General features: G+C 71.9%; 92 protein-coding genes, 2 tRNA genes, 4 pseudogenes and 2 riboswitches (1 of these 100 cut by a window edge). Of the genes and pseudogenes, 62 read left to right on the forward strand and 36 right to left on the reverse strand.

The features are described from left to right. A riboswitch (TPP riboswitch) is annotated at nt 1-50 on the reverse strand; it reaches 65 nt to the left of the window's first position. Nucleotides 51-102: 52 nt separating this feature from the next. Together AB0M46_RS01485 and AB0M46_RS01490 are read left to right on the forward strand one after the other, a co-directional pair. After that, nucleotides 103-930 (forward strand): alpha/beta hydrolase, encoded by an 828-nt coding sequence (locus tag AB0M46_RS01485; protein ID WP_363332225.1) that lies wholly within the window; start codon nt 103-105, stop codon nt 928-930. A 64-nt stretch (nt 931-994) separates the two neighbouring features. Beyond that, nucleotides 995-2,899: an acyl-CoA dehydrogenase family protein gene (locus AB0M46_RS01490; RefSeq protein ID WP_363332226.1), complete on the forward strand. Its 1,905-nt coding sequence runs from the start codon at nt 995-997 to the stop codon at nt 2,897-2,899. Nucleotides 2,900-2,958: 59 nt separating this feature from the next. On the opposite strand, the gene AB0M46_RS01495 is transcribed toward AB0M46_RS01490, so the two are convergent. Genes AB0M46_RS01495 through AB0M46_RS01510 form a run of 4 tightly spaced genes read right to left on the reverse strand, consistent with a single transcriptional unit; the run spans nt 2,959 to nt 5,114 of the window. After that, the gene (locus AB0M46_RS01495; RefSeq protein WP_363332227.1) at nt 2,959-3,249 is read right to left on the reverse strand and encodes a metalloregulator ArsR/SmtB family transcription factor; all 291 of its coding nucleotides are present in this window, start codon (nt 3,247-3,249) and stop codon (nt 2,959-2,961) included. Continuing rightward, complete coding sequence (locus tag AB0M46_RS01500; RefSeq protein WP_363332228.1) at nt 3,236-4,114, reverse strand: metal ABC transporter permease; 879 nt, start codon at nt 4,112-4,114, stop codon at nt 3,236-3,238. The genes AB0M46_RS01495 and AB0M46_RS01500 overlap by 14 nt, the downstream gene beginning before the upstream one ends. 8 nt (nt 4,115-4,122) lie before the next feature. Then, entirely contained in the window at nt 4,123-4,851 is a 729-nt protein-coding gene (locus AB0M46_RS01505) for a metal ABC transporter ATP-binding protein (RefSeq protein WP_363332328.1), read from the reverse strand. A 14-nt stretch (nt 4,852-4,865) separates the two neighbouring features. Beyond that, nucleotides 4,866-5,114 (reverse strand): DUF6703 family protein, encoded by a 249-nt coding sequence (locus AB0M46_RS01510; RefSeq protein WP_363332229.1) that lies wholly within the window; start codon nt 5,112-5,114, stop codon nt 4,866-4,868. 31 nt (nt 5,115-5,145) lie between these two features. Here AB0M46_RS01510 and AB0M46_RS01515 point away from each other — a divergent pair, with 31 nt between their 5' ends. From AB0M46_RS01515 to AB0M46_RS01545, 7 genes are all read left to right on the forward strand, one after another. Then, nucleotides 5,146-5,469 carry an antibiotic biosynthesis monooxygenase gene (locus AB0M46_RS01515; RefSeq protein ID WP_363332230.1) on the forward strand — a complete coding sequence of 108 codons (324 nt, stop codon included), beginning with the start codon at nt 5,146-5,148 and terminating at the stop codon, nt 5,467-5,469. 19 nt (nt 5,470-5,488) lie between these two features. Continuing rightward, nucleotides 5,489-6,004, forward strand: a complete 516-nt coding sequence (locus AB0M46_RS01520) for a hypothetical protein (RefSeq protein WP_363332231.1) — start codon at nt 5,489-5,491, stop codon at nt 6,002-6,004. A 172-nt stretch (nt 6,005-6,176) separates the two neighbouring features. After that, nucleotides 6,177-7,559, forward strand: a complete 1,383-nt coding sequence (locus AB0M46_RS01525) for a glycine--tRNA ligase (protein ID WP_363332232.1) — start codon at nt 6,177-6,179, stop codon at nt 7,557-7,559. A gap of 218 nt (nt 7,560-7,777) precedes the next feature. After that, nucleotides 7,778-8,779, forward strand: a complete 1,002-nt coding sequence (locus AB0M46_RS01530; protein ID WP_363332329.1) for a permease — start codon at nt 7,778-7,780, stop codon at nt 8,777-8,779. Next, nucleotides 8,776-9,504, forward strand: coding sequence for a TIGR03943 family protein (locus AB0M46_RS01535; RefSeq protein ID WP_363332234.1), 729 nt, complete (start codon nt 8,776-8,778; stop codon nt 9,502-9,504). Before AB0M46_RS01530 ends, AB0M46_RS01535 begins: the two co-directional genes overlap by 4 nt. Then, nucleotides 9,505-10,230, forward strand: a complete 726-nt coding sequence (locus tag AB0M46_RS01540; protein ID WP_363332236.1) for a histidine phosphatase family protein — start codon at nt 9,505-9,507, stop codon at nt 10,228-10,230. It abuts the gene before it with no gap. 294 nt (nt 10,231-10,524) lie between these two features. Beyond that, a complete protein-coding gene (locus AB0M46_RS01545) occupies nt 10,525-11,001 on the forward strand; it encodes a YcxB family protein (RefSeq protein WP_363332237.1) in 477 nt (158 codons plus the stop codon). A gap of 34 nt (nt 11,002-11,035) precedes the next feature. Here AB0M46_RS01545 and AB0M46_RS01550 read toward each other — a convergent pair whose 3' ends face one another. Further along, a complete protein-coding gene (locus tag AB0M46_RS01550) occupies nt 11,036-11,944 on the reverse strand; it encodes a methyltransferase domain-containing protein (protein WP_363332239.1) in 909 nt (302 codons plus the stop codon). 92 nt (nt 11,945-12,036) lie between these two features. Between AB0M46_RS01550 and AB0M46_RS01555 the strand changes: the two genes are divergently transcribed. The 6 genes from AB0M46_RS01555 (at nt 12,037) to AB0M46_RS01580 (ending at nt 16,713) form a co-directional block, all read left to right on the forward strand. After that, nucleotides 12,037-12,432: a TOBE domain-containing protein gene (locus tag AB0M46_RS01555; protein WP_363332240.1), complete on the forward strand. Its 396-nt coding sequence runs from the start codon at nt 12,037-12,039 to the stop codon at nt 12,430-12,432. 80 nt (nt 12,433-12,512) lie between these two features. Beyond that, complete coding sequence (gene modA / locus AB0M46_RS01560; protein WP_363332241.1) at nt 12,513-13,304, forward strand: molybdate ABC transporter substrate-binding protein; 792 nt, start codon at nt 12,513-12,515, stop codon at nt 13,302-13,304. Continuing rightward, on the forward strand, nt 13,282-14,085 hold the full coding sequence (locus AB0M46_RS01565; RefSeq protein ID WP_363332242.1) for an ABC transporter permease: 804 nt from the start codon (nt 13,282-13,284) through the stop codon (nt 14,083-14,085). The genes modA and AB0M46_RS01565 overlap by 23 nt, the downstream gene beginning before the upstream one ends. Further along, nucleotides 14,082-15,128, forward strand: coding sequence for an ABC transporter ATP-binding protein (locus AB0M46_RS01570; RefSeq protein ID WP_363332243.1), 1,047 nt, complete (start codon nt 14,082-14,084; stop codon nt 15,126-15,128). The genes AB0M46_RS01565 and AB0M46_RS01570 overlap by 4 nt, the downstream gene beginning before the upstream one ends. 2 nt (nt 15,129-15,130) lie before the next feature. Further along, complete coding sequence (cobF, locus tag AB0M46_RS01575) at nt 15,131-15,886, forward strand: precorrin-6A synthase (deacetylating) (RefSeq protein WP_363332245.1); 756 nt, start codon at nt 15,131-15,133, stop codon at nt 15,884-15,886. Nucleotides 15,887-15,954: 68 nt separating this feature from the next. Then, the gene (locus AB0M46_RS01580) at nt 15,955-16,713 is read left to right on the forward strand and encodes a zf-HC2 domain-containing protein (protein WP_363332247.1); all 759 of its coding nucleotides are present in this window, start codon (nt 15,955-15,957) and stop codon (nt 16,711-16,713) included. Nucleotides 16,714-16,725: 12 nt separating this feature from the next. On the opposite strand, the gene AB0M46_RS01585 is transcribed toward AB0M46_RS01580, so the two are convergent. The 4 genes from AB0M46_RS01585 to AB0M46_RS01600 all read right to left on the reverse strand — a co-directional run bounded on the left by AB0M46_RS01585 (nt 16,726) and on the right by AB0M46_RS01600 (nt 20,733). Then, on the reverse strand, nt 16,726-17,364 hold the full coding sequence (locus AB0M46_RS01585) for a response regulator transcription factor (RefSeq protein WP_363332248.1): 639 nt from the start codon (nt 17,362-17,364) through the stop codon (nt 16,726-16,728). After that, on the reverse strand, nt 17,361-18,539 hold the full coding sequence (locus tag AB0M46_RS01590; RefSeq protein WP_363332249.1) for an ATP-binding protein: 1,179 nt from the start codon (nt 18,537-18,539) through the stop codon (nt 17,361-17,363). The genes AB0M46_RS01585 and AB0M46_RS01590 overlap by 4 nt, the downstream gene beginning before the upstream one ends. Nucleotides 18,540-18,618: 79 nt before the next feature. After that, nucleotides 18,619-19,164 (reverse strand): hypothetical protein, encoded by a 546-nt coding sequence (locus AB0M46_RS01595; protein ID WP_363332251.1) that lies wholly within the window; start codon nt 19,162-19,164, stop codon nt 18,619-18,621. Nucleotides 19,165-19,227: 63 nt separating this feature from the next. Further along, nucleotides 19,228-20,733 (reverse strand): DUF1996 domain-containing protein, encoded by a 1,506-nt coding sequence (locus AB0M46_RS01600; protein ID WP_363332253.1) that lies wholly within the window; start codon nt 20,731-20,733, stop codon nt 19,228-19,230. 182 nt (nt 20,734-20,915) lie between these two features. On the opposite strand from AB0M46_RS01600, the gene AB0M46_RS01605 reads away from it, so the two are divergent. Then, the gene (locus tag AB0M46_RS01605; protein ID WP_363332255.1) at nt 20,916-21,302 is read left to right on the forward strand and encodes a type II toxin-antitoxin system RelE/ParE family toxin; all 387 of its coding nucleotides are present in this window, start codon (nt 20,916-20,918) and stop codon (nt 21,300-21,302) included. Continuing rightward, a complete protein-coding gene (locus AB0M46_RS01610; RefSeq protein WP_363332257.1) occupies nt 21,299-21,724 on the forward strand; it encodes a helix-turn-helix domain-containing protein in 426 nt (141 codons plus the stop codon). The genes AB0M46_RS01605 and AB0M46_RS01610 overlap by 4 nt, the downstream gene beginning before the upstream one ends. Before the next feature lie 39 nt (nt 21,725-21,763). On the opposite strand, the gene AB0M46_RS01615 is transcribed toward AB0M46_RS01610, so the two are convergent. The 3 genes from AB0M46_RS01615 to AB0M46_RS01625 form a co-directional block, all read right to left on the reverse strand. Further along, entirely contained in the window at nt 21,764-23,041 is a 1,278-nt protein-coding gene (locus AB0M46_RS01615; RefSeq protein ID WP_363332258.1) for an FAD-dependent oxidoreductase, read from the reverse strand. A gap of 12 nt (nt 23,042-23,053) precedes the next feature. Then, nucleotides 23,054-24,277, reverse strand: a complete 1,224-nt coding sequence (locus AB0M46_RS01620; protein ID WP_363332259.1) for a deoxyguanosinetriphosphate triphosphohydrolase — start codon at nt 24,275-24,277, stop codon at nt 23,054-23,056. A 95-nt stretch (nt 24,278-24,372) separates the two neighbouring features. Then, on the reverse strand, nt 24,373-24,699 hold the full coding sequence (locus tag AB0M46_RS01625; RefSeq protein ID WP_363332260.1) for a VOC family protein: 327 nt from the start codon (nt 24,697-24,699) through the stop codon (nt 24,373-24,375). Between the two features lie 242 nt (nt 24,700-24,941). Between AB0M46_RS01625 and AB0M46_RS01630 the strand changes: the two genes are divergently transcribed. The 4 genes from AB0M46_RS01630 to AB0M46_RS01645 all read left to right on the forward strand — a co-directional run bounded on the left by AB0M46_RS01630 (nt 24,942) and on the right by AB0M46_RS01645 (nt 27,446). Then, on the forward strand, nt 24,942-25,328 hold the full coding sequence (locus AB0M46_RS01630; protein WP_344614690.1) for a hypothetical protein: 387 nt from the start codon (nt 24,942-24,944) through the stop codon (nt 25,326-25,328). A 101-nt stretch (nt 25,329-25,429) separates the two neighbouring features. Continuing rightward, nucleotides 25,430-26,389, forward strand: coding sequence for an ADAM 12 protein (locus AB0M46_RS01635; RefSeq protein WP_363332261.1), 960 nt, complete (start codon nt 25,430-25,432; stop codon nt 26,387-26,389). 122 nt (nt 26,390-26,511) lie between these two features. After that, entirely contained in the window at nt 26,512-26,937 is a 426-nt protein-coding gene (locus AB0M46_RS01640) for a roadblock/LC7 domain-containing protein (protein ID WP_363332263.1), read from the forward strand. A 137-nt stretch (nt 26,938-27,074) separates the two neighbouring features. Beyond that, nucleotides 27,075-27,446 (forward strand): hypothetical protein, encoded by a 372-nt coding sequence (locus AB0M46_RS01645; protein ID WP_363332264.1) that lies wholly within the window; start codon nt 27,075-27,077, stop codon nt 27,444-27,446. A 209-nt stretch (nt 27,447-27,655) separates the two neighbouring features. Here the strand turns inward: AB0M46_RS01645 and ppdK are convergent, their stop codons facing one another. Then, nucleotides 27,656-30,307 carry a pyruvate, phosphate dikinase gene (gene ppdK, locus AB0M46_RS01650; protein ID WP_363332265.1) on the reverse strand — a complete coding sequence of 884 codons (2,652 nt, stop codon included), beginning with the start codon at nt 30,305-30,307 and terminating at the stop codon, nt 27,656-27,658. Nucleotides 30,308-30,604: 297 nt separating this feature from the next. Between ppdK and dusB the strand changes: the two genes are divergently transcribed. After that, nucleotides 30,605-31,717 carry a tRNA dihydrouridine synthase DusB gene (gene dusB / locus AB0M46_RS01655; protein WP_363332266.1) on the forward strand — a complete coding sequence of 371 codons (1,113 nt, stop codon included), beginning with the start codon at nt 30,605-30,607 and terminating at the stop codon, nt 31,715-31,717. Nucleotides 31,718-31,799: 82 nt separating this feature from the next. On the opposite strand, the gene AB0M46_RS01660 is transcribed toward dusB, so the two are convergent. Beyond that, nucleotides 31,800-31,994 (reverse strand): antitoxin VbhA family protein, encoded by a 195-nt coding sequence (locus tag AB0M46_RS01660; protein ID WP_363332267.1) that lies wholly within the window; start codon nt 31,992-31,994, stop codon nt 31,800-31,802. 186 nt (nt 31,995-32,180) lie between these two features. Between AB0M46_RS01660 and AB0M46_RS01665 the strand changes: the two genes are divergently transcribed. From AB0M46_RS01665 to AB0M46_RS01675, 3 genes are all read left to right on the forward strand, one after another. Further along, nucleotides 32,181-32,465 carry a hypothetical protein gene (locus AB0M46_RS01665; RefSeq protein ID WP_363332268.1) on the forward strand — a complete coding sequence of 95 codons (285 nt, stop codon included), beginning with the start codon at nt 32,181-32,183 and terminating at the stop codon, nt 32,463-32,465. Between the two features lie 110 nt (nt 32,466-32,575). Continuing rightward, a complete protein-coding gene (locus tag AB0M46_RS01670; RefSeq protein ID WP_363332330.1) occupies nt 32,576-32,962 on the forward strand; it encodes a type II toxin-antitoxin system RelE/ParE family toxin in 387 nt (128 codons plus the stop codon). A gap of 1 nt (nt 32,963) precedes the next feature. Next, nucleotides 32,964-33,299 carry a helix-turn-helix domain-containing protein gene (locus tag AB0M46_RS01675; RefSeq protein ID WP_363332269.1) on the forward strand — a complete coding sequence of 112 codons (336 nt, stop codon included), beginning with the start codon at nt 32,964-32,966 and terminating at the stop codon, nt 33,297-33,299. A 182-nt stretch (nt 33,300-33,481) separates the two neighbouring features. Here AB0M46_RS01675 and AB0M46_RS01680 read toward each other — a convergent pair whose 3' ends face one another. The 3 genes from AB0M46_RS01680 to AB0M46_RS01690 form a co-directional block, all read right to left on the reverse strand. Beyond that, nucleotides 33,482-34,141 (reverse strand): peroxiredoxin, encoded by a 660-nt coding sequence (locus tag AB0M46_RS01680; RefSeq protein ID WP_363332270.1) that lies wholly within the window; start codon nt 34,139-34,141, stop codon nt 33,482-33,484. Nucleotides 34,142-34,267: 126 nt separating this feature from the next. Then, nucleotides 34,268-35,092, reverse strand: a complete 825-nt coding sequence (locus tag AB0M46_RS01685) for an aldo/keto reductase (protein ID WP_363332271.1) — start codon at nt 35,090-35,092, stop codon at nt 34,268-34,270. A 3-nt stretch (nt 35,093-35,095) separates the two neighbouring features. Further along, a complete protein-coding gene (locus AB0M46_RS01690; protein WP_363332272.1) occupies nt 35,096-36,022 on the reverse strand; it encodes a TetR/AcrR family transcriptional regulator C-terminal domain-containing protein in 927 nt (308 codons plus the stop codon). A 66-nt stretch (nt 36,023-36,088) separates the two neighbouring features. Between AB0M46_RS01690 and AB0M46_RS01695 the strand changes: the two genes are divergently transcribed. From AB0M46_RS01695 to AB0M46_RS01710, 4 genes are all read left to right on the forward strand, one after another. Next, nucleotides 36,089-37,252 (forward strand): FAD-dependent monooxygenase, encoded by a 1,164-nt coding sequence (locus AB0M46_RS01695; protein WP_363332273.1) that lies wholly within the window; start codon nt 36,089-36,091, stop codon nt 37,250-37,252. A gap of 77 nt (nt 37,253-37,329) precedes the next feature. Further along, a complete protein-coding gene (locus AB0M46_RS01700) occupies nt 37,330-38,217 on the forward strand; it encodes a PAS domain S-box protein (RefSeq protein ID WP_363332274.1) in 888 nt (295 codons plus the stop codon). 3 nt (nt 38,218-38,220) lie between these two features. Continuing rightward, complete coding sequence (locus AB0M46_RS01705) at nt 38,221-38,892, forward strand: GGDEF domain-containing protein (protein WP_363332275.1); 672 nt, start codon at nt 38,221-38,223, stop codon at nt 38,890-38,892. Nucleotides 38,893-38,940: 48 nt separating this feature from the next. After that, nucleotides 38,941-39,080: riboswitch (cyclic di-AMP (ydaO/yuaA leader) on the forward strand. Nucleotides 39,081-39,361: 281 nt separating this feature from the next. Further along, entirely contained in the window at nt 39,362-40,054 is a 693-nt protein-coding gene (locus AB0M46_RS01710; RefSeq protein WP_363332277.1) for a hypothetical protein, read from the forward strand. 3 nt (nt 40,055-40,057) lie between these two features. Here AB0M46_RS01710 and AB0M46_RS01715 read toward each other — a convergent pair whose 3' ends face one another. The 4 genes from AB0M46_RS01715 to AB0M46_RS01730 all read right to left on the reverse strand — a co-directional run bounded on the left by AB0M46_RS01715 (nt 40,058) and on the right by AB0M46_RS01730 (nt 44,018). Then, entirely contained in the window at nt 40,058-41,032 is a 975-nt protein-coding gene (locus AB0M46_RS01715; RefSeq protein WP_363332278.1) for a hypothetical protein, read from the reverse strand. Beyond that, entirely contained in the window at nt 41,029-41,538 is a 510-nt protein-coding gene (locus AB0M46_RS01720; protein WP_363332280.1) for a SigE family RNA polymerase sigma factor, read from the reverse strand. The genes AB0M46_RS01715 and AB0M46_RS01720 overlap by 4 nt, the downstream gene beginning before the upstream one ends. A gap of 386 nt (nt 41,539-41,924) precedes the next feature. Next, entirely contained in the window at nt 41,925-42,980 is a 1,056-nt protein-coding gene (locus AB0M46_RS01725) for a polyprenyl synthetase family protein (protein ID WP_363332281.1), read from the reverse strand. Between the two features lie 204 nt (nt 42,981-43,184). Then, entirely contained in the window at nt 43,185-44,018 is an 834-nt protein-coding gene (locus tag AB0M46_RS01730; protein ID WP_363332282.1) for an ElyC/SanA/YdcF family protein, read from the reverse strand. A 105-nt stretch (nt 44,019-44,123) separates the two neighbouring features. Between AB0M46_RS01730 and dnaG the strand changes: the two genes are divergently transcribed. Together dnaG and AB0M46_RS01740 are read left to right on the forward strand one after the other, a co-directional pair. Next, nucleotides 44,124-45,974 (forward strand): DNA primase, encoded by a 1,851-nt coding sequence (gene dnaG, locus AB0M46_RS01735; protein ID WP_363332283.1) that lies wholly within the window; start codon nt 44,124-44,126, stop codon nt 45,972-45,974. A gap of 13 nt (nt 45,975-45,987) precedes the next feature. Beyond that, nucleotides 45,988-46,521: a hypothetical protein gene (locus AB0M46_RS01740; protein ID WP_363332285.1), complete on the forward strand. Its 534-nt coding sequence runs from the start codon at nt 45,988-45,990 to the stop codon at nt 46,519-46,521. A 236-nt stretch (nt 46,522-46,757) separates the two neighbouring features. On the opposite strand, the gene mptB is transcribed toward AB0M46_RS01740, so the two are convergent. Next, a complete protein-coding gene (gene mptB / locus AB0M46_RS01745; protein WP_363332286.1) occupies nt 46,758-48,128 on the reverse strand; it encodes a polyprenol phosphomannose-dependent alpha 1,6 mannosyltransferase MptB in 1,371 nt (456 codons plus the stop codon). 338 nt (nt 48,129-48,466) lie between these two features. On the opposite strand from mptB, the gene AB0M46_RS01750 reads away from it, so the two are divergent. The 10 genes from AB0M46_RS01750 (at nt 48,467) to AB0M46_RS01795 (ending at nt 60,650) form a co-directional block, all read left to right on the forward strand. After that, nucleotides 48,467-49,657, forward strand: a complete 1,191-nt coding sequence (locus AB0M46_RS01750) for an ROK family transcriptional regulator (protein WP_363332287.1) — start codon at nt 48,467-48,469, stop codon at nt 49,655-49,657. After that, nucleotides 49,654-51,240, forward strand: a complete 1,587-nt coding sequence (locus tag AB0M46_RS01755) for a sugar ABC transporter ATP-binding protein (protein ID WP_363332289.1) — start codon at nt 49,654-49,656, stop codon at nt 51,238-51,240. The genes AB0M46_RS01750 and AB0M46_RS01755 overlap by 4 nt, the downstream gene beginning before the upstream one ends. Before the next feature lie 139 nt (nt 51,241-51,379). Beyond that, the gene (locus AB0M46_RS01760; protein WP_363332290.1) at nt 51,380-52,420 is read left to right on the forward strand and encodes an ABC transporter permease; all 1,041 of its coding nucleotides are present in this window, start codon (nt 51,380-51,382) and stop codon (nt 52,418-52,420) included. A 135-nt stretch (nt 52,421-52,555) separates the two neighbouring features. After that, complete coding sequence (locus tag AB0M46_RS01765) at nt 52,556-53,608, forward strand: substrate-binding domain-containing protein (protein ID WP_363332291.1); 1,053 nt, start codon at nt 52,556-52,558, stop codon at nt 53,606-53,608. Between the two features lie 95 nt (nt 53,609-53,703). Continuing rightward, nucleotides 53,704-54,840: a Gfo/Idh/MocA family oxidoreductase gene (locus AB0M46_RS01770; protein ID WP_363332331.1), complete on the forward strand. Its 1,137-nt coding sequence runs from the start codon at nt 53,704-53,706 to the stop codon at nt 54,838-54,840. A gap of 85 nt (nt 54,841-54,925) precedes the next feature. Beyond that, nucleotides 54,926-56,107, forward strand: coding sequence for a xylose isomerase (xylA, locus tag AB0M46_RS01775; RefSeq protein ID WP_363332292.1), 1,182 nt, complete (start codon nt 54,926-54,928; stop codon nt 56,105-56,107). A 199-nt stretch (nt 56,108-56,306) separates the two neighbouring features. Continuing rightward, entirely contained in the window at nt 56,307-57,845 is a 1,539-nt protein-coding gene (locus tag AB0M46_RS01780; protein WP_363332293.1) for a ThuA domain-containing protein, read from the forward strand. Between the two features lie 303 nt (nt 57,846-58,148). Next, complete coding sequence (locus AB0M46_RS01785; protein WP_363332294.1) at nt 58,149-59,156, forward strand: sugar phosphate isomerase/epimerase family protein; 1,008 nt, start codon at nt 58,149-58,151, stop codon at nt 59,154-59,156. A 235-nt stretch (nt 59,157-59,391) separates the two neighbouring features. Next, entirely contained in the window at nt 59,392-59,922 is a 531-nt protein-coding gene (locus AB0M46_RS01790) for a dihydrofolate reductase family protein (RefSeq protein ID WP_363332295.1), read from the forward strand. A 224-nt stretch (nt 59,923-60,146) separates the two neighbouring features. Further along, a complete protein-coding gene (locus tag AB0M46_RS01795; RefSeq protein ID WP_363332296.1) occupies nt 60,147-60,650 on the forward strand; it encodes a hypothetical protein in 504 nt (167 codons plus the stop codon). A 54-nt stretch (nt 60,651-60,704) separates the two neighbouring features. Here the strand turns inward: AB0M46_RS01795 and AB0M46_RS01800 are convergent, their stop codons facing one another. Beyond that, the gene (locus AB0M46_RS01800; protein ID WP_363332297.1) at nt 60,705-61,622 is read right to left on the reverse strand and encodes an aldo/keto reductase; all 918 of its coding nucleotides are present in this window, start codon (nt 61,620-61,622) and stop codon (nt 60,705-60,707) included. Between the two features lie 179 nt (nt 61,623-61,801). On the opposite strand from AB0M46_RS01800, the gene AB0M46_RS01805 reads away from it, so the two are divergent. Next, nucleotides 61,802-63,244, forward strand: coding sequence for a hypothetical protein (locus tag AB0M46_RS01805; protein ID WP_363332298.1), 1,443 nt, complete (start codon nt 61,802-61,804; stop codon nt 63,242-63,244). A gap of 146 nt (nt 63,245-63,390) precedes the next feature. Continuing rightward, on the forward strand, nt 63,391-64,245 hold the full coding sequence (locus AB0M46_RS01810; protein WP_363332299.1) for a HEAT repeat domain-containing protein: 855 nt from the start codon (nt 63,391-63,393) through the stop codon (nt 64,243-64,245). Between the two features lie 14 nt (nt 64,246-64,259). On the opposite strand, the gene AB0M46_RS01815 is transcribed toward AB0M46_RS01810, so the two are convergent. Beyond that, nucleotides 64,260-65,201 (reverse strand): NAD-dependent epimerase/dehydratase family protein, encoded by a 942-nt coding sequence (locus AB0M46_RS01815; protein ID WP_363332300.1) that lies wholly within the window; start codon nt 65,199-65,201, stop codon nt 64,260-64,262. A gap of 65 nt (nt 65,202-65,266) precedes the next feature. Here AB0M46_RS01815 and AB0M46_RS01820 point away from each other — a divergent pair, with 65 nt between their 5' ends. Further along, complete coding sequence (locus tag AB0M46_RS01820; protein WP_363332301.1) at nt 65,267-65,863, forward strand: TetR/AcrR family transcriptional regulator; 597 nt, start codon at nt 65,267-65,269, stop codon at nt 65,861-65,863. A 107-nt stretch (nt 65,864-65,970) separates the two neighbouring features. Here the strand turns inward: AB0M46_RS01820 and AB0M46_RS01825 are convergent, their stop codons facing one another. Beyond that, entirely contained in the window at nt 65,971-68,070 is a 2,100-nt protein-coding gene (locus AB0M46_RS01825; RefSeq protein WP_363332302.1) for a peroxidase family protein, read from the reverse strand. A gap of 460 nt (nt 68,071-68,530) precedes the next feature. Continuing rightward, the gene (locus tag AB0M46_RS01830) at nt 68,531-68,725 is read right to left on the reverse strand and encodes a hypothetical protein (protein ID WP_363332303.1); all 195 of its coding nucleotides are present in this window, start codon (nt 68,723-68,725) and stop codon (nt 68,531-68,533) included. Nucleotides 68,726-68,732: 7 nt separating this feature from the next. Here AB0M46_RS01830 and AB0M46_RS01835 point away from each other — a divergent pair, with 7 nt between their 5' ends. Further along, nucleotides 68,733-68,882 carry a hypothetical protein gene (locus AB0M46_RS01835; RefSeq protein WP_363332304.1) on the forward strand — a complete coding sequence of 50 codons (150 nt, stop codon included), beginning with the start codon at nt 68,733-68,735 and terminating at the stop codon, nt 68,880-68,882. A 128-nt stretch (nt 68,883-69,010) separates the two neighbouring features. Beyond that, nucleotides 69,011-69,493: an NADAR family protein gene (locus tag AB0M46_RS01840; protein ID WP_363332305.1), complete on the forward strand. Its 483-nt coding sequence runs from the start codon at nt 69,011-69,013 to the stop codon at nt 69,491-69,493. 40 nt (nt 69,494-69,533) lie between these two features. Here AB0M46_RS01840 and AB0M46_RS01845 read toward each other — a convergent pair. Beyond that, nucleotides 69,534-70,130, reverse strand: a pseudogene (locus AB0M46_RS01845) (transposase); the annotation flags it as partial. 78 nt (nt 70,131-70,208) lie between these two features. Then, the gene (locus tag AB0M46_RS01850) at nt 70,209-70,706 is read right to left on the reverse strand and encodes a hypothetical protein (RefSeq protein WP_363332306.1); all 498 of its coding nucleotides are present in this window, start codon (nt 70,704-70,706) and stop codon (nt 70,209-70,211) included. 294 nt (nt 70,707-71,000) lie between these two features. Here AB0M46_RS01850 and AB0M46_RS01855 point away from each other — a divergent pair. Continuing rightward, nucleotides 71,001-71,210: pseudogene (locus tag AB0M46_RS01855) on the forward strand (tyrosine-type recombinase/integrase); the annotation flags it as partial. A gap of 393 nt (nt 71,211-71,603) precedes the next feature. Here AB0M46_RS01855 and AB0M46_RS01860 read toward each other — a convergent pair. Further along, a tRNA-Ile gene (locus AB0M46_RS01860) sits at nt 71,604-71,677 on the reverse strand. Between the two features lie 92 nt (nt 71,678-71,769). Further along, nucleotides 71,770-71,842 (reverse strand) — tRNA-Asn (locus AB0M46_RS01865). Nucleotides 71,843-72,074: 232 nt separating this feature from the next. Between AB0M46_RS01865 and AB0M46_RS01870 the strand changes: the two genes are divergently transcribed. Beyond that, nucleotides 72,075-72,407 (forward strand): hypothetical protein, encoded by a 333-nt coding sequence (locus AB0M46_RS01870; protein WP_363332307.1) that lies wholly within the window; start codon nt 72,075-72,077, stop codon nt 72,405-72,407. Between the two features lie 145 nt (nt 72,408-72,552). Here the strand turns inward: AB0M46_RS01870 and AB0M46_RS01875 are convergent, their stop codons facing one another. Further along, nucleotides 72,553-73,230, reverse strand: a complete 678-nt coding sequence (locus AB0M46_RS01875) for a macro domain-containing protein (protein ID WP_363332309.1) — start codon at nt 73,228-73,230, stop codon at nt 72,553-72,555. A gap of 71 nt (nt 73,231-73,301) precedes the next feature. Here AB0M46_RS01875 and AB0M46_RS01880 point away from each other — a divergent pair, with 71 nt between their 5' ends. Continuing rightward, nucleotides 73,302-74,864 (forward strand): ADP-ribosyltransferase domain-containing protein, encoded by a 1,563-nt coding sequence (locus AB0M46_RS01880; protein WP_363332310.1) that lies wholly within the window; start codon nt 73,302-73,304, stop codon nt 74,862-74,864. On the opposite strand, the gene AB0M46_RS01885 is transcribed toward AB0M46_RS01880, so the two are convergent. Beyond that, nucleotides 74,861-76,099 carry a beta-ketoacyl-[acyl-carrier-protein] synthase family protein gene (locus AB0M46_RS01885; protein WP_363332311.1) on the reverse strand — a complete coding sequence of 413 codons (1,239 nt, stop codon included), beginning with the start codon at nt 76,097-76,099 and terminating at the stop codon, nt 74,861-74,863. The genes AB0M46_RS01880 and AB0M46_RS01885 overlap by 4 nt on opposite strands. A 29-nt stretch (nt 76,100-76,128) precedes the next feature. Between AB0M46_RS01885 and AB0M46_RS01890 the strand changes: the two genes are divergently transcribed. The 3 genes from AB0M46_RS01890 (at nt 76,129) to AB0M46_RS01900 (ending at nt 77,706) form a co-directional block, all read left to right on the forward strand. Then, complete coding sequence (locus AB0M46_RS01890; RefSeq protein WP_363332312.1) at nt 76,129-76,710, forward strand: TetR/AcrR family transcriptional regulator C-terminal domain-containing protein; 582 nt, start codon at nt 76,129-76,131, stop codon at nt 76,708-76,710. Nucleotides 76,711-76,771: 61 nt separating this feature from the next. Continuing rightward, the gene (locus AB0M46_RS01895; RefSeq protein WP_363332313.1) at nt 76,772-77,383 is read left to right on the forward strand and encodes a GNAT family N-acetyltransferase; all 612 of its coding nucleotides are present in this window, start codon (nt 76,772-76,774) and stop codon (nt 77,381-77,383) included. Continuing rightward, entirely contained in the window at nt 77,380-77,706 is a 327-nt protein-coding gene (locus AB0M46_RS01900; protein WP_363332314.1) for a hypothetical protein, read from the forward strand. Before AB0M46_RS01895 ends, AB0M46_RS01900 begins: the two co-directional genes overlap by 4 nt. Nucleotides 77,707-77,715: 9 nt before the next feature. Here the strand turns inward: AB0M46_RS01900 and AB0M46_RS01905 are convergent, their stop codons facing one another. After that, nucleotides 77,716-78,279, reverse strand: coding sequence for a WHG domain-containing protein (locus tag AB0M46_RS01905; protein WP_363332315.1), 564 nt, complete (start codon nt 78,277-78,279; stop codon nt 77,716-77,718). A 197-nt stretch (nt 78,280-78,476) separates the two neighbouring features. On the opposite strand from AB0M46_RS01905, the gene AB0M46_RS01910 reads away from it, so the two are divergent. The 6 genes from AB0M46_RS01910 (at nt 78,477) to AB0M46_RS01935 (ending at nt 82,416) form a co-directional block, all read left to right on the forward strand. Then, the gene (locus AB0M46_RS01910) at nt 78,477-78,833 is read left to right on the forward strand and encodes a hypothetical protein (protein WP_363332316.1); all 357 of its coding nucleotides are present in this window, start codon (nt 78,477-78,479) and stop codon (nt 78,831-78,833) included. 1 nt (nt 78,834) lies between these two features. After that, entirely contained in the window at nt 78,835-80,136 is a 1,302-nt protein-coding gene (locus AB0M46_RS01915; RefSeq protein ID WP_363332317.1) for a glutathionylspermidine synthase family protein, read from the forward strand. 61 nt (nt 80,137-80,197) lie between these two features. After that, on the forward strand, nt 80,198-81,058 hold the full coding sequence (locus tag AB0M46_RS01920; protein ID WP_363332318.1) for a hypothetical protein: 861 nt from the start codon (nt 80,198-80,200) through the stop codon (nt 81,056-81,058). Continuing rightward, on the forward strand, nt 81,058-81,567 hold the full coding sequence (locus AB0M46_RS01925; RefSeq protein WP_363332319.1) for a GNAT family N-acetyltransferase: 510 nt from the start codon (nt 81,058-81,060) through the stop codon (nt 81,565-81,567). Before AB0M46_RS01920 ends, AB0M46_RS01925 begins: the two co-directional genes overlap by 1 nt. A gap of 27 nt (nt 81,568-81,594) precedes the next feature. After that, nucleotides 81,595-81,735: a hypothetical protein gene (locus AB0M46_RS01930; RefSeq protein ID WP_363332320.1), complete on the forward strand. Its 141-nt coding sequence runs from the start codon at nt 81,595-81,597 to the stop codon at nt 81,733-81,735. Between the two features lie 330 nt (nt 81,736-82,065). Further along, nucleotides 82,066-82,416 (forward strand): DUF1707 domain-containing protein, encoded by a 351-nt coding sequence (locus AB0M46_RS01935; RefSeq protein ID WP_363332321.1) that lies wholly within the window; start codon nt 82,066-82,068, stop codon nt 82,414-82,416. A 185-nt stretch (nt 82,417-82,601) separates the two neighbouring features. On the opposite strand, the gene AB0M46_RS01940 is transcribed toward AB0M46_RS01935, so the two are convergent. Next, nucleotides 82,602-83,540, reverse strand: coding sequence for a DUF2332 domain-containing protein (locus tag AB0M46_RS01940; protein ID WP_363332332.1), 939 nt, complete (start codon nt 83,538-83,540; stop codon nt 82,602-82,604). Between the two features lie 1,036 nt (nt 83,541-84,576). Further along, the gene (locus AB0M46_RS01945) at nt 84,577-85,137 is read right to left on the reverse strand and encodes a hypothetical protein (RefSeq protein WP_363332322.1); all 561 of its coding nucleotides are present in this window, start codon (nt 85,135-85,137) and stop codon (nt 84,577-84,579) included. Nucleotides 85,138-85,447: 310 nt separating this feature from the next. Here AB0M46_RS01945 and AB0M46_RS01950 point away from each other — a divergent pair, with 310 nt between their 5' ends. The 4 genes and pseudogenes from AB0M46_RS01950 to AB0M46_RS01965 form a co-directional block, all read left to right on the forward strand. Continuing rightward, nucleotides 85,448-87,034, forward strand: coding sequence for a cellulose binding domain-containing protein (locus AB0M46_RS01950; protein ID WP_363332323.1), 1,587 nt, complete (start codon nt 85,448-85,450; stop codon nt 87,032-87,034). Nucleotides 87,035-87,168: 134 nt separating this feature from the next. Further along, nucleotides 87,169-88,935, forward strand: coding sequence for a PH domain-containing protein (locus tag AB0M46_RS01955; protein ID WP_363332324.1), 1,767 nt, complete (start codon nt 87,169-87,171; stop codon nt 88,933-88,935). Nucleotides 88,936-89,090: 155 nt separating this feature from the next. Then, nucleotides 89,091-89,852, forward strand: coding sequence for a hypothetical protein (locus AB0M46_RS01960; RefSeq protein ID WP_363332325.1), 762 nt, complete (start codon nt 89,091-89,093; stop codon nt 89,850-89,852). A gap of 67 nt (nt 89,853-89,919) precedes the next feature. Beyond that, nucleotides 89,920-90,723, forward strand: a pseudogene (locus AB0M46_RS01965) (Hsp70 family protein); the annotation flags it as partial. Nucleotides 90,724-90,753: 30 nt separating this feature from the next. Here the strand turns inward: AB0M46_RS01965 and AB0M46_RS01970 are convergent. Continuing rightward, nucleotides 90,754-90,852 (reverse strand): annotated as a pseudogene (locus AB0M46_RS01970) (gamma-glutamyltransferase); the annotation flags it as partial.

Consider the following 90,852-nt stretch of genomic DNA (forward strand, 5'->3'; position numbering starts at 1 on the left):
GTGGTCCGGCGGTCACACTCTCAGCGCTGTGCGCTCCCCTGTCGGATGTGCAGTTGTTCCCTGAAGGTAACAGTGAATCTCCTTCGCCCGTAGGCTCGGGTCATGCAAATCACGGCGCGCGGCCTCACGTTCGACGTGGTCGAGGGCGGGCCCGAGGGCGGCGCGCCGGTCCTGCTGCTGCACGGCTTCCCCCAGCACAGCGGCGAGTGGGCGGCGGTGACCCCGCACCTGCACGCGGCCGGCCTGCGCACTTACGCCCTCGACCAGCGGGGGACCTCGCCGGGGGCCCGGCCCGAGGCGGTCGAGGCCTACCGGATCACGGAGTGCGCCCTGGACGTGGTGGCGGTCCTCGACGCGCTGGGAGTTGCCGCGGTACACCTGGTGGGGCACGACTGGGGGGCGGTGTGCGCCTGGCACGTCGCCCTGCGCCACCCCGAGCGGGTGCGCACGCTCACCGCCGTGTCGCTGCCGCACCCGCACGCCAGTGCCCACGCGACCTCGACCGATCCCGACCAGAAGGCCCGGTTCGGCTACATCAAGCTGTTCCGCCAGGCCGGCGTGGCAGAGGAGCGCCTGCTGGCCGAGGACGCGCGGCGCCTGCGCCGGCTGTTCGACGGCTCGGGCCTGTCCGCCGAGGCGGTCGACGCCTACGTGCGGCCGCTGCTGGAGCCGGGGGCGCTGACCGCGGCGCTGAACTGGTACCGCGCGATGAGCCCCCTCGACCTCGCCGGGCTCGGGCCGTGCCGGGTGCCCACGACGTACCTGTGGAGCGACGGCGACCTGGCCGTCGGCCCCACGGCGGCCCGCGCCTGCGCCGAGCACGTGGCCGCGGACTACCGGTTCGTCCCGCTTGCGGGCATCAGTCACTGGATTCCCGATCAGGCGCCATCCGAGGTTGCGGCGGCCGTGCTGGCCCGCTCGCTCGGCTGAGGCATAGCGCACCCTACCCGCGGGTAATAACCTGGCTTGTAGGCCCGATCACCTGGGGGTGGCCATGGTTTCCACGTCGGTGCGCGCGGAACGGGAGGCGCGCAAGGTCATCGAGGAGAGTCGCGAGACCGAGTGGAGGAAGCCCAGCTTCGGCAAGGAGCTCTTCCTGGGCCGGTTCCGCCTCGATCTCATCGACCCGCTGCCGGAGCTCGACCCGGCGGCCGAGGCGCGCGGTGCGGAGTTCCGCGCCAAGCTCGCCGCGTATCTCTCGGCCGAGGTCGACGGCCAGCAGATCGAGCGTGACGCTCGCATTCCGGACGAGGTGCTGCGCTCCCTCGGGGAGCTGGGCGCCTTCGGCATGAAGATCGACGAGAAGTACGGCGGGCTGGGCCTCACCAACCTGGACTATTGCCGCGCGCTCATGCTCACCGGCTCGGTCAGCCCGGCGATCGGCGCGCTGCTGTCGGCGCACCAGTCCATCGGGGTGCCGCAGCCGCTGAAGCTGGTCGGCACCGACGAGCAGAAGCGGGAGTTCCTGCCCCGGCTGGCCGCCGGCGAGGTGTCGGCGTTCCTGCTCACCGAGCCCGAGGTGGGCTCCTACCCGGCGAACCTGCGCACGTCCGCGGTACCGACGCCGGAGGGTGACTACCTGCTCAACGGGGTGAAACTGTGGGCGACCAACGGCACCCTGGCCACGCTGTTCGTGGTCATGGCGCTGGTGCCCAAGAGCGAGGGGCACCGCGGCGGCATCACCGCCTTCGTGGTCGACGGCGACGCGCCGGGCGTGACAATCGAGCGCCGCAACGCCTTCATGGGCCTGCGGGGCCTGGAGAACAGCGTCACCCGCTTCCACGACGTGCGCGTCCCGGCGGCCAACGTCATCGGCGGCGAGGGCCAGGGCCTGCGCATCGCGCTGAGCACGCTCAACACCGGCCGCCTGTCGCTGCCCGCGATGTGCGTCGGGGCCGGCAAGTGGTGCCTCGGGGTGGCCCGCGAGTGGGCCGCCGAGCGGGTGCAGATGGGCCGGCCGATCGGCACGTACGAGGCCATCGCCAAGAAGATCGCCTTCATCGCCGGCTCGACCTACGGCATGGAGGCGATGCTCGAAGTCTCCTGCCGGCTGGCCGACGACAACCGCAACGACATCCGCATCGAGGCCGCGCTGGTCAAGCTCTACGCCAGCGAGCTGGCCTGGAAGGTCGCCGACGAGCTGGTGCAGATCCGCGGCGGCCGCGGCTACGAGACCGCCGAGTCCCTGGCCGCGCGCGGCGAGCGGGCCATCCCGGCCGAGCAGATCCTGCGCGACCTGCGGATCAACCGCATCTTCGAGGGCTCGACCGAGATCATGCACCTGGCCATCGCCCGCGAGGCGGTCGACGCCCACCTCTCCGTGGCCGGCGACATCATCGACCCCGAGGCCGGCCTCGGCCGCAAGGCGAAGGCGGCCGGCAACGCGGGCGCCTTCTACGCCAAGTGGCTGCCGACGCTGGTGGCCGGCAAGGGCCAGCTACCCAGCGGCTATGCGGACTTCGGCCCGCTGGCCGGGCACCTGCGCTACGTCGAGCGGGCCTCCCGGCGGCTGGCCCGGGAGACCTTCTACGCGATGGCCCGCTGGCAGGGCAAGCTCGAGCACAAGCAGGGCTTCCTCGGCCGGATCGTGGACATCGGGGCGGAGCTGTTCGCGATGGCGGCCGCCTGCGTGAAGGCCCGCACCGAGCTGGAGGCGCGGCCGGAGGGCGTGGAGCTGGCCGACCTGTTCTGCCGGCAGGCCACGCTGCGGGCCGAGGCGCTGTTGCGCGACCTGTGGGACAACGCCGACTCCGTGGAGCTGTCCGCGGCGAAGCGGGTGCTGCAGGGGCGCTACCTCGGCCTGGAGGAGGGCGTCGTGGCCCCGCCCGCCGCGGGCGAGTGGACGTCCGACTGGACCCCGGGCCACTCGGAGGCCGAGGACGTCCGGCGCCGCTTCTGACGCAGTCCCACCGCCTCGCAGATGGCCGCGCCGCCACGGCGCGGCCATCTCGAGGGCCTTCAGTGCCCTTCGCGGGCGTGGCTCACGGCGTCGGCCACGATGTGGGCCACGTGCTCGTCGATCAGCGAGTATGCGATCTCCCGCCCGCGCCGCGACCCGCGCACCACCCCCGCGCCGCGCAGCACGCGCAGGTGCTGCGAGACCAGCGGCTGCGTGACGGCCAGGGACTCGACCAGCTCGTGCACGCAGCGCGGCCCGCCGGCCAGCTCGGTGACGATCCGGATGCGCAGCGGGGCCGACAGCGCCCGCAGCAGCTCGCCGGCCGCCTCGTAGCCGTCAGGCGCCGGCATGCGCGTCGCTCGCCACGTCGTCGAGGGCGGCGGGCTCCGGCCGGTGGCGGGCGCCGCGGGCGGCCCGGAGCGCGGCGACCCCGACGGTGACGGCGAAGAAGCCGGCGATGGCCAGCAGCACCACGGTGGCGCCCGGGCCGGTGTCGATCGCGGTCGACAGCCACACGCCGCCGCCGGAGACGAGCAGGCCGAGGCCGATGGCGGTGAGCATGGTGGCCCGGAAGCCGCGGGTCATCTGCTGCGCGGTCGCCACCGGCACCACCATGAGCGCGCTGACCAGCAGCAGCCCGACGGCCCGCATGGCCACGGTGACGGTGACGGCGGTGGTGATCGCCAGGATGAGGTTCAGCGTGCGCACCGGGAGACCCGAGACGCGGGCGTACTCCTCGTCGTGGCACACCGCGAAGAGCCACGGCCGCAGCAGCAGCGCGACGGCCAGCACAGCGACGCCGAGGATCAGCATCACGCTCAGGTCCTGCCGGCTGGTGGTCAGGGGAGAGCCGAAGAGGTACGTCACCAGGCTCCGGCTGCTCTGCGCGTCGGACAGGTTGACGAGGACCACGCCGCCGGAGATGCCGCCGTAGAAGAGCATCGACAGGGCGATGTCGCCCGACGTGCGGCCCCGCTCGCGGACCAGCTCGATGATCACGGCGCCGGCCGCGGCGGCGAGGACGGCCATGATGACGGGGGAGCGGTGCAGCAGCAGCCCGAGCCCGACGCCGGTGAGCGCGACGTGACCGAGGCCGTCGCCGATCAGCGACAGGCGCCGCTGGACCAGGTAGACGCCGATGGCCGGGGCCGCGGCGCCGGTGATGAGCGCCCCGAGCAGGGCACGGATCATGAAGTCGTACGCGAAGATGCCCATCGGCGCGCTCAGGCCGCCGCGGCGTGCGGGTGCACGTGGTCGTTGTCGGTCTCCGGCGGGGCGCCGTCGTGGACGATCGCGCCCCGGCTGACCAGGACGGCCCGGCTGATCAGGGGGCGCAGCGGGCCCAGCTCGTGCGCGACGAAGACGACCGTGCCGCCCTGGGTCACGAACCGGCGCAGGCAGCCGGCGAAGAGCTCCTGGCTGACCGCGTCGACGCCGGCGGTGGGCTCGTCCAGCACCAGCAGCTCCGGGCCGCCGGCCAGGGCGCGGGCGATGAGCACGCGCTGCTGCTGGCCGCCGGAGAGCACGGAGACCGGCTCGCCGGCGCGATCGGCGAGGCCGACCGCGGTCAGGGCATCCTCTACGGCCTGCCGGTCGGCGCCGGAGGCGGGGCGCAGGAAGCCGCGCCGGGCCAGCCGGCCCTCGGCCACCACCTCGCCGACCGTGGCCGGCACGCCGCTGCCGGCGCCGACGCGCTGCGGCACATAGCCGATGCGGTGCCAGCCGCGGAAGCGCTTCAGCGGGGTGCCGAACAGCCGGACCTCGCCGCCGGCCAGCGGGGCCAGCCCCATGGAGGCCTTGACGAGGGTGGACTTGCCGGAGCCGTTGGCGCCGAGGATGGCGACCACCTCGCCGGCCCGCACGCTGAGCGAGACCCTATCGAGCACGGGCCGGCCATCGTAGGCGACGACCGCCCGTTCGACCTGGAGAACCACACTCCGAGCGTGCCTGATAATGGGAATCGTTGTCAACTTGCCTTGTATATGGCGGCCGCCACCACGAGCGCGAGAATGAGCAATCGGGGGACCCGCACCGGCGCGGGGGTGACGCGCCATGTCATGTACTGCACCCACGCCAGCCCCGCGGCCAGCACCACCAGCACCGCCGCGCCGACGATGCCGGGCAGCAGCAGCCCGAGGAACACGACCACGGCTGTGGCCAGGAAGGCCAGCGTCTTGTTGAGCCGGGCCAGCCGGATCAGCATGCGCTCGGGCATGGGGCGGGATCCTTTCCGTATGCTCGGCGGCATGCTCGTGATGACCAGGTTCGTCGTCGACAGTGCCGATGAGGCTTTCGTCGGGCGCGCGCACGCCGCGCTGGCCGCCCTGGCGGCGTGCCCAGGGTACCTTCGGGGACGCCTCGGGCGGGCCTTCGACGACCCGGCGCACTGGAGCATCGTCACCGAGTGGGAATCGGTCGGCTCCTACCGCCGCGCGCTGTCCAACTTCGACGTGAAGGTGCACGCCACGCCGCTGCTCGCCCAGGCGCTCGACGAGCCGTCGGCGTTCGAGGTGCTGGCCGAGTGCGAACCCGGTGGCCGGCTGACGGTCGCGGCGAGTGACCGCGCCTGACGTTGGATAGGCTGATCACATGATGCCGCCCCAGCCGCAGTGGCCGGCGCCCGGGGAGGTGCCGCCACCGCCGCGCGGCCCTGGCGTGCTCGCCCCGTTCGTCTCGCCGCCGCGCGACCGGGACCTGCGGGGACTGTGGATCAGCCTGGTCGTGGGGGCGCTCGTCGTCGTGCTGTGCTGCGTCGGCGGGGTGGTCGGCGTCGTGCTTCTGGTGCCGTATGCGGACGGCGTCGCCAAGAAGCAGGTCGTCTCCGAGGTCGAGACCTACCTGGTCGCCGTGCGTGACGAGAACTTCACCGTGGCCCGCAGGCAGCTGTGCGCGCGGGAGCAGCGCACCCACTCCATCGGCTGGTTCGAGGACCACTACGGCAGCTCCCCGGTGATCGACTACCGGGTTTCCGCCGATGACGTGAGCATCGCCGACACGGTCACCGTCGTCGTGCGCATCGAGCACACCGGCGGCCGGTGGGAGACGCAGCAGTACCTCATGGAACAGTCCGGCAGCCGCTTCGAGATCTGCGGCGGGATCGATTAGCCCGACCGCGCGGCGAGCAGGGCGACCCGGACGGTTAATCTGAAGCGGCTCGCCCCGGCGTAACCGTACCGTCGATGGTGACGTTTGACGGTTTGCCGCATTTTCCTTATTTGGACAAACCACGACAACCTGCCTTGCCGACAGCCAGTCGCCGTGAGGCCGAGGAGGAACCATGGCCGCAGATCGCATCGATTCCGTCGTCAGCCTCGCGAAGCGCCGCGGCTTTGTCTTCCCGTCGAGCGAGATCTACGGGGGCACGCGCTCGGCCTGGGACTACGGTCCGCTCGGCGTGGAGCTCAAGGACAACGTCCGCCGCCAGTGGTGGAAGACGATGGTCCAGCAGCGCGACGACATCGTCGGCCTCGACTCGGCCGTCATCCTCGCCCGCGACGTGTGGGTCGCCTCCGGCCACGTCGACGCGTTCGTCGACCCGCTGACCGAGTGCGCCTCCTGCCACAAGCGCTTCCGCGCCGACCACCTGGAGGAGGCCTGGGTCGAGAAGCACGGCGCGGGCAAGCCCTTCGTGCTCGGCGACATCAACTGCCCGAACTGCGGCAACAAGGGCACCTTCAGCGAGCCGCGCATGTTCAACGGCCTCATGAAGACCTACCTGGGCGCCGTCGAGAACGACGAGGGCCTGCACTACCTGCGCCCCGAGACCGCGCAGGGCATCTTCGTCAACTACAACAACGTCGCCGGCGCCGCGCGCAAGAAGCCGCCGTTCGGCATCGCGCAGATCGGCAAGAGCTTCCGCAACGAGATCACCCCGGGCAACTTCATCTTCCGGACCCGCGAGTTCGAGCAGATGGAGATGGAGTTCTTCGTCGAGCCCGGCAGCGACGAGCAGTGGCACGAGTACTGGCTGCAGGAGCGCTGGAACTGGTACATCGACCTCGGCATCTCCACCGACAACCTGCGCTACTACGAGCACCCGAAGGAGAAGCTCTCCCACTACTCGAAGCGCACGGTCGACATCGAGTACCGCTTCCGCTTCGGTGGCCAGGAGTTCTCCGAGCTCGAGGGCATCGCCAACCGCACCGACTTCGACCTGACCACGCACTCCAAGCACTCCGGCGTCGACCTGTCGTACTTCGACCAGGAGAAGAAGGAGCGCTGGGTTCCCTACGTCATCGAGCCGGCGGCCGGCCTGACCCGCGCGGTGCTCGCCTTCCTGCTCGAGGCGTACGACGAGGACGAGGCGCCGAACACCAGCGGCTCGGTGGACACGCGCACGGTCATGCGGTTCGACAAGCGGCTCGCCCCGGTCAAGGCGGCCGTGCTGCCCCTGTCGCGCAACGCCGACCTCTCGCCGAAGGCCCGCGACCTCGCGGCCCAGCTGCGCAAGCGCTGGACGGTGGACTTCGACGACGCCCAGGGCATCGGCCGGCGGTACCGCCGCCAGGACGAGATCGGCACCCCGTTCTGCCTGACGGTGGACTTCGACACGCTCAACGACAACGCGGTGACGGTGCGCGACCGCGACTCGATGGCCCAGGAGCGGGTCTCGATCGACCAGGTCGAGCGGTACCTGATCGAGCGCCTTCCCGGCTGCTGATCATCAGAAGCTGAACCCGCCGGGCCGGTCGTCGCTGTCGGCGACCAGCCCGGCGAGGGTCGAAGACCGCTACCACCGCCCGGCCGTCCGGCGCAAGCTCGACCGCGCCATTGGCCAGGGCACACGCCGGTGAGGCGGACATCGCTCACTCTCCGAAGTGTTCGTCGGCGCTTCATCGAGACGGCACCAATCGGCGCGGTAGCCTCCTGGGCGTGACGCTGACCGAGCACCCACCCCAGTCCCCTCCCGAGGCCGCACCGCCGCAGAAACGGTGGCGGCCCGGGTCGGTCGAGGTGCTCGCCGTCCTGCTCGTGCTCGTCGTCGTGCTGCGCGGGCCGATCATGCGCTCGCTGGCCTCGCCGGCGCTGCAGACCTGGCTCACCGTGTTCGTCTCCGTGCTGACCCAGGCGATCCCGTTCCTCGTCTTCGGCGTCGTGCTCTCCGCGATCATCGCCGTCTTCGTCCCGCCGTCCTTTTTCGCGAAGGCGTTGCCGCGGCACCCGGCGCTCGCCGTGCCGACGGCCGGCGTCGCGGGCGTCGTGCTGCCCGGCTGCGAGTGCGCGTCGGTGCCCGTGGCCGGCGCCCTGGTCAGCCGCGGAGTCACGCCCGCCGCCGCGTTCGCGTTCCTGCTGGCCTCGCCGGCCGTCAACCCGGTCGTGCTGATCTCCACCGCGGTCGCCTTTCCCGGCCAGCCGCGCGTGGTGGTCGCCCGGGCCGTGGCCAGCCTCGTCGTCGCCTGCCTCATGGGCTGGCTCTGGCAGGCGTTCGGCAAGGGCAGCTGGCTGCGCATACCGTCGCGGGCCCACCTGGACGGGATGGGCAAGTGGCCGGCGTTCTGGGCATCGGTGCGCCACGACGTGCTGCACGCCGGCGGCTTCCTCGTCATCGGGGCAGCGTCGGCCGCGGTCATCGCCGTGGTGGTGCCCAAGAGCTGGCTCGAGCACGTGGCGGCCAACCCGTTGCTGGCCATCCTGGTGCTCGGGCTGCTGGCGGTGGTGCTGTCGATCTGCTCGGAGGCCGACGCCTTCGTGGCCGCCTCGCTCACCCAGTTCTCGATGACGGCCCGGCTGGCCTTCCTGGTCGTCGGCCCGATGGTCGACCTGAAGCTCTTCGCGATGCAGGCCGGGATCTTCGGCCGGCGCTTCGCGCTGCGCTTCGCCCCCGCCACCTTCGTGATGGGGATCCTCGTCTCCGCGCTCCTCGGACCGGTGCTGCTGTGAACAAACAGGCTCAGGCCGTGATCCTGCTGCTCGTCGGCGGGGCGGTGCTGCGGGCGTCGCTCACCGGGCAGTATCTCAACTACGTGAAGCCGGGGCTGCAGCCATACCTCGTCGTCGCCGGGGTCATCCTCGTCGTCGCGGGCGCCTTCACGCTGTGGTACGAGCTGCGGGGGCGCGGCGCGTCCGCGGACCAGCACGACGAGCACGACGACGGCCACGGGCATGGGCACGGCGGCCCGAAGGTGGCCTGGCTGCTGCTCGCCCCCGTGCTCGGGCTGCTGCTCTTCGCGCCGCCGGCGCTGGGCTCCTACGCGGCCGGGCGGTCGGGGTCGGCGGTGACGGCGAGGTCCGAGTATGCGCCGCTGCCGGCCGGGGACCCGCTGGCGCTGCCGATGCTCGACTACGCCTCGCGGGCCGTGTTCGACCGGGGCGCCTCCCTCGGCGAGCGGCGCATCCAGCTCACCGGCTTCGCGATGCGCGGCCCGCAGGACTCGTGGCTGCTGGCCCGGATGATGGTGAGCTGCTGCGCGGCCGACGCGCGGCCGGTGAAGGTGGCGCTGGGCGGGGACCTGCCCGAGGGGCTGGCCGACCAGCAGTGGCTGCGGATCGTCGGCAAGTACAGCAGCCGCGAGCTGCAGGACCAGGTGAACGGCGAGGCGATTCCGTATATCGAGGTGTCCGAGGTCACCTTGATACCGGTGCCGCAAGAGCAGTACGAGTCATAGGTGACCGCTTCGACTCCCGCCCTGCTCGTGCTGGTCCGCCACGCGGAGTCCGCCCGCAACATCGCCAAGAAGGGCAGTGTGTACTTCGCCGACGACGCGGCCCGGCAGGTCGTGCGGGGCGTGCCGGACCACCTCATCGAGCTCACGCCGGACGGGCGCAAGCAGGCCGCGCAGACCGGCCAGGCCATCCGCTCCCGGTTCGGCGCCTTCGACTACGTGTTCACCAGCGGCTACGCCCGCACGGAGCAGACCGCCGCGGCGATCCTCGACGCCTACCCCGAGGTCGAGCGCTCGCGGATGCGGGTCAAGCCGGAGCTGTTCATCCGCGAGCGCGACCCGGGCTTCGCCTACGACATGACGACCGCCGAGGCCGAGGCCGCGTTCCCGTGGCTGAGCGAATACTGGCAGACCTTCGGCGGCTTTATGGCCCGCCCGCCCGGCGGCGAGAGCCTGGCTGACGTGACCGGCCGCGTGCACATGTTCCTGAACGCCATCGCCCGCGACCACGCCGGCCAGAAGATCATGGTGGTCACCCACGGCGGGACGCTGCGCTGCTTCCGGTTCCTGCTCGAGGGCTGGAGCTACTCGCAGGCCCAGTCGTGGCCGGAGGGCGGCGCGCCGGCCAACTGCGGCGTGACCACCTACCGCGCCGCGGGCGATCGGCTGGAGCTGCAGGACTACAACCAGGTCTACTGGACCGTCGGCTCCCCGGCGGACGGGATCTGAGCCTTCGGCGGGTCGCGCCGCGGATTCCCGGCCGCCGCCCCCGCGGCATCCGCGCTGGTCACCGTTGACTTGTGTGCCGCCGGCCGCGCCGCGGATTCCCCGCCGTCGCTCCCGCGGCATCCACGCTGGCCACTGTTGACCGGTGCGCCGCCGGCCCGCGCCCCGGATTCCCCGCGGCCTTCGCCGAGGGCAGCGCGCGGGCGTCTTCGGCTCGCGCTCCGGGGCTCGGGTGCCGCGCGGGAGACGGATCGGCGATGGCGTACTGTCGCGGCAGCAATCGATGAACGGGGAGCGATGCACATCAGCCTGACGGTCCAACCGGACCGCGGCCGCACGCGCAGGTCGGTGAAGGCCCGGATGCGCGGCACCCTGCGTTCATGGCGCCTGGTCGGCGGTGGGCTGGCCGCGGCGGGCATGAGCGCATTCGCCCTGGGCACCCCGGTCGGCGCCGGCGTCCTGCTCGCCCCGGGCGTGACCCTGCTGGTCGGCCCGTGGGTCCTGACCCGCGCCGCGGGCAAGGCCCGCACGGGAGTCTTCGTCGAGACCGCGACGTACGAGCTGACCGACGAGGTGGCCCGCGTCCGCACCCCGAGCCTGCGCGCCACCTACCGATGGTCCAGCGTGGAGCGCGTCGAGGACAACGGCGAGTTCTGGATCGTGGTCGTGAAGGGCGCCGGCGTGCTGGTCCTGCCCTGGACCCTGCTGCCGGAGCCCGATGCCCGCAAGGCCCGCGACTTCCTGTCCGGGCGCGGCCTGCTGGTCGCGGTCTGACCCACCCGGCGCCCCTGCGTGTCCGGCCGCACGATCACCCCGTGCGGCGCGCCAGGGCGAAGAAGACGGTCCCGCCGTCGTCGTAGTCGGTCAGCGTCCAGCCGGTGGCGGCGCACAACGCCTCGAGCCGGTGGTGGGACAGCGGGTCGTCGGGGAGCAGCGTGCGGCCGTGCCGGGCGGCGAGGGCGGCCCGGCTCGTCGGGTGGAACAGGACCAGGCGGCCCGACTCCGCCGTGGCCCGGGCCAGCTCGCGCAGGCCGTCCGCGGGGCTGGGCAGGTGCATGATCAGGCCGGCGGCGAAGACGGCGTCCAGGGCCGACGCGGCGAAGGGCAGGTGGCGGGCGTCCGCCATGAGCAGCGGTTCGCCGTGCTTGCGGGCGACCTCCAGCATCTCCGGCGTGTGGTCCAGGCCCAGCACGCGGCCGGTCGGGCCCACCGCCTCGCGCAACGGGGGCAGGGCGCGGCCGGTGCCGCAGCCGGCGTCCAGGACCGTCGAGCCCCGGGGGATGGCGGCCCGGCGCACAGCGGCGGCGTAGGCGGGCGCGTCGTCGCCGAACTTGGCGTCCCAGGTCGCGGCCCGGATGCCGAAGAAGGCGCGGGACTCGCGCAGATACCAGCTGGCGTGGTCCAGCAGGGCCGGGTTCACGTGACGGACCACCGGCCAGTCGCGGTCGTGCAGGTCGACCACGACGTCGGCCGAGTCGGCGGTGGGGGACGTCCGGGACGTGCGGAGCCAGATCGTCAGCTCGACGGGGGTGCCGCTGCCGTCGATGGTGACGGTGTCGGGGGCGCTGGGCCGCGTGCGCAGCGCCGAGGCGAGGCGAGCCGTGGTCTCGGTCACGGCCGACGGGTCCGGGCCGGCGACCACGATGCGGGCCGGGCCGCCGGCTCGCCCGGCCACGCCGGCGAGCAGGGTCAGGACCTCGGGCCACCGCTGTGCCATGCCCCTATCATGCCTCAGGCGGCTTTCCTTGGGCAGATGCGAGACCTTTCGGCGTTTTATCCCTGCAACTGCACGGGATAGGCTTTCCGATCGTGACCAACTTTCGCATCGGGGAGGCGGCCGAGCTGCTCGGGATCAGCGCCGATACGTTGCGGCGCTGGGTGGATGGCGGGCGGCTGCCGGCCGGGCGGGACGAGCACGGGCATCGGGTCATCGCCGGGACGGATCTCGCGGCGTTCGCGCGGGACCGGGCCGCGGAGGTCGAGGGGCTCGAAGGGTCCTCGGCGCGCAACCGGCTGCGGGGGATCGTCACCGCGGTGGTCAAGGACACGGTGATGGCGCAGGTGGACATCCAGGCCGGGCCGTTCCGGATCGTGTCGCTCATGAGCCGGGAGGCCGCCGACGAGCTGGACCTGCAGGTCGGCTCGCTCGCGGTGGCGGTGATCAAGTCGACCACCGTCGTGGTCGAGCGCGCTGCCAAGACCTAGGTGATCAAGTCGATCGCCGTCGTGGCGGCCTGCGCCGATAGAGCGGACAAAGCGGACAATATTGACAAGGGGAGGACTCTATGAAGCGGGCGGCGCTGGCGGCGCTCCTGGCCGTTACGGTCGGGCTGGCCGGGTGTGGCAACAACGAGCCGGCGAAGACGAACACACCGGCCCCGGGCGGCGAGTCCAAGGGCGTGACCGGGACCATCACCGTGTTCGCGGCGGCCTCGCTCACCGAGTCGTTCAACAAGATCGGCAAGGACTTCGAGGCGGCGAACCCCGGGACGAAGGTGACGTTCAACTACGCCGGCAGCTCGCAGCTGGCCACCCAGATCAACCAGGGTGCGCCGGCCGACGTGTTCGCCTCGGCGGCCCCGGCCAACATGAAGACCGTCACCGACGCCGGCAACGGGTCCGGGTCGCCGACCACGTTCGTGAAGAACCAGCTGGTCATCGCGGTGCCGAAGGGGAACCCGAAGGGGGTCAAGGGGCTGTCCGACCTCACCAAGCCCGGCGTGAAGGTGGCGCTGTGCGCGGAGCAGGTGCCGTGCGGCGCGGCGGCCAAGAAGGCGCTCGACAAAGCCAGTGTCAAGCTCACGCCGGTCACGCTGGAGCAGGACGTCAAGGCGGCGCTGTCGAAGGTGAAGCTCGGCGAGGTGGACGCGGCGCTGGTGTACCGCACCGACGCCAAGGCCGCCGCGAGTGCCGTCGAAGGGGTCGAGTTCCCCGAGTCGTCGGGGGCGATCAACGAGTACCCGATCGTCGTGCTGAAGAGCGCGCCCAACGCGAGCGGGGCGAAGGCCTTCGTCGACTACGTGCTGTCGGACAAGGGCAAGAGCGTGCTGTCGGATGCCGGCTTCCAGGCGCCGTGACCGTTCCCGGCGGGTACCGGCCGCGCTGCTGGTGCCCGCCGGGCTCGGCCTGGCGTTCCTCGTCCTGCCGCTGGCGGGGCTGCTGATCCGGGCGCCGTGGACGACGCTGCCGCAGCGGCTGGTGGAGCCGGGCGTGCTCACCGCGCTGCGGCTGTCGATGGTGTGCGCCACCCTGGCCACGCTGGTGTGCCTGGTGCTCGGAGTGCCGCTGGCCTGGCTGCTGGCCCGGGTCGACTTTCCCGGGCGGCGGCTGGTGCGGGCGCTGGTCACCGTGCCGCTGGTGCTGCCGCCGGTGGTCGGCGGGGTGGCGCTGCTGCTGGTGTTCGGCCGGCGCGGGCTGCTCGGGGAGTGGCTGGACCGGACCTTCGGGATCACGCTGCCGTTCACCACGACCGCGGTGGTGCTGGCCGAGGCGTTCGTGGCCATGCCGTTCCTGGTCATCGCGGTCGAGGGGGCGCTGCGCGGGGCCGACAGCCGCTACGAGGAGGCCGCGGCGACCCTCGGTGCCGGGCGGTGGACCACGTTCACGCACGTCACGCTGCCGCTGGTGGCGCCCGGCATCGCGGCCGGTGGCGTGCTGTGCTGGGCGCGGGCGCTCGGCGAGTTCGGGGCGACGATCACGTTCGCCGGCAGCTTCCCGGGCCGGACGAGGACGATGCCGCTCGAGGTGTACCTCGCCCTCGAAACCGACCTGCAGGCGGCGATCGTGCTGAGCCTCATCCTCCTGGCCGTCTCCGTCGCGATCCTGGCCTCGCTGCGGGATCGGTGGATCACGGCATGATCGACGCACACCTGGTCGTCCAGCGAGGGGCCTTCGGCCTCGACGCCAGAATCGCCATCGACCGCCACGAAGTCGTCGCGCTGCTCGGGCCCAACGGGGCGGGAAAGACCACGGCGCTGCGGGCGCTCGCCGGGCTCACCCCGCTCACCGAGGGCCACATCACGCTCGACGGCGGCGACCTCGACCGGCCCGCCGAGGGGGTCTGGACGCCGCCGGAGCGCCGGCGCATCGGCGTGGTGTTCCAGGACTACCTGCTGTTCCCGCACCTCAGCGCGCTGGACAACGTCGCCTTCGGGCCCCGCCGCCGGGGCGCCGACCGGCGCGCCGCCCGGGCCGAGGCGCAGGCCTGGCTGGCCCGCGTCGGGCTGGCTGACCTCGCGAAGCGTAAGCCCCGCCAGCTCTCCGGCGGGCAGGCCCAGCGGGTGGCGCTGGCCCGGGCTCTCGCCGTACAGCCGCGCCTGTTGCTCCTCGACGAGCCCCTCGCCGCGCTGGACGCCGGCACGCGCGCGGACACCCGGGCCGAGCTGCAGCGGCACCTCGCCGAGCACCCGGGGGCCACGCTGATCGTGACCCACGACCCGCTCGACGCGCTGGTGCTCGCCGACCGGCTGGTGATCCTCGAGGACGGCGGCGTGGTGCAGGAGGGCGACGCCGCCGAGATCACCGCGCGGCCGCGCACCGAGTACGTGGCCCGGCTGGTCGGGCTCAACCTGTACCGGGGCCGCGCCGACGGGCACACCGTCGACGTCGGCGGGGTCGCGCTCACCGCCGCCGACGCGCTGCACGGCGACGCGTTCGTGGCGTTCCCGCCGTCCGCGGTGGCGCTGCACCCGGCCCGGCCCGACGGCAGCCCGCGCAACGCCTGGCCGGCCACGATCGCCGCGATCCAACGGCACGGCGACAACCTGCGCATCCGGCTCGACGGCCCGCTGCCGGCCGCGGCCGACGTGACCCCGGCCGCGGCGGCCCATCTGGAGCTGACCCCGGGGCGTGAAGTGTGGGCGGCGGTGAAGGCGGCCGAGACGCGGGCCTATCCTGCTTAGTCATGCGCACCGTGTTGATCATTGGGGTCGGGGCCGGAGACCCGGAGCAGGTCACAGTCCAGGCGATCAACGCGATGAACGCCGCCGACGCGTTCTTCGTGCTCGACAAGGGCGAGGCCGCCGCGGAGCTGACCGAGGCCCGCCGCGCGCTGCTGGCGCGGTACGTCACCGGCGAGTACCGCACCGTGGTCATCCCCGACCCGCCCCGCGACCGGCAGGCCGCCGACTACGCCGGGGCGGTGCGGGACTGGCGGGACGAGCGGGCCCGGCTGCTGGCCGAGGCGATCGAGCGCGAACTGCCCGACGGCGGCACCGGGGGCATCCTGGCCTGGGGCGACCCGGCGCTGTACGACGGCACCATCCGCGTGCTGGAGACCATCCGGGCGGCCGGGCACGACGTCGCCTTCGAGGTGATCCCCGGGATCAGCAGCGTGCAGATCCTCACCGCCCGGCACCGGGTGACGCTCAACCGGGTCGCCGGCCCGGTGCACATCACCACCGGCCGCCGCCTGGCCGCGGGCTGGCCGGAGGACTGCGACGACGTGGTGGTCATGCTCGACGCCGGCCTTTCCTGCCAGGTGTACCGCGACCAGCCCATCGACATCTACTGGGGCGCCTACCTCGGCACCCCCGACGAGATCCTCGTCGCCGGGCGGCTGGGCGAGGTGATCGACGAGATCGAGCGGGTGCGCGCCGAGGCCCGGGCCCGCAAGGGCTGGGTCATGGACACGTACCTGCTGCGGCGCACGGGGTCGTAGCGGCTCCTCCAGGCGCGGATCGCGCCGGCGGTTGGAACCAACCGGGCGTGAGCGGCGACAATCCAACCGTGGAGTGTGCGCTGTACCGAGAGGCGCTGTCGGCCCGGATCGACGGCGAGGACGAACCGATCGAGCCCGCGCTCGTCGACGCCCACCTGGCGGGCTGCGCGGGCTGCCGGGAGTGGGAGCGCGAGGCCCGGGCCGTGACCCGCCTCGTGCGGCTGCAGCCGGTGCCCGGCACGCCGCCGCCGGTGGAGGCGCTGCTGGCCGGCTTCAGCGCGCCGAAGCGCTCCGGGGCGGCCGCGAAGAAGCGCCTGGTCCTGGTGCTGCGGGTGCTCCTCGGCGCGTTCGGGGCGGCCCAGTTCGTGCTCGGCATCGCCCAGGCCGCCACCGCGGCGACGACGGCCCACGTGCACGGCTACGGGCACGTCTTCCACGAGTCGGCGGCCTGGAACGTGGCCATCGGGGCCGGCTTCGCCTGGATCGCGACCCGCCGGGGCACGCCGGCCGGCGCGCTGCCGATGCTGACCGCGTTCGTCGCGCTGCTGGCCCTGCTGAGCGCCAGCGACCTGCTGGCCGGGACGGTGGAGACGACCCGGCTGGTGAGCCACGGGTTCGTGCTGGCCGGGTACGCGATCGTCGTCGCCCTGTCCCGCCCGGGCCTCGACCCGGGCCGACCGCCCGCCGGTCGCCAGGGCCCGCCGTGGCGCTGGGGCCGCCCGGCCGGGCTGGACGAGGAGCCGGCCGCGCCCGCGCCCGCCCCGGCCCGCCTGCGTCTGATCGAGGGCCAGGCCCACGCTGGGAATTCCTTGCGCAAGGCCGCCTGACCGGGTTCAGGCTCAGCCGAGCTGGGCGGTCCAGCGGATCACGGCCTCCGTGCGGCTGCGGACGCCCAGCTTGGCGAAGACGTGGTTCAGGTGGTTCTTCACCGTCTTCTCGGTCAGGCGCAGGCGGTGGGCGATGGCGGCGTTGGACAGGCCCTGGCAGAGCAGGGTCATCACGTCCTGCTCGCGGTCGGTCAGGCCGAACCGGGGGCGGGCCGCGTGGCGGGCGCGGGCCTGGTGCTGGTCGCGCAGCATCGAGGCGGCGACCGAGGCGGCGATGGGGGAGAGCCAGCCGCGGCCCGACGCCACCGCGTGGACCGCCCGCAGCAGCTCCGGCGGCTCGAACTCGCCGTGCACGAGGTAGCCGCGGGCGCCCTGCTGCAGCATGTCCGAGATCAGCTGCGGGTCGTCGTCGCTGGTCATGACGAGCACCGAGGTGTACTGCGCGAGCGTGCCGATCACCGACAGCCCGTCGGCGATGGGCATGCGGTGGTCGAGCAGCGTCACGGTGGGGTGCAGGCGGCGGGCGGCATGCAGGCCCTCGCGGCCGTTGGCCGCCTCGGCCAGGATCTCCACGCCCGGGTCGCCCGCCAGGATGCCGAGCAGCGCGCCGCGGACGATCGGGTTGTCGTCCACCACGAGGACCCTGATCACGGGGCGGCCACGACCGCGTGCAGCGGGGCGCGGACCGTGATGGTGGTCCCGGCGCCGGGGGCCGAGTCGATGTACAGCTGGCCTCCGACCGTGCGGGCCCGCTCGGCCATCCCGACGATGCCGAAGTGGCCCGCCGACTGCAGGAGGGACAGGTCGCCGGGCGCGGCGAAGCCCACCCCGTCGTCGGAGATCTCCAGGGTCACGCCCTGGCGGGCAGGGGCGAGGCGGACGTGGACGCGGCCGGCGTACGAGTGCCGGGCCGCGTTGGCGAGGGCCTCGCGCAGGATGCGGGCCAGCTCGTAGCCCACCGCGACGGGCGGGTCGACCGGGGCCAGGTCGGTGCGGGCCGGGATGCCGGTGCGGGCGCTCCACGCGGCGCAAATCTCGGCGACGGCCGCGGCCAGGTCGCGGTCCGCCACGTCCAGGCGCATCTCCTGCAGCAGCTCGCGGGCCTGGCGGGCGGCCGCCTTGGCGCCCGCGGCGACCGTGCCGGCCAGGTGCTCGGCCAGGGCCGGCTGGCGGCGCAGGGAGGAGGGCAGGGCGAGCGCGGCCAGCGAGACGCCGCGCAGGGTCTTGGCGACCGAGTCGTGCAGCTCGCGGGCCAGCCGGGCCCGCTCCTCGGCGGCGGCCGTGCGCTGGGCGGCGGCGACCAGGCTGCGGGAGAGCTCCAGGTGGCGGGTCAGGGCGGCGGTGGCCATGGCGGCGCCGACGCCGGCCAGGGCGCCGGCCATCGGCAGCGGGGCCACGAACGCGGAGATGTCGGCCGGGGGCTCGTTCTCGCGCAGGACCTCGGCGACGACGGCGAAGCCCATCGCGGCGTGCACGGCCCACACCGGCAGCGCGCGCAGGCCGAGGACCACGCCGGCCAGGGCGCCCGCGCCGCCGGAGTAGCAGAAGTAGGCGATGCCGCCGTGGCTGACGGCCAGTACCGCGAACAGGGGCAGGAAATCGGCGGCGATCACCGCGAGCGGCCGCGCGACCAGCCAGGGCCACCGGGCCAGGGCCCCGGCCTGCGCGGCCGTGAGGAGCGTGACCAGGGCGAGCACCGCGACGATCCGCCAGCGGTCCTCGACGAGCAGCAGGCCGGCGGCCGCCGCGCACATCGTCGCCGCCGCGCGGCCGATGAGCACGGCCCGGGCGAGCGCCGCCGCGGCCACCTCGCGGTCGGTCCCCATATCGCGCAACGCTACCGATCGGCGGGCGAGGCGGCGAAGCGCGGCGCGGCCGCTTAAGCCGAATTTCAGCCGCGCCTAATCAGGCGATCATGACCTCATCGAGGTCCGGCGCCGGGGACTCGTCGTTGTAGAGGGTCAGCCGCAGCTCGCCGGCCGGGAGCTCGGCGGTGAAGCGGAACGACTGTGGCACCGTCCACCCCGGGCCGTCCACGTCGAAGATGCGGGCCGGGCCGCCGTTGACGCTGACCTTGAGCCTGCGGTGGCCGTCGGTCTCGTAGAACACGGTGATCTCCCGCGGCCCGGCGACCGGCAGGGTGGCCCGCACGACCAGCCGGCACTCGGCGCACAGGTACCGGACCCGCTTGCCGCCCCGGCAGGTGCCGCAGGCGATGGGCGAGGCGCCGCCGGTGAGCTCGTTGCCCGGGTCCTCGGCCTGGATGTGGATCGGGGCGAAGCTCGGCGCGCCCGCGCTGCCCCGGGCCGGCGGCGGGACCGGGGGCGACGGCGACCCCGACGGACCGGGCTCGGCCTTGTGCTTGGGCGCGATGAGCGGGGGCACGGCCACGGTCGCCGCCGCGATGCCGATGGCCAGCGCGGTCAGCCCGATCCACTGCCGCTCACCCACGGGCGCACCATACGCCAGGGTGGGCGCCGCGAGGAACGCGGCGCCCACCGGGAATGGAGTGGGTCAGGGGAGCAGGTAGTTGTTGTTGAGCACGTACGGCGCGGGCTGCTGGTCGTCGCGGCCGTCGTGGCCCTGGGCGTCGCACTGCCGGGCCGCCACGATGCACCCGTTGATCATCGCGGCCAGGGTCCGGTCGTCCCACGCGTTGAAGAAGTCGTAGTGGAAGGTCGGGCCGGCGCCGCTGGCGAAGTGCACCTTCGACATGTCGCCGTTGACCGGCCACGCCATCTTGAACTCGAGCTTCGGCACGGCGACCGGGTGGTCGTCCGGGCACACCATGCCCGCGGCGCTGTGGCTGTCGATCGGGTACGCCATGTGGCTCTGGTGGTCGGGCGAGTCGAGGTGCAGCCCGTCCCAGCAGCTCGGCGCCTGGTAGCGGATGTTGAGCTTCACGCTGCGATCGGCCGGGCAGGACTTCGGGATGTCCTTGTTCTCGTAGCTGTCGCCGCACTCGAAGCCCTTCTCCGTCGCGGCGAGGAACTTGTCGGCGTCGGTGTTCTTGGCGTTGCCGACCACGAAGCGCAGGCCCTTCGGGAACGGCCGGATGCTGCGGTAGTCGGTGACGCCGGTCTTGTAGTAGATGACCTGCGGGCCCTCCGGGTTCACGGCGACGTCGCCGTTGAGCAGGGTCGGCATCCAGTACGCGGACAGGTCACCCTTGGCCTTGCAGGTGGTCTGCCCCTTGGCCAGCGAGTCGATCGTCGTCGCCGCGTTGGTCGTCGTGTTGCCCATGAACGTGTGCAGGTGCGAGGCGCCCGGCAGGTTCGGGAACACGATCGGGTCGTCGCCGAGGTTGGTCCGGCTCACCGAGCAGTTCGCCTGGAACTCGTGGAAACCACCCTTGTTCGGCGGTATCTCGTGCGAAGGCTTGACGTTCGTGACGGGGTTGGGCGCCATGATCCAACCGGCGGCGGCCGGCCCGGTCGGGATCGGGCCCGCGCTCGACGGGCCGGCGCCGCTCGGCGAGGCCGGCGGGTTGACCGTCGCGGTCGCGGGCGCCGAGGAGGTGCCGAAGACCTGGAACTCCCACAGCGAGTAGCCGTACCCGGTGGCCCGGGCCGTGCCGGTCAGCCGCACGTAGCGGGCGGTGCCGGCCACCGGGATCGTCTGCTTGCCGCCGGTGCCGGACTGGGTGGCGTACACCTGCGTCCACGTCGTGGCGTCGGAGGAGACCTGCAGCGTGAACACGGTCGCGTAGGCCCGCTCCCAGTTCAGCACCACGCGGCCGAGGGTGGCCGGCGCCCCGAGGTCGACCTGCAGCCACTGTGGGTCGGCGAACGCGCTGGACCACCGCGTGCCGGTGTCCCCGTCCACCGCGGCCGAGGCCGGGTAGGCGCGCCCCTCCACGGAGGAGGCCGTGGCCGGCTTGCCCTGCGACAGCGGCTTCTCGTCGGCCGTGGCCGAGTGCAGCGGCCCGGTGGCGAACCAGCCGAGCAGGGCGACGACGGCGACCGCGATGCCGGCCAGCGTGAGCCGGCGCGAGCGGGGCAGGCGTCCAAGGGTTCTCATCGAGTCTCCCGTTGGTAGGCCGCCGCCAAGGTGGCGGGGGCGAGGGAGGCGGTGCGCCCCCACCCCCGCGACGCTATCGACGGCCCGGCCCGCGATCCTGGGCCCAAAGACCCAGACCGGGACCCAGTCCCTGGGCCGCCCAGGGGCCGGCATCGCCTCTCGAATAACGCTATTGTTATGGGGTGGGGGAAGGGGAGTGGGTCGTCGAGTTCCATCCCGACTGCGAGAAATGGGCTGATGGACTGGACCAGGCGGACGCCGAGGCGCTGCTCGCCGCGGTCAGAGTCCTGCGGGACCATGGTCCGGCCCTCGGCCGGCCGCTGGTGGACGTGATCGAGAGCAGCCGGCACGCGAACATGAAGGAGCTGCGGCCGGGCTCGACCGGCCGGAGCGAGGTGCGGGTGCTGTTCGCGTTCGACCTGCAGCGGCGGGCCATTCTGCTGCTGGGCGGGGACAAGAGCGGCAACTGGTCCGGTTGGTACGAGATCAACGTGCCCCTGGCCGACCAGCGGTTCAGCGAGCATCAGGCGTCGCTGCCGGTGGCGATGCGGAAGAGGAGGCGGCGATGAGCCTGAAGGATTGGGAAGCCCGGGTCCTGGCGGCGGAGGGCGCGGAAGCGCGCGTGGCCGAGGTCGAGGAGGAACTGCGGCTGGCCGCCGGGCTCACGGCGCTGCGCGAGCGGGCCGGGCTGACCCAGGCCGAGGTGGCCGACCGGATCGGGGTGTCGCAGCCGCGCGTCGCCGCCATCGAGCGCTCGTCGAACGTCACGCTTGACCTGCTCGAGCGGTACGTCGGGGCGCTGCTGCCCGGCTGCAGCCTGGAGATCGTCGTGGTGCACGGGGGGCGCCGCTTTCCGCTGCTCGTCGCGCCGCCTGGAGCGGCGGGGGGCGCCCGGCGGGCGGCGGCGGCCGTGCGCCGGTCGGCAGCTGTGGGGCGCAAGGGCGCCGCCGGGGCGCGGGCGACCACGACGGTGCGCAGGAAGGCATCCTGACGGCGGCGGCCCGTTGCGGCCGCCGCCGGCGGGCCGGGATCAGGGGAGGAGGTCGGCCAGGGGGACGTCGGGGTCGGCCAGGCGGGCCAGGTCGACCTCGGTGCCGTCGAGGCCGGCGCGGACCAGGTTCTGGATGTCGTCGGTGACGTCCCAGACGTTGGCGTTCATGCCGGCCAGCACGCGGCCGCCCTGCACCCAGAAGGCGATGAACTCCGGGGCCTTCCCGTCCTTGATGGCCGGGTCGCCGCGGAAGACCACCCGGTCGTACCCGCCCGGGGCGGCGTGGCCCGAGTACTCCATGCCGAGGTCGTACTGGTCGGAGAAGAAGTACGGGACGCGGTCGAAGACGACGTCCTCGCCGAGCAGCGCGCGGGCCCCGTACTTGCCGCCGTTCAGGGCGTTGGCCCAGTGCTCGACGCGGATGCGGTGGCCGAGGCGGGGGTGGTGGAGGTTGACCACGTCGCCGGCGGCGTAGACGTCCTCGGCGGAGGTGCGCAGGCCGGCGTCGACCAGGATGCCGTTGTCCACGGCGAGGCCGCCGTCCACGGCCAGTTCGGTGTTGGGCTGGATGCCCACGCCGATCACGGCGATGTCGGCGGGCAGCTCGGTGCCGTCGGTGAGGACGACGGTGGTGAGGCGGCCGTCGGCGCCGCGGAACTCGGCGACCGAGGAGCCGAAGCGGAAGTCGACGCCGTGGGCGCGGTGCAGGTCGGCGTAGATGGTGGCGACCTCGTCGCCCAGGACGCGCTGCAGCGGCAGGTCGGCCTGCTCGACGACGGTGACGTTGCCGCCGTGCCCGCGGGCCGCGGCGGCGGTCTCCAGGCCGATCCAGCCGGCGCCGATGATGACGATGTTGGCTGGCCCAGCCCCCGGAACAGCACCGCGCAGGTGGGCCAGCAGGGCGTCGGACTCGTCGATGGTGCGCAGGTACCGCACGCCCGCGAGGCCGGCGCCCGGGACGTCCAGGGTGCGCACCCGCGAGCCCGTGGTGAGCAGGAGCTTGTCGTAGCGCAGCTCGTCCACCCCGTCGAGGGTGACCGTGTGCGCGGCCGGGTCCAGGTGGGTGACACGGGTGGCGAGGCGCAGGTCGACGTCGTGTTCGGCGTACCACTCGGGTGCGTGCACGAACGCCTTCTCGCGGGCGCCCTCCTTGCCCTGTAGGTGGGCCTTCGACAGCGGCGGGCGCTCGTACGGGCGCTCGGTCTCCTCGCCGATCAGGATCACCTTGCCGTCGAAACCCTCGGCGCGCAGCGTCTCGGCGGCCTTCGCGCCTGCCAGGCTCGCGCCGACGATCACAAACGTTCGTCCATCAGCCATGGATCCAGCCTTTCACGACCGGGACAGCCGTGCGTGCCAGGCCACCGCGGACTGGTCGGTCAGGCTGGCGACCTGGTCGATCACCACGCGCAGGCGGGCCGCGTCGTCGGGGGCGGCCCGCCACATCGGGGCGAAGACCGGGTCGAGGCCGTCGTCCCCGCGCTCGAGCAGCGCGGCGACCAGCGAGCGCAGGAGCTCCACCTCGTCGGAGTACCGCTGCGAAGATCCTGGACGTCGCATGACGTAGCGCAGCGCGATGCCCTTCAGCAACGCGCAGTGGGCGCGCACCAGGGGCGGCACCAGCAGGTCGGCGTCGTAGCGGCGCAGCGGGCGGGGGCCGTGGCGCTCGCGGGTGGCGGCGACCGCGGCCGCGGCGAAGCGACCGGTCAGCACGCTGGTCATCCGTTTGAGGGCGATCTGCGCGCGGTGGCTGCCGTCGTAGTCGTCCAGCGGCTCGAACACCGGGTCGGCGAGCAGGTCCAGCAGGATGGCCTCCAGGTCGGCCGCCGGCTCCTGCGAGTACGCGGCGGCGACGTCGGCGCACAGGGCCCGCCGCTCGCCCGCGTCGGCGCGCAGCGGGGCCAGGTGGACGTACCCCCCGTGAATGCCGTCCTCGAGGTCGTGCACCGAGTAGGCGACGTCGTCGGCCCAGTCCATGACCTGGGCCTCCAGGCAGCGCCGCGGGCCGTCCTCGACGCGCAGCCAGCGGAAGATCTCCAGGTCGTCGGGGTACACGCCGAACTTGCGCTTCCCGGGCTCGCGCGGCCACGGGTACTTCGACACCGCGTCCAGCGAGGCCCGGGTGAGGTTGAGCCCGGCCCCCTCGACCTTGGCCTCCAGCCGGGTGAGCACCCGCAGGGTCTGCGCGTTGCCCTCGAAGCCCCCGCACGCCGCCGAGACCGAGTCCAGCGCGTCCTCGCCGTTGTGCCCGAAGGGCGGGTGGCCGAGGTCGTGGGCCAGCCCGGCGACGTCGACCACGTCCGGGTCGCAGCCCAGCCGCGCGCCCATCTCCCGGGCGATCTGGGCGACCTCCAGGGAGTGGGTGAGCCGGGTGCGCAGGAACGCGTCGGTGCCCGCGGTGTGCACCTGCGTCTTGGCGGCCAGCCGGCGGAACCCGGCCGAGTGCAGCACCCGGGCCCGGTCGCGCTGGAACGGGGTGCGGCCGTTGTCGGCGGGCGTGGTGACCGTGTCCTTGACCGGTTCGGCCACGAAGCGATCGGCGTCGGGATCGGTCACGTATCGAGCTTAGAAGAGTCCTCGTCCCGCGGCGCCGGGATCGACACCGGCGGCAACGAGCACGGCGGTGGCCGGCCAGGCGGCCGTGGCGAAGGTCATCGATGCGGTCGCATGATGCAGAACTCGTTGCCCTCCGGGTCGGCGAGCACCACCCAGGCGGCGTCCTCGGGCCGGTCGACGTCCACGTGACGGGCCCCCATGTTCACCAGCCGCTCCAGCTCGCCGTCCAGGTCGTCGGGGCGAAGATCCAGGTGGAGGCGGTTCTTCGCCTGCGTCTCACCCGAGTGCCGCAGGAACACAATTCGGGGATGGCCGTCGATATCGGGGCCGATGACGACCTCCCGGGGCGATACGCTTTCCACCCGGTGGTCCAGCACTTCGGCCCACCATCGCGCCAGCCGTTCCGGGTCGACCGCGTCCACGATCAGGGCGTGCCAGTGACTCCCCATAACCACCTCCGCGGTCGACGTGGGGACTCACCATACGCCGGGTCGACGGTCGTCGCAGCCTGGTCGGCGGCCGTGCGGGCGGGGCACACTACAACGTTTCCGATGGCCGTGTAGGTGAAACCTGCATATTGCAAAATTCAAAAGCCGAATGGACATCCTTTGCTGTCCGTACGCAGGGAGTAGTCGATCATGGAGCACAGGGTAACTTGCCCGACGTGCCCGTGATCGATGAGTGCCTTCGGCGAGCGATGACCATCCGGGGCGCGATCGGTGCGAGCCTTATCGACTACACCACCGGGCAGACGCTCGGCCTGGAGGGTGGGCAGCCGGACGTCGCCCCGCACGCCGACCCGACCGCTGCCGCCCTCGGCACGGCGAGCGTGATCCATGCGGCAATGCAGACCGCGGCCTATGCCCCGGCGGTGCCGGGCGACTCCGTGGAGGACGTCATCATCAGCACGTCGGCCGCGTACCACCTGATTCGGCCGGTACGCACCACCTTCGACTCCCGACTCATCCTGTACGTCTGGCTCGACCGCAACGAGGGCAACCTGGCCATCGCGCGGCGCCGCGTCCGTTCCTTGGCCGACGACCTCGCGTGAGCGGTCCGGAGCAAAGCGGTCCGGAGCGCACTGCAGCGGCCGCGATTCATGGGAACAGTCCTGGCCTCGCGCTGGCGCCGGAGCGAAGCGGAGGTGACGGCGTGAGCGTTGCCGCAGTGGAGGCGACGGCGGACGTCCCCGGCAAACAGCCGAGCTTCGCCAAGGGCACCACGCCGGCCAAGGCGCTGGTGCAACTCGCCGCGGCCGGCGCGACCGGCGCGCTCACCGTGCACGGCGAGCCCGGCGGGGTCATCTTCCTGCGTGAGGGCCTGGTCAACGGCGTCGAGTCGCCGGCCGCGCCGAGCGTCGACCGGCTGCTCACGGCCGCCGGACTGGTCGATGAGCGGGTGTGGGAGACCATCGCCTCGCGCCCGGCTCGCGCCCTGGTCGAGGGCGGGCACGTCACCGCGGCCGAGATCGAGCTGTGCGCGCTGCAGGCGCTGTACGACGCTGTGTTCTTCGTGCTCGGGACCTCCCGGGCAGAGCTGCGCTTCAATCCGGACATCGAGCACTGGCTCGGCGCCGAGATCGCGGTGACGGCGGACCAGGTGTGCGACTACGTCGCCCGCCAGCGGCGCATGCTCGACGAGGTGCACCCCTCCGAAGCGACTGACAACGCGCCGGTCGTGCCGGTGCTGCGGCCCGGTCTCGATCGGGTGCTCCTGTCCGGCCTGCAGTGGGAGATCGTGCTGCACGCGGACGGTCAGCGCACCCCGCAGGAACTGGCGGGCCTGTTGGGGCGCTCGGCCTATGCGGTGACGCTGGACGTGCGCCGGCTCGCGGCCGCGGGCCTGCTCGTCCTGCCGCAGCCCGCCCCCGAACCCGACCCCGAGACGACCCAGACCGAGATCAAAGCCATTGCCGTGGTACCGCACGAGCCCGAGCTGCTGCCGAAGCGGGTGCCCGGCACGTTCACCTTCGACGACCCGCCGGGGGCGCCGGCCCGTCGCCAGCTGCCGACCGGGGTCAGCGCGCTCGCCGTGCTGCCGGGGGCCATCGACAAGGCGCCGGACGACTCGTTGCTGAAGCGGATTCGCGCGGCGCTGCTATCGCTGCGGTGAAACGGCACGAGCAGTGGCACCGCTGCTTCAAGCGGAGCCCCGGCGTCCTCGACGGTGGCACCGGCTTCTTGGACAGCGGCGCCGGCTTCTTCGGCAGCGGGCGAAAAAGGAGGACAGACTCGATGAGGACCGACGCGGAGCTGCGTGGCGAGCTTCTTGCGGAGCTCGGCCGGCTGCGGCGGGCCGTTCCGGAGATCACCGGATGCCTGGTCGCCAGCACCGACGGCCTGCTCATCGCCGATGACGCCCCTGCACTGGTGGCCGAGGGCGTCGCGGCACTGGCCGCCGCCTGCCTCGGCGTCAGCCAGCGCATCGCCGACAGCGCCGGTCACGACGAGTTCCGGGAGGTGCTCATCCGCAGCTCCGGCGGGTACGTCGCGATGTACCTGGCCGGTCACGGCGCCGTGCTGGTGCTGCTGGCCGCGGCCGACGCCAACGTCGGGCTGCTGCACCACGAGGCCCGTCGCGCCACGGCCGTGCTCTCCCGGGTGGTGGCCGACGCCGTGCTCACCTTCTCGCAAGGATTCCCGGAGCCGGCGCGATGGTGAGCCGCAACGGCGGAGCGCACCGCAGGCCCCGGCGAGCAGAGCCGTCCTCGAACTCCCTCGCTGCAGATGCTTTCACCTCGAATTCCCTTACTTCCCCCCTTCCCACTTCCCCACGGAACGAACTTTCGGAGGTAGCCATGGCGGACATGGAGACTGCGCTCAAGGAACTCATGCAGATCGACGGCGCGATCGGCGTCGCGCTCGTCGACTACAACAGCGGTATGGCGCTCGGCGTGCTGGGCGGGTCGAAGGACCTCGACCTGACCATCGCGGCGGCCGGCAACACCGATGTCGTGCGGGCCAAGATGCGCACCATCGAGATGCTGAACCTCAAGGACGGCATCGAGGACATCCTGATCACGCTGGCCAACCAGTACCACCTGATCCGCCCGGTGACCGGGCGCTCGGGCAAGGGCCTGTTCCTGTACCTCGCGCTGCTGCGCAGCCGGGCCAACCTGGCCCTGGCTCGCCACCAGCTCTCGCGGGTCGAGGACGATATGGAGATTTAGGCGCCGCTTCGCGTGGGCAACGGGCTCGCTTCCGCGGACCCGTCGCCCACGTGAAGCCTGGCTGCAGACCTGGCGTCCGGTTTTACGCCAGCAGGTGTCGTACATTTCGATATATCGGGAATTGGTAGTTGGGGAGCGAAAAAGGCCGGGGCGTCATTGCCCCGGCCTTTCTCTCGCACACCGGGGGACTCGAAACCCCGGTGGTCCATTTACCGGGAGTCGGACCCGGTGGACTCGATGGCGGCGCGCCCGGCCTCCAGGCGGGCGACCGGCACCCGGAACGGCGAGCAGGACACGTAGTCCAGCCCCACCTCGTGGAAGAAATGCACGGAGTCGGGGTCCCCGCCGTGCTCGCCGCAGACGCCGAAGTGCAGCTCCGGCCGGGCCGCCCGGCCCTCCTCGACCGCGATGCGGACCAGCCGGCCGACCCCGTCGCGGTCGATCGACTCGAACGGCGAGACGCCGAAGATGCCGAGCTCGAGGTACCGCCAGAAGAACGCCCCCTCGACGTCGTCCCGCGAGAACCCCCAGCCCATCTGGGTCAGGTCGTTGGTGCCGAACGAGAAGAAGTCGGCGGCCTGGGCGATGTCACCGGCGGTGAGCGCGGCCCGCGGCACCTCGATCATCGTGCCGATCTTCACGTCGACCGCGAACTCCTTGATGATCTTCTCGGCCTCGGCCCGGATCGTCTCCAGCTCCTGCACGGCGCCGACCAGCGGCACCATGATCTCGGGCTGGGCGTCCTCGACGCTGGCGGCCGCCTCGACGATGGCCCGCACCTGCATCGCGAAGAGGCCGGGGATGACCAGGCCCAGGCGCACGCCGCGCAGGCCCAGCATCGGGTTCTCCTCGTGCATCCGGCGCACCGCGTCGAGCAGGTCCTTGTCCCGCCCCGGATCCTCGCCGCGCTCCTCGGCCACGGCCACCTTGACCGCGAGGTCCTCCAGCGGGGGCAGGAACTCGTGCAGCGGCGGGTCGATGAGCCGCACGGTCACCGGCAGGCCGGCCATCTCGCGGAACAGGCCGGTGAAGTCGGCCCGCTGCAGGGGCAGCAGCTCGGCCAGGGCGGCGTCGCGCTGCTCGGCGGTGCGGGCCAGGATCAGCCGCTCGACCAGGCCTCGGCGCTCGCCGAGGAACATGTGCTCGGTGCGGCACAGGCCGACGCCCTGAGCCCCGAAGCGCCGCGCCCGGGCCGCGTCCTCGCCGGTGTCGGCGTTGGTGCGCACCCGCAGGCGGCGGCGCTCGTCGGCGTGCGTGAGGATCCGGTGTACCGCGGAGACGAGCGCATCCGACCGGGGGTCGAGGGCGCCCTCGAAGTACTGGACCACGGGCGAGGGCTGGACGGGCACCTCGCCGAGGTACACTCGCCCGGTCGTGCCGTCGATGGAGATGACGTCGCCCTCGGACACCACGTGCCCGTTCACCGTGAACTGTCCCTTGTGGAGGTTCACGTCGAGCTGGTCGGCGCCGCACACGCAGGTCTTGCCCATGCCGCGGGCGACCACGGCCGCGTGCGAGGTCTTGCCGCCCCGGCTGGTCAGGATGCCCTGGGCGGCGATCATGCCGGGCAGGTCGTCCGGGTTGGTCTCCCGGCGCACCAGGATGACCTGCTCGCCCTCCTTGGCCAGGGCGACCGCGTGCTGGGCGTCGAAGACCGCCTTGCCCACCGCCGCGCCCGGCGAGGCCCCGACCCCGCGGGTCAGCTGCGCCGGCTCGTCGGTGAGGTCGAAGGTGGGGAACATCAGCTGGGCCAGCTGGGCGCCGGTGACCCGCTGGGTGGCCTCGTCGAGGTCGATGACCCCCTCGTCGACGAGGTGGGTGGCGATGACGAAGGCCGCCGCCGCGGTGCGCTTGCCGACCCGGGTCTGCAGCATCCACAGCTTGCCGCGCTCGATGGTGAACTCGATGTCGCAGAGATCCTTGTAGTGCTCCTCGAGCTTGGTCATGATCGCCATCAGCTCGTCGTAGCTGGCCTTGTCGCGGCCCTCGAGATCCTGCAGGGGCATGGTGTTGCGGATGCCGGCTACCACGTCCTCGCCTTGGGCGTTGGCGAGGTAGTCGCCGTACACCCCGCGCTCGCCGGTGGCCGGGTCGCGGGTGAACGCCACGCCGGTGCCGGAGTCGGCCCCCAGGTTGCCGAAGACCATCGCCACCACGTTGACCGCGGTGCCGAGGTCGGCCGGGATGCGCTCCTGGCGGCGGTAGAGCACGGCCCGGTCGGCGTTCCAGGAGCCGAAGACCGCGCCGATGGCCAGGTCGAGCTGCTCCCTCGGGTGCTGGGGGAAGTCCCTTCCGGTGTGCTCGCGGAAGATCCGCTTGTAGTCCTCGACCAGCGCCTTGAGGTGCTCGGCCGCGAGCCCCACGTCTTCGCGGGTGCCGGCGCGGTGCTTGGCGTCCTCCAGGGCGTGGTCGAACTCCTCGCCCGGCACGTCGCAGACGGTCTTGCCGAACATCTGGATCAGGCGCCGGTAGGAGTCCCACGCGAAGCGCTCGTCGCCGCCGGCCTGCGCGGCCAGCCCGGCCACGCTGGCGTCGGTCAGCCCGACGTTGAGGACGGTCTCCATCATCCCGGGCATGGAGAACTTGGCCCCCGAGCGCACCGACACGAGCAGCGGGTCGGCGGCGTCACCCAGCCGGCGGCCCATCTTGTCCTCCAGCGCCGCCAGGTGTGCGCTGATCTCGTCGCCGCACGGGATCTCGCCGGACTCGAGGTACGCGCGGCAGGCGTCCGTGGTGATGGTGAAGCCGGGCGGGACCGGCAGTCCGAGGTTGGTCATCTCGGCGAGGTTGGCGCCTTTGCCGCCCAGCAGGTCCTTGAGGTCTCGGTTGCCCTCTTCGAAGTCGAACACGAACTTCTGCACAACGCCTCCATACCCACGGCGGCACGGCCTGAGTCCTCGTTAGGTGGGGTGTGCGGCACACCGTAAGTCGTCTTTCCGGTTCCTCGCCATGGCGGGTGACGAGTCGCACAAGAAATGGCATGACTTTCGATTTCCAATGCTACTGGGAGCGGTACCACGAGCAGAAACGCGCAGGAGAGCGCTCTCTATCTCGTTTTGGCCATTTGAAAGAAGCTGGAATTTCAATGCCTTTTACGAGCAGTTTCAAGCAATGGCTTCGTTTGGGTGGTCGCGGCGGGTCGTGCGATCCTCGAAGGCGTGCTGCAGCTCGGACCCCACGTTGTCGACCCTCCCGTGGTGCTGGCCCCCATGGCCGGCATCACCAACGTGGCGTTCCGCCGCCTGTGCCGCGAACAGGGCGCCGGCCTCTACGTGTGCGAGATGATCACTACCCGCGCCCTGGTCGAGCGCAATCCCAAGACCATGTCGATGATTCGCTTCGGCGAGGGGGAGCGTCCCAGGAGCCTGCAGCTGTACGGCGTGGACCCCGCCACCATCCGCAAGGCCGTCGAGATGGTGGTGGCCGAGGACCTGGCCGACCACATCGACATGAACTTCGGCTGCTCGGTGCCGAAGGTCACCCGCCGCGGCGGCGGCTCGGCCCTGCCGTGGAAGCGCAAGCTCTTCCGGGAGATCGTCACGTCCGCGGTCGAGGCGGCACAGGGCCTGCCGGTCACGGTGAAGATGCGCATCGGCATCGACGACGACCACCGCACGTTCCTGGACGCCGCCCTGACGGCCCAGGACGCCGGCGTGGCGTGGGTCGCCCTGCACGCCCGCACCGCCGCCCAGCGCTACTCGGGCGAAGCCGACTGGTCGGCGATCGCCGCGCTGAAGCAGACCCTGGACATCCCGGTCCTGGGCAACGGCGACATCTGGGAGGCCGCGGACGCCCTGCGCATGATGTCGGCCACCGGCTGCGACGGCGTGGTGATCGGCCGGGGCTGCCTGGGCCGCCCGTGGCTCTTCGCCGACCTCGCAGCGGCCTTCGCCGGGCGCGACGATCGCGTCCTGCCGTCATTGGGCGAGGTGGCGGCGCTGATGTACCGCCACGCGGAGCTGCTGACCGAATGGCTCGGCACCGAGCGCGACGGCGTGACCGACTTCCGCAAGCACGTGGCCTGGTATCTGAAGGGCTTCCCGGCCGGCGGCGACCTCCGCCGTTCGCTGGCGATGGCGTCTTCCCTGGCGGAGCTGGCCGACCTGCTCGCCCAGCTCGACGCGACGGCCCCGTTCCCGCGCGAGATCCTGGGCCAGCCGCGGGGCCGCACGGGCACCCCGGGCCGGGTGGTCCTGCCGGAGGGCTGGCTGGACGACCGCGACACGGACACGGTCCCCGAGGGCGCCGAACTCGACGACAGCGGCGGCTGACCCCGGTGGTCAGTCCGGGAGGTCCAACCCCCGCATAAGGTGCTCGATCACGTTCAGATCTGACCAACCGCCCGATCATCGGTCATACGATGCCGTGCATTTTCCGAATCGCCGCTCTCATCTGCGCCGTGCTGATCTCGCCTCGCGCCCAGCGTTCGGTGATCGCCGCGGCGTCGGTGCTCGGCGCCAACCCTTCGGCGCTGAGCGATGCGGTCGCCTGGGCCACGGAGTTCGATCGCTCCGCCGTCAGTTCGTCACAAACTTCGACTGGAATCATGACCGCCTCAGTCTTTCGGTGGGACCCAACGCCGATCGGCATCCGGTCACCACCGCGGAACCTGTCCAGCAAGGTTGACAGCTGCTCACGCGTCTCTCAGACCGATAGCGTCTCCATGCGCGTACGGACAGTGTGCCGGAATGCGTACACAAACGGGTCCCAAACGGGTCCCACTGCGTTGCGTGGTTGCCACGCCCAAAGTTCGGCTGCTCGGTGCCGAAGGTCACCCGTCGCGGCGGCGGCTCGGCCCTGCCGTGGAAGCGCAAGTTCTTCCGGGAGATCGTCACTTCGGGCTTCCCGGCGGGCCACGCCGGGCGCCGGCCATGGCGTCGTCGCTGGCCGGGCTGTCGGCGCTACTGGCCCCAGTTGGACGCCACGGCCCCGTTCCCGCGCGAGATCCTGGGCCAGTCAAGGGGCCGCACGGGCACCTTGGGCCGGGTCGTCCTCCCGGAGGGCTGGCTGGCTGGCTGACCGTGACACGGACGAGGCTTCGGAGGACGCCGAACTCGACGGCTCCGGCGGCTGACCGTCCGCAGCCTGCGTGGCGCTATTGATAGGCACTTCGGCGCGACATAATGAATATGTTATGCTCGCCACGTTGGCTGTTGGTGGTGCATCCTGAGGTCCGCGACTGGTTGCATCAAGTCCGCAAGTCCGACCGGGCGACAGCCGCACTCGTCGGACAGGCGATCCAGCACGTCATTCAGGGACGCGGTCCCGATGAGGGGCGCCCGCTTGTCGATCGGATCAAGGGCAGCAACCTCCACAACCTCAAAGAACTTCGACCGGCAAGTACCGGTGCGACCGAAGTTCGGATCTTGTTCCTCTTTGACCCGGAACGACAGATGGTCCTCCTCGTCGCAGGGGACAAGGCAGGCAACTGGCAACGCTGGTATGAGGTGGCAATTCCGCTCGCCGAAGCGCGGTACGCCGAGTATTTGGCCGCGTTGAACGAAGTGGGTGAGTGACATGACGAAGAAGTCCGTCGCCGGGTGGAGCGCTTACGAAAGCGCTGACGAGTTGCTGGGCGAGCTCGACCTCACCAGCGAGGACATGGCCCAGGCGCGACAGACCACCGAAGACCACATCCGCGCCTGGCATCTTGCCCAGGTTCGCGCCGAACAGGACCGGACTCAGGAAGAAGTTGCTCAGGCTTTGGGTGTCAAACAGCCGCGGGTCTCCGCAATCGAGCGTGGAGAGCTGGACACGGTCACGCTGGCGACCCTCCGCGCCTATGTCCGCGCACTCGGCGGCAATCTTCGTGTCGTGGCCGATTTCGGTGACCGCGAATACCGCCTGACATAAATGGGCCCTCCGCTGCCGGGATGAGGTGGCATGCCCGGTTCGGCGTGGGCGGGATGCCCCGGAGCCGGGCTGAGCGCCGCCGCGTCGTGGTGGTGGTCACCGGCCGGCCTGTGCACGACGAGGCCGGAGGTGCCCGCCCCCCGACGGGCACCTCCGGCCTTGTTCGTTGTTTCTGATCCGGATTACTGACCCGGCTGGGGGACGATCCGGATGTACGGCTTCGGCTCCTTCCAGACACCGAAGATCTCGCGCGCCTGGTCGTTGGAGACGGAGCCCGCGATCACGACATCGTCGCCCGGGCGCCAGTTGACCGGGGTGGCCACCTTGTGCTTGGCGGTCAGCTGCAGCGCGTCGATGACCCGCAGGATCTCGTCGAAGTTGCGGCCAGTGGTCATCGGGTAGAGCAGGATCAGCTTGATCTTCTTGTCCGGGCCGATCACGAACACGCCGCGGACCGTCTGGTTGTCGGCGGCCGTGCGGTCGGACGGGTCGCCGCTCACGTCGGCGCCCAGCATGCCGTAGGCCTTGGACACGGCGAAGTCGGCGTCGCCGATCATCGGGTAGTTCGGGGCGTGGCCCTGGGTCTCCTCGATGTCGGCGGCCCAGCCGGCGTGCTTCTCGACCGGGTCGACCGACAGCGCCATGATCTTGACGCCGCGCCGGTCGAACTCGGGCTTGATCGCCGCCATGTAGCCCAGCTCGGTCGTGCAGATCGGGGTGTAGTCCTTCGGGTGCGAGAACAGCACCGCCCAGGAGTCGCCGATCCACTCGTGGAAGTTGACCGGGCCGTCAGTGGTGGCGGCCACGAAGTCGGGGGCGGTGTCACCGATCGTGAGGCTCATCGTCTGCTGCTCCATTTCGTTCGCGCTTGTCTGCTGTCGGAGATGAACTTACGCAGCCGAGGTTCCCTCAGCGCTCTTCGGCCCAGAAAATGTGCCCAGCCCCTCGTATCCGCCGCCCGGCGGCGATTAGAACTCTTCCCAGACGGCTGGGTCCTGCTTGACCGGGACGCCCTTGTCCAGGGCGGAGACGGCGGCCATGTCCTCGGCGGTGAGGGAGAAGCCGAACAGGTCGGCGTTGGTGCGCTGGCGGGTCGGGTCGCCGGAGTGCGGTACCACCGCGACGTCCCGCTGCAGGAGCCAGCGCAGGACCACCTGGGCGCCGGTCACGCCGAGCCGGTCGGCGATCGCGGTGACGGCGGGGGCGTCCAGCACGCCGGTGTTGCGCTCCAGCGGGCTCCACGCCTGCACGACCGTGCCGCCCTCCTGGACGGCGGCGACCAGCTCGGGGCGCGAGTGCGACGGGGAGACCTGCAGCTGGTCGACCGCCGGGCGCAGGCCGGTCGCGGCGGTGACGGCCTCGATGTGCTCGGGCAGGAAGTTGGAGACGCCCAGCGAGCGGATGAGGCCTTCGCGGTGCAGGTCGGCCATGACGGCGTACGACTCGATGTATTTCCCGACGGCCGGCAGGGGCCAGTGGATCAGGTAGAGGTCGACGTAGTCGAGGCCGAGCCGCTCCAGGGACGCCTCCAGCGCCGCCCGGGTGGTGTCCCGGCCCTGGTCGCGGCCGCGCAGCTTGGTGGTGACGAACAGCTCGGCGCGGGGCAGGCCCGACTCGCGCACGGCGGCGCCGACCGCGTCCTCGTTCTCGTAGGAGGCGGCGGTGTCGAGCAGGCGGTAGCCGGCGGCGATGGCGGCGAGGATCGCGTCCGTGGCCCGGCGCCCCTTGAGCGGGTACGTGCCGTAGCCGACGAGGGGCATCTCCGGGCCGGTGTTCAGCTTGACTGTGCTCATCGCTCAACCGTAGGCAGCACGCTCAGGCCGTCCAAAGGGCGTGAGCAGCACGCTCAGGCCGTCCAGAAGGCGGGCCAGGCCGAACTCGAAGAGCGCGTCGAGCTCGAAGTCGACCGCGTCCGGGCCCAGGGCGGCCAGGCGGAGGAACGCCGGGAAGCGCCCGCCGGCCATGATGCGGGCGAAGCGGGCCTCCTGCGCGGTGAACCACTCCACGTTGTCCACGCCGGTGTCCTGCTCGGCGTTGGCCTCCCACTCGAGGTTGATCGCGGTGCCGCGGACGTGGCCGGCCAGCATCATCGTGGCGTGCATGGCCGTCGGCAGGGGCAGGCCCGCCGCCTCCAGCGCGGCCAGGTTCCACTCGGTGTGGGCCATCGCGTTGGCCGCCAGCGGCGGGCGCGTGAAGGACATGACCTCGGCCGCCCACGGATGGCGCCGGTAGACGCCCCACTGCAGGCGGGCCGAGGTGGCCAGCCGGGCCCGCCAGTCGCCGGACGGGGGCGGCAGCGGGGCCTCGCCGAAGACCGCGTCGGTCATCAGCAGGAGCAGTTCCTCCTTGCCGGCGACGTGGCGGTACAGCGTCATGGTCGGCATCCCCAGCGCCGCGGCGAGGCGGCGCATGGACAGGGCGGCCAGCCCGTCGGCGTCGGCCAGCCCGACCGCGGTGCCAACGGCGCGCTCCAGTGGCGTCGGGCCCTCGGACGGCGCGCCGGGGCGGGCGCGGGGGCGGCGGGCGACCACGGTGCCGACGCCCGGGCGCGGCTCGACCAGCCCCTCCTGGCGCAGCGTGGCCAGCGCCTTGGTGGCCGTCGCCATCGCCACGCCCCAGTCGCGCATGAGCTCGCGGGTGGAGGGCACACGCTCGCCCGGGCGCAGCTCGCCGGCGGCGATGCGGGCCCGGATCTGCGTCACGATCCGCTGGTAGGCGTGCACTAGTGCACACCCTACCGCCGAGCCGGCGTCGTTACGCGCGCCGGGAGGTGTTCGTACGGTGTACGCATGACGCGAGTTCTGATCAGCGGCGCGAGCATCGCCGGCAACGCCCTGGCCTACTGGCTGCGCCGGGCCGGGTGCGAGGTCGTGGTGGTCGAGCGGGCGTCCTGCGTCCGCGACGGGGGCTATGCGGTCGACATCCGGGGCGTGGCCCTGGAGGTGGCCGAACGCATGGGCATCGCGGAGGAGGCGCGCCGGCGCGGTACCGACACCATCGGAACCAGCTTCGTGGACCGTTCCGGGCGGCGGATCGCCACGCTGCCGCTCGGATTCGGTGTGCTCGACCCCGCCGACATCGAGATCATGAAGGGCGACCTCAGCCGGCTGCTGCACGACGCGGTCCCGCCCGGCGTCGAGTGGCGCTTCGGCGACACCGTCACCGCGCTGCGGCCCCGCCCGGACGGGGTGGCGGTGGAGTTCGAGCGCGGCGGGGCGGACGACTTCGACTTCGTGGTGGGCGCGGACGGCATCTTCTCGCGGGTGCGTTCCCTGGCGTTCGGGCCCCTGGAGTCGTACCTCCACCACCTCGGCAGCAACGCGGCGATCTTCACCGCCCCGAACGAGCTGGGCATCGAGCGCTGGCAGCTGGTGCACTCGGCGCCGGGGCGGGTGGTGAGCGTGAAGACGGACCGGGGCTCCCACGAGGTGAAGGTGACGCTGCTGTACGGCGGCCCGGTCCCCCCGCGCGACACCGCGCAGCGGCTGCGCGCGATCGAGGCGGCCTTCGACGGCGGCGGCTGGGTCGTGCCACGCCTGCTGGAGCTGATGCGGACCGCCGCCGACCTCTACGTGGCGCCCAACGCCCAGATCCGCATGGACGGCTGGACCGCCGGGCGGGTCGCGCTCGTCGGCGACGCCGCCTACGCGCCGTCCTCGCTGACCGGCCAGGGCACCGGGATGGCGCTGACCGGCGCCTACCTGCTGGCCCGGGTGATCGCCGACGGCTCGGACCTGTCCTCCTACGACCGCGCGATGCGCGGATTCGTCGAGGTCAACCAGCGCGCCGCGCTGCGCCCGGCCCGCGGGTTCGCGCCGAAGACCGAGCGGGCCGCGCGGCTGCAGGCGCTGAGCATCCGGATGCTGCCGTACATGCCCTGGCGTGACCTCATCGTGGCGGCGATGATGAAGGAGGCCAAGCGCGCGGCCGGTGCCCTGGCCCTGCCGGGGTGACGCGAGGGTTCACTACAGATCCGGTCCGATGCGTCGATGTAGGGGTGCAGGGTCAGCCGGAGCGGGGTAGACGGGCCATGGAGTCGGATCGGGACACGGCAATGGCCGCGATCCGTGCTGTGCACCGCATCACCGGCCGCATCAACACCGGCGTGACCCTGGCCGAGACCCTGCAGCTCATCGTGGACGCGGTGGTCGACGGCGTCGGCTTCGGCGTGGCCGTGGTCAACTACCTGCACCCCGACGGCGTCTACGAGGCGGTGGCGCTGGCCGGCTCGGACGAGGCCCGGGCCACCCTGCTCGGCGCCCGCTACCCGGCCGCCGAGCTCGACTCCTACCTGGAGCGGGCCGAGTGGTGGGGGCAGCTGCGGTACCTGCCGCACGAGCGCTACAGCGACCAGATCCACTCGTGGATCCCCGACGAGGTGCCCGGCGCCGACGGCGTGCCCGAGGACGAGCGCTGGCACCCCCTCGACGCCCTCTTCGCCCCGCTGCTGGCCACCAGCGGCGAGATCGTGGGCATCCTCGGCGTCGACCTGCCCGCCGACGGGCGCCGCCCCGGGCCCTTCCAGCGCGAGCTGCTGGAGATGCTCGCCGCCCAGGCCGGCATCGCGATCGACAACGCCAACCTGGTCGAGGCGCTGCAGCGGGAGCGGCAGCACCTCGCGGCCAGTGAGGAGGCCTTCCGGCTGGCGTTCGACGGCGCCGGCAGCGGCATGGCCATGATCGGGCTGGAGGAGATGGCCCCGGCCCGGCTGACCCGGGTCAACCCCGCCCTGTGCGAGCTGCTCGGCCGCGACCCCGCCGAGCTGGTCGGGATGCGCGTGGCCGACCTGCTGCACCCCGACGACCTCGACCGGGCCCGGCTGGCCGCCGCCAGCACCCTGACCCGCAAGGGCGGGCCGGTGCGCGACTACGAGGTGCGCTGCGTGCGCGGCGACGGCGCGGTGATCTGGGTGTCGTAGACCATGTCGGTGGTGGCCGGGCCGCCGTCCTTCGGCATCATGCAGGTCCAGGACATTACCGAGCGCAAGGCCAACGAGGCCGACCTGGTCCGCCGGGCCTCCTGCGACCCGCTCACCGGCGTGGCCAACCGCGACGCGCTTGCCGCACCGCTCGCCGCGGCGATCCGCCGGGCCCGGGCCGGTCAGGGGCGCAGCGCGCTGCTCTTCTGTGACCTCGACGACTTCAAGGTGGTCAACGACACGCTCGGGCACGACGCCGGCGACGCGGTCCTGGTCGCGGTGGCCGAACGGCTGGCCGGGCTGGTCCGTCCGGGGGACACCGTGGCGCGCCTCGGCGGCGACGAGTTCGTGGTGCTCATCGAGAACGTCGGCGACGACCTCGCGCGGGCCGCCCTGGTCGAGCGGGTGGAGCGGGCCGTCTGCGCGCCGGTGACCCACGAGGGCCGCGCGATGCGGGTGCGGATCAGCGTCGGCGTGGCCGTGATCGACGATACGGTCGAGGATCCGGGCACGGCGCTGCGCATTGCCGACAAGGCGATGTACCAGGTGAAGCGCCATCGTCACGCGAATGGGTCATCCGAACGGATGACCAATCGTGTGACGGCAATCGGTGAGCGAACGGGTGCACCGGGTGGGATCCCGTTGCTGCGGTTGGCCGAGGCCGAAACCGCTTAGTAAGGTCGGGTGGTCTGCTTGGTCGACGGGCGCCGAATTGGTGCCACCGGGCAGTCGCCGTCGAGCCGCAATTTTGCGGGCCGGGGACCCACCGCAGTTTTGGGGTGTATCCGCGATCGAGTCGCGGTAGGGCGAATCCTCCCGTCCGAACCCGTCAGCTAACCCGGTAGGCGGCATCGGAAGGAGTTCTGCACGTGGTCTACCTCGATGCCTCGTTCCCTCCCGGACAGGTGAGCGCCAGGAACTGATCCTGGCTGCGCTTTCACGCTGAATTCGCTCGCGCGATCCCTTGTACTCAACGGAATCGCGCCGATCCCGCGCGCCCATTTCCGGCGTGCGATTCGCCGCGCCCATTTTTGCCGCGGTTCGTTTGCGCAGCGTCCGTTTTTTCACCGCGTCCGTGAGGAATCTTTTCTTGAAACCTTTGTCGCGTCAGTTTCGTCCCAGACATCGCCGGTCCGGCCTCGTCGTGAAGACCGGCGCCGCGTCCGTCGCGGCGATTTCCGCCGCCCTGCTGGCCACCGGCTCGACCGGCACCCCGGCCGCGCCCGTGGCTGCCGAGGCCGCCGCCCCGCCGGCCCACGCCTACGACGTCTCCTACGACATCTCTTACATCTCCTACATCCGGCCGCAGGCCGACTTCGGCACCGCCGCCCTGGTCCAGGCCCAGGTCCAGGCCCCGGCGCCGAAGCCGACCGCCCCGGTGCCGCCACCCGCGCCCCGGCCGCCGCGCCCGGTGGCCGGGCTCGACCAGACCCAGATGAACAACGCCGTGGTCATCGTGCGCCAGGGCCGGGCCCAGGGCATGCCGGACAAGGCGCTGGTCGTGGCGATCGCCACCGCGATGCAGGAGAGCGACCTCTACAACGTGGCCAGCCCGGCGGTGCCGGCATCGCTGCGGCTGCCGCACGACCGCGTGTCCCAGGACCACGACTCGGTCGGGCTGTTCCAGCAGCGCACGAGCCAGGGCTGGGGGACCGTGGCCGAGCTCATGAACCCCGCCCACTCGGCGATGCTGTTCTACAACGCCCTGGCGCGCGTGTCGGGGTGGCAGGGCATGAGCGTCACCCGGGCGGCGCAGGCGGTGCAGCGCTCGGCGTACCCGGGGGCGTACCAGAAGCACGCCGACCGGGCCGCCCAGGTGGTCGCCGCCATCGTCTGAGCGTCAGGGGACCGGGTCGGTCGTCCAGTCCTCCACGCGCGCGATCGCCACGACCCGCGCGTCGAGGCCGCCCTGGTCGACCTGCCCGTCGGGCCGCAGCGTGACGCGGTAGCCGGGGCCGTCGCGGCTGGGCGGCGGCACGTAGGCGTGGTCGGCCAGCACGAGCGTCGTCTGCGGCCCGCCGGTCACCGGGTCGGTGCCGCGGTCCATGCCGACGAGGGCCACCGGCGCAGCCGTGACGACCGTCAACCCGACCGGTACGGCCCGGCGCCCGTCGGTGCCGAGCCGCTCGGCGATGTGCCGCCACATGGCCCGGTTCTCGCCCGGCGGGCCGGGCGCCTTGCCCTCGACGGTGGCCCACGCGCCGGGCGCCCACTGCCAGAGCAGCCCGGTGGTGTGCGGGTCGGCGGCCACGGTGTACCACCGCGCGTCCCCGGCCCCGAGCGCGGGCGCGGGGCTGGTGGTGACCGCGAGCCCCGCGCCGGGCCGCGCGGCGGTGGCCGGGTCGAGCCAGCGGGGGAGGTGCCCGGGCGCGTACAGCGTGATGCTGAACTCGGTGGCGCCTCCCTTGTCGCGGCCGTCGGTGTAGCTGAGCGACTGCATGGCCGCCCACATGGTCCGGTCGGTCCGCTCGCGCACCCCGGCCGGCAGCCAGCCGGGCGCGATGCGCAGGACCAGCACCTCGTCGAAGCCGCCCGCGAAGCGCCGGGTCCGCGGGGTCTGCGCCGGGCTCGCCGAGGCCGACCCCGATGTCCCCGCGGCCGGCCCGGCGCCGGGCTGGGCGGGCCGCAGCGCGACCGCCGCCGCCCCGGTGAGCCCGAGCACGACGACCGCGGCGGCCAGCCCGGTCGCCAGCGCGCGCCGGGCCTTGCGCCGCCGCCCGTCGGCGACCACCCGGGCCAGGTCGACCCGCGACCGCGGCGCCTCGCCGCCGGCGTGCATGAGGCCCCGCACGGCCCCCTCGTCGAGGTCATTCATCGTGTACTCCCCGTGTCGATCGGCGCCAACCGCCTGCGCATGGCGCTCAGGGCGGCCGCGGTCTGGCTCTTGACGGTGCCGGGCGCGCAGCGCAGCGCCTCCGCGGTCTGGTCGACCGACATGTCGTAGAAGAACCGCAGGACGAGCACGGCCCGCTGGCGCGGCGGCAGTTCGGCGAGGGCGTCGCGCAGGTCGAGCCCGGCCGGCAGCCCCTGCAGCGCGGCGTCCTCGGCCGGCCCGTCGGGCAGCCGGTCCAGCAGCCGCACCCGGGCCCACCCGCGCCGCTGCTCGTCGACGAAGCGGTGCACCAGGATCGTGCGCACGTACGCGTCGACGTTGTCGGCCCGCCGGATGCGCCGCCAGCGCACGTACGCATCGGTGAGCGCGCGCTGGACGATGTCGTCGCCCCGGGTCCAGTCGCCGCACAGCAGATAGGCGGCGCGGCGCAGGCCGGGCAGCCTTGTCCGGACGAACTCGTGGAACTCTTCTTCGACGGCGTCCGCCATGTTTCCCTCCCCGCGTCACTTCTATGGCGTCGCCGGGCCGGAAAACGGTTCGGTGCGAGGTGACAGGCGGTGACGAACGCAGCTGCGAGGTCGTGGTAGAACCCGATGATGAAGGCGCGGCGGTCGGTACGGCGGCGGAGTTCGCCGAACTCGTTCATCCACGCGTGGCTGGCTTCCACGACCCAGCGCCAGCCGGTCTGGATCGGGGCGGGTTTCCCGCGCCGGGCGATCCGTCCGCGCCAGCCGCGTCCGGCGAGCAGGTCCCGGGTTGCCCAGTCGTAGCCGGCGTCGAGATGGACAGTGACCCGGCCGGGCCAACGGCCGCCGAGCTGCGCGTCAGCAGCGTCCAGGGCCGGGCCGAGCAGGAGCGCGTCGTGCCGGTGTCCTCAGTTCGGCGCGGCGGCGGCGCGGCGGGCCAGGGCGACCAGCTCGGCGACGGCGGCCGGAGCGGGCGAGGCGAGGTCGAGCGCCAGCAGGGCCTGCGACAGCAGCTCCTCGGCCTGGCGCCGGCACCAGTCGCGGGCGCCGGACTGCTCGATCGTCTTGGCCGCCCGCTCCGCGTCGGCGTCGCTCAGGCGGCCGCGGCCGTCGAAGAGGCCGGCCAGCTCGTCCGCCCCGGCGGCCAGGGCGGCCGCGACCGGCAGGGAGTGCCGCCGGCGGCGCAGGTCGGCGTAGGCGGGGCGGCCCGGGCCGGCGTGCTCGCCCCAGATGCCCAGGAGGTCCTCGGCGAACTGCACGGCCAGGCCCAGGCGCACGCCGAAGAGCCGCAGGCGCTCGACCTGGTCCGGGTCCCCGCCGCCGGCCACCGCGCCCAGGGCGCAGGCGCAGCCGAAGAGGGCGCCGGTGCGCTGCTCGACCATGGCCAGGACGTCGCGCAGCAGGTCGGTGCGCTCCTCGGCCGGGTCGGGGCGGGTCTCGCGCAGCGCCAGGCAGGCGTGCTGGCCGTGCAGGAGCTCCTGGACGGTGTCGCCCAGCACGCGCATCATCGCCCGGTCCGGGCCCGGCGCGCCGGTGCGCTGGCGGGGGCGGCCGGGGGCGGTGTGGGTCGGGTCGCCGGTGGCCACCACGTCGAAGGCGAGCGCGAGCAGCGCCTCGCCTCCCAGCGCCGCCGGCTGGCTGCCGACCACGCTCCAGGCGGCGCCGTCGGCCCGGCCGTCGACGAGGTCGCGGCGGATCGCCGACCAGTGGTGCATGAGCTCGACCGCGACGGCGGCGGGCACCGCGTCGTGCGGGTCGCCGCCGACCGCGGCCGCGCAGGCCAGGGTGAGCGCGCTGCGCAGCCATGCGGCCGGGGCGTTGCCCCTGGCGGGGTGTCCCAGCTGCAGCTCGCCGACCTCGCGGGACGGCTCCGGGAGCCGCCCGATGGCCGCGCGCAGCGGCGGGTCGACCATCCGGCCGGCCCAGCGCAGCACGTCGTCCGTGGTGCGCAGCACGATGACCATCAGCCGAGCCGTCCGATCCTCGCCCTCACCGGGCTGCACCACCCTCGCGTCGCCGTGTCGAGACCGGGGTCAAGTATGCCGGGGAGGCCGGGCGCGTACGGCGGAAACCGGGAGGGCCGGGCCGTGTGGCGAAATCGGCTGTCGCCCGTCCGGCGCGTGTCGCGCGAAAATCCGCGTGTCGTCCCGGCGGCCGTGCCCGTTGCGTTACGCGGTGTGCGCGGCCACCACCCGCTCGACCGCCGGGTCCGGGGGCGACTGGACGGCGGGCGGCCGGTGCCGGATCGCGTCCCAGGCGGCCTTCCAGGCGGCCCCGACGTCCCTGGCCGTGTTGTACCAGATCGTCACCTGCTGGCAGCCATGACATCCGGACGGGACGCCCCACGCGTCGACGCCCAGCCCGCGGCAGAGGGTGACGGCGCGGTACAGGTGCACGTCCTGGCTCACCAGCAGCGCCCGGCTGACGCCGTAGACGTCGTGGGCCCGGCGGCAGGTGTCGTACGTGTCCAGGCCATACGGGTCCAGCACGAGCCGGGATGGGTCGACGCCGCGCTGGGCGAGGTACGCGCTCATCGCCTTGACCTCGTTGCCCGATCCGCCGTGGGCGTCGCCGGAGATCAGCAGCGCCTTGACCTTGCCCGAGGCGACCAGGGCGGCCGCCGTGTCGAGCCGGTTGCGCAGGAACGACATCGGGTCCTTGCCGCCGTTCTCCAGCTGCGCGCCGAAGACGATCGCGACGTCGGCGGCGGGCGCACGGTCGGCGGACACGAGCCGGCCGGCCGCCGAGGCGCGCAGCCACACGGTCGGGGCGAGCGTTACGGCCAGCGCGATCACGGCGGCGACGACGAGCCGCCGCAGCACCTTCCGCCGGCGCCGCCGGTCGTCGGGCAGCCGCCGGGAGAGCCCGAGCGTGGCGATCACCACCCATTTCCGGCGGTACCACGCAAGCCTGGCCGGCGCCGCAGTGTCCCCCGCCGGCGGCGACGGCTCGTCCGCCGGCGGCGACGGCTCATCGGTCAGCGGCGACGGCGGGGGAGTCATGCGCGCAGCATGCCACGGCCCGGCAAGGCCCCGCCGCCCCGCGAGTCGTAGATTGTCGGTGCCGCGAGGCAGGATGTATGACGTCGGACCGGTGGGAGGTGGCGGTTGGCCGGCAAGATCAAGGACGAGGACATCGCCCTGGTCCGCGAGCGCACGTCGATCGAGGACGTGATCTCCGAGCACGTGACCCTGCGCTCGGCGGGTGGCGGCAACCTCAAGGGCCTGTGCCCGTTCCACGACGAGAAGACCGCCTCGTTCAACGTCTCACCCGCCCGCAACGTGTACTTCTGCCACGGCTGCGGCGCCGGCGGCGACGCGATCAAGTTCCTCATGGACCACGACCACCTGAGCTTCGTGGAGTCCGTCGAGCGGCTGGCCGCGCGGGCGGGCCTGCAGCTGCGGTACGTCGAGGCAGGCAGCGCCCCGATCCGCCCCAGCGGCCAGAAGCAGCGCCTGATCGCCGCGCACGCGGAGGCGGCCCGCTTCTACGCCGAGCAGCTGGGCACCCCCGGCGCCCGGCCGGCCCGGGAGTTCCTCGCCCAGCGCGGCTTCAGCAGGGAGGCGGCCGAGCGCTACGGGTGCGGCTTCGCCCCCGACGGCTGGGACCACCTCAGCAAGCACCTGCGCCAGAAGGGGTACTCCGCGCAGGAGCTGACCAGCGCCGGCCTCTGCCGCGAGGGCCGCTCCGGCGGGCTCATCGACCGGTTCCGCCGTCGCCTGGTGTGGCCGATCAAGGACATCTCGGGCGACGTGATCGGCTTCGGCGCGCGCAAGCTGTTCGACGACGACGACGGCCCGAAGTACCTCAACACGCCGGAGACCCCGCTGTACAAGAAGTCGCACGTGCTCTACGGCATCGACCAGGCCAAGCGCGAGATCGCCAAGCAGAGCCGGGTGGTCATCGTCGAGGGCTACACCGACGTGATGGCCTGCCACCTGGCCGGCGTGCCGGTCGCCGTGGCCACCTGTGGCACGGCCTTCGGCGGCGACCACATCTCAGTGCTGCGCCGCCTGCTGATGGACGCCGACGGCTACGGCGGCGAGATCATCTTCACGTTCGACGGCGACGCGGCCGGGCAGAAGGCGGCGCTGCGCGCGTTCGAGGACGACCAGCGCTTCGTGGCCCAGACGTTCATCGCGGTCGGCCCGGACAACATGGACCCGTGCGAGCTGCGCCTGGCCAAGGGCGACGCCGCGGTGCGGGACCTGGTGGCCGACCGTCAGCCGCTGCTCGACTTCGCGCTGCGCTCAGTGATCCAGCGTTTCGACCTCGACACCGCCGAGGGCCGGGTCGGCGCCCTGCGGGCCACCGCGCCGCTGGTCGCCAAGATCAAGGATCGGACCCTTCGGCCGGAGTACGCCCGCAAGCTCGCCGGCGACCTCGGCATGGAGCTGGAGACCGTGCAGCGTTCGGTGGCCTCGGCGGCCAAGGGCGTGGCCGACCCGGTCCCGGCCCAGCCGCAGCGGCGGGCGCTGGCCCCCGACAGCGCCGAGGCCCTCGTCGAGCGGGAGGCGCTGAAGCTCGCGCTGCAGCAACCGGCGCTCGCCGGGCCGATGTTCGATGCGGTCGGCCCCGAGATGTACACCCACCCGATGTATTTGTCCCTGCGCTCGGCGGTGGCGGAGGCCGGTGGGGCGTCCAGCGCGGCCGGCGGGGCGGTGTGGATCGAGCGCGTGCGCGAGTCGTGCACGGACCTGGCCGCCGCGGCGCTGGTGGCCGAGCTCGCGGTCGAGCCGTTGCGCCTGGACGGGGAGCCGGATCCGCGCTACGTCGAGGTCACCATCAACCGCCTGCAGCTCATGGCCCTGAACCGCGCGATCGCCGAGCTGAAGTCCAAGCTGCAGCGGATCAACCCGGTCTCCAACGCCGACGAGCACCTGCGCCTGTTCAGCGAGCTGGTCTCCCTCGAGCAGCACGCCCGGGCCCTGCGCGACCGAGGGGCGAGCCGATGGTGAAAGACTGGTCCGGATGTTCGGCATTCTGAAGCGGCGGCGGTTGCCGGCCGGCAAGCGGCCCCAGTTGGGGCCGGACGAGCGCGTGGTGGCGTGGGCCGTGGCGACCGGGGACAACGTCGTCGTGGCCACCAACCACGGGCTGTGGCTACCGGAGGCCGGCGAGCGCCTGGGCTGGCACGAGATCCACAAGGCGACGTGGTCGGGCCGTCAGCTGGCCGTGATCGCGGCGCGCGAGGTGCCGATGGACGGTGAGGAGTACGTCGTGATGACCGACCTCGCGCCGCTGATCCTCACCCTGCTCGACCCCGACCGCGTGCCGGAGCAGGTGCGGGTCCGCGTCAACAAGTCGATCGCGCACACCTCGCACCATCCGATCGAGGGCACCCGCGGCGGCGTGCGGGTCGTGGGCCGGCGCGTGCCCGGGGTCAACGGCCTGCGCTGGACCGTCCGGTACGACGAGGGCGTCGACCCGGAGGCCTCGGGCGTGCCGGAGTACACCCGCGAGCTGGTGGCCTGGGCCCGATCCGGCCTCGGCACCACGTCCTAACCACCGAGTCCCCGCTCGGGCCAGGCCAGCCGTCCCAGCTTGGGTCAGGCCGGCCGCCCTAGCTCGGGTCAGGCCGGCCGCCCCGGCTCGGGTCAAGCTGGCCGTCCGGGCTCGGGCCAAGATCGAACCGATAAGTCGGGCGCTGGCGCGCCACGACTTATCGGATATATGCCCTGCCGGGGTATAAATCCGAAATGTCGTGGCGCGTCAGCGCCCGACATTTCGAAGAAAGCTCGCTAATCAGTCAGTTCGGGCGTCTGGCGTCTGCGAGTCTGGCGGCGGGCGAGGCGTACCAGCAGCGTCACGACCAGGGCCACGTCCAGCACGGCGCCCGGCAGCTTGGTCTTCGTGGCCAGGCCCAGGCTGTCGGGCAGGGTCAGGAACGGCAGGCCGACCACCGCCACGTGCACGCCCGTCCGCAGCCGCCCCGTCAGGTGGGTGCCGGCCAGCAGGGCGATGCCGGCCAGCGCGTACCAGGCGTAGAACACCGGCCCGAGCACCGCCGTGGCCAGCAGGGCCAGGCCGGCGGCGGTCAGCACGGGGTCGAGCGCCTCGCCCGGGGACCGGCGGGCCGTGCGCGCCGCGCGCCACCACAGGATCAGCAGGAGTGCGGCCAGGACCACGAAGCCCAGCGCGCGGGCGACGGCCACCGCGGTGTCGAAGGCGGCGGGGCGGCCGGCGGCCCGCAGGACGTACCCGGCGGCCATGCCCACCCCGGTCGGGATCGACAGCCACTGCTTGAGCTCGGCCGTGGAGCCCAGCGCGCGCAGGAAACCCAGGCCGTGGCCGGTCGCCGCGGCGAGGACCGCGTAGGTGGCGAGCAGGGCCGCGGTGAAGCCGAACGGGGCCCGGCGGCAGGGGCCGCCGGGGCGGAAGAGCACGAGCAGCATGGCGAACGGGGCCGCGACCAGCGCGGTGATCTTGACGGCGGCGGCCAGGCCGACCGCGGCGCCGGCCGCGCCCGAGCGGCCGCGGGTGGTGAAGGCGAAGGCGGTCAGCAGGAAGCCGGCCAGCAGGATGTCGTTGTGGACGCCCGACACCACGTGGATCAGCACGAGCGGGCTCGCGGCGAGGAGCGCGTTGCCGTCGGTCAGGCGGTGGGCCGCGGCCACGCACAGCACCAGCCCGATGATCGCGAGAAGGCGGAACAGGCCGACGGCCAGGATCAGGTGACCGTGCGCGAGCCAGGCGACGCCGCCGGAGAGGGCGAACCACAGCGGGCCGTAGGGGGTCGGCGTGTCGCGCCACAGCGGCGGTACCTCGGACAGCCACGTGCAGGGCAGCGCCGACGGGCCGTGCTCGTAGAGGTTGATCCCGGCGTCGAAGAGCTGGCCCTGGCAGGCGTACGCGTACACGTCCAACGCCCCCATCGGCGGCGCGACCAGGAGCGGTGCGCTCCAGATCGCCGCCGTGACGAGGAGCTCGCGCGGGGCGCTCACCCCGCGCAGCGACCACCAGGCGCGGGCCAGCAGCAGGAGGCCGGCGAACCACACGACGACGCCGGTGACCCAGGCCGCGTCGTGTGGCAGCGGCTTGCCGGCCAGGAAGCCGCTGAGGGCCAGCAGCGTGGTGGCGGCCAGCCCGAGCCAGCGCGGGTTGAGTCGCACCCCGGCATCCTAAGCGCCGGCCGGGAAAACTTTCGCCGGCCCGGTTTGGGATGGTTTGAGAAAGGTCGGATGACCTTCCGATACGCCGTCTGACCTGGGGAAACTCGCATATTTTCCAATGCGTCCGAACTTCCGTATGATTCAGCAAAAGTTTGGTAACGAGCGAAAGAAGCTCTAGACGCAGGGACTGCGGCGGGCCTAAAGTCTCGACGCAACACGGGTGTAACGCACGGCACACGGCCCAGCAACCAGCCGCCAGGTGGCGGTGTGGTGGTGTAGCCGCATGTCGCGCGCGCCTGGGCCTGCGACCTGAGTAGGGGGTGGCTCCGATGAATCCGATGAACACGGTCTCCGCGATCGACAACCCGGTACAGTCGCGGCTGCTCCGCCTGTTGCGGGACACCGGTGCGTTGTCGCGGGCGGAGCTGGCCGATCGACTCGAGGTGCCGCGACCGCGGCTGCTGGCCGACCTGGACGCCCTGGTCGCCACCGGGCTCATCCGGGAGGCGGGGCCGGCGGCCAGTCGCGGCGGGCGGCGCTCCACGCTGGTCGAGCTCAACCCGGGGCTGCGCTTCGCCGCGGTCGACCTCGGGGCCAGCTCGATCGATGTGGAGATCACCGACGGGCGGCTGGAGCCCGTGGCCGCCTACGGGGAGCCGGCGGACATCCGTTCGGGACCGAAGGTGATCCTGCAGCGGGTCAACGAGATCCTGCACAAGTTCCGGGCGGAGGCCGCCTTCGAGCGGCTGCACGCCATCGGGATCGGCGTGCCTGGGCCGGTCAGCTTCCGGGACGGGGTGCCGGTGTCACCGCCGATCATGCCCGGCTGGGACCGGTTCCCGGTGCGAGAGGCGCTCGGGCGGGAGCACAACTGCCCGGTCGTCGTCGACAACGACGTCAACATCATGAGCATTGGCGAGCGCTACGGCGGCGTCGCGCACTCGGTGGACAACCTGCTGTTCCTCAAGGTCGGCACGGGCATCGGGTGCGGCATCTACCTCAATGGCGAGGTGTACCGCGGGACGGACGGCTGCGCCGGCGACATCGGCCACATCCAGGTCGACAGCCACGGGCCGGTGTGCGCCTGCGGCAACGTCGGGTGCCTGGAAGCGCTCTTCGGCGGCGGCGCGCTCGCGCGTGACGCGGCCGCGGCGGCGCGTAGCGGGGCCTCGCCGGCCCTGGCCGACCGGCTCAACGCCAACGGGGTGGTGACCGCCAAGGACGTCGCCGACGGCGCGGCCGAGGGGGACGTCACCTGTATCCGGCTCATCCGCGACGGCGGACGCCGGGTCGGCGGCGTGCTCGCCGGGCTGGTCAGCTTCATCAACCCGTCGATGATCGTGATCGGCGGGGGACTGGCCGGGCTCGGGCACATCCTGCTCGCCGAAATCCGCAGCGTGGTGTACCGGCGCTCGCTGCCCCTTGCGACCGGCAACCTGCCGGTCGTCCTGTCCGAGCTCGGCCCTCGCGCCGGCGTCGTGGGCGCCGCGGTGCTGGCCAGCGAACTCGCATATGGACGGCCATCGTGACAGCACTACCGGAACACCAGGATTCCTCACCGGCGGACGTGGTCCTCCGGCTCACCGATGTGGTCAAGACGTTCCCCGGCGTTCGCGCGCTCGACGGGGTCCAACTCGAGGTGCGCGCGGGCGAGGTGCACTGCCTGCTCGGGCAGAACGGCGCCGGCAAGTCGACGCTGATCAAGATCCTGTCCGGGGCGCACGCACCGAACTCGGGCGAGATCCTGTGGCAGGGCGAGCAAGTCTCGTTCGGCAGCCCGCAGGCCGCCATGAAGGCCGGCATCGCCACCATCTACCAGGAGCTCGACCTGGTCGACGGGCTCACCGTGGCCGAGAACATCTACCTCGGCCACGAGCCCAACAGCGCCGGCTTCGTGGCCGGGCGCGCGATGCGCAAGGGCGCCGCCGCGATCCTGCAGCGCCTCGGCCACCCCGAGATCCCGGCCGGGCGCGAGGTCGGCAAGCTGCCCGCCGCCGCCAAGCAGATCGTGAGCATGGGCCGGGCGCTGTCGCGCGAGGCCCGGCTGCTCATCATGGACGAGCCGAGCGCGGTGCTGGCCCACGACGAGGTGCAGAACCTGTTCCGGATCGTGCGCGGCCTCACCGCCCAGGGCATCGCGGTCATCTACATCTCGCACCGGCTCGACGAGATCCGCGAGATCGGCGACCGGGTGACGGTGCTCAAGGACGGGCGCACCACCGCGGCCAACCTCGACGCGAAGTCCACCCCCAACCGCGAGCTGGTCAGCCGGATGACCGGCCGGACCATCGAGTACGTCTTCCCCGAGCGGCCGGCCGCGCGCACCTTCGAGGGCGCGCCCCTGCTCCGGGTCGAGGGCCTCACGCTGCCGGGGCGGTTCGCCGACGTGTCGCTGGAGGTGCACGGCGGCGAGATCGTCGGCATCACCGGGCTGGTCGGCTCCGGGCGCTCCGAGGTGCTGGAGAGCATCTACGGCGCCCGCCGGCCGAGCGCCGGGACCATCGAGCTGGCGGGAAAGCGCTTGCGCAAGGGCAGCGTGAGCGCGGCCGTGCGGTCCGGCATCGGGATGGCCCCGGAGGAGCGCAAGAGCCAGGCGCTGCTGCTGGCCGAGCCGATCTACCGCAACGTCACCCTGGCCGGCTTCGCCCGCTACGCCACGGCCGGCTTCACCGACGCCGGCAAGGAGCGCGCGGCCGCCGAAGAGGTGACCCGCGGGCTGGACCTGCGCCCGGCCGACGTACGGCGCCCGGTGCGCACGCTGTCCGGCGGCAACCAGCAGAAGGTGGTCGTCGGGCGCTGGCTGCTCGGCGAGACGAAGCTGCTGCTGCTCGACGAGCCGACCCGCGGCGTCGACGTGGGGGCGCGGGCAGAGCTGTACCAGGTGATCCGCAGGCTCGCCGACGAAGGCGTCGGCGTGCTCCTCGTCTCCAGCGAGGTGCCCGAGGTGCTCGGCCTCGCCGACCGCGTGCTGGTCATGCGGGAGGGCCGGGTCGTGCGCGAGGCGCCCGCCGACGAACTCGACGAAGACATCGTGCTCGACCTCGTGATGGCCGGCTCGCTGCTGGACGGGGCAACCCCCGCGGGCCCGGCCGCCGAAGAGGTTGCGGCATGACTGCCGGAGCGAAGCGGAGGCAGGCATGCCGCCCTGCCCATGTTCTTTGTCTTGGCAAGCACGGCATGACTGCCGGGGCGAAGCGGAGGCGGGCAAGCCGCGTCGCTCTCGTTCCTTCCCTTATCGAAGGTAGGACAGCATGAGTACCGCCACGGAACCGGTCGACGTGCACGACCCGCCCCGCATCACCGAGCAGAGCTGGTGGCAGCGGGACAGTGCGGACAGCGCGAAGCGCAACCTCGCCCTGGTCGGCGTGCTGGTAGGCCTGCTGATCATCGGCGCCGTCACCGCGCCCGACATCTTCCTCGACGGTCACAACCTCTGGAGCAACGAGCTGACGGTGCTCACCCAGGCCTCCAGCATCGGGGTGCTGACCGTCGGCATGACCTTCGTGATGATCAGCGGCGGCATCGACCTGTCGGTCGGCGCGCTGCTGGCCCTGGCCAGCGTGTGGTGCACGACGGTGGCCACGCAGAGCTACGGCGCGGCCTCCATGATCTTCACCGCGCTGATCGTCGGCGCCGTCGCTGGTCTCGTCAACGGCACGCTGATCGCCTTCGGCCGGCTGGTGCCGTTCATTGCGACCCTCGCGATGATGCTGTCGGCCCGCGGCCTCGCGCAGAGCATCTCCGGCTCGCACACCCAGATCAACCGCGACGCGTTCATCAACGGCTTCGCCCTGAACAAGATCCTCGGGGTGCCGTGGGTGGTCGTGATCTTCCTGGTCGTCGTCGCGCTCGCCTGGGTGCTGCTCAACCGCACCACCTTCGGCCGCCGCACGATCGCGATCGGCGGCAACGCCGAGGCGGCCCGCCTGGCCGGCATCAACGTGCGCTGGCAGACCGTCTCGCTCTACGTGCTGTCGGGCATCTGCTGCGGCATCGCCGCCCTGATCGTGGTTTCGCAGGCGCAGTCCGGCAGCAACACCCACGGCGACCTCTACGAGCTCAACGCGATCGCGGCCGCGATCATCGGCGGCACGGCCCTGACCGGCGGCCGCGGCACCATCATCGGTTCGCTGCTCGGCGTGCTGATCTTCACGCAGATCACCAACCTGTTCATCATCAACAACCTGCAGCTCGATCTGCAGCGCATCATCAACGGCGGCATCATCGTCGTCGCCGTGCTGATTCAGCAGTTCCGGGTCTGGTCGCTGCGGCGACGGCCCGCCTCCTCATAGCGCCACACCCCACCCCGCCAGCGCACACGCCGCCGTCCACGCCGGGACGGCAGCGCTGATCGGTGCACCCAGAACGCACCCGACGTACACCCCGAAATCCCCCCAAATTCCCACAGACGACCTGGAGGTCGTGAGATGAGCACCTCGCCCGACATGTCCCGCCGCCGCATGCTGTTCGGCGGGGCGGCGATCGGCGCCAGCGCACTGCTGGCCGGCTGCACGTCGAACGAGACGAAGGACAGCGCGCCCCAGGCGAACGTCAAGGACGCCAACGCCGCCAGCGCCGCCCCCGGCAAGCCGGTGACCATCGCCTTCTCCGCCCCGGCCGCCGACCACGGCTGGATCGGCGCCATCACCGCCAACGCCAAGGCGCAGGCGGCCAAGTTCTCCGACGTGACCCTCAAGGTGATCGACGCCGGTAAGGACGCGCCGGCCCAGATCGCCGCGCTGGAGACCGTCATCGCCAGCAAGCCGGATGCGATCGTGATGCTGCCGCAGGACGGCGCGCAGCTCACCGCGATCGGCAAGAAGGCCACCGACGCCGGCATCATCGTCATCAACCTCGACCGCGAGTTCTCCGACCCGGCCGCCTCGTTCTCCCTCATCAAGGGCGACAACTACGGCATGGGCATCGCCGCCGGGCACTACATCGGCGAGAAGCTCAAGGGCAAGACCGACGCGGTCATCGGCGAGATCCCGGGCATCGACGAGCTGCAGCTGACCAAGGACCGCTCGAAGGGCTTCGCCGACGCGCTGAAGGGCTACGGCCTGACCGTCAAGCACCGGGTCGCCGCCGGCTTCACCGTGCAGACCGGCCAGTCCGCCGCGGCCAACCTGCTCCAGGCCGCGCCGAAGCTCGACGCCGTGTGGAACCACGACGACGACCAGGGCGTCGGCGTGCTGGCCGCGATCCAGCAGGCCGGGCGCAAGGAGTTCTTCATGGTCGGCGGCGCCGGCTCGCGCGACGCGATGGACCACATCAAGGCCGGGGACACCGTGCTCACCGCGACGGTCACCTACCCGCCGTCGATGGCCTCGTCGGCGATCATCCTGGCCCGCCTCGCGGCCCAGGGCAACGGCATGGGCGACCTGGTCGAGCTGCAGGTGCCGAAGCTGATCGTGCTGCAGTCCGAGACGATCACCAAGGAGAACGTCGACAAGTACCTGCCGCTCGGATTCAAGTCCTGAACACCGTACGAAATTCATAGCTAGGCCCGAAGTCCAAAGTAGGAAAGGAACCGCCAGTGTCCAGTCAGGGCAGCAGCGGGGAGCTGCGCGTCGGCATGGTCGGCTATGCGTTCATGGGCGCCGCGCACTCCCAGGCGTGGCGAACCGTGAACCGGGTCTTCGACCTGCCCGCGCGGGCGACCATGGTCGCCGTCTGCGGTCGCGATGAAGCGAAGGTGACCGAGGCCGCGGCCAGGCTCGGCTGGGCCGAGGCGGTGACCGACTGGCGCGAGCTGATCGCCCGGGACGACATCGACGTCATCGACGTGTGTACCCCGGGCGACAGCCACGCCGAGATCGCCATCGCGGCGCTCGAGGCGGGCAAGCACGTGCTGTGCGAGAAGCCGCTCGCCAACACCGTCGAGGAGGCCCGCGCGATGGTCGCGGCGGCGGCCAAGGCCCGGGCCGGGGGCGTGCGCTCGGCCTGCGGCTTCAACTACCGGCGGGTGCCGGCCGTGAGCCTGATGCGCAATCTGGTCGCGGCCGGCCGGCTCGGTGCCATCCGGCACGTGCGGGCCGTGTACCTGCAGGACTGGATCATCGACCCGAGCTTCCCGCTGGTGTGGCGGCTGCAGCGGGACAAGGCCGGATCGGGCGCGCTCGGCGACATCGGCGCGCACATCATCGATCTGACCCAGTTCGTCACCGGCCAGCGCATCACCGGGGTGTCCGGGCTGACCGAGACGTTCATCAAGGAGCGGCCGTTGCCGGAGGCCGCCAGCGGGCTGTCGGCCAGCGCCGGCAGCGCCACGGGGGAGGTCACCGTCGACGACGCGGCGCTGTTCATCGCGCGGCTCGACGGGGGTGCGGTGGCCACCTACGAGGCGACCCGGTTCGCGACCGGGCGTAAGAACGGGCTGCGGGTCGAGATCAACGGTGAGTACGGCTCCCTGGCCTTCGACCTCGAGCGCCTCAACGAGCTGGAGTACTACGACGCCACCCGGCCCGCCGCCGAGCAGGGGTGGAACAAGATCCTGGTGACCGAGGGCGAGCACCCGTACCTCGGCGCCTGGTGGCCGCCGGGGCACATCATCGGCTACGAGCACTCGTTCACGCACGAGCTGCGCGACTTCATCGAGGCGGTGGCGACCGGGGCCGACCCGACGCCCTCCTTCGAGGACGCGCTGCAGGTGCAGCTGGTGCTCGACGCCGTCCAGCGGTCCGACTCCTCCTGGGTGAGCGTGGCGGCATGAGCGGTCCGGAGCGGAGCGGAGGGGCCGCGAACCTTTGGCGCAGCGTTGGCTCAGGCCGGCGCCGGAGCGCAGCGGAGGCGTTGGCATGAGCACAGACCCGTATGTCCCCACGCCGGCCGACCGGTTCTCGTTCGGGCTGTGGACGGTGGGCTGGCAGGCCCAGGACGTCTTCGGCTCGGCGTCGCGCCCGGCCCTCGACCCGGTCGAGACCGTGCACCGGCTGGCCGAGCTGGGGGCGTACGGGGTCAGCTTCCACGACGACGACCTGATCCCGTTCGGCAGCGACGAGGACGCGCGCGACAAGGCGGTGACGCGCTTCCGGCAGGCCCTCGACGGCACCGGCCTGGTCGTGTCGATGGCCACCACCAACCTCTTCGGCCACCCGGTCTTCAAGGACGGCGCGTTCACCGCCAACGACCGCGCCGTGCGGCGCTTCGCACTGCAGAAGGTGCTGCGCAACATCGACCTCGCGGCCGAGCTCGGCGCGCCGACCTACGTGCTGTGGGGCGGCCGGGAGGGCACGGAGTCCGGGGCGGGCAAGCAGATGCGGGCCGCCCTGGACCGTTACCGCGAGGCGATCAACGCGATCTGCGCCTACATCCGCGAGCGCGGCTACGACATCCGCCTGGCGATCGAGCCCAAGCCGAACGAGCCGCGCGGTGACATCCTGCTGCCGACGATCGGCCACGCCCTGGCGCTGATCTCCACGCTGGACGAGCCGTCCCGGGTCGGGCTGAACCCCGAGGTCGGGCACGAGGAGATGGCCGGGCTGAACTTCGCGCACGGCATCGCCCAGGCGCTGTGGCACGGCAAGCTGTTCCACATCGACCTCAACGGGCAGCACGGCCCGCGCTTCGACCAGGACCTGCGCTTCGGCGCCGGCAACCTCCGCGGCGCGTTCTGGACCGTCGACGTGCTCGAGAACAGCTCGGGCTTCCCGACCGCCTACGCCGGGCCGCGGCACTTCGACTACAAGCCGCCGCGCACCGAGGACACCCAGGGGGTCTGGGTCACCGCGGCGGCCTGCATGCGCAACTACCTGATCCTCAAGGAGAAGGTCCGCACGTTCCGCGACGACCCCGAGGTCTCCGCCGCCCTGGCCACCGCCCGGGTGGACGAGCTGTCGGTGCCGACGCTGATGCCGGGGGAGACCCTGGACCAGTTGCGGGCCGACGAGATCGACGTGGAGACGCTGGCCGCCCGCGGGATGGCCTTCGAGCGCCTCGACCAGCTGGCCATGGAGCACCTGCTGGGCATTCGGGGCTGAAGACTGCTCTCCCGAGCGCCGGTAGCGAGGGTCCATCCGCGGTTGCGCCCCGCGGGTGGGGGTACCGGGGCCGGGAGGGGCAAGACCGGAGCGCCGGCGCGGTGCCAGCCAGGCGCCGCGCCGGGCCCGGACAACTCCATCAGCACATGACAGCGCGGCGGCGCGCGCAGACCCGACGAGTTGATCGTGAGGAACTGTCATGACCATCCGCTCGTGGCTCGCCGCCGCTACGGTGGGCCTCGTTGCCGCCGGCGCGTTGAGCGCCGCGCCCGCCAGCGCGGCCGACGCGCCGTACAAGGTGCTGGTCTTCTCCAAGACCGCAGGATTCCGCCACTCGTCCATCCCGAATGGCATCGCCGCCATCCAGACGCTCGCCACGGCCAACAACTTCACCGTCACCGCCACCGAGGACGCGGGGGCGTTCACCGCCGCCAACCTCGCCCAGTACCAGACCGTGGTGTTCATGTCGACGACCGGCGACGTGCTCGACGACACCCAGCAGGCCGCGTTCGAGGCCTACATCCGCGGGGGCGGCGGGTACGTCGGCGTACACGCGGCCGCCGACACGGAGTACAGCTGGCCCTTCTACGGCACCCTGGTCGGCGCCTGGTTCGCCTCTCACCCGGCGATCCAGCAGGCCACGGTCAACGTCGAGGACCGCACGCACCCGGCCACGGCCCATCTCGGGGCGACCTGGGTGCGCACCGACGAGTGGTACAACTACCAGACCAACCCGCGCAGCACCTCGCACGTGCTCGCCTCGCTCAACGAGTCGTCCTATTCCGGCGGCACCATGAACGGGGACCACCCGATCACCTGGTGCAAGACCATCGACAGCGGACGCTCCTTCTACACCGGCCTCGGCCACACGGAGGAGAGCTACACCGATCCCAACTTCACCAACCTGTTGCTGGGCGCCATCCGGTACACCGCCAAGCGGGTCGACGCCGACTGCGCGCCGCCGGCGCCGTCGAACAACTCGGTCTACCAGGGCGAGGCGTACACCAGCACCGGCGGCGTCCAGGTCGCCGGCCACACCGCGGCGGTCGGCGGCAAGACGGCCGGCTACATCGACCCCAACGACTGGATCGGGTTCAGCAACGTGAACCTGTCGGCGGTCAAGGGCGTCACCACGCGCATCGCCTCGGCCGGTGCCGGCGGCACCATCGAGTTCCGTGCCGGCTCGACGACGGGCACGCTGCTCGGCTCGGTCGCGGTGCCCAACACCGGCTCCTGGGAGACCTTCCGCGACGTCTTCACGCCGCTGGCCTCCAGCACGTCCACGTCGCTGTACCTCGTGTTCCGCGGCACCGGCGGCTCGCTGTTCGACGTCGACCAGTTCACCCTCGCCCGCAACGCCACCACGAAGCAGGGCGAGGCCTGGTCGTCGATGAGCGGACTGCAGGTCGCCGCGCACGGCACGGCGGTCGGCGGCCAGACGGCCGGCTTCATCGACAACAACGACTGGGCGGCCTACTCCGGGGTGACGCTGTCCAGCGTCGCCGGGGTGCGCGTGCGGTGGTCCTCGGCCGGGCCCGGCGGCACCGTGGAGTTCCGCGCCGGCTCGCCGACGGGTGCGCTGCTCGGCTCGCTGGCGGTGCCCAACACCGGCAGCTGGGACACCTTCCAGGAGGCCTCGATCCCGCTCGCCACGAACGCCGCCACGACGGTGTACCTGGTGTTCCACGGCGGGTCCGGGTCGCTGTTCGACATCGACGAGTTCACGCTGATCGGCTGAGACGACCTCTGCCGATCGGCGCACATTGACGGAGGTAGGGCCGCGACGCCGACCGGCCCTTCCTTCAGGCCCCGCCCGCCCGGACACTGCATGCGTCGTTCCTTGGACACCCGGCTCGGTGACGCCGACTCCGGCCGGGGTCTCGGATGCGGCGCGGTCCGGGCGGGCGGGGAACCTCTTTCCGTTTGCCAGCTGGTCTTTTACGATGGCTGCGTGGGGGCGCAACCCACGTATTTCCTGTTTGATCACGTACATCCACAGGTCTCCCTCGCGCCTGGATCCCCTTCACCGGAGGACTGCAACATGGCGCGTCCAATCACGCTCTTCACCGGCCAGTGGGCCGACCTGCCGTTCGAGGAGGTCTGCCGGCTCGCGTCCGAATGGGGCTACGACGGCCTCGAGATCGCCTGCTGGGGCGACCACTTCGAGGTCGACAAGGCCGTCTCCGACGACTCCTACGTGGAGCGCAAGCTGGAGACGCTCGCGAAGTACAACCTGAAGGTCTGGACCATCTCCAACCACCTGGTCGGCCAGGCGGTCTGCGACCACCCGATCGACCAGCGCCACCAGGGCATCCTGCCGGCCCGCATCTGGGGCGACGGGGAGGCCGAGGGCGTGCGCCGGCGCGCCGCCGAGGAGATCAAGGACACCGCCCGGGCCGCGCGCAAGCTCGGCGTCGACGTGGTGGTCGGCTTCACCGGCTCGTCGATCTGGCACACGCTGGCCATGTTCCCGCCGGTCCCGCCGGAGATGATCGAGGACGGCTACCGGGACTTCGCCGAGCGCTGGAACCCGATTCTCGACGTCTTCGACGAGGTCGGGGTCAAGTTCGCGCACGAGGTGCACCCCAGCGAGATCGCCTACGACTACTGGACCACCAAGCGCACCCTGGAGGCGATCGGCAACCGCCCGGCGTTCGGCCTCAACTGGGACCCGTCGCACTTCGTGTGGCAGGAGCTCGACCCGGTGAACTTCATCTTCGACTTCGCCGACCGCATCTACCACGTGGACTGCAAGGACGCCAAGGTGCGCACCGGCGACGGCCGCCGCGGCCGGCTGGCCTCGCACCTGCCGTGGGCCGACATGCGCCGCGGCTGGGACTTCGTCTCGACCGGCCACGGCGACGTGCCGTGGGAGGACAGCTTCCGGGCGCTCAACGCGATCGGGTACAACGGCCCGATCTCGATCGAGTGGGAGGACGCCGGGATGGACCGCCTGGTCGGGGCGCCCGAGGCCCTGCAGTTCGTGCGCCGCCTGGCCTTCGACGCGCCGGCCGCCGCCTTCGACGCGGCCTTCTCGTCGTCGTCCTGAGCCGTACCGTTCTTGGCACAACGGACCTGGCAGGGAGGCCCCCAGGGCCGACCGGTCTCTGACGGGAGCAACGGCCGTCAGTTGCACGGACCTGAGCCATGCATTGTCTTTTGATCGCGGCCCGCACCTTCTCGGGTGCGGGCCGCTCGACAAATTTTTCCGCTCCGCTGTCGAAGCGGGGCGGCGCTCTTCGACGCGTTGGCAGAGGGCAAGGCCAACCGCGAAGGAGAGTCAGATGCGCAAGATCGTTGCCGGCCTGCACATGGCGCTGGACGGCGTGGTGGAGGCCCCGGAGCAGTGGAGCTTCCAGTACTTCTGCCCCGAGGTCGCCCAGTCGATCAAGGCCCGCCGCGACGCCACCGAGCTGCTGCTCCTGGGCCGCAGGACGTACGAGGAGTTCGCCGCGATCTGGCCGGGCCAGGAGGGCGAGGTCGCGGACTTCATGAACAACACCCCGAAACTGGTCGCCTCGACCACGCTGAGCACGGCCGAATGGTCCGGCGCCAAGGTCATCGGCGGTGACGTAACGGCCGCACTGGCCGACCTCAGGTCTCAGGACGGCGGCAACATCACGATCACCGGCAGCGCGACCCTGGTCCGCTCCCTGCTGACCGCCGGCCTGATCGACGAGCTCCACCTCATGATCTGCCCGATCGCCGTGGGCACCGGGAAGCGGCTGTTCTCCTCGTCGCGGGTGCCGCTGCGGCTGAACGGCTCCGAGACGTACCCGACCGGGGTCGTGCACCTGACCTACGGCCCGGCCTGAGCCGCCCGGCCCGGCGGCCCGGGCCGGCCGGATCGAGGTGGACCAGCGGCTCCTCGACCAGATCGCCGCCAACCACCGGAGCACCGAGGACGCGGCGCAGCCGCCACTGCCGATCGTGCACGTGCCGGCCGACGCCGAACTGCCGGGCCCCGCGGCCGACTCGGGCCTTCGACGCCTTCTTCACCATCCGCGAGGCGGTCTGCCCCGCCGGCTACCTCGCGTCGGTGATCGGCTGGCGGTTCGAGGAGGCGACGTTCGCGATCCTCATGGCGCTGTACCAGGCCCGGGGCCCATTGGCCGAGGACGAGCTCGCAGGCCTCGCCTTCGAGGTCGCCGCCGACGCGGCGTTCGTCGACGCCGAGGACCCCTCCCTGCGCAAGACGGCCGACCAGGACGTCAGCCAGCTGCTCGCGCAGCTCGCCCTGCTGGGGGTGGTGGAGCTCGACCACGGCCGGGCCGGGCTCACCCCGCTCGGCGTCGCGGCGTTCGCCGGCTACCTGCGCCGCCAGCTGGGCGCCACCGTCCCCGTGCTGCAGGATCTGTTCGACGAGACCGCCGAGGTCGTCGTCGCGCACGCCGCCGACGCGCCGCAGGCGGCCCGGGACGAACTGCTCACCGGCTGGCGGCGGCACAACCCGGACACCGCGACACCCCAGCTCCTCGCGCTGGCCGCCCGCACCGACGACCGGGAGCACCGCAAGCTCGCCGAGGCGTACGCCCGCCGTTGACCAATACCCGGCACAGGGGGCTCTGCGGGTGGGCGCCCAACGCTCCTCCAGCCCCTAACGCCACGGTAGGCGCGAGCGCTCCTGCCAGTACTGCGGGGCGGGCATCGCCAGGTCGTTCCACCGGGCCAGCTCGACGGTGAGCTCCTCCGCTCGCAGGTTCGAGGCCAGCTGGTCGCCGGTCGCGGCCCCGGACAGCACGATGGTCGCCCAGGGCTGCCGCAGCGCCGCCGCGAGTGCGGCGGCGTCGCCGGGTGCGTCCCCGCCCACGGCGAGACGACCGTTGGCCAGCGCCTCCTTCACGATGACGAGGCACCCCGCGTCGTGCGCCTCGGCGAGCGCCGGCCCGGCGCTGGGCTCCAGGAGGTTCCAGGTGGCCTGCACGCTACGGAACAGGGGCCGCCCGTCGACCCGCACGCCGAGCGCGGCCCGGATCGCCTCGCCCTGCGCGGGGCCGCTGGTCGACAGCCCGATCACCGTGCGCTGTTCGGCGAGCCCGGCGAGCCGGCGGTGCAGGACCTCGTCGCGCAGCGCTGGGCTGTCCGGGGTGACCGAGTGGATCTGGTAGAGGTCGAGGCGGTCGCCGAGCAGGGCCCGGGTCTCGCCGAGCTGCCGGTCGAAGGTGGCGACGCCGTGGTCCTTGACCTCGTGCACCTCGGCGTCGACCCGCCACCCGGCCGTGTAGGTGTAGCCCCACTTACTGCCGACGACGACGTCGTCGACGTCCGGCCGGGCGTGCAGCCACTGGGCCAGGAACTCCTCGGCCCGCCCGTAGGAGCGGGCGACGTCGACGTACCTGATGCCGGCCGCGTACGCCCGGTCGAGAAGGTCGTGCGCGCGGTCGCGCATCGTGTCGACCGTCCGCTCGCCCGGCAGGTCCGCGGCGCGGCCGAGATTGATGTAGCCGGGGCGCCCGACGGCCGCCAGACCCAGCCCGATCCGAGAGGCCCCCGCCAGCCGATCGAAGATTCCCATGATCCCATCCAACGCCGGCCCCGAGCCGGGTTCCTCCCTGTATATCAGGGCGAACCGGGTCCGGGCGGCCGCGATCCGGGACGGGTTCATGTCCGCCTTTGCCCGACCGTCACCAGCAGGCCCTGGCCCTGGTCCGAGTCGGTGGGCTGGGGGGAGCGACGGCTGGCACACTGGCCGGCGTGCCGAATGTGAACCCGACCGGTGTGGTCGTCCCGAGCGTCGATGGCAGGCCCAGCACCTCGGCGCTGGGGCGGGCGGTGGTGGCCGACGCGCTGCGCGGTGTCGATCCGATCGGGGCCCGGGGTGCCGAGGCGTCGACCGACTGGCGTCACGACTACCTGGTGCACTTCCGGCGGCTCGTCGAGGCGGGGCTGCCGTCCCGCGACGCGGCGCTGCGGATCGCCCGGGACGGGCTTGCGTCGCTGCACGAGCGGATGCGGTACCGGGGCAAACCGGACGGCGACGAAGAACCCCTCGACGCCGCGTTCACCCCGGGTGGGCCGCCGCTGGCGACGGCGACCGTGACGGGGACGGGGGAGGCGGAGCGTGAGCTCATCGTGCCGTACCGTGGCCGCCACCTCGCCGGCGAGGAACTCGACCGCCAGCTCGAGCACTGGGTCGCCGCCGGCACGATCGAGCGCTCCTGCGCCGACATGGTCCGGACCGTCGCCGCGAACCCCGGCTGGCTGTCCCTGCCCGGGCGCAGCGTCGTCGTCCTCGGCGCCGGCGCGGAGATGGGTCCGCTGCGGGCGCTGCTGCGCTGGGGTGCCGAGGTGGTCGCCGTCGACCTGCCCCGGCCGGCGATCTGGCAGCGGCTGACCGCCCTGGCCGAGCGGTACGCGGGCCGCCTCCACCTGCCGGTGGCCGGCGAGGAGCAGGGTGCCGACCTGCTGCACGACCTCGGCCGGGTCGCCGAGTGGATCGAGGGCCTCGACGGGCGGCTCGTGCTCGGCAACTACGTCTACGCCGACGGGGCGCTCAACGTCCGGGTTGCGATGGCCGTCGACGCGCTCACCGTCCGCCTGCGCGAGCGCCGGCCCGACCTCGGGCTCGCGTTCCTGGCCACGCCGACCGACGTGTTCGCCGTGCCCGACGACGCGGTCGACGAGGCGAACCGGCGCTACGCGGCGGCGACCGGCATCGGGCGGGTCCGGCGGCCGTTGCGGGTGCTCAGCGCCGGCCGGCTGCTCACCCGCAACTATCCGCCCGGCCTCTATCCGGGGATCAACGACAGTCTGGTACCGCAGCAGGGCCCGAACTACGCCCTCGCGAAACGGCTGCAGCGATGGCGGGCGGCTGAGGCCCGGGCCGCGGGTATGGCGGTGTCGTTCGCCGTCGCGCCGGCCACCCGCACCCGCAGCGTGGTGAAGAACCGCCTCCTCGCCGCCGCGTTCGCCGGCGCCCACCGCTTCGGCATCGAGATCTTCGAGCCGGCGACCAGCAATACGCTCATGGCCGCGCTGCTCGTCCACGATCTCAACGCCGATCGTCCGGTGGGGGAGCACCCGTGGCAGGACGAGGCTTTCGCGGCGGCCCACGGAGGGTTGTGGCGCCAGCCGTACTCCGCACGCAGCGCCCTCGGCATCGCGGTCCTGATGGGTATCGGCGCCGCCCGCACCTAGTCCGCAGCAGCGTCGCCCGCGGCGAAGAGGCAGGTCCGACGTCATGGTGCCCCTGGAGCAGGGCCGGCGTGTGCGGGGTACCCCCGCCGTATGATGCCGTCCATGACCTCTGCCGACGACAGCGCTCCCGAGCGACAGGTGGCGCGATGGTCCGCCGGCCGGGCGCGGACGCTGTGACGAACGCCGACCTCGACGGCCTGCGCGCCGGCGACCTCGCCACCCGCGAGGCGCACCTCTATCGGCTGCTCGATCGGGCCCGCGACTCGGGCGACCCGGCGGCGGTCGCGGCGCTGCACGCCCTCGTCCGCGACTACCCCGACTATCACCGCTCGCTCTACACCCGGGCGATGAACCAGGCCGAGGCATTCGCCGCGCACACCCCGAAGGACACCCTGCGCGAGCCGCTCCTCGCGGCGCTTGCCGACACGCGGTACAACTGCCAGGCCTGGGCGGCCATGGGCTGCGCGGCATTGGGTGTGCGGGATGCGGTACCGAAGCTGGTCTCGCTTCTCGACCATCCGCAATGGATGGTGGTGGACGAGGCGGTGAAGGCCCTCGGCCGGCTCGGCGACGCGTCCGTCGTGCCGGCGCTGCGCCCGTTGCTCGCCGACGACGTCGACTGGGTGCGCCTGCGGGCCGCGGAGGCCCTGGCCGACATCGGCGGCCCGGAAGCGCTGGACGCGCTGTGGCACGAGTTCGAGCACCGCCGCTTCGCGCGGATCGGCCACATCGCCAGCGCCTTGGCGTTGTTCGCCCCGGAGGTCATCCCGCGGCTGATCGCGGCCGCCGCCGACCCGGACCCGAACCGCCGCTACTGGGCCGCGGTCGCCCTCGGCTCGACCGGCGACGAACGGGTCGCCCCCACGCTGGAGCGCCTGCAGGCCGAGGACCGCGGCGCGACGGTCTTCGACGGCGAGGTTCGTGTCGCGGCGAAGAAGGCCATGCGCACGCTGCGCCGCATCCAGGCCGCCATCGCCGCCCGCGAGCAGCGTCCCGGCTGAAGACCTGCGTTCCCTTACCCGATGCGCCGCCGACTGGCAGGCTGCCGGTACCAGTCGAGCGTCGCGGCCACGCCTTCCGCGTGCGGGGTGACCTTGATGGGGCCGAACGCTTCCCGGAAGGCCGAGTCGTCGGCGATGAACGCCCGGTCACGCTGATACCAGGTCTCGCCGAGCTCGCGGACGGTCGGGTTGAACAGTCCGATCAGGCGCTGCGCCGTCCGGCTGAGTCCGGCGACCCGGGGCTTGCCGCCCGCCGCCGCCCACACGAGATCGAGGAACGCACGGCCGGTGACCGGCGCGGCGGCCGGTAGGTGCCAGGCGCGCCCGTCGGCCTCCGCGCGCTCGCCGAGGGTGATGAGACCGGCGGCGACGTCGGGAAGGTACGCGACGGTGTGCGGCTGATCGAGGTCGCCCACCCAGCGGGCCGTCTTCCCGGCCAGGGCGGCGGCGAAGACGGTCGGGCCGATGACGGTGTTGACGCCTCCGGGGCCGTAGTAGTCGGAGGCCCGTCCCAGCGTCGCGCGGATCCGCCCGGACCGGTGGGCGTCGAGGATCAGCTCGTCCACCTCGGCGCGGGCCCGGCCCTTGGGGTTGGTGGCGGCGTGCGGCAGGTCCTCGGTCATCGGTCCTTCGACGGGCCCGTAGACGTAGAGGTTGTCGGCCATGACCAGCTTCGCCCCGGCGGCCTCGACGCCGGTGAGGATCGTGCGGGTGAAACCGGGGAACTCCTCGGCCCAGCGCCCGTACTTCGGCTGCGCGCACTGGTAGACGACCGCGGCACCGGCGCAGGCGGCGACGGCCCCCTCGGTGGTCGTGACGTCGGCGCGCAAGCCGTCCGGACCGGCGGCCGCACCCCGGCTGACCGCGCGGACCCGGTGACCACCGGCAGTGAGCCCGGCGACGACGGCCGAGCCGATCGCACCGGTGGCGCCGAGGACCACGTGCAGGTCGGACATGACGCTTCCCCTCAGCCCGATTTAGTAACGCTGTTATATAACGACGTTACGGTACGATCGCCGTCATGGCAAGACCCAGAAACCGGGACTACGCCGACCTCCGCCGCGACCTCGTCGACGCCGGCGGCCGGCTCCTGGCCGCCGAGGGCCCGTCGGCGCTGAGCACCCGCCGCGTCGCACAGCAGGCCGGCGTGTCCACCACGGCCGTCTACAGCCTCTTCGGCGACAAGGCCGGGCTGGTTCGCGAGATGTTCCTGGCCGGGTTCGAGCGCCTCGCCGAGGCGTTCGCCGCCGTGCCCCACACCGATGACGCCGTCGCCGACCTGCTCGCGCTCGGCCACGCCTACCGCGCGAACGCCCTCGCGAACCCCCACCTCTACGAGCTGATGTTCGGGCGGCCGGTCCCCGAGTTCCAGCCCGACGCCGAGACCTCCGCACTGATCCAGCCCACGTTCGACGCGCTGGTCGCCGCCGTCACTCGCTGCACAGCGGAGGGTGCGTTCGCGCCCGCCGCGCCCTCCGACCTCGCCGTCATCCTCAATGGCCTCGCACACGGACTCTGCAGCCTCGAACTGCGCGGCGCGCTCGGCGACTCCGACGAGGCAGGCCGCCACTGGGGCAGGGCCTTCGACACGATGGTGCGAGGGCTGGCCACGGGATAACGCCGCTCCGCCCCGAAATCGCTGCTGCCCACGGCGAAGAACACCTCGAACACCTCGTGCGGTGTGCCGGCGCCGCGGGACGGTGGGCGTCCCGCGGCGCCGGCGGGTTAGCCGAGTGCGCAGCGCTTGCCGTTGACCGTGAAGTTCACCGGGAGCGCACCCGTGACATTGTCCCAGGTGCCGTTGAAGCCCACCCCCGTCAGCGTCGCTCCTGCGGCGAGCACGCCGTTCCAACTCGCGTTGGCGATGCTTGCCGTCGCGCCGTTCTGGCTGAACGTGCCGTTCCAGCCCTGGGAGAATGCCTGGCCGTCGGCGAACTGCCACTGCAGGTTCCAGCCGTTGAACGCGACGCCGGACTGGTTGGTCAGGCTGATGTCGACCTGGAAGAACCCGGGCCAGGTCGTGACCACCCGGTAGGCGACCTTGCACGTCGCGGCCGGCAGGTCGTCGTCGGGGACAAGGAACACGTTGGGGTTGATGTCGGCGGCCGGCGTGTCGGTGTTGCGGGAGATGACCTGGGCCAGCGTCGTGTGGAAGTCGATCCCGTACTGTGCGGCGATCGTCGTCAGCCCCATGTCGTTGCCGTAGAAGAACCGGTCGCCGTCGCGCAGCGCGAGGAACTGCCTCGTCCAGATCGCGCGCTGCAGCTCGCCGAACTCGGTGCCGGGCACGTGCTGCTCGGCGATCATGCCGGTGAAGGCGTCGATGTTGTTGACATTGCCGTACACCGCGCGCAACCGGGCGGCGGTGGTGCTGCGGCGGACGCCGGAGGTCGAGCCGTCCGCGGCGCCGACGACCGTTGCGGTGCCGTTGATGTCGGCGGTGCGCAGGAAGTCGAGACTGTTTGGGTTGTCGGCGCCGGAGCCGGCCGGGAAGGCGTCGGTGGCCTCGCCGGTGACGGCCGTGAACGAGGTCTTGGGCGCGAGCCCGTACGCCTGCCGGAGCTGGTTGTAGCTGGGCATGCCGTGGTCGCGGCCGCGCTCGATGTCGATCGCGCCGAGGTCGACCACGCCGGTGAAACAGGCGGGCAGCGTCGGGCCGTCCAGGCAGGTCGGGTTGCCCGTGACGGGCACCTGGAACAGCACACTGCGCAGCTGGTTGTCGATCATCTCGTCGTTGTTGTACTGCGACTCGCTCAGGCTGGTCAGGAACGGCCCGAGGCCGATGGCGGGCAGCACGTCCGGGTTGAACAGCTGGGCCGCCGTGTAGCGAGACGCCTGCGTCGTCGCCGTGAACTCGCCGTGGATCTGGCTGTGTGCGCGGTACCCGACGACGGCGAACTCGTTACTCAACGTGGTGTCCACGTTGGCGTTGTAGCCGGTGTACTGCGGCAGGTTGACGCCCATCGCCGGCAGGAACTCGTTGTAGGTGATGTACTGCTGCTCGGCGATCACGATCCGCCGGGCGATCTGGAACCGGTCCTCGGCGCTGAGCGAGGTCGGCAGCATGGACACGATCCGGTTGTGCTCCCTGGCGAAGAGCGTGTGGGTCGCGGTCAGCGCAAGGTTCTCGTTGGCTCGCACGTCGCCCGCGACCGCGGCGTTGTCGGGATTCGCCGCGAGCCGGCCGTCGACGTTCATCGCCGGGGCGGCGGCCGGGTTGCCCCGGGCCGTGCGGCGGGGCAGGTAGCTGCCGGGCAGCATCAGGGTCGCGGCGTTGTTGGCCATGTTGTTGTCGTACGCCCCGTCGCGCATCCACTCCAGACGCTGCGACGTGCCGCCGTACACGGCCCACGCGTCGATGTACGAGTTGACGGTGTTGACCTGCTGGCGGGGGCTGGTGACGCCGGTGCCCGGCGCGCTGAGGTCGCGGGTGAACGGGATGACGCCCAGCGTGTTGGAGAAGGTCTCCAGCGGGTCGTTGGCGTTGAACGGGATGTTCGCGGCCTCGGTGCCCCCGGCGGCGAGCCCGAAGGTGTGGTCGAGGAACTGGCCCCAGGTCCAGCCCCACTGGGTCACCCGGTGCTCGGAGAAGATGTTCTGGTGCACGTCGTTGAAGATGCGGTTGCTGACCTGGCGGCTGTTCGGTCCGGCCACGGGCTGGCTACGGCCGTCGGCGTACCGCGCGGCAGCCACCCTGGAATAGGCCGTGCCCGCCTGGCCCTGGGCCGGCCGGGCGAGGTTGTTGTGGCTGCCGTCGAGGCTCTCCACCTCGAAGGGGACGGCGCCCTGGGCTGCATGCGCGCCGATGACCAGCAGGCTGGTCATGGTGGCGCCGACGACGATCGTGTGCAGCGCGTGTCGGAGTCGTCGCCGGAGGGGCCGGCGACTCGGGTGGACTGGGGCGGATGAACACGACATGGTTCCTCCCACGCGGCTCGAAGCCTCGCGTGTGGCGTGCCCGGCTCTGCGATCCAAACGAACTTCTGCGCAACGCACGGTATGTTGCGCGCCGTTCGGCCGAGGGACGGCGAAGCGGAAGGGCTCGCCAGAGATGTTGGGTATGGTCCGGTTGCGCGGTGCGCGTGCCGACCGGCTCTCGGCACGACAGGCGGAACGCCGGCGCCGTGGGGCTAGTCTGGACTTGATCCAGACAAAAATCAATAGATGATCATCATATCTGTAAAGGACCTTGCCAGATACAGATCAATAGCCCCCGGCGGCGTCGCTGGCGGTGCCGGACAGCGGACGTGGCAGCGCTGCCTTCAGGGCAGCCCATGCGCTGGTGTCAGTCGACGTCCGGATCGTAGCGGGGGTTGATGCCACCGTGGTGGATGGCCGAGAGTGCCAGCGCAATCGATGTCAAGGCCTTGACCTCGGCCAGCTTCAACTGCTGGTCAATGGTCATCTTGTCGTACTTCTTATCGAGCTTTTCTATCGCGTCGATCGCGTCCGAGAACGAATCCACCAGTCCCTCTTCCACTCGTGAGGTGAACTGCTATCAGACCAGCCGCGGCCGGGCCGCGCCAGTGGCCGTTTTGGGAAGCCTGCGCGTACCAGTCGAGGGCGACAGCGCGCTGACCATCCTGGTCCAGTCCGGCCTGGATCTCTGCGCCGGTGCCCTCGACGAAAGCGCCTAGTGCTCTGACCGGGAAGGTTCACCGGGTCGGTGGCGCGTTGAAAGGCCGGGCCTGGTGAAAGAAACTGGTTGCGGGGGCTGGTGCATGCCTGAGACGGTGCGGGTTTCCGTAACGCCCGTGAGGTTCCCGTGACGATTTACTTCTATGGCGCCGGCGAAGTCCCTTATGGATGCTTCTCGAACTTCTCCGATCACGGCTACGACCTCGACGGGGTCTGGTGGCCGACCTCGGAGCACTACTTCCAGGCGCAGAAATTCAAGGGCACTCGTCACGCGGATCTCGTCCGTCGTGCTCGCACACCGCTGCGGGCAGCGGAGCTGGGCCGTGACTCGTCAAAACCTCTGCGGAGGGACTGGGAACGGGTCAAGGGCGACGTGATGCGCCGTGCGGTGGTAACCAAGTTCCGCGCGCATGCCGATATCCGCGACATTCTGTTGTCCACCGGTGACGAAGAGATCGTCGAGGACACCACCACCGATCACTACTGGGGTCGGGGCAGGACCGGGAACGGCAAGAACATGCTCGGGCGGATTCTGGTGCGCACCCGTAGCCAGTTGCGCGCCGAACTCGCCGAAACTCTCGACAGCGATGGCCGCCGCCCGAGGCGGTGATCCGGGACATGTGTGCGGTGTGCCGCATGTGTAGGACGGCTCAGGCCACGGTCTCGAGGGCGGGGCGCCCTCCCCAGCGGATGCCGTTCTCGCTGCGGATGCGGGCACGTTCTCGGCCTTGTGCGGCGAGTATGTCGGGGTGGCGGGCGTTGGCGTTGTGCCACCGCAGGTAGGCGTGCAGGGCGCGGGTCTGCACGGTGTGGTTGGGGTGGTGGGAGTTGGCGATGGTGAACTGCCTCAGCGGTCCGAAGTGCGCCTCGATCGGATTGGCCCAGGGGGCGTAGGTCGGGGTGAAGCACAGTTCGACCTTGTGTTTCTTGGCCTAGCGACGGATGTCGGTGCCCTTGTGGGCGGACAGGTTGTCCATGATCACGTAGATCGGGGCGCCGTCGGGGCGGGCTGCGCAGATCGATTTCAGTGCGGCCAGCGTGTTGGCGGCGCCTTTCCTGCGGCGGTTGACGCCCCACAGACGGTCCTCTCCGACCGAGTAGCAGCCATGGAAGTACCTGACTCGGTGCGTGCGGCGGTAGGTGGCCGGCAACCGGTCGGGACGTCGCTGTTCGGCCCAGCCCGAGCCCGCGGTGGGCCGGATGCCGAGCGGGCCGAACTCGTCGAACGCGAAGACCCGGTCCGGGAAGCAGCCATCGGCTTCCAGACGGCGTATCGTGCGGACGCTGAGGCCCGTACGCGCGGCCAGCTCCTACTCCCGGCGCCGTCAGGGCTTGATCTTTTCGGCGACGTCTGAGGCGATGGCCACCACCTGGTCCACGCTTAGCGGCGAATCCTGCTGGTGCGGCCGGCCGCCAGACTCGGCGCCGTCCACCTCGTTGGAAACGCTGATGTCCAGCACCCGCCCGTCGGGCAGCTCGACCTGCACGTCGTGGGTGACGAACGCCCAAGGGCCGCTGAGCTTCGGTGGCTTGACTGACGAGGTCCGCACTGCGACCCGCTCGCCGTGCGGGCCGGTGCGCCGGACGCAGCCGGGCGCCGGGCCATTTCGTATCTGGCAGGTGAGCCCGTTCTCCTGGGCTTGCTTGGACCGCTGGAGGGCGTCGGGCCCGCACTTCGGGTTGGTTGAGGCCGCCGTACCGGAGCAGAACAGGCGGTAGTCGGTGATCTGGATTTGGAGGCTGCCCTCAAGCGAGCCGATCTGGAGGTTGCTGCCGCCGTAGAACATTTGGCCGCTGGCCTGTGTGCCGCCGGCGCTGATCATGGTGGGCGGCTGCCAGTCGGTGGTCGGCGTCCCGTACAGGTTCCGGCCCAGCCAGCGGGCGCCCGGGGCCTGGATCCGCCGTTGTTCTGCGTGTACGACGCAGTTGTCGCCGCGCCGGGTTGCACGCCGCCCACCGTCCCCTGGGTCGTGCCCCTGGGAGATCCGCTAGCTCGACGTGGCCCGGCCCATGGATCTCTACGACGTCGACCGACATCACTGGCTGCCGGTGAAGCCCCGCTGCCATGACGTGCGAAGATCATCTAGCCGGGGCTGTTACAGATCATCCGGGACCGCCGCTGCGACGAGGCGGGCCTCTGGCACATCACCGTGCACGACGCCCGGCGTACCTGCGGGTCGCTGCTGGCGGACCTGGACGTTCACCCGCGGGTGGCGATGCAGATTCTCCGGCACGCGAACTTCAAGATCACGATGGAGATGTACACCCAGGTGACCGATCAGCAGACTCGCGATGCACTCAAGAAGCTGGGCGAGAGCCTTGGCTGAAGTCGGCCGGGTCGTACGGTTTCTGCCCGACCATGCAGTGGTAGCAGTGAGCAACCCCGTCGCCGGCGTTGTACCACTCATGTTCGCCGCAGTCGGTCTTGCCCTTGTCGGCGACGCCGAGATTGATCAGGAACCAGGGCAGGTGCGTCCGGATCGTGGTTCGCCATCGGAACCGCCCACGATGGCTGCCCGCTCATCTGTCAGCCCCCTCGCCTGGGCTCTACTGCTGTACTCCGCTGCTGTACCGGCCCGCTCCGGGTCGCCGAACCCGCTCGCGCGAGGAAGACGGACCGCAACCCCCGCACCGCGGGGTTTCCGGGGGCTCGGCCCCCGGAGTAGACATCCCACGGGTGCCCGGCTCGCGCTTTCCGCGAGCAGGGCTCACCCCACCTGTGGGGCGGGCGGGACTCGAACCCGCGACCAAGGGATTATGAGTCCCCAGCTCTAACCTGCTGAGCTACCGCCCCCGAGCGTCGCAAGCTTACCGAGCCTCGCAAGTAGGATGTCGCCCCGGAGCGTCGATGGCGCAAAAAAAGACCCCCCGAAGGGGGCCAAGTTGCTCCCGCGATAGGACTCGAACCTATAACCTGCCGGTTAACAGCCGGCTGCTCTGCCAATTGAGCTACGCGGGATCGTGCCTTGCCGTCCTCCGTCGTTCGAGGGCGACCGGGAAAGAGTACAGCATGACTCGGGGGGTACGCGCCAGCGGGTATCCCCGAATCGCGGTGGGGACTACCGCTTCGGGGGTAGGCGGGGATAAACCGGTGCATGATCCATGTGTCGAAGCGACGATGGGCGGGTATGCCAACACGGACGGCGCACCAGGCACCGATACCCGGCGTCGTCAGAAGGAGGTCGGTCGCGATGCGCGGCAAGCTACTGTTCCTCGGCGGTCTGGCCGCGGGCTTCGTGCTCGGTGCCCGGGCTGGCCGGGAGAAGTATGAGGAGCTCAAGGCCACTGCCCTGAAGATCAAGGAGAGCCCGACGGTGCAGGAGGCCGCCGGGGTCGTCCAGGAGCAGGCGACGCGGCTCTACAGCGAGGGCAAGACGAAGGTTACCGACAGGCTGGCCAACAGCCGCTTCGCCGAGACGGATATCGGGCACCGGCTGCTGCACTCGTCGCAGTCGCCCGCGATCGAGCGTGACATGGCGACCAGCGGCGCGCCCACCACCCCGTCGGGGGGTACAAGCTTCTGAGGAACCGCCACCCATACGCGTGAGGCCGGTCCGGATCGGACCGGCCTTTCGCGTCTTCTGCGCCCGAAGGTCGACCTGGACGGCGAGATCCTGGGCGCGGGCGAACGCCGCCTCGGCGAGGGCCTGACCCACGCCCGCTACGGGCTCAGCGGCGGCTCGTCCGCGAGGCCGGGGGAGTGATGCGGATGCGGCCGGCGCGCGGGCGGGTGTCGATGTCGCCCAGTTGGTCCTGGACGGTGGCGCGCAGCTCGTCGTAGTCGTCGAAGGAGTGCTCGCCGAAGAGGGTGTAGCCGGCCCACATCAGGTTGGCGCAGACCTGCGGCGGGACCTTCCCGGTGGCGGCGCCCATCCCGACCAGGGCCACCGAGGTGATGCTGCCCGGCTCGGCCGCGTTCTGCATGTGCACGGCCTGGAAGGCGGCGGCGCAGGCCAGGGCAACGTTCAAGGTCTCGCGGACGTCCTCGGCCGAGTGGTGCATCGTCGGGGTCGAGATGAGGTACTTCGGGACCGCCGCGCCCGAGGGGACGCAGACGGCGCTGCCGATGGGCAGGGTGGCGCCGAAGCGGGCGCGGATGGCCTGCTGTACGCGCAGCTGGATGCCGGCGCCGAGGTGGCGCTTGACGATCGCGTCCACGCCGCCGTCCATCCGGCCCAGCGAGTTGGTCGGGCTCACCCAGGCGTCGACCTGCTGGTTGAGCAGGGAACCCTTGACGATCTCGACTTCGGGGGTGTCGGCGAAGGCGGACAGCCAGGCCTGCACGACCTTGGCGTTGACGTCGCTGAGCACGACCCGGAGCGTCGGCGTTTCCTGCGTGACGGTCATGGGGCGAGAACATACCCGACGGGGTGTTACCGTGCGACGTCCACAGTGGAGTGTGCGGGGGGAGTACGGCGATGAGCGACGACCCGTTGAAGCTGGCCGAGCTGTTCACGGGCGGGGGTGAGCCCTGGCTGCCGCTGCTCGGGCCGGTCATCGAGGACCAGCCGGGCGCCGGCACGTTCATCGGGCCGCACCGCGATCCGCAGATCGTGCCGGTGCGGGAGCTGACGTTCCAGGCGTTGAAGCCCAACCCGCCGCACAAGTGGAAGGTCGTGGTCTTCGGCCAGAATCCCTATCCACGGCCGGAGAGCGCCACCGGCATCGCCATGTTCGACAACACCTTCCACGACTGGGCCGACAGCCAGTTCGGCAAGGTCGTCAGCATCCGCTGCATCATCAAGGCGGCGGCGATGTGGAAGTACGGCATCCAGAAGAAGACCCCGATCGCGGACATCCGCAAGCTGCTGCGCGAGCGCGACGCGGTGGCGCCGCCGGAGTGGTTCCAGGCGATGCTCACGCAGGGTGTGCTGCTGCTCAACGCCTCCCTCACGGCGAGCGCGGACGGCGCCATGGGGCCGGAGCAGCACACCGCCTTCTGGCGGCCGGTGATCGAGCGGCTCGTCGAGGAGATCCTGCGGGCCAAGCAGGACGCCGACGACGAGCAGGACCGGGGCGTCGTGTTCGCGTGGTGGGGCGCGCACGCCCGCGGGCTGAAGAGCCTGGTGCAGCGCCTGCAGCGGCGGTACCCGGGGGTCGAGGTCCGCCACATCGACCACCCCAACCCGGCGGCCCAGGGCGACATCTTCTGCGACAACGAGCACTTCGCCACCGTCAACGCGGCGCTGGAGTCGCTCGGCGCCGAGCCGATCGACTGGCTGCCCAGCACGGGCTGGAACGAGCTGGCCCCGCGCGAGGGCGCCGAGCGCATGGGGGCGTTCATCGCCTCGACGATGGAGCTGCACCAGCTGTACCTCGAACGCCTGGCCAGCGTGAAGGACGAGGGCCTGGCGCTGCCGGAGATCACCGGGGTCTTCGCCACGCCGCTGATGGACTTCCGGGCGGCGGCCAAGCCGGTGGCCGAGCTGCTGTCCGGGCTGGACTACTACGTCGAGGCCTCGGACACCTTCGGCCGGCGCGTGGACGGCCACGGGCTGAGCGCGGACGAGGCCGCCGCCCTCTACCTCTACACCTGTGAGTCGGCGTTCTACCGGCGCATCAACGCCACCCTGCGCGATCCCGACCGCGGGAAGATGGCGCCTTACCTGCCGTACCTCAGGCTGCTCTTCTCGGCGGTTTCGCGGCTGCCGGTGCGCACCGAGCCGCTGTGGCGCGGGGTCGCCATGGACCTGCGGGCGCAGTATCCGCTGGGCAGGACGGTCACCTGGTGGGGCGTCTCCTCGTGCACCTCGAAGCTCGGCGTGGCCCGGGCCTTCCTCGGCTCGCGCGGCAAGCGCACGCTGTTCGAGGTGCTCCCGGCCCGGGCCGTGGGCATCCGCGACTTCTCCGCGTTCACCGGCGAGGAGGAGTTCATCCTCGCGCCGGGCACGCAGCTGCAGGTGACGGAGGTGAAGGCCGAGCGGGGCGGCCTGTGCACGGTGACGCTGGCCGAGCTGGCCGACCAGCGGATGGTGAGCTAGGGCTTTGTGAACAGCAGCGACGCGTTCTGGCCGCCGAAGCCGAACGAGTTGCAGACGGCCGCGGTGAGCTCCATCTTGCGGGGCTCGCCGGTGACCACGTCGAGGGCGACGTCGGGCTCCTTCCGCTCGAGGTTGAGCGTCGGCGGGATGACGCCGTGCACGACCGACAGCAGGGTGAGGATGCTCTCCACCGCGCCGGCCGCGCCGACCAGGTGGCCGAGGCCGGACTTGGGCGCGGTCAGCACGACGTGGTCGCCGAGCGCCCGGCGGATGCCGGCGGCCTCGCCGACGTCGCCGGCCTTTGTGGACGTGGCGTGGCAGTTGACGTGCCCGACGTCGGCCTTGCTCAGCCCGGCGTCGGCGAGGGCCTTGGTGATCGCCTTCATCCGGCCATTGCCGGTCGGGTCGAGGCCGGTGATGTGGTAGGCGTCGGAGGTGATGCCGATCCCGGCCAGCCGGCCGTGGACCCGCGCGCCCCGGGCGGCGGCGCGCTCGGCCCGCTCCAGGACGATCACGCCGGCGCCCTCGCCGAGCACGAAGCCGTCCCGGTCGACGTCGAACGGGCGGGAGGCCCGCTCCGGCTCGTCGTTGCGCTTGGACAGGGTGCGGGCCTGGGCGAAGCCGGCCAGGGTGAGCGGCGCGATCGCCGCCTCCGTGCCGCCGGCGACGACCACGTCGGCCTCGCCGAGGCGGATCAGCCGGGCCGCGAGGGCGATCGCCTCGGCCCCGGACGCGCAGGCCGAGACCGGGCAGTAGACGCCGGCCCGGGCACCGAGCTCGATGCTCACCCAGGCAGCCGGTCCGTTGGGCATGAGCATCGGCACGACCAGCGGGGAGACCCGCCCGGGGCCCTTCTCCTCCAGCACGTCGTCCTGGTCCAGCAGGGTGTTGAGGCCGCCGATGCCGGTGGCGATGACGACGGCGAGGCGGTCCCCGTCGACCTCGGGGGCGCCGGCGTCGGCCCACGCCTGCCGGGCGGCGACCACGGCGGCCTGCGCGCAGCGGTCCATCCGCCGGGCGGTGACCCGGTCGAGCAGGGTGTCGGGGGCGACCGCCATCGGTGCGCCGATGCGCACCGGCATCTCCTCCAGGCGCGGGTGGCCGGCCAGCAGGTCATCGATGCGTCGTACGCCGGAGCGGCCCTGTAGGGCCCCCTCCCACAGTGCGTCCACGTCGGCGCCGATCGGGGTCAGGGCGCCGAGTCCGGTGACAACTACGTCAGCAGTACTTCCCATCACCTAGTTGTATCGCATACAAATAAGCAATGTCCATCACCGAGCCGGCCCGGGCCCGCGGCCGGCGCACCCGGGCCCGCATCCTGCAGTGCGCGGCCGAGCTCTTCGCCGCGCGTGGCCCGGCGGCGGTGAGCGTCGCCGAGATCGCCCGGGCGGCCCAGGCGTACCCCCACCAGATCACCTACTACTTCGGCTCGAAGGACGGCCTCTTCGTCCACGCGGCCCTCTCCACGCTGCTGCGCGACGCGGCCAGGCTCGAGGCGGTGGGTATGCACCGGCGCGACCCCGACGGCTTCCGGGCCGCCGTGGCCCGCACCGCGCTGGCCCTGCCCGCCCTGCCGGGGGCGATCCAGGCGATGTCGGTCGCGCGGCTGCGGCCCGAGCTGCAGCCGGTGGTGCAGACGTACCTCGCCGTGCTCTTCCGCCGGGCCGAGACCTACCTCGTGGCGCTGCTGGACCGGCGGGGCTGGACCGTCGAGCGCCCGCCGCCGGTGGAGGTGCGCACCTTCTGGAGCGCGGTCCTCGGCGCCCGCCTGATCTCCGAGTCCGGCTACGGCGGGCGCTCCAGCGACGTCGACCTGGCCGGCCTGCTCACGATCCGGGCCCGGTGAAGGCAGGATGGCGCGGCGGTCGACATGGCCGGCCTGGGCCCGGTGAGGGCAGGATGGCGGCATGATTTCCGCGGTGCCGGCGAACGAGGCGAGCCGGGAGGACCTGCAGGCGGTCTTCGGCGACCGGGGCGACCCGCACCGGTGCCAGTGCCAGTACTTCAAGACCACCGGCGGCGGCTGGGCCAAGGGCCCGGTCGAGGAGCGGGCGGCGGCGCTGTACGCGCAGACCCGGTGCGGCGACCCCACCGCGCCGGCCACCACCGGCCTCGTCGCCTACCTCGACGGCGAGCCGGCCGGCTGGTGCGCGGTCGAGCCGCGGTCGGCCTACCGCCGCCTGCGCGCCGCCCGGGTGCCCTGGGCCGGGCGGGCCGAGGACCGCGACGACCCCGGCGTGTGGGCCGTCACCTGCTTCGTCACGCGGGCCGGGTTCCGCCGCCGAGGGGTGAGCACGGCCCTGGCCAAGGCCGCCGCGGACCTCGCCCGGGACCGCGGGGCGGCCGCGGCCGAGGGGTACCCGATGGTGGTCGAGCCCGGGGCGGACGTGCCGTGGCCGGCCGAACTGTACGTGGGCACCGTCGGCGTGTTTGCCGCCGCCGGGTTCGCGGAGGTCAGCCGCCCGACCCCGCGACGGGCCGTGATGCGGATCGACTTCGGGGTATCGTCCCGCCCATGACACGCCGACTGGCCGCCCTGGGGCTCGCCGCCCTGCTGCTGCTGACGGCCTGCGGCGGCAAGGGCACCGCCCAGGGCGAGATCGTCTTCGCCGGCGGCCCGACCGAGAGCGACGAGCCCCGGGCGGGCACCGTGATCGTCTGGAGCGGAGCCGAGCGGATCCTCAGCAAGAAGCTCGGCGACGGCGAGCGCTTCTCGTTGCGGCTGGAGCCCGGGAAGTACCGCTTCCAGGCCGTCAGCGGCGACGCGCAGTGCTTCGACCAGCTCGTGTTCGTCGGCGACAACCTGGAGACGGCCGTGCGGCTGGAGTGCCAGGTCAAGTGACGGGCCAGGTCAAGTAGCGGGCCAGGTGGACAGGGCCCGGTCGACCGCGGCGAGCACCCCGGTCCAGCTGCGGTCCAGGACGCGGGCGGCGCGGAAGCCGCCGTCGGTCTCGATGTCGATGAACCCGTGCACCGTGCTGTGCACGAACCGGACCGCGTCCACGCCCCGCTCGCCCTCCAGGTCGTAGCCGCGCAGCAGCGTGGCGCAGCCGGCCACGACCCGTGCCTGGGCCGCCGCGCCCGCCGGGTCGCCCAGCGGCCGCTTGGTCGCCGCGTAGCGCCCCGGGTGGGCGGTGGCCCAGGCCCGCAGCGCCCCCGCGTAGGCCTCCAGGGCGGCGAGCCGGGTCCGTCCGCAAAGCGCCTCGTCGAGCTTGTCGGCGATCTCGCCGGTGGCCCGGCCCGCCGCCCCGTCCAGCAGGTCCTCCATGTTCTTGACGTGCTCGTACAGGCTGGGAATGGCGACACCGAGCCGCCTCGCCAGGGCCGTCATCGTCAGCTGCTTGATCCCCGCCTCGTCGGCGAGGTCCAGCGCGGCGGCGCAGACCAGGGGGCGGTTGAGGCCGGCACGAACCATGGCCCCAGCGTATGGCGGGCCCCGGCGATGAGCACGCCGGCCATCCCGGCAACAGTGCCGAAGCGGGGCATCAGCGGGAACGCGTGGCCGCGGAATGCCTCTTGTGCGGTACCTGACACTGTCGCACACTAGCCCGTCGGGTCGCCTCGATTGCGAAGGTCATCTACCGTGCAGAAGCACACTTGAGGGAGCAGACGATGAGGCGATCCAAGTCGGTTCCGCTGGGACGAAGCTACCTCGCCCTTGCGGCACTGGCCACCACCGGCGGCTTGGCCGCGTGCGGCCGCCAGCAGCAGACCTACTGCGCGGACCAGAACGGCGTGGTCGTGCCCGACGCACGCTGCGACGACGGTTCGCCGGGCCATTATTACTACACGGGCAGCTACGGCCGCGGCCGCTCGCCCGGCTATCGCCTCAGCGGCGGCAGCCGGGTTTCCTCGACCGACTCGGTCGGCCGCTCCAACGCCGGCCTGCCCGCCACCGGGCACGTGAGCAACGGCCAGGTGACCTCGGGCGGCTTCGGCAGCAGCAGCCACGGCAGTTCGGGGAGCTGACGTGCGCCGCATCGCCGACGGGATCGTCCGGCCGGACTGGCGCGAGCAGCTCGCCACGCAGGGGGTCGTCTACAACAACACCCCGACGCCGGACGGCGGCACCATGTCCTACTGGCGCGAGGGCCCGTTCTACGACTTCACGTCGTCCGAGATCGACGCGTTGTCGACCGGGGCGGCGACGCTGTTCGAGATGTGCGTCGCCGCCGGCGACTTCATCGTCGACCACAACATGTTCCAGCTGCTGGGCATCCCCGAGCTCGCCTGGGACCAGATCAAGCGCACCTGGTGGGACGACGAGACCGAGCCCGGCGGCCGCTCCAAGGGCGACTTCTCGCCGAGCGTCTACGGCCGCTTCGACCTGCGCTACGCGGGCGAGTACGCGGGCCGGCCGCAGCTGCTGGAGTTCAACGCCGACACGCCGACGGCGCTTCCGGAGGCGGCCATTTCCCAGTGGTACTGGCACGAGCAGACCCGCCAGGGCAAGGACCAGTGGAACCTCATCCACGAGGGGCTGGTCGAGGCGTGGAAGCGCAACGTCACGCGGCTGCGCCAGGCCCGCACCCACCTGCTGAGCCCGCTCACCATCCACTTCGCGTGCGACCGCGAGGAGGACAGCGGCGAGGACCTGTTCAACACCGAGTACCTCATGGAGACGGCGCGGCAGGCGCTGGAGCCGATGGGCTTCCGCACGAAGTTCATCTGGATGGACCAGATCGGGGCCGGCGACGTGCAGGCGGGGGACCGCTTCTACGACCCCGACGGGCAGCACATCGACGTTATTTTCAAGTTGTACCCGTGGGAGTGGATGCTGCAGGAGCAGTTCGCCAAGCAGTGCTTCCGCGACATGGCCGACCCGCGCCGGGACAGCACCGTCTGGATCGAGCCGCCCTACAAGATGCTCTGGAGCAACAAGGGCCTCCTGCCGGTCCTGTGGCACCTGTACGGCGACGACCCCGACCGCCGCGACCTGCTGCTGCCGGCGTACTTCGAGTCGGAGAAGCCCGGCTGGATGACGTCCTACGTGCGTAAGCCGCTGCTCGGGCGGGAGGGCGCCAACGTCCAGATCGTGGTCGACGGGGTCACGGTGGCCAGCGCCCCCGGCGACTACGGCGGCCCCTACGTGTGCCAGGCCTTCGCCCCGCTACCCGCGTACCCGGATCCGCGGGGCGGCGAGTGGCATCCCGTGCTCGGCGTATGGATGATCGACGGCGAGCCGGCGGGCCTCGGCATCCGGGAGAGCGCGGGCCTCATCACCGACAACCTGAGCCATTTCGTCCCGCACACCATTGATTTCTCCCAATAGTTACATCTCCTAGCTACATCTCCCAGCAGGCATAGATTCGTCCCAATTAGGATGTGACGGCATGAACGGTACCGCCGCCCTGATCGCGGTGCTCCAGGTGCTCATCGTGATCCTTGCGCTGGGCGGCGGCTGGTGGCTGCTCAACGCGGCCACCTCGTTCGACGACCATTACGAGCTGTGGCAGCGGTCCAACTGGGGCTATCTGGTCCAGCGGGTCGGCTTCGTCGCCGTGCAGGTCATCGGCGTGTCCAGCCTCGTCGGCCAGGATCTGCACAGCTGGAACTCGCTGCTCTGGGTCGGCGGCGGTGTCGTCTGGGCCACCCTCCTGGCGATCCTCGGCTTCTGGATCACCGACTGGATGATCCTGCGCACCCGGGCCACCAAGCTCGGCGAGCTCAACGCCGTGCCGCTCTCGGTGGGTCTGGTCCGGCTCGGCTTCTACCTCGGCCTGGCCATGGTCGTGCGGGCCACCTTCATCGGCCACGCGCCCAACCTGGGCACCTCGCTGACGTCGATCGGCGTGTTCACCGTCGCCGGGATCGCCGGCCTGGTCATCGCCTTCTACCTGCACAGCCTGGTCTCGTACGGCAACCTGCGGGCCGAGATGGCGGCCGGTGGGGTGACCGAGGGCCTGGAGTCGGCGGGCGTGCTCACCGCGGTCGGCCTGATCCTCTACGGGGCCATGGCCGGCGACTTCACCACCTGGCCCGAAAGTCTGGCCGGCTTCGGCATTGCCCTCGGGGTGGCCTACGTGGGGCTGTACGTGGCGCGGTACCTCATCGACTGGTTCGTACTCACCGGCTCGTGCACCCTGAAGACGATCCACGCCCAGCAGCAGCGCGGGGCCGCCGCCCTCCTGGCCTTCCTCCTGGTGATGGTGGCCCTGCCGATCAGCGCCGTGGTCAACCTGTACATCGAGTGATGGCCGTCCTGCGCACGCCGCGGCTCCTCCTGCGCGAGATGACCCCGGACGACCTGGACGACCTGGCCGGGCTGCTCGGGGACGCCTCCGTGATGCGGTACTACCCCCGCCCGAAGACCCGGCCGGAGACGCTCGACTGGATCGAGCTCAACCAGCGCCGCTACCGCCGGGACGGCCACGGCCTGTGGATCATGCACCTGCGCGACGGCGGCGCGTTCGCCGGCGACTGCGGGCTCACCATCCAGCGGGTCGACGGCGTCGACGAGATCGAGGTCGGCTACCACGTGGCGCCCGGCTTGCAGCGCGGCGGCCTCGCCACCGAGGCCGCCATCGCCTGCCGCGACCACGCCCGCGACGCGCTCGGCGTGCGCCGGCTCATCGCGATCATCCATCCGGACAACGTGGCCTCCCAGCGCGTTGCCCAGAAGGCCGGCCTGACCCTGGAGAAGCGCACCCGGGACTACGGATCCGGGGCTCAAGACGTGTTGGTTCTCTCAATGCGTTTGTAAGCACCCACAAGGGGTAGCCCTCGTGACATGGACAGCGCGGTGCTCAGCAGTGACGGCAGGGATCAACAGGTGAACGTCGAGCCGGAGGACGCGTCGGAAGATTCCTTCTGGCTGCCGGTCGAGGCGGGGGCGGCCGGTCCTCTCGCGGACAAGCGTTTCATTCTCTAGTCCGGGCCGCCGGTGGTCGCATCACCGGCATACAGGAAAACCGCACCATTCCGGCCGCCGTGGCCTGGCCCACGGCGGCCTTCGGTTGCTCGCTCCCGGGGCATTCTCGACCGGATCCGGTTCATGGGCGGCCGGTTGGATCCTCGACGTACGGCTACCCCATGCTCCGCATCAGTGGCAACTCGCCATGAGCAATACGACCGTTTGCCTGGCCTACGTCGCAGTGCTGCGCAATCTGCCCTGGCCGATGCTGCACTGGTTCTGCGTGCCCGGCATGAGACCGCATAACCCGACGTAGCGTGGAACGAGCAGCGGAAGGAGCCGGACACCATGGATGCACACCTGCGGGCCAGCGACAGCGATCGCCAGCAGACCATCGAAGCCCTGCACCGGCACACCGCTGACGGGCGGCTCTCACTCGACGAGTTCGCCGAGCGGGTCGACGTGGTCAACCGTGCTCGGACCTACGGCGAACTGGCCGTGGTCACCGCCGATTTACCCACCGAACCCGCCGCCGATCCGATCGCCGGCCCCACGCACCGCCGCGCGGGCCACGCACTGACGACTGCTGCGGTGCTCGCCGCGGTGCTTTTGGTGGTCCTACTCGGCGGCACCGCCGTAGCTACAGCGGCAGGGTGGGGTGATATGCGCACGATGATGGCGTCGATGGGCTGCATGTGACCAGTGCGGGCAGCCGACAGCCCGAACGTGGCTTTGACCCAGGTGGGTGAGCCGCGGGCAGCCGTTGGCAAGCGGCGGCCCGGCAATCCGCATCCGTCAATCAAACATGCCGCGGCGGGCATGCGCGGCCCCTGCGGTCCTCGTGCAGTACAACCGGCGTGTCGGGCCGGCCACCTCACCGGCCATCAGCCGAACCATGCCATCGCCTGCCCGTGGCTGCGGGTCCAGGCCAGCGGTGTTCCATCGAGCGCCAGCACGTTGTAGAGCGCCTCGTCCGGTGCCGGCGGCAGCGCGTGATGCGGCAGGACGTCCGAACCTTCGACGGAGATCCAGTGCCCGGACAGTTCGCGCACCCGTTCCACGAACATCACGCGGCGCGCGGCCGGGACCTGATACAGCACTGACGTGTGGAACACGACCAGTGTCGCACCGGCGGGAGCCTGGGCGGCCAGGCTCCGCAGATCGTCCACGAGGTCACCACGGATCAGCGACGGTGGGTCCGCGGCCGCGATCGCGGCGGCGGCCCGCAGCCGGTCCCGTCGGTGGTGGTGTTCCGGCCAGATCAGCGCCTCCAGCCAGGCGACATCGGCCGGGTTGGTGACGTCGAGCGGGTTCAGGTCCAGGCCGGCCCGCCACACCACCTCGGGCAGTCTGGTTGGCGGTGCCGTTCCGGTGAGGGCGCAGTCGAGGATCGGCCCGCTCGAGCCGATCTCATGATCGCCATATCGGTAGGTGTAGCGGTCGGGATACAGACTCAGCCCGGCGGCGGTGCCGACCTCCAGCAACGCCAGCGGCTCGGGCAACGAGGCAAGCACCGGCAGCAGCAGGGCGCAGCGGCCGATCTCATTGGTCTGCGTGGCCCGCGTGCGCAGTTCCGCCTCGATCACCGGCCAGTTCGCCACCGTGAAGTCATGGAACGCGGCCGGATCATCAACCGGACCGCCGAGCAGACGCACCACGCCGAGCAGCAGATTCGGCTGCCGGTTCGACGGGGGAACGGCGTGCAGCAGGGCCAGGATCGTCTCATCGGTGGCGATGGCCAACGACAACCGCTCGTAGGTCGGCGACACCCCACGCGTCTCCCGCACCGCGAACTCGGCATACATCGATGCAACCGTCACCATGTCAGGATCGCACAGCAGCGCGGCCGCCAACGCCCTGCAGCAGACGCACCCAACCGCTGGTGGCTACGTCCGATGGCGAAGTTGCGCACGATAGTTGGCGAGTGGCCATGCCAGACGAATCGGGCCCCATCGCGAGCTGATGGCACACCCCCTCGCGTGAGCCGTGTGCACCGACGAGGTGCTCACACGTTCTAGGGGCCAGGCGCAGCAATGCGTCTGGCCTACCCGGCCGTATTCACTGAATTGCTCCGCGGGTGGCGCGTTGGGATGGTGCTCGACCTTTCGCAGGCTTCGGTGGAATTGGCAGCCGGCCGGGCGTGGCAGATGCAAGAACCGGCTGCGATTCGCTGCCGGTGAGCGCGGATGGCGCCCGATTGTTCGACGCGTTGCCGCGGTGGCGGGCGGGCGTGACGGCGGCGGTGGCGTTGGTGCGCGACGGCCCTCGCGGGCGCGCCCGGACGCTGCGGCGCCGTCCTTCCGGTCCGGCGGTGCGGGATCGGTGTGGTCGGCGGCGACCCGGTCGGCGGGGTGTTCGGCGGGGTGTTCGGCCTGTTCGGGCGGTAGCGTCGGCGGGACCGGCGCGGGGGCCGGGTCGGGTCGCCGGTCGTCGGCCGTGGTCGCCGGCGCGACGCCACCATGGATGCGGCGTAGCTTCTGGGCGTGGCGCTGGGCAAGGCCCCACGCTCGATGCTGCTCGTGTTCCCGACGGAACTGCTCCGTTGCCGGACAATAGCGCCGAGACCTGGTCCGGTCACGCATGGCAGCCAATTCCGTGCGACTGAAGAATGACAGCTGCCCCATGAGATTGATTATCCCCGAGCCCGCCCGGAATCACCGCCCCGGACGGTAACGACAACGTCAAATGGTGCACGCTCATGTTTCATATGCAGGTGATCGTGAGGCTCCTTGAACTGGGCACGCAGTGCCTCGATCACTCTGCATATCAGGCGTTATGCGGCCCGCCGGGGCGCAGGTGAACGAAGTTCACCCGCATAATGCCGCGATTCGTCGCTGCGGATCATCGGCCCGGACGACGTCATCGGCGCGGCATGCGCGAACGGCTGACAGGTATCAGGCGCAGCGTCAAGGTGTCGTAGGCACCGTGTCTGGCCTTCGGCTGCAGGAGCAGCGCCATGGCGACGACCGCACACACCGAGACCGCGATCGGGCCGCCGTGCACGAGCACGAGCAGCCATCCCGGCGCATCGTCAATGAGCACGACGGGCGCTCCGCTGCTGTCGACCGCGTCGAACGACGCGAGCGCCGACGCCCACCAACCACATGTCAGCTGGGCGGCCAGGCACAGCGAGACAGTGATACGCAGTCCGTTGAACCCGCTGGGCTCACCCTGGTGGTACCGCCGCAGCAATATGGTCCCGGCGAGGGCGAACAGTCCCGTGACGACGGCCATGATCATGCCGGCGATCAGGACGTCCTCCTTGAGATAAGGCTGGCTGGAGGCCGAGATCGCAGCCTTGTGGTCATCGGCCCAGACGCCCACGTGAGCAGCCAGGTACAGGTAGCTGAAGCCCACCATGACCAGCACGCCGATCATGAGAACGACGACGATGACGGTGGCGTTCCTCAGCCGCTTCATACCGCGCAAGGAACCGCCCGCTGCGGACGTTCCGGCCTCGTAGGCGTCGCGATGAGCGTCGTCGCGATGCTTCGATGCACGATCAGGTGCGCGCTTCTGCCGCAGACCGAGAGCGCAAAGCCGGCGAGGAACTGCCGAGATTGCGATCCTCGCAGCTTGTGACGGTTGGGCTAGAGCGGCGAGGCGGGCGTCGTTGGCGATGGCCGAGAGCGACCGGCGCGTGGGCGGGCCATTGACTTTTAGTTAAGTTTCTTTATCGTTGTGCCTCAATGGGACCTCCTCGTTAGACACGTCACATGGGAGGCAATGCATGGCATCTCGACTCCGGCTCGCGCTTGCGGCCGCGGCGGTGCTGGTGACCGCCGGCGGTATCGCGGCCGTCGCCAGCCCGGCGCAGGCCGCCGGCTCGCTCACCGCCACGCTCAGCTACGACTCCGACTGGGGCACCGGCTACCAGGCGAAGTACACGATCACGAACGGGACGGCCGCCACCGTCTCCTCGTGGCAGGTCGACTTCGACCTGCCGTCCGGCTCCACGCTCGGCAGCTACTGGGACACCCTGGCCAGCCAGAGCGGCACGCACGTGACCGCGGCGAACCGGACGTACAACGGGACCCTCGCGCCCGGCGGGTCGACCACCTTCGGGTTCCTGGTCTCCGGGTCCGGCAAGCCGGCCAACTGCAAGATCAACGCTGCCTCGTGTGCCGGGGTCGTGGACACGCAGGCCCCGACGGCGCCGACCAACCTGACGGTCACCGGGACCACGTCCAGCAGCGTCAGCCTGTCCTGGGGTGCCTCGACCGACAACGTCGGGGTGGCCGGGTACGACATCTACCGCGCGGGCACCCTCGCGGCGTCGGTGACGGGCACCAGCGGTACCGTCTCCGACCTTTCCGCGTCGACCGCCTACACCTTCACGGTGAAGGCCCGCGACGCGGCCGGCAACACCTCGGCGGCGAGCAACCAGGTCAGCGCGACCACGCAGGCCGGGGGCGGCGGGGGCGGGGGCGGCGGCGGTACGACCCTCGCGGTCGCGCCGTACGTCGACATGGGCGCCTGGCCCACCCCGGTGCTCACCGACATGGCCACCGGCGGCAACCTGAAGAACTTCACGCTCGCGTTCGTCAACAGCGCGGGCTGCAAGGCCTCGTGGTTCAACGCCTACGACCCGCGGGCCGCGTGGGCCAAGGACCAGATCGACGCGATCCGGGCCCGGGGCGGCGACGTGAAGATCTCCTTCGGCGGGGCCAGCGGCATCGAGCTGGCGCAGGCCTGCACCACGCCGGCCGCGGTCGCGGCGGAGTACCAGGCCGTCGTCGACGCCTACAGCCTCAAGTACATCGACCTCGACATCGAGGGCGCCGCGGTGGCCGACCCGACCACCATCGCCCGCCGCTCGCAGGCGCTGGCCCTGCTGCAGGCGGCCCGGCCGAACGTCAAGATCTCGCTGACCCTGCCGGTGCTGCCCGAGGGGCTGACCAGCGACGGGGTCAACGTGGTGCGCTCGGCCCGCGACGCCGGGGTCAACCTGGACCTGGTCAACATCATGGCGATGGACTACCAGCGCTCCACCGGCGACTACGGCGCCTTCGCGGTGCAGGCCGCGCAGTCGACCTTCACCCAGCTCAAGGGCCTGTACCCGAGCAAGACCGACGCGCAGGTCTGGCGCATGCTGGGCGTCACGCCGATGCTCGGCAAGAACGACGACGGCGGCACGTACGACCAGAACGCCGCCCGCCGGCTGGTCTCCTTCGCCCAGACCAACCACCTGGGCATGCTCTCCTTCTGGGAGGAGGGCCGCGACCGCAACGCCTGCAACGGGGCTCTGTACCTGTGCACCAACGTGCCGCAGGCCCCGTACGAGTTCTCGAAGATCTTCGCCGGCTACACCGGCTGAGCAAACAACAACGGCGCCCGGTCTCGCACGAGACCGGGCGCCGCCGTGTATCCGCATCAGCAGGAACGGCCGCTCAAGAGCACGGCGGCACCCCGCGGCGGCCCCGTTGCGCGCGCTCGGGAGAATGGCGGCACATGACCCCGCTGCTGACCGCCGACGTCTTCGGCTGGACCGTGCGCCCCGCGCGCCGCCGCCGCGTCCGCGCGTTCCTCGTGGCCGCGGCCGCGATCGCGGCCGTCGCGCTGCACCTGGCCTACGACCCGCCGATCGAGTGCAGCGACGCCGCCCCGTGCGGCCCCGACAACCTCAACGCGGTGCTGCTGGGCCTGATCGGCGCCCTGCCGCTGGTCGCCTTCGTATCGCTGCCGGTGACCGCCTGGCTGGCCGGGGCGTTCCTCGCCGTCGACGTGCTGTGGCAGCTCGCGCACCCGGATCTGGCCTCCCCGGCCTGGGTCACCGGCGCCGACGCGGCGCTCGTCGTGCTCGCCTTCGTCGCCGTGCGCCTGGCCCCGCCCGGGTTGGGCGGCGCGGCCGAGATGTGGGCGGCCACCACGTCGCACCGGGCGCCCCCGGTGCCTTCCGTTCTGCCGCGGTACGGCATGGGCTGGCGGCTGCTCGCGGTACTGCTGCTGCTCGGGGCCCTTGGCGTCACCGCCGGATCGCTGCTGGCGCAGGAGCGCGCCGACGCCCGCCTGGACGGCGCCGAGCGGGTCACGGCGGAGGTCACCGGCCACCCGGACCCGTACTCGCTCGACGTGCGCCTCCCCGGCGGCACCGTGCGCGTCACCGTCGCCGAGGCCGGCGAGCACCCGGTCGGCTCGCACGTCGCCGTCCTGGTCACCGGCGACGGGCTCTTCCAACTCGTCAGCGAGCCCTACGACACCAGCGGCTGGCTGAGCCTCGCGGTGCTGCTGGCCGCCCTGGCCGCGGCCTGCCTGGCCCGCGCCCGCGCCCGCGGCGCCGCCGCCCGCGCCCTGTTCGCGGGGGAGCAGCCGGCCACCGAGGTGTACGTCTGGGCGCTCGGCGGACGGGTCGCCGTCTACGCCACCGACGCCCGCCCCGGCGAGTCGGCCCTGGTCGAGTTCTTCGCCCTGACCCGCAACGGCTCCGACGACATCCGCCCCGGCGTGCTCTTCGGCGTGCCGGCCCAGCGCCAGTGGTGCGCGGTCACGGTCGACGGCGAGCTGCTGGTCCCGCGCGGCCCGGTCCGCAGCGGCCGCTTCGCCCCGATGTTCGGCGGCGCCGACCCCGACGCTTCCGTGGACGCCGCCCGCCTCCCGCTGCGCCCCGAGGAGATCATGGCGCTGCGCCCGGAGGACGTCTCGGCGGACCCGGAGACGGTGCACACCCACCGCCACAACCGGTTCTCCGGCTATGCGGTGATCGTCGGCTCCACCTGGCCGTTCCTCGTGCTGCTGGCGTACCTGCTGCCGCGGCTGTCGTACTGGACCGCGGTCGCCGTCGCCGCCCCGATGGTCGCCGTCGCCTGCCTCGCCGGATGGCGCCTCTTCCTGCGCCCGCGGGTCAGCTGGAACGGCGCCGGGGTGAGCGTGGTGGGCGGCGTCGGCGCCCGGCTGCTGGTCTGGTCGGACGTGCACGCGGTGCGGGCCGACCACCACGGCACGGTGACCATCGAGACCGACCATCGCGGCGCGGGGCTGGTCGTCGCCGCCCGCGGGGAGCACTCGCTGCTGCCGCGGTTCCTCTCCGGCGACGAGCGCACCGGCGGCCAGCTCGCCGGGGCGTTGCGGCTCTCGGCGGAGCGGGCGGCGGCGCGCGCCCGGGCCCAGATCCGCGACGTGATCTCCCTGCCGCCGGCGCCGGTCGCCCCGTCGGCGCCGGCGCTGCTGTACGCGGCCTGGATCGTGGAGTCCCTGCTGTACGCCTTGCTGTTGAGCTGAAAGGTGCTTATCCGAAAAGTCGGGCGCTGGCGCGCCACGACTTTTCGGATATATAACCTGGCGGGCGAAAAGGATCGGTATGCCTGACTTTCGGGACAAAACGCCGCCGGGTGCGGGTGGGTTGGAAGCGCCCGATGGTGGGGCATGATGTGCCGATGGGGCGGCACGAAGTGGGCCGGCGAACCGTGTGCGTGGTTCGCGATCCCCGGCGTGCGGCCGGCACGACCTGGTGGGTCTGGCTGGCGCCGCTCGCCGGGCTGGTGCTCTGGCCCCTCGCGCCCGTGGCCGGGCTGCTCGCCGCCGCCGGGCTCCTCGCCGGAGCCGGTTGTGTGGTGCGGTACCGGCTGGGGTCCGGCGTCCGGCTCGAAGGGGAGTGGGCGGCGCAGTGGCGCGGGGCGGCCGACCTGCTCGGGGAGATCCGGCAGGGGTGGCCGTCGCTCGGGGCCATGGCGGAGCCGTCCGACATCGGGCCGACGCTCGCGCTGACCGGCTTCCACCTGGCCAAGCTGGCCCGGGAGCGGGCCCGGCTGGCCGGGTACCTCGACGAGCTCGACGCGGCCGCCGCCGGGCTGGCCGACGCCGCGCTGCTCGCCGAGGTGGACGAGCGCCGGGCCGCCCTCGGGGAGCGGCGGCGGGAGCTCGACGCGCAGTTCGCGGCCCGGGTCGGGGCGCTGCGGCGGCTGGCCCAGTCGGTGCGCGGGCACGAGCGGGTCGAGCGGGTGCGGGCGCTGCTGGCGACCGACCCATCCAACCCATCCAGCCCATCTCGTCTATCCGATGCGGTCGTTGGCGGCGCGGACCCCATCGCGGAGGTGGCCGGGCGGACCGAGCTCGTCCTCGCGGCCTACCGGGAGCTGTCCGCGACGGCGCCCGTACCGTCCGAAACGCGATCGTTCGGGGGCTCCCCGCCGAACTAGGATGAGGGACATGTCTGCGGCCTTCGGGCTCGGGATCGACTTCGGCACCTCGAACACCGTGGCCCTCATGCGCTGGCCCGACGGGCGCGTCCGGCCGCTGCTGTTCGATGCCAACCCGTTGCTCCCGTCCGCCGTCTTTGCCCCGACCAAGCCGGGTCCGGCGTCCGGCGCGACCCCGGCGGACGCCCCAGTGCCCGGGGACCTCGTGGTCGGCGGGGACGCGCTGCACCACGCGCGGTTCGATCCGGCGGGGCTGGAGCCCAACCCGAAGCAGCACATCGACGAGCAGGCGATCCTGCTCGGCGCGCGCGAGGTGGCGGTCACCGACCTCATCGCGGCGGTGCTGCGGTTCGTCTTCGCCGAGGCGCGGCGGGTGGCCGGGTCCGAAGACTTCGCGGTGGCGCTGGCCCACCCGGCGGGGTGGGGCACGGCGCGCAAGGCGGTGCTCGCGGAGGCGGCCAGGCGGGCCGGGCTCGGCGCGGCGCTGCTGGTGCCGGAGCCGGTCGCGGCCGCGCACGCGTTCACCGCGGTGCTCGGGCAGCAGGTGCCGACCGGCAAGGCTCTCGTCGTCTACGACCTCGGCGCCGGCACGTTCGACGCCAGCGTGGTGGCGCGCCGGCCGGTCGGGTTCGAGACGGTGGCCGTCGACGGGCTCACCGACGTCGGCGGGCTCGACATCGACGCGACCATCGTGCGCTGGCTGGGGGAGCGGTACTCCCCGGGCGACCCCGAGCTGTGGGCCAGGATGGCCGACGCGCAGGACGCCGAGTCGCTGCGGCACCGGCGGATGCTCTGGCACGACGCCCGCGTGGCCAAGGAGATGCTGTCCCGGGCGCCCGCGGTGGTCCTGCAGATGCCGGCGCCGCTCAACGTCGACGCCCAGCTGACCCGCGACGAGTTCGAGGCGGTTGACCAGGATCTGCAGCACCGTGGTGATGATGGTCGAGCCGCCGGGGGAGCCCAGGGCCAGGAACGGGCGGCCGTGCTGCAGCACGATCGT

Source organism: Dactylosporangium sp. NPDC051485, from assembly GCF_040682015.1.
GTDB lineage: Bacteria > Actinomycetota > Actinomycetes > Mycobacteriales > Micromonosporaceae > Dactylosporangium.

Bases quoted from the DNA above. Each gene is read 5' to 3' on its own strand.
- AB0M46_RS01485 (WP_363332225.1), top strand. From the start codon at position 103: ATGCAAATCACGGCGCGCGGCCTCACGTTCGACGTGGTCGAGGGCGGG.
- AB0M46_RS01490 (WP_363332226.1), top strand. From the start codon at position 995: ATGGTTTCCACGTCGGTGCGCGCGGAACGGGAGGCGCGCAAGGTCATC.
- AB0M46_RS01495 (WP_363332227.1), bottom strand. From the start codon at position 3,249: ATGCCGGCGCCTGACGGCTACGAGGCGGCCGGCGAGCTGCTGCGGGCG.
- AB0M46_RS01500 (WP_363332228.1), bottom strand. From the start codon at position 4,114: ATGGGCATCTTCGCGTACGACTTCATGATCCGTGCCCTGCTCGGGGCG.
- AB0M46_RS01510 (WP_363332229.1), bottom strand. From the start codon at position 5,114: ATGCCCGAGCGCATGCTGATCCGGCTGGCCCGGCTCAACAAGACGCTG.
- AB0M46_RS01515 (WP_363332230.1), top strand. From the start codon at position 5,146: ATGCTCGTGATGACCAGGTTCGTCGTCGACAGTGCCGATGAGGCTTTC.
- AB0M46_RS01520 (WP_363332231.1), top strand. From the start codon at position 5,489: ATGATGCCGCCCCAGCCGCAGTGGCCGGCGCCCGGGGAGGTGCCGCCA.
- AB0M46_RS01525 (WP_363332232.1), top strand. From the start codon at position 6,177: ATGGCCGCAGATCGCATCGATTCCGTCGTCAGCCTCGCGAAGCGCCGC.
- AB0M46_RS01545 (WP_363332237.1), top strand. From the start codon at position 10,525: ATGCACATCAGCCTGACGGTCCAACCGGACCGCGGCCGCACGCGCAGG.
- AB0M46_RS01550 (WP_363332239.1), bottom strand. From the start codon at position 11,944: ATGGCACAGCGGTGGCCCGAGGTCCTGACCCTGCTCGCCGGCGTGGCC.
- modA (WP_363332241.1), top strand. From the start codon at position 12,513: ATGAAGCGGGCGGCGCTGGCGGCGCTCCTGGCCGTTACGGTCGGGCTG.
- AB0M46_RS01565 (WP_363332242.1), top strand. From the start codon at position 13,282: ATGCCGGCTTCCAGGCGCCGTGACCGTTCCCGGCGGGTACCGGCCGCG.
- AB0M46_RS01570 (WP_363332243.1), top strand. From the start codon at position 14,082: ATGATCGACGCACACCTGGTCGTCCAGCGAGGGGCCTTCGGCCTCGAC.
- cobF (WP_363332245.1), top strand. From the start codon at position 15,131: ATGCGCACCGTGTTGATCATTGGGGTCGGGGCCGGAGACCCGGAGCAG.
- AB0M46_RS01590 (WP_363332249.1), bottom strand. From the start codon at position 18,539: ATGGGGACCGACCGCGAGGTGGCCGCGGCGGCGCTCGCCCGGGCCGTG.
- AB0M46_RS01600 (WP_363332253.1), bottom strand. From the start codon at position 20,733: ATGAGAACCCTTGGACGCCTGCCCCGCTCGCGCCGGCTCACGCTGGCC.
- AB0M46_RS01610 (WP_363332257.1), top strand. From the start codon at position 21,299: ATGAGCCTGAAGGATTGGGAAGCCCGGGTCCTGGCGGCGGAGGGCGCG.
- AB0M46_RS01615 (WP_363332258.1), bottom strand. From the start codon at position 23,041: ATGGCTGATGGACGAACGTTTGTGATCGTCGGCGCGAGCCTGGCAGGC.
- AB0M46_RS01640 (WP_363332263.1), top strand. From the start codon at position 26,512: ATGAGGACCGACGCGGAGCTGCGTGGCGAGCTTCTTGCGGAGCTCGGC.
- AB0M46_RS01645 (WP_363332264.1), top strand. From the start codon at position 27,075: ATGGCGGACATGGAGACTGCGCTCAAGGAACTCATGCAGATCGACGGC.
- AB0M46_RS01660 (WP_363332267.1), bottom strand. From the start codon at position 31,994: ATGATTCCAGTCGAAGTTTGTGACGAACTGACGGCGGAGCGATCGAAC.
- AB0M46_RS01670 (WP_363332330.1), top strand. From the start codon at position 32,576: ATGTTATGCTCGCCACGTTGGCTGTTGGTGGTGCATCCTGAGGTCCGC.
- AB0M46_RS01675 (WP_363332269.1), top strand. From the start codon at position 32,964: ATGACGAAGAAGTCCGTCGCCGGGTGGAGCGCTTACGAAAGCGCTGAC.
- AB0M46_RS01680 (WP_363332270.1), bottom strand. From the start codon at position 34,141: ATGAGCCTCACGATCGGTGACACCGCCCCCGACTTCGTGGCCGCCACC.
- AB0M46_RS01685 (WP_363332271.1), bottom strand. From the start codon at position 35,092: ATGAGCACAGTCAAGCTGAACACCGGCCCGGAGATGCCCCTCGTCGGC.
- AB0M46_RS01695 (WP_363332273.1), top strand. From the start codon at position 36,089: ATGACGCGAGTTCTGATCAGCGGCGCGAGCATCGCCGGCAACGCCCTG.
- AB0M46_RS01700 (WP_363332274.1), top strand. From the start codon at position 37,330: ATGGAGTCGGATCGGGACACGGCAATGGCCGCGATCCGTGCTGTGCAC.
- AB0M46_RS01705 (WP_363332275.1), top strand. From the start codon at position 38,221: ATGTCGGTGGTGGCCGGGCCGCCGTCCTTCGGCATCATGCAGGTCCAG.
- AB0M46_RS01715 (WP_363332278.1), bottom strand. From the start codon at position 41,032: ATGAATGACCTCGACGAGGGGGCCGTGCGGGGCCTCATGCACGCCGGC.
- AB0M46_RS01720 (WP_363332280.1), bottom strand. From the start codon at position 41,538: ATGGCGGACGCCGTCGAAGAAGAGTTCCACGAGTTCGTCCGGACAAGG.
- AB0M46_RS01725 (WP_363332281.1), bottom strand. From the start codon at position 42,980: ATGGTCATCGTGCTGCGCACCACGGACGACGTGCTGCGCTGGGCCGGC.
- AB0M46_RS01730 (WP_363332282.1), bottom strand. From the start codon at position 44,018: ATGACTCCCCCGCCGTCGCCGCTGACCGATGAGCCGTCGCCGCCGGCG.
- AB0M46_RS01740 (WP_363332285.1), top strand. From the start codon at position 45,988: ATGTTCGGCATTCTGAAGCGGCGGCGGTTGCCGGCCGGCAAGCGGCCC.
- AB0M46_RS01750 (WP_363332287.1), top strand. From the start codon at position 48,467: ATGAACACGGTCTCCGCGATCGACAACCCGGTACAGTCGCGGCTGCTC.
- AB0M46_RS01760 (WP_363332290.1), top strand. From the start codon at position 51,380: ATGAGTACCGCCACGGAACCGGTCGACGTGCACGACCCGCCCCGCATC.
- AB0M46_RS01765 (WP_363332291.1), top strand. From the start codon at position 52,556: ATGAGCACCTCGCCCGACATGTCCCGCCGCCGCATGCTGTTCGGCGGG.
- AB0M46_RS01770 (WP_363332331.1), top strand. From the start codon at position 53,704: ATGGTCGGCTATGCGTTCATGGGCGCCGCGCACTCCCAGGCGTGGCGA.
- xylA (WP_363332292.1), top strand. From the start codon at position 54,926: ATGAGCACAGACCCGTATGTCCCCACGCCGGCCGACCGGTTCTCGTTC.
- AB0M46_RS01780 (WP_363332293.1), top strand. From the start codon at position 56,307: ATGACCATCCGCTCGTGGCTCGCCGCCGCTACGGTGGGCCTCGTTGCC.
- AB0M46_RS01785 (WP_363332294.1), top strand. From the start codon at position 58,149: ATGGCGCGTCCAATCACGCTCTTCACCGGCCAGTGGGCCGACCTGCCG.
- AB0M46_RS01790 (WP_363332295.1), top strand. From the start codon at position 59,392: ATGCGCAAGATCGTTGCCGGCCTGCACATGGCGCTGGACGGCGTGGTG.
- AB0M46_RS01800 (WP_363332297.1), bottom strand. From the start codon at position 61,622: ATGGGAATCTTCGATCGGCTGGCGGGGGCCTCTCGGATCGGGCTGGGT.
- AB0M46_RS01810 (WP_363332299.1), top strand. From the start codon at position 63,391: ATGGTCCGCCGGCCGGGCGCGGACGCTGTGACGAACGCCGACCTCGAC.
- AB0M46_RS01815 (WP_363332300.1), bottom strand. From the start codon at position 65,201: ATGTCCGACCTGCACGTGGTCCTCGGCGCCACCGGTGCGATCGGCTCG.
- AB0M46_RS01820 (WP_363332301.1), top strand. From the start codon at position 65,267: ATGGCAAGACCCAGAAACCGGGACTACGCCGACCTCCGCCGCGACCTC.
- AB0M46_RS01825 (WP_363332302.1), bottom strand. From the start codon at position 68,070: ATGACCAGCCTGCTGGTCATCGGCGCGCATGCAGCCCAGGGCGCCGTC.
- AB0M46_RS01850 (WP_363332306.1), bottom strand. From the start codon at position 70,706: ATGATCAGCGCCGGCGGCACACAGGCCAGCGGCCAAATGTTCTACGGC.
- AB0M46_RS01870 (WP_363332307.1), top strand. From the start codon at position 72,075: ATGCGCGGCAAGCTACTGTTCCTCGGCGGTCTGGCCGCGGGCTTCGTG.
- AB0M46_RS01875 (WP_363332309.1), bottom strand. From the start codon at position 73,230: ATGACCGTCACGCAGGAAACGCCGACGCTCCGGGTCGTGCTCAGCGAC.
- AB0M46_RS01880 (WP_363332310.1), top strand. From the start codon at position 73,302: ATGAGCGACGACCCGTTGAAGCTGGCCGAGCTGTTCACGGGCGGGGGT.
- AB0M46_RS01885 (WP_363332311.1), bottom strand. From the start codon at position 76,099: ATGGGAAGTACTGCTGACGTAGTTGTCACCGGACTCGGCGCCCTGACC.
- AB0M46_RS01890 (WP_363332312.1), top strand. From the start codon at position 76,129: ATGTCCATCACCGAGCCGGCCCGGGCCCGCGGCCGGCGCACCCGGGCC.
- AB0M46_RS01895 (WP_363332313.1), top strand. From the start codon at position 76,772: ATGATTTCCGCGGTGCCGGCGAACGAGGCGAGCCGGGAGGACCTGCAG.
- AB0M46_RS01900 (WP_363332314.1), top strand. From the start codon at position 77,380: ATGACACGCCGACTGGCCGCCCTGGGGCTCGCCGCCCTGCTGCTGCTG.
- AB0M46_RS01905 (WP_363332315.1), bottom strand. From the start codon at position 78,279: ATGGTTCGTGCCGGCCTCAACCGCCCCCTGGTCTGCGCCGCCGCGCTG.
- AB0M46_RS01910 (WP_363332316.1), top strand. From the start codon at position 78,477: ATGAGGCGATCCAAGTCGGTTCCGCTGGGACGAAGCTACCTCGCCCTT.
- AB0M46_RS01920 (WP_363332318.1), top strand. From the start codon at position 80,198: ATGAACGGTACCGCCGCCCTGATCGCGGTGCTCCAGGTGCTCATCGTG.
- AB0M46_RS01925 (WP_363332319.1), top strand. From the start codon at position 81,058: ATGGCCGTCCTGCGCACGCCGCGGCTCCTCCTGCGCGAGATGACCCCG.
- AB0M46_RS01930 (WP_363332320.1), top strand. From the start codon at position 81,595: ATGGACAGCGCGGTGCTCAGCAGTGACGGCAGGGATCAACAGGTGAAC.
- AB0M46_RS01935 (WP_363332321.1), top strand. From the start codon at position 82,066: ATGGATGCACACCTGCGGGCCAGCGACAGCGATCGCCAGCAGACCATC.
- AB0M46_RS01940 (WP_363332332.1), bottom strand. From the start codon at position 83,540: ATGGTGACGGTTGCATCGATGTATGCCGAGTTCGCGGTGCGGGAGACG.
- AB0M46_RS01945 (WP_363332322.1), bottom strand. From the start codon at position 85,137: ATGAAGCGGCTGAGGAACGCCACCGTCATCGTCGTCGTTCTCATGATC.
- AB0M46_RS01950 (WP_363332323.1), top strand. From the start codon at position 85,448: ATGGCATCTCGACTCCGGCTCGCGCTTGCGGCCGCGGCGGTGCTGGTG.
- AB0M46_RS01955 (WP_363332324.1), top strand. From the start codon at position 87,169: ATGACCCCGCTGCTGACCGCCGACGTCTTCGGCTGGACCGTGCGCCCC.
- AB0M46_RS01960 (WP_363332325.1), top strand. From the start codon at position 89,091: ATGGGGCGGCACGAAGTGGGCCGGCGAACCGTGTGCGTGGTTCGCGAT.